General features: G+C 71.5%; 89 protein-coding genes, 1 tRNA gene and 2 pseudogenes (1 of these 92 running past the window's edge). 55 read left to right on the top strand and 37 right to left on the bottom strand.

Features of this window, described 5'->3' with window-relative positions; translation table 11 throughout:
- Positions 1-1,084 carry the end of a UvrD-helicase domain-containing protein gene (locus WMF11_RS00460; RefSeq protein ID WP_437976045.1) on the top strand. Its footprint begins 2,681 nt before the window's first position, so only the last 1,084 of its 3,765 coding nucleotides appear in the window; its start codon lies beyond the left edge, outside the window; it ends in the stop codon at positions 1,082-1,084.
- A gap of 76 nt (positions 1,085-1,160) precedes the next feature.
- Positions 1,161-1,787: a Uma2 family endonuclease gene (locus tag WMF11_RS00455; RefSeq protein ID WP_437906433.1), complete on the top strand. Its 627-nt coding sequence runs from the start codon at positions 1,161-1,163 to the stop codon at positions 1,785-1,787.
- Positions 1,788-1,797: 10 nt separating this feature from the next.
- On the opposite strand, the gene WMF11_RS00450 is transcribed toward WMF11_RS00455, so the two are convergent.
- The 3 genes from WMF11_RS00450 to WMF11_RS00440 all read right to left on the bottom strand — a co-directional run bounded on the left by WMF11_RS00450 (position 1,798) and on the right by WMF11_RS00440 (position 3,818).
- The gene (locus WMF11_RS00450) at positions 1,798-2,034 is read right to left on the bottom strand and encodes a hypothetical protein (RefSeq protein ID WP_437976044.1); all 237 of its coding nucleotides are present in this window, start codon (positions 2,032-2,034) and stop codon (positions 1,798-1,800) included.
- Positions 2,035-2,256: 222 nt separating this feature from the next.
- Positions 2,257-2,874: a hypothetical protein gene (locus tag WMF11_RS00445; RefSeq protein WP_437906431.1), complete on the bottom strand. Its 618-nt coding sequence runs from the start codon at positions 2,872-2,874 to the stop codon at positions 2,257-2,259.
- A 416-nt stretch (positions 2,875-3,290) separates the two neighbouring features.
- Positions 3,291-3,818 carry a hypothetical protein gene (locus WMF11_RS00440; protein WP_437976043.1) on the bottom strand — a complete coding sequence of 176 codons (528 nt, stop codon included), beginning with the start codon at positions 3,816-3,818 and terminating at the stop codon, positions 3,291-3,293.
- Between the two features lie 154 nt (positions 3,819-3,972).
- Between WMF11_RS00440 and WMF11_RS00435 the strand changes: the two genes are divergently transcribed.
- On the top strand, positions 3,973-4,821 hold the full coding sequence (locus WMF11_RS00435; RefSeq protein ID WP_437906429.1) for a GNAT family N-acetyltransferase: 849 nt from the start codon (positions 3,973-3,975) through the stop codon (positions 4,819-4,821).
- A 24-nt stretch (positions 4,822-4,845) separates the two neighbouring features.
- Here WMF11_RS00435 and WMF11_RS00430 read toward each other — a convergent pair whose 3' ends face one another.
- Positions 4,846-5,157: a hypothetical protein gene (locus WMF11_RS00430; protein ID WP_437906428.1), complete on the bottom strand. Its 312-nt coding sequence runs from the start codon at positions 5,155-5,157 to the stop codon at positions 4,846-4,848.
- Between the two features lie 488 nt (positions 5,158-5,645).
- On the opposite strand from WMF11_RS00430, the gene WMF11_RS00425 reads away from it, so the two are divergent.
- Together WMF11_RS00425 and WMF11_RS00420 are read left to right on the top strand one after the other, a co-directional pair.
- Complete coding sequence (locus WMF11_RS00425; protein ID WP_437976042.1) at positions 5,646-6,647, top strand: N-acetylornithine carbamoyltransferase; 1,002 nt, start codon at positions 5,646-5,648, stop codon at positions 6,645-6,647.
- A gap of 5 nt (positions 6,648-6,652) precedes the next feature.
- Positions 6,653-7,987: an acetylglutamate kinase gene (locus WMF11_RS00420; RefSeq protein WP_437906427.1), complete on the top strand. Its 1,335-nt coding sequence runs from the start codon at positions 6,653-6,655 to the stop codon at positions 7,985-7,987.
- A 46-nt stretch (positions 7,988-8,033) separates the two neighbouring features.
- Here the strand turns inward: WMF11_RS00420 and WMF11_RS00415 are convergent, their stop codons facing one another.
- Positions 8,034-8,825: a GNAT family N-acetyltransferase gene (locus WMF11_RS00415; RefSeq protein ID WP_437548522.1), complete on the bottom strand. Its 792-nt coding sequence runs from the start codon at positions 8,823-8,825 to the stop codon at positions 8,034-8,036.
- Between the two features lie 165 nt (positions 8,826-8,990).
- The gene (locus WMF11_RS00410) at positions 8,991-9,602 is read right to left on the bottom strand and encodes a superoxide dismutase (RefSeq protein ID WP_437715012.1); all 612 of its coding nucleotides are present in this window, start codon (positions 9,600-9,602) and stop codon (positions 8,991-8,993) included.
- 310 nt (positions 9,603-9,912) lie between these two features.
- Here WMF11_RS00410 and WMF11_RS00405 point away from each other — a divergent pair, with 310 nt between their 5' ends.
- The 3 genes from WMF11_RS00405 (at position 9,913) to WMF11_RS00395 (ending at position 17,068) form a co-directional block, all read left to right on the top strand.
- Positions 9,913-11,739 carry an OmpA family protein gene (locus WMF11_RS00405; RefSeq protein ID WP_437976041.1) on the top strand — a complete coding sequence of 609 codons (1,827 nt, stop codon included), beginning with the start codon at positions 9,913-9,915 and terminating at the stop codon, positions 11,737-11,739.
- 13 nt (positions 11,740-11,752) lie between these two features.
- Positions 11,753-16,006, top strand: a complete 4,254-nt coding sequence (locus WMF11_RS00400) for a hypothetical protein (protein ID WP_437976040.1) — start codon at positions 11,753-11,755, stop codon at positions 16,004-16,006.
- 195 nt (positions 16,007-16,201) lie between these two features.
- Entirely contained in the window at positions 16,202-17,068 is an 867-nt protein-coding gene (locus WMF11_RS00395) for an Hsp33 family molecular chaperone HslO (protein WP_437906424.1), read from the top strand.
- 41 nt (positions 17,069-17,109) lie between these two features.
- Here the strand turns inward: WMF11_RS00395 and WMF11_RS00390 are convergent, their stop codons facing one another.
- Both WMF11_RS00390 and WMF11_RS00385 read right to left on the bottom strand, forming a co-directional pair.
- On the bottom strand, positions 17,110-17,745 hold the full coding sequence (locus WMF11_RS00390) for a TetR/AcrR family transcriptional regulator (RefSeq protein WP_437976039.1): 636 nt from the start codon (positions 17,743-17,745) through the stop codon (positions 17,110-17,112).
- 68 nt (positions 17,746-17,813) lie between these two features.
- A complete protein-coding gene (locus WMF11_RS00385; protein WP_437976038.1) occupies positions 17,814-19,448 on the bottom strand; it encodes an FAD-dependent monooxygenase in 1,635 nt (544 codons plus the stop codon).
- Between the two features lie 501 nt (positions 19,449-19,949).
- Between WMF11_RS00385 and WMF11_RS00380 the strand changes: the two genes are divergently transcribed.
- Both WMF11_RS00380 and WMF11_RS00375 read left to right on the top strand, forming a co-directional pair.
- Positions 19,950-20,414: an SRPBCC family protein gene (locus WMF11_RS00380; RefSeq protein WP_437906421.1), complete on the top strand. Its 465-nt coding sequence runs from the start codon at positions 19,950-19,952 to the stop codon at positions 20,412-20,414.
- A gap of 39 nt (positions 20,415-20,453) precedes the next feature.
- The gene (locus WMF11_RS00375) at positions 20,454-20,660 is read left to right on the top strand and encodes a hypothetical protein (protein WP_437906420.1); all 207 of its coding nucleotides are present in this window, start codon (positions 20,454-20,456) and stop codon (positions 20,658-20,660) included.
- A gap of 15 nt (positions 20,661-20,675) precedes the next feature.
- On the opposite strand, the gene WMF11_RS00370 is transcribed toward WMF11_RS00375, so the two are convergent.
- Positions 20,676-21,560: a hypothetical protein gene (locus WMF11_RS00370; protein WP_437976037.1), complete on the bottom strand. Its 885-nt coding sequence runs from the start codon at positions 21,558-21,560 to the stop codon at positions 20,676-20,678.
- Positions 21,561-21,567: 7 nt separating this feature from the next.
- Between WMF11_RS00370 and WMF11_RS00365 the strand changes: the two genes are divergently transcribed.
- Both WMF11_RS00365 and WMF11_RS00360 read left to right on the top strand, forming a co-directional pair.
- Positions 21,568-22,035 carry a cellulose binding domain-containing protein gene (locus tag WMF11_RS00365; RefSeq protein ID WP_437906418.1) on the top strand — a complete coding sequence of 156 codons (468 nt, stop codon included), beginning with the start codon at positions 21,568-21,570 and terminating at the stop codon, positions 22,033-22,035.
- Between the two features lie 401 nt (positions 22,036-22,436).
- Positions 22,437-23,627, top strand: a complete 1,191-nt coding sequence (locus WMF11_RS00360) for a PLP-dependent aminotransferase family protein (protein ID WP_437906417.1) — start codon at positions 22,437-22,439, stop codon at positions 23,625-23,627.
- Between the two features lie 186 nt (positions 23,628-23,813).
- On the opposite strand, the gene WMF11_RS00355 is transcribed toward WMF11_RS00360, so the two are convergent.
- Positions 23,814-24,596, bottom strand: a complete 783-nt coding sequence (locus WMF11_RS00355) for a hypothetical protein (RefSeq protein ID WP_437548500.1) — start codon at positions 24,594-24,596, stop codon at positions 23,814-23,816.
- A 175-nt stretch (positions 24,597-24,771) separates the two neighbouring features.
- Between WMF11_RS00355 and WMF11_RS00350 the strand changes: the two genes are divergently transcribed.
- The 6 genes from WMF11_RS00350 to WMF11_RS00325 all read left to right on the top strand — a co-directional run bounded on the left by WMF11_RS00350 (position 24,772) and on the right by WMF11_RS00325 (position 32,545).
- The gene (locus WMF11_RS00350; RefSeq protein WP_437906416.1) at positions 24,772-25,446 is read left to right on the top strand and encodes a dienelactone hydrolase family protein; all 675 of its coding nucleotides are present in this window, start codon (positions 24,772-24,774) and stop codon (positions 25,444-25,446) included.
- A 128-nt stretch (positions 25,447-25,574) separates the two neighbouring features.
- Positions 25,575-26,930, top strand: coding sequence for a cyclic nucleotide-binding domain-containing protein (locus WMF11_RS00345; protein WP_437548496.1), 1,356 nt, complete (start codon positions 25,575-25,577; stop codon positions 26,928-26,930).
- A gap of 276 nt (positions 26,931-27,206) precedes the next feature.
- Positions 27,207-28,748: a protein kinase domain-containing protein gene (locus tag WMF11_RS00340; protein WP_437976036.1), complete on the top strand. Its 1,542-nt coding sequence runs from the start codon at positions 27,207-27,209 to the stop codon at positions 28,746-28,748.
- Between the two features lie 8 nt (positions 28,749-28,756).
- Entirely contained in the window at positions 28,757-29,749 is a 993-nt protein-coding gene (locus WMF11_RS00335; RefSeq protein WP_437976035.1) for a tetratricopeptide repeat protein, read from the top strand.
- On the top strand, positions 29,749-31,425 hold the full coding sequence (locus tag WMF11_RS00330) for an SBBP repeat-containing protein (RefSeq protein ID WP_437976034.1): 1,677 nt from the start codon (positions 29,749-29,751) through the stop codon (positions 31,423-31,425). The genes WMF11_RS00335 and WMF11_RS00330 overlap by 1 nt, the downstream gene beginning before the upstream one ends.
- 484 nt (positions 31,426-31,909) lie before the next feature.
- On the top strand, positions 31,910-32,545 hold the full coding sequence (locus WMF11_RS00325) for a hypothetical protein (protein ID WP_437548489.1): 636 nt from the start codon (positions 31,910-31,912) through the stop codon (positions 32,543-32,545).
- 141 nt (positions 32,546-32,686) lie between these two features.
- Here WMF11_RS00325 and WMF11_RS00320 read toward each other — a convergent pair whose 3' ends face one another.
- Both WMF11_RS00320 and WMF11_RS00315 read right to left on the bottom strand, forming a co-directional pair.
- Entirely contained in the window at positions 32,687-36,019 is a 3,333-nt protein-coding gene (locus WMF11_RS00320; protein WP_437976033.1) for a lamin tail domain-containing protein, read from the bottom strand.
- 37 nt (positions 36,020-36,056) lie between these two features.
- A complete protein-coding gene (locus tag WMF11_RS00315; RefSeq protein ID WP_437976032.1) occupies positions 36,057-37,382 on the bottom strand; it encodes a hypothetical protein in 1,326 nt (441 codons plus the stop codon).
- An 80-nt stretch (positions 37,383-37,462) separates the two neighbouring features.
- Between WMF11_RS00315 and WMF11_RS00310 the strand changes: the two genes are divergently transcribed.
- From WMF11_RS00310 to WMF11_RS00295, 4 genes are all read left to right on the top strand, one after another.
- Positions 37,463-39,157 (top strand): hypothetical protein, encoded by a 1,695-nt coding sequence (locus WMF11_RS00310; protein WP_437976031.1) that lies wholly within the window; start codon positions 37,463-37,465, stop codon positions 39,155-39,157.
- A 141-nt stretch (positions 39,158-39,298) separates the two neighbouring features.
- Entirely contained in the window at positions 39,299-40,108 is an 810-nt protein-coding gene (locus tag WMF11_RS00305; RefSeq protein ID WP_437976030.1) for a hypothetical protein, read from the top strand.
- 200 nt (positions 40,109-40,308) lie between these two features.
- On the top strand, positions 40,309-41,046 hold the full coding sequence (locus WMF11_RS00300) for a hypothetical protein (RefSeq protein ID WP_437906407.1): 738 nt from the start codon (positions 40,309-40,311) through the stop codon (positions 41,044-41,046).
- Between the two features lie 147 nt (positions 41,047-41,193).
- Entirely contained in the window at positions 41,194-43,140 is a 1,947-nt protein-coding gene (locus WMF11_RS00295; RefSeq protein ID WP_437976029.1) for a CBS domain-containing protein, read from the top strand.
- Between the two features lie 182 nt (positions 43,141-43,322).
- On the opposite strand, the gene WMF11_RS00290 is transcribed toward WMF11_RS00295, so the two are convergent.
- Both WMF11_RS00290 and WMF11_RS00285 read right to left on the bottom strand, forming a co-directional pair.
- Complete coding sequence (locus tag WMF11_RS00290; protein WP_012232684.1) at positions 43,323-43,529, bottom strand: hypothetical protein; 207 nt, start codon at positions 43,527-43,529, stop codon at positions 43,323-43,325.
- Positions 43,526-43,738 carry a hypothetical protein gene (locus tag WMF11_RS00285; protein ID WP_157906336.1) on the bottom strand — a complete coding sequence of 71 codons (213 nt, stop codon included), beginning with the start codon at positions 43,736-43,738 and terminating at the stop codon, positions 43,526-43,528. The genes WMF11_RS00290 and WMF11_RS00285 overlap by 4 nt, the downstream gene beginning before the upstream one ends.
- A gap of 259 nt (positions 43,739-43,997) precedes the next feature.
- Between WMF11_RS00285 and fadI the strand changes: the two genes are divergently transcribed.
- The 10 genes from fadI to WMF11_RS00235 all read left to right on the top strand — a co-directional run bounded on the left by fadI (position 43,998) and on the right by WMF11_RS00235 (position 55,728).
- Positions 43,998-45,308 (top strand): acetyl-CoA C-acyltransferase FadI, encoded by a 1,311-nt coding sequence (gene fadI / locus WMF11_RS00280; RefSeq protein ID WP_437548475.1) that lies wholly within the window; start codon positions 43,998-44,000, stop codon positions 45,306-45,308.
- A complete protein-coding gene (gene fadJ, locus WMF11_RS00275; RefSeq protein WP_437976028.1) occupies positions 45,305-47,527 on the top strand; it encodes a fatty acid oxidation complex subunit alpha FadJ in 2,223 nt (740 codons plus the stop codon). Before fadI ends, fadJ begins: the two co-directional genes overlap by 4 nt.
- Positions 47,528-47,768: 241 nt before the next feature.
- Positions 47,769-48,749, top strand: a complete 981-nt coding sequence (locus tag WMF11_RS00270) for an SDR family oxidoreductase (protein WP_437976027.1) — start codon at positions 47,769-47,771, stop codon at positions 48,747-48,749.
- A 163-nt stretch (positions 48,750-48,912) separates the two neighbouring features.
- Complete coding sequence (locus WMF11_RS00265) at positions 48,913-49,473, top strand: GNAT family N-acetyltransferase (RefSeq protein ID WP_437548470.1); 561 nt, start codon at positions 48,913-48,915, stop codon at positions 49,471-49,473.
- Positions 49,474-49,485: 12 nt separating this feature from the next.
- On the top strand, positions 49,486-50,265 hold the full coding sequence (locus WMF11_RS00260; RefSeq protein ID WP_437976026.1) for a lysophospholipid acyltransferase family protein: 780 nt from the start codon (positions 49,486-49,488) through the stop codon (positions 50,263-50,265).
- 8 nt (positions 50,266-50,273) lie between these two features.
- A complete protein-coding gene (speB, locus tag WMF11_RS00255; RefSeq protein ID WP_437976025.1) occupies positions 50,274-51,260 on the top strand; it encodes an agmatinase in 987 nt (328 codons plus the stop codon).
- 120 nt (positions 51,261-51,380) lie between these two features.
- Positions 51,381-52,373: a M14 family metallopeptidase gene (locus tag WMF11_RS00250; RefSeq protein WP_437976024.1), complete on the top strand. Its 993-nt coding sequence runs from the start codon at positions 51,381-51,383 to the stop codon at positions 52,371-52,373.
- Between the two features lie 135 nt (positions 52,374-52,508).
- Positions 52,509-53,897, top strand: coding sequence for a serine/threonine-protein kinase (locus WMF11_RS00245; protein WP_437976023.1), 1,389 nt, complete (start codon positions 52,509-52,511; stop codon positions 53,895-53,897).
- A complete protein-coding gene (locus WMF11_RS00240) occupies positions 53,884-54,891 on the top strand; it encodes a tetratricopeptide repeat protein (protein ID WP_437906399.1) in 1,008 nt (335 codons plus the stop codon). Before WMF11_RS00245 ends, WMF11_RS00240 begins: the two co-directional genes overlap by 14 nt.
- A 129-nt stretch (positions 54,892-55,020) precedes the next feature.
- On the top strand, positions 55,021-55,728 hold the full coding sequence (locus WMF11_RS00235; protein ID WP_437906398.1) for a hypothetical protein: 708 nt from the start codon (positions 55,021-55,023) through the stop codon (positions 55,726-55,728).
- A 270-nt stretch (positions 55,729-55,998) separates the two neighbouring features.
- Here WMF11_RS00235 and WMF11_RS00230 read toward each other — a convergent pair whose 3' ends face one another.
- The 5 genes from WMF11_RS00230 to WMF11_RS00210 form a co-directional block, all read right to left on the bottom strand.
- The gene (locus WMF11_RS00230) at positions 55,999-57,330 is read right to left on the bottom strand and encodes an RNA polymerase sigma factor (protein WP_437976022.1); all 1,332 of its coding nucleotides are present in this window, start codon (positions 57,328-57,330) and stop codon (positions 55,999-56,001) included.
- Between the two features lie 2 nt (positions 57,331-57,332).
- Positions 57,333-57,686: a YciI family protein gene (locus WMF11_RS00225; protein WP_437906396.1), complete on the bottom strand. Its 354-nt coding sequence runs from the start codon at positions 57,684-57,686 to the stop codon at positions 57,333-57,335.
- A complete protein-coding gene (locus tag WMF11_RS00220) occupies positions 57,683-58,006 on the bottom strand; it encodes a hypothetical protein (protein ID WP_437906395.1) in 324 nt (107 codons plus the stop codon). The genes WMF11_RS00225 and WMF11_RS00220 overlap by 4 nt, the downstream gene beginning before the upstream one ends.
- Before the next feature lie 5 nt (positions 58,007-58,011).
- Entirely contained in the window at positions 58,012-58,683 is a 672-nt protein-coding gene (locus WMF11_RS00215) for a glutathione S-transferase family protein (RefSeq protein WP_437976021.1), read from the bottom strand.
- Between the two features lie 192 nt (positions 58,684-58,875).
- Entirely contained in the window at positions 58,876-61,569 is a 2,694-nt protein-coding gene (locus tag WMF11_RS00210; protein WP_437976020.1) for a PBP1A family penicillin-binding protein, read from the bottom strand.
- On the opposite strand from WMF11_RS00210, the pseudogene WMF11_RS00205 reads away from it, so the two are divergent.
- Positions 61,566-61,754, top strand: a pseudogene (locus WMF11_RS00205) (hypothetical protein); the annotation flags it as partial. The gene WMF11_RS00210 and the pseudogene WMF11_RS00205 overlap by 4 nt on opposite strands.
- A gap of 177 nt (positions 61,755-61,931) precedes the next feature.
- On the opposite strand, the gene WMF11_RS00200 reads toward WMF11_RS00205, so the two are convergent.
- Positions 61,932-63,137 (bottom strand): serine/threonine-protein kinase, encoded by a 1,206-nt coding sequence (locus WMF11_RS00200; protein ID WP_437548455.1) that lies wholly within the window; start codon positions 63,135-63,137, stop codon positions 61,932-61,934.
- 86 nt (positions 63,138-63,223) lie between these two features.
- On the opposite strand from WMF11_RS00200, the gene pgeF reads away from it, so the two are divergent.
- Entirely contained in the window at positions 63,224-64,036 is an 813-nt protein-coding gene (pgeF, locus tag WMF11_RS00195; RefSeq protein ID WP_437906392.1) for a peptidoglycan editing factor PgeF, read from the top strand.
- A 9-nt stretch (positions 64,037-64,045) separates the two neighbouring features.
- A complete protein-coding gene (locus tag WMF11_RS00190) occupies positions 64,046-65,308 on the top strand; it encodes a bifunctional nucleoside/nucleotide kinase/histidine phosphatase family protein (protein WP_437743543.1) in 1,263 nt (420 codons plus the stop codon).
- A 58-nt stretch (positions 65,309-65,366) separates the two neighbouring features.
- Here WMF11_RS00190 and WMF11_RS00185 read toward each other — a convergent pair whose 3' ends face one another.
- The 3 genes from WMF11_RS00185 to rpoN all read right to left on the bottom strand — a co-directional run bounded on the left by WMF11_RS00185 (position 65,367) and on the right by rpoN (position 68,981).
- Complete coding sequence (locus tag WMF11_RS00185; protein WP_437714972.1) at positions 65,367-66,365, bottom strand: hypothetical protein; 999 nt, start codon at positions 66,363-66,365, stop codon at positions 65,367-65,369.
- Between the two features lie 40 nt (positions 66,366-66,405).
- Positions 66,406-67,398: a hypothetical protein gene (locus WMF11_RS00180; RefSeq protein WP_437976019.1), complete on the bottom strand. Its 993-nt coding sequence runs from the start codon at positions 67,396-67,398 to the stop codon at positions 66,406-66,408.
- A gap of 62 nt (positions 67,399-67,460) precedes the next feature.
- Positions 67,461-68,981, bottom strand: a complete 1,521-nt coding sequence (gene rpoN, locus WMF11_RS00175) for an RNA polymerase factor sigma-54 (RefSeq protein WP_437548447.1) — start codon at positions 68,979-68,981, stop codon at positions 67,461-67,463.
- 343 nt (positions 68,982-69,324) lie between these two features.
- Between rpoN and WMF11_RS00170 the strand changes: the two genes are divergently transcribed.
- Positions 69,325-70,086, top strand: a complete 762-nt coding sequence (locus WMF11_RS00170) for a Crp/Fnr family transcriptional regulator (protein ID WP_437976018.1) — start codon at positions 69,325-69,327, stop codon at positions 70,084-70,086.
- Here the strand turns inward: WMF11_RS00170 and WMF11_RS00165 are convergent.
- Positions 70,040-70,747, bottom strand: a complete 708-nt coding sequence (locus tag WMF11_RS00165) for a response regulator (RefSeq protein WP_437976017.1) — start codon at positions 70,745-70,747, stop codon at positions 70,040-70,042. The two genes, WMF11_RS00170 and WMF11_RS00165, sit on opposite strands and share 47 nt — an antisense overlap.
- A gap of 457 nt (positions 70,748-71,204) precedes the next feature.
- Between WMF11_RS00165 and WMF11_RS00160 the strand changes: the two genes are divergently transcribed.
- The 5 genes from WMF11_RS00160 to WMF11_RS00140 all read left to right on the top strand — a co-directional run bounded on the left by WMF11_RS00160 (position 71,205) and on the right by WMF11_RS00140 (position 76,407).
- Positions 71,205-71,289, top strand: a tRNA-Leu gene (locus tag WMF11_RS00160).
- A 305-nt stretch (positions 71,290-71,594) separates the two neighbouring features.
- Complete coding sequence (secA, locus tag WMF11_RS00155) at positions 71,595-74,630, top strand: preprotein translocase subunit SecA (RefSeq protein WP_437548441.1); 3,036 nt, start codon at positions 71,595-71,597, stop codon at positions 74,628-74,630.
- Positions 74,631-74,767: 137 nt separating this feature from the next.
- A complete protein-coding gene (gene fsa / locus WMF11_RS00150; RefSeq protein ID WP_437906388.1) occupies positions 74,768-75,418 on the top strand; it encodes a fructose-6-phosphate aldolase in 651 nt (216 codons plus the stop codon).
- A gap of 7 nt (positions 75,419-75,425) precedes the next feature.
- Complete coding sequence (ybeY, locus tag WMF11_RS00145) at positions 75,426-76,034, top strand: rRNA maturation RNase YbeY (protein ID WP_437548437.1); 609 nt, start codon at positions 75,426-75,428, stop codon at positions 76,032-76,034.
- Between the two features lie 64 nt (positions 76,035-76,098).
- Positions 76,099-76,407 carry an HU family DNA-binding protein gene (locus WMF11_RS00140; protein ID WP_272097071.1) on the top strand — a complete coding sequence of 103 codons (309 nt, stop codon included), beginning with the start codon at positions 76,099-76,101 and terminating at the stop codon, positions 76,405-76,407.
- On the opposite strand, the gene lnt is transcribed toward WMF11_RS00140, so the two are convergent.
- On the bottom strand, positions 76,394-78,169 hold the full coding sequence (gene lnt / locus WMF11_RS00135; RefSeq protein WP_437976016.1) for an apolipoprotein N-acyltransferase: 1,776 nt from the start codon (positions 78,167-78,169) through the stop codon (positions 76,394-76,396). The genes WMF11_RS00140 and lnt overlap by 14 nt on opposite strands.
- 112 nt (positions 78,170-78,281) lie before the next feature.
- Positions 78,282-79,196, bottom strand: coding sequence for an outer membrane beta-barrel protein (locus WMF11_RS00130; RefSeq protein ID WP_437976015.1), 915 nt, complete (start codon positions 79,194-79,196; stop codon positions 78,282-78,284).
- A gap of 236 nt (positions 79,197-79,432) precedes the next feature.
- On the opposite strand from WMF11_RS00130, the gene WMF11_RS00125 reads away from it, so the two are divergent.
- The 3 genes from WMF11_RS00125 to WMF11_RS00115 all read left to right on the top strand — a co-directional run bounded on the left by WMF11_RS00125 (position 79,433) and on the right by WMF11_RS00115 (position 83,570).
- Positions 79,433-80,632: a class I SAM-dependent rRNA methyltransferase gene (locus tag WMF11_RS00125; RefSeq protein ID WP_437976014.1), complete on the top strand. Its 1,200-nt coding sequence runs from the start codon at positions 79,433-79,435 to the stop codon at positions 80,630-80,632.
- A gap of 10 nt (positions 80,633-80,642) precedes the next feature.
- Positions 80,643-81,497 carry an HAD family hydrolase gene (locus tag WMF11_RS00120; RefSeq protein ID WP_437906384.1) on the top strand — a complete coding sequence of 285 codons (855 nt, stop codon included), beginning with the start codon at positions 80,643-80,645 and terminating at the stop codon, positions 81,495-81,497.
- A gap of 183 nt (positions 81,498-81,680) precedes the next feature.
- Positions 81,681-83,570, top strand: a complete 1,890-nt coding sequence (locus WMF11_RS00115) for a serine/threonine-protein kinase (RefSeq protein ID WP_437548427.1) — start codon at positions 81,681-81,683, stop codon at positions 83,568-83,570.
- Between the two features lie 134 nt (positions 83,571-83,704).
- Here the strand turns inward: WMF11_RS00115 and WMF11_RS00110 are convergent, their stop codons facing one another.
- Positions 83,705-84,028 (bottom strand): CxxC-x17-CxxC domain-containing protein, encoded by a 324-nt coding sequence (locus WMF11_RS00110; protein WP_437555672.1) that lies wholly within the window; start codon positions 84,026-84,028, stop codon positions 83,705-83,707.
- Positions 84,029-84,172: 144 nt separating this feature from the next.
- Positions 84,173-84,313 (bottom strand): annotated as a pseudogene (locus WMF11_RS00105) (zinc-ribbon domain containing protein); the annotation flags it as partial.
- A gap of 368 nt (positions 84,314-84,681) precedes the next feature.
- Here WMF11_RS00105 and WMF11_RS00100 point away from each other — a divergent pair.
- Genes WMF11_RS00100 through WMF11_RS00090 form a run of 3 tightly spaced genes read left to right on the top strand, consistent with a single transcriptional unit; the run spans position 84,682 to position 89,879 of the window.
- Complete coding sequence (locus tag WMF11_RS00100; protein WP_437906383.1) at positions 84,682-86,103, top strand: hypothetical protein; 1,422 nt, start codon at positions 84,682-84,684, stop codon at positions 86,101-86,103.
- A 27-nt stretch (positions 86,104-86,130) separates the two neighbouring features.
- Positions 86,131-87,927, top strand: coding sequence for an ABC transporter ATP-binding protein (locus WMF11_RS00095; RefSeq protein WP_437976013.1), 1,797 nt, complete (start codon positions 86,131-86,133; stop codon positions 87,925-87,927).
- 29 nt (positions 87,928-87,956) lie between these two features.
- Positions 87,957-89,879: an ABC transporter ATP-binding protein gene (locus WMF11_RS00090; RefSeq protein ID WP_437976012.1), complete on the top strand. Its 1,923-nt coding sequence runs from the start codon at positions 87,957-87,959 to the stop codon at positions 89,877-89,879.
- 11 nt (positions 89,880-89,890) lie between these two features.
- Here the strand turns inward: WMF11_RS00090 and WMF11_RS00085 are convergent, their stop codons facing one another.
- The 3 genes from WMF11_RS00085 to WMF11_RS00075 form a co-directional block, all read right to left on the bottom strand.
- Positions 89,891-90,466, bottom strand: a complete 576-nt coding sequence (locus WMF11_RS00085) for a hypothetical protein (RefSeq protein WP_437976011.1) — start codon at positions 90,464-90,466, stop codon at positions 89,891-89,893.
- Between the two features lie 3 nt (positions 90,467-90,469).
- Positions 90,470-91,453, bottom strand: coding sequence for a porphobilinogen synthase (gene hemB, locus WMF11_RS00080; RefSeq protein ID WP_437906380.1), 984 nt, complete (start codon positions 91,451-91,453; stop codon positions 90,470-90,472).
- Positions 91,454-91,672: 219 nt separating this feature from the next.
- The gene (locus WMF11_RS00075; protein WP_437548418.1) at positions 91,673-92,050 is read right to left on the bottom strand and encodes a DUF4339 domain-containing protein; all 378 of its coding nucleotides are present in this window, start codon (positions 92,048-92,050) and stop codon (positions 91,673-91,675) included.
- Between the two features lie 202 nt (positions 92,051-92,252).
- Here WMF11_RS00075 and cobA point away from each other — a divergent pair, with 202 nt between their 5' ends.
- On the top strand, positions 92,253-93,857 hold the full coding sequence (gene cobA, locus WMF11_RS00070; RefSeq protein ID WP_437976010.1) for a uroporphyrinogen-III C-methyltransferase: 1,605 nt from the start codon (positions 92,253-92,255) through the stop codon (positions 93,855-93,857).
- Between the two features lie 330 nt (positions 93,858-94,187).
- Here the strand turns inward: cobA and WMF11_RS00065 are convergent, their stop codons facing one another.
- Positions 94,188-97,010 (bottom strand): ArnT family glycosyltransferase, encoded by a 2,823-nt coding sequence (locus tag WMF11_RS00065; RefSeq protein ID WP_437976009.1) that lies wholly within the window; start codon positions 97,008-97,010, stop codon positions 94,188-94,190.
- A gap of 97 nt (positions 97,011-97,107) precedes the next feature.
- Positions 97,108-97,974, bottom strand: coding sequence for a response regulator transcription factor (locus tag WMF11_RS00060; RefSeq protein WP_437906377.1), 867 nt, complete (start codon positions 97,972-97,974; stop codon positions 97,108-97,110).
- 299 nt (positions 97,975-98,273) lie between these two features.
- On the opposite strand from WMF11_RS00060, the gene WMF11_RS00055 reads away from it, so the two are divergent.
- Positions 98,274-99,233 (top strand): RluA family pseudouridine synthase, encoded by a 960-nt coding sequence (locus WMF11_RS00055; RefSeq protein ID WP_437906376.1) that lies wholly within the window; start codon positions 98,274-98,276, stop codon positions 99,231-99,233.
- On the opposite strand, the gene hrcA is transcribed toward WMF11_RS00055, so the two are convergent.
- Entirely contained in the window at positions 99,226-100,269 is a 1,044-nt protein-coding gene (gene hrcA, locus WMF11_RS00050) for a heat-inducible transcriptional repressor HrcA (RefSeq protein ID WP_437548409.1), read from the bottom strand. The genes WMF11_RS00055 and hrcA overlap by 8 nt on opposite strands.
- Positions 100,270-100,618: 349 nt before the next feature.
- On the opposite strand from hrcA, the gene WMF11_RS00045 reads away from it, so the two are divergent.
- The 3 genes from WMF11_RS00045 to WMF11_RS00035 all read left to right on the top strand — a co-directional run bounded on the left by WMF11_RS00045 (position 100,619) and on the right by WMF11_RS00035 (position 103,163).
- Positions 100,619-101,413: a hypothetical protein gene (locus tag WMF11_RS00045; protein WP_437548408.1), complete on the top strand. Its 795-nt coding sequence runs from the start codon at positions 100,619-100,621 to the stop codon at positions 101,411-101,413.
- Positions 101,414-101,490: 77 nt separating this feature from the next.
- Positions 101,491-102,552, top strand: a complete 1,062-nt coding sequence (locus WMF11_RS00040; RefSeq protein ID WP_437714927.1) for a hypothetical protein — start codon at positions 101,491-101,493, stop codon at positions 102,550-102,552.
- A 98-nt stretch (positions 102,553-102,650) separates the two neighbouring features.
- Positions 102,651-103,163: a Fur family transcriptional regulator gene (locus WMF11_RS00035; RefSeq protein WP_437976008.1), complete on the top strand. Its 513-nt coding sequence runs from the start codon at positions 102,651-102,653 to the stop codon at positions 103,161-103,163.
- A 49-nt stretch (positions 103,164-103,212) separates the two neighbouring features.
- Here the strand turns inward: WMF11_RS00035 and WMF11_RS00030 are convergent, their stop codons facing one another.
- Both WMF11_RS00030 and WMF11_RS00025 read right to left on the bottom strand, forming a co-directional pair.
- On the bottom strand, positions 103,213-105,660 hold the full coding sequence (locus WMF11_RS00030; RefSeq protein ID WP_437976007.1) for an HAD family hydrolase: 2,448 nt from the start codon (positions 105,658-105,660) through the stop codon (positions 103,213-103,215).
- Between the two features lies 1 nt (position 105,661).
- Positions 105,662-106,924 carry an aspartate aminotransferase family protein gene (locus tag WMF11_RS00025; RefSeq protein ID WP_437976006.1) on the bottom strand — a complete coding sequence of 421 codons (1,263 nt, stop codon included), beginning with the start codon at positions 106,922-106,924 and terminating at the stop codon, positions 105,662-105,664.
- A 293-nt stretch (positions 106,925-107,217) separates the two neighbouring features.
- Here WMF11_RS00025 and grpE point away from each other — a divergent pair, with 293 nt between their 5' ends.
- From grpE to WMF11_RS00010, 3 genes are all read left to right on the top strand, one after another.
- Positions 107,218-107,802, top strand: coding sequence for a nucleotide exchange factor GrpE (gene grpE, locus WMF11_RS00020; protein ID WP_437976005.1), 585 nt, complete (start codon positions 107,218-107,220; stop codon positions 107,800-107,802).
- A 187-nt stretch (positions 107,803-107,989) separates the two neighbouring features.
- Positions 107,990-109,852 (top strand): molecular chaperone DnaK, encoded by a 1,863-nt coding sequence (gene dnaK, locus WMF11_RS00015; RefSeq protein ID WP_012232637.1) that lies wholly within the window; start codon positions 107,990-107,992, stop codon positions 109,850-109,852.
- Between the two features lie 120 nt (positions 109,853-109,972).
- Positions 109,973-113,890 carry a serine/threonine-protein kinase gene (locus tag WMF11_RS00010; protein ID WP_437976004.1) on the top strand — a complete coding sequence of 1,306 codons (3,918 nt, stop codon included), beginning with the start codon at positions 109,973-109,975 and terminating at the stop codon, positions 113,888-113,890.
- A gap of 37 nt (positions 113,891-113,927) precedes the next feature.
- Here the strand turns inward: WMF11_RS00010 and dnaA are convergent, their stop codons facing one another.
- Positions 113,928-115,343 carry a chromosomal replication initiator protein DnaA gene (gene dnaA, locus WMF11_RS00005; RefSeq protein ID WP_437906372.1) on the bottom strand — a complete coding sequence of 472 codons (1,416 nt, stop codon included), beginning with the start codon at positions 115,341-115,343 and terminating at the stop codon, positions 113,928-113,930.

Genomic DNA, 115,343 nt, shown 5'->3' with positions numbered 1-115,343 from the left:
GCTGCACCCGGTGCTCTACCCGGCGCCGCGCGAGCGACGGAGCCCTCGACGTTGCGAGGACCTCGGCTGCCCTCCGTTCGGGACCGACACGGTGCTGGAGCGCCCGGCGCGGTGCGAGGCCGACGAGCGGGACGCGGTCGCGCCGGGGGAGCACGCGCCGATGGCCGGATCGCACCGCGTCGTGTGGTGGGATCCGGGGGCGCTCGACCTGGATCGCGAGCCGGAGGCGGGGCTGCGCCAGCAGCGGATCCTGCAGGCGGACGCGGGCGGCGCGGCGGCCGCGGGCGGCGCGGCGGCCGCGGGCGGCGCGGCGGCCGCGGGCGGCGCGGCGGCCGCGGGCGCCGGGATCATCGGAAGCGCCGGGGCGATGTCGAGCGCCGTGATCGCAGGAGAGCTCGGACAGCGCGGGCACGAGGTGTGGCTGGAGGCGCGGCAGCGGGCGATCCTGGACGGCGCGGTGGCGGCGGTCCGCGTGAAGACCGCGACGGAGATCAGCCACGAGGCGGCGGAAGCGGCGGCGGCAGCGGCGGCGGGCGCGCAGCCCATCGGCGGCGGGGCGACGCGGAGAGAGCGGGCGGACGCGCTGCCGGTGATCTCGTTCGAGCAGACGGAGATCGCGCGCGAGGGGCGGCCCTACGGCAAGCGGTTCGGGACGCTGGTGCACGCGGTGCTTGCCGAGGTGGATCTCCGGGCGGGCGAGGACGAGGTAAGGACGGTGGCGGCAGCGCAGGCGAGGCTGCTCGGGGCGCCGGCCGAGGAGCTCGACGCGGCGGTCGCCGCGGCGGTCGCGGCGCTCGATCACCCGCTGCTCCGGCGCGCAGCGGAGAGCGCGGCCCGCGGCGCGTGCGAGCGGGAGACGCCGCTGCTCCTGCGGCTCGAGGACGGGACGATCGCCGAGGGCATCGTCGACCTCTCGTTCCGCGAGAGCGTGGGAGACGTGGGGATCTGGACCGTGGTCGATTTCAAGACCGGCTCCGACGCGGGCACGGCGCACGCGGCGCAGGAGGCGCAGGTGCGGCTTTACGTGCAGGCCATCGCGGAGGCGACGGGCGAGAGGGCGAGAGGGGTGGTGCTCAGGGTGTGAGGGGCGCTGCCGGACGCAGAGGAAGGCCCGTGGGTGGCGCGTCGCGGGAAGCCCGTGCGGTGGTACGATGGGTGCCATGGGTTCGACAGCGACAGCGGAGATCCTCCGACCTGAGCCGATGACGCTGGAGCAGTGGGCCGACCTGGAGGAGGACCAGCCGGGTGAGCTCCTGGACGGTCGTCTCGTGGAGGAAGAGGCGCCGACGACGCTGCACGAAGCGGTGGTGAGCTGGCTGATCGAGGTGCTGCGCGGATGGGCCCGACCGCGGGGCGGCTGGGTGTTCGGCTCGGAGTACAAGCTCGGCGTGTCGGCGCGACGCGGGCGCAAGGCCGACGTGTGCATGTACGCCCCGGGCGCGCCTCTCCGCGGCCGCGATGCGCTCTCCCGGATCCCCCCGACCGTGGTGGTCGAGGTGCTCTCGCAGCGGCCGCGTGACGTGCGACGCGATCGGATGGAGAAGACCCTCGAGTACGCCCGCTTCGGGGTGCGCTGGTACTGGCTCGTGGATCCGGACGCGCAGCTCTTCGAGCTGTTCGAGCTCGGCCCCGACGGGTACTACGTGCAGCGGTTGCCCGCCTCGGAAGGGAGGGTGCGCGTACCAGGGCTCGACGGGCTGGAGCTCGATCTGGATGCGCTCTGGGCCGAGGTGGCGCCGCTCCTGGACGACGACGAGCCGGAGCGGGACGAGAGCGGCGACAGGTGAGCCGGGGGCCTCAGGCCGGCGCTGCCACGGGAGCCTCGGCGGGCTTCGTCTTGGCCCGCCGCTTCTTCGGCGCCTGGACGGCGCCCAGCGGCGCGAACAGGGCCTTGTAGGTCCCGTCGTCCTCGTCCCACGCTGCCGCCGCGTGCTTCCTCAGCGTCCTGAGCGCCTTGGACCATTCGGGCAGGAGGGCGTCCCGCTCCGCGAGGGCCTTCGCGAAGGCGGCCTGCGGTTTGGTGAGCTTGGCCAATCCGCTTCATTCGTCGGCACGGCGTCCGCCCGCTCCACGGACGTCGCCAGCCGAAGGCCGGGACTTGGCGTCCCAGGAAGACCGGTCTCGTAGTTGACGACGTCGACCGCCTCGCTCTTGTAGCAGCCCGTCGTGGTGTACGTCTGCGGCGAGGTATAGTTGTAGCCGCCGACAAACGTCGCTACCGGAGTGCGCCAGGGTCACGCGCCTGCGCTCGGCGGCTCAGTTCGGCTCCCACACCGAACGGATCCTGAACTTCCGCGTCGGAAAGCCGCTGCCATTGCCGGTTCGGGCAGTGGCGACGACGCGGTAGCTGTGGGTGGCCACCATGGGCGTATAGAACTTGAGTCCGTGACTGATGCCAACGTTGCAGCCGCTGCCGGCGACGTAGTTGCCGCGTCTCTGCGCCATCTCCACGGGGACCATCACCCCGTCATCCTCGTAGTACAGGGTGGCCGCCATGAACAGATCGCGGCACGCCTCCGGGTCCGTCGGCAGGGTGTCCGCCCAATCCACGTACGTATTCAGCTCGTGGTTGGGGCCGGGCGCCGGAGTGAAACCGGCCTCGTAGCCGACGACGTCGACCGCCAGGCTCTTGTAGCAGGCCGTCGTGGTGTACGTCTGCGGCGAGGTGTAGTTGTAGCCACCGATGTAGGTCGTCACCGGCGCGACGGTAGCGCACGTCGCCTCGCTGTACGCCTGCTCCACCTCAGCGACGTCCTCATCGAGCGAATCGACCCCGTCGACCTGATCGTCCTGCATCTCCACGGCGCAACCCGTGGCGGCCATCGCGACCATCGAAGCGAATAGACACCCCACCACGGCATAAGCTCGGCTCATCGTGCCACTCTCCATGTGTAAAGCGTATGAGTACGGCGTCTCGACGTTCAGCGAGGGACCGCGGAGTTCATGATGCGCTGGTTCGCCCAGCCGGAGGTGTGGAGGCGAATCGCCTCTTCAGCAGCGCATTCCCTCGCCCGGCTCATCGTCGCCGCAGGGGCACATCGCAAGAGAGATGCCAGCCCGGCCCCTCTGCTTCAACGTCATCACCGAGCCTCGAAGCCGGACCGGTACCGCTCCTCGACACGGGAAATGCAGCCCGAAGCGAGCTCCTCGCGCCACGCCAAGAAGCCGGAGCGCTGCCCGCGCGAGCGGCCGCAAGGGCGTGACATGTCACGCAGCGGGCCGTGACATGTCACGCAGCGGACCGTGACATGTCACGCAGCGGGCCGTGGACGCCGGGGTCCGACGGGCGCTCACCGCCGGCCGGGGGTCCGCACGTACCGCTCGTCGTCCACGGTGGTGGGAAAATCCTCGGCGTCGACGTGCTTGTACAGGTCGCCGTCGCGGATCTCGTAGCGCATGTACACGACGGGCTCCTCGATGGACTCCTCGACTCCATCCTGCAGGATGCGGGTGTACTCGAGCGCGATGTGGCCACGCTCGGTGTTGTACGAGGTGACGCGCGCGTAGAGGTCACGCGGAGCTCCCATGTACGGAAAGCGGTGGTGGAAGCTCGTCGCGCTCAGCTCGATGAGCGAGCCGTCATCCTCGCTGACCCACGTGCCCACGAAGGGCAGGCGCTGTGTCTCGTCCCTCCGGGACTCCGGCTCATCCGCCGCCTGCTTGGGCTCGGGCGCGCCAGGGCGCGAGGGCGGGAGGACGACCTCGACCGGGGCGGCGGCCCCAGACGACAGCCGAGCTGGCGAGGACCCGCAGCCGATGGAGTAGAGCGTCGCGAGCGCGAGGGCGGCGCACGTCGCGCCAAAGCCACGTCGGTGCATGAGGCGAGTCTACACCCGGACGGCGGGCGCCGGCCCCCTGGACGCGCGATGTACGGCGGGCGCCGGCGCCGCTCGACGCCGGCACCCAAGGGCCTCTTCCGAGGAGCCCGGTGTTCCTCGCACCGGAGCGCATCCGGTGACACAATCGCGGCCCGTGAGTGCCCTCCTCGCCGCCATCGAGCGGTTTTACGATGCCGTCCCTCGCTGGTGCGCCGACGCAGAGGATCACGGACCGCTGACCCTCTTCGTTCGCCGCGGCGACGGCTGGCCCTACTACGCCCGCCCCGCCCTCGGCCATCCCGGCCCCGTATCGGTCGAAGACGTGGCCGCCGTGCGCGCGCGTCAGCGGGAGCTCTCGATCCCGGAGGCGTTCGAGTGGGTGCTGGAGACCACCCCTGGGCTCGACGCCACGGCCGAGGCCGCCGGCCTGCATGTCCGGCGCTGCCCGCTGCTCGTGCTCTGCGGCGAGCCCCGCCAGACGCCTTTGCCGGAGGACGTCTCGCTCTCGATCATCACCGCCCAGGACCCGGATCTCGCCGCCGTGCAGGCCGTCGCGCCCGTCGCCTTCGGCGCGCTCGACACCGCGGTCGGTCCTGCGGGACCGGCCGAGCGGGAGGCCGCCGCGGCCGTGCTCCCGGCCGGACAGGCGGCCGCGTGGCACGCGTCGCTGATCGAGGGGACGCTGGTGCACGCGGCCGCTCGGGGCCGCGAAGGAGCGCTCGCCGGTCCGCTCTGCACCGGCAGCTACCAGCACGCGCGGGACGTCGCCGAGGTCGTCGGCGTGGGGACGCTGCCGGCGGCCCGGGGGCGCGGCCTCGCCGCCGCGGTCACCGCGGTTCTGGCCCGCCATGCGCTGGACGCCGGGCTCCGCACCGTGTTCCTGTCCGCGCAGAACGACCGCGTCGCGCGCGTCTATGAGCGGGTCGGGTTCCGGCGCGTCGCCACCGCGTGCATCGCAGAACCGCCCGCGCAAGCGGAGAGCGGCGCCGTCCTCGGAACGTGATGCGGCGCCCCACCGCTGCGCCGGTCAGACAGGGGCGACGTGGTAGTCCGGTCCCTCTTCCCCGCGCAGGATCTCGGTATGAACGACCGACGCGCTCCGCAGGTGCGCCACCTCCCCGAGCTCGGCGTCGCCGCGATATGCCGAGAAGGCCTGTTCGTCCGGAAACGTGACGAGGTGGATCTCCTTCAGGGTGAGCCCACCGCCGTCGGGCGCGGTCACCACGGTCCGCTCGATCGCGCCGCCGTACCGCGCCATCACCGCCGCGGCCCTCCTCTCGTACGCGCGGAACGCGTCGAGCGCATCGCACCGCACCGTGAGGATCACGACCAGCGTCACAGGAACAGCCGCTCCTTCACGCCACCCCACCACCAAAGCACAAAAAAAGAGCGCCCATTCGACGGTGGGGGGGGGAAACCGTCACGGGCGCTCTGCCCTACTTGTTTAGCAGGATGCAGGCCAAGGGTTGCACCCCCGATTTCCGCGAGTCTTTCCCTAGGGGACCTGCGTACTCCTTTCGTTCCTGAAATCAGCACCTGCAATCCTGGTGTCCTCGCCACTGCCGAGGAGCTCGTCCAGCGGGTGGTGGGGCCGGCACGAGACCGTGCCCGCCACCGGCGTCGGTTCCCGCTCCCGACATGTCCTCGAAGCGAACCACGCTCACCGGTTTCTCGTCGCATCGCGCAGCGGTCCCCGCTCGCCGGAGGCGAAGGGCCGCCCCCTTGAATCGCCTGCGCGCCGCGCGGCGCGAGCAGCGTTGACATCACCGCCAGGCTTGCTCCTAATGCGAGTGCCCGCTCCGCGCCGTTCACACGAGGAGGCATCCGATGCGGCACTTCCTGACCACGATGGACTACACCCGCGCAGAGATCGAGGGCCTCCTCGAGCGCGCGCAGCGCTTCAAGCGGCGGCCGATCGAGCCGCGCCTCAAGGACCGCACCATCGCGCTCGTCTTCTTCAACCCATCGCTGCGGACGCGCACCTCCTTCGACGTCGGCATCCGGGAGCTCGGCGGCCACGCCGTCGTGCTCGAGCCTGGCCGGAGCGCCTGGCCCATCGAGTTCGAGGAAGGCATCGCGATGGATGGCGAGCCGGAGGAGCACATCCAGGAGGTCGCCCGCGTGCTCTCCCGCTACGCCGATCTCATCGGCGTGCGCGCGTTCCCCAGGTTCCAGCGCTGGGAGGACGATCGCCAGGACAAGGTGCTCCAGGGCTTCGCCCGCCACGCCACCGTGCCGGTCATCAACCTGGAGACCATCACCCACCCCTGCCAGGAGCTCGCGCTCGCGCTCGCCATGAAGGAGCGCCTCGGCCGCCTCGACGGCAAGAAGTTCGTCCTCACCTGGACGTATCACCCGCGCCCGCTCAACACCGCGGTCGCCAACTCGGCCGTCCTCATCGCGTCCAAGCTCGGCATGGACGTCACCCTCCTGTGCCCCAGCGAGGAGTACCACCTCGACGAGCGCTACCTCGACGCCGCCAGGAAGAGCGCCGAGGGCAACGGGCAGAAGCTCTCGATCACCTACGACATCAAGTCCGCCTACGAGGGCGCCCACGTCGTGTACGCGAAGAGCTGGGGCGCGATTCCGTACTTCGGGCGCTGGGAGCAGGAGAAGCCCATCCGCGACAAGAACAAGCACTTCATCGTCGATGAGCAGAAGATGGCGCTCACCGCGGGGGGGCTCTTCTCCCACTGCCTGCCGGTCCGGCGCAACGTGAAGGTCACGGACGCGGTGATCGACTCGCCAGCATCGATGGTCATCGACGAGGCAGAGAATCGGCTGCATGTCCAGAAGGCCGTGATGGACGTGCTGGCCAACGGGTGGTGATAACGATGGGTTCGACGCAAGACGTCATCGTCCGCCTGCTCAGGAACCTCGGCAGCCGCAAGGAGGTCGAGCAGTACCTGAAGCAGTACGCGGCCGTCGATCAGCAGAAGTTTGCGATCATCAAGGTCGGCGGCGCCATCCTCGACGAGGACCTCGAGGCGCTCGCGACCTCGCTCGTGTTCCTCAACCAGGTCGGGCTGTATCCCGTCGTCATCCATGGCGCCGGGCCGCAGCTCGATCGGGCGCTCGCCCAGGCGGGCATCCCGACGGAGCGGGTCAATGGCCTGCGCGTCACGACGCCCCGCATCCTGGAGATCGCCCGCCGCGTCTTCCTCCGCGAGAACCTGCGGCTCGTCGAGGCGCTCGAGGAGATGGGCACGCGCACGCGGCCGATCACGGCGGGCGTCTTCGAGGCGTCGCTGCTCGACGAGCCGCGCCTCGGGCTGGTGGGCAAGGTGGAGCGCGTCCACGTCGAAGCGGTGAGGTCCAGCCTCCGCGCCGGGCACCTGCCGATCCTGGCCTGCCTCGGGGAGACGCCGGGCGGGCAGATCCTCAACATCAACGCCGACGTCGCCGCGCGCGAGCTCGCGCTCGCGACGCAGCCGTTCAAGATGATCTTCCTCACGAGCACCGGTGGCCTCCTCGACGAGCACGGGCGCATCATCTCGGCCATCAACCTCGAGGAGGATTTCGCGGGCCTCATGGCCCAGCCCTCGCTGAACGACGGCATGCGCCTCAAGCTGCAGGAGATCAAGCTCCTGCTCGACGGGCTGCCGGCGACCTCCTCGGTCTCGATCACATCGCCGGATCACCTGGCGAAGGAGCTCTTCACGCACACGGGCTCTGGCACGCTCGTCCGCCGCGGCGAGCGGATCCTCCGGCACGACACGCTGGACGGCATCGACCGCGGCCGGCTTCGCGATCTGCTCGAGGCGTGCTTCGAGCGGAAGCTCGACGAGCACTACTTCGACAAGAAGCCTTTCTATCGCATCTACCTGTCCGACTCCTACCGGGCGACGGCGATCCTCACGCTCGATCCGGGCGGGAGGGCCCCGCTCACTCCGTACCTCGACAAGTTCGCGGTGACCTCGGAGGCGCAGGGCGTGGGGATCGGCGGCTCGCTCTGGACGCGGATGAAGAGCGAGAACCCGAAGCTGTTCTGGCGCGCCCGGAACGGCAACGAGATCAACCCCTGGTATTTCCAGCAGGCCGAGGGCAGCTACCGCAACGAGAACTGGACGGTGTTCTGGTACGGCCTGTCGAGCTTCGACGACATCCGCGCCTGCATCGATCACGCGCTGTCCTTGCCGGCGACCCTGCGCCAGCACGGCACGGTCTGACCCCGCCCTGACCCGCCGTGGCGAGCGCGCCTCGCCGCGCTAGGGCTCACGGCGGGTCGCCGCCGCCGTCGTTCTCCGCCTCTTCGAGCGGATCGATCGCCTCGTCCGTCGCGGGGCCCTCTGGGCGCGACGCCGGCTGCGGGCGCGACGCCGGCGGCGGGGCGCTCGACCTCTTCTCGCCGCCGCGCGCCTTCAGCGTCCGCCGCGGCGCTCGCTTCGGCTTCGCGGGCGCGCCGAGCGCCTCCGGGTTGCGGGGCTTCTTGAGCGCCCGAGGCGGCAGGAGCTCCGCGTCGACAGCGACCTTCTTCGCCATGAAGATCGCGGCGTCGAGCCGGTAGAAGCTGCGCTTCCGGTAGAACTTGAGGGCGCCGTCGTTGTTCTCGGCCACCTCCAGCACGAGGTGGGTGCAGCCGTGGATGCGCGCGAGGTGCTCGAGCTGCTCGAGCATGAAGGCGCCGACGCCGCGGCCCTGGTACTCGGGGTGGACCGCGAGCTCCTCGACGAAGAGCGGGCGCATGTCGTGCTTCGTGAAGTAGCGCTCGTTCATCCAGTTATCGGTCCCGGTGATCTCGAAGGCGCACTCCGCGTAGCCGACGATCTCCTGACCATGCGCCGCCCGGACCTCGAAGAGGAGCTGTTCGACCCCTTCTTCTTCGTAGACCTCGAGGAACCGCTTCTTCGAGCGAGGCCGCTGGTATTCGACCGTCTCCCGGTTGACGTCGCGGAACACCTTCTTGAGGAATTCCCAGACCCGGTTCAGGTCGCGCCGGTGGATCCGGCGCACGTAGATGAGGCTCTCTTCCCCGGCGGCGCGGGTGCTCGACTCGGCCTTGCTCATCGCCGCGCCCAGTCTACAGGACGAACGCGGGCGGGGCACTGGGGGCGAGGCGAGATCTGGAAAGCCGCGTCTCCGGGCAGTCCGGCCCGAGGGGAAGGGGGTCGTCGCGTGGCGCGGGAGCGCCGAACTCGCCGGCGGGGGCGCGTGCCCCCGCCGTGGAACGAATCAACCCTGCTGAGCGGGCGGCCCGATCTGCGCGAGGCGCGCCTCGATCACGTCCCAGTTCAGGCCCGAGAGCACGTTGGCCACGTAGTCCGCCTTCTTGGTCTGGTAGTCCGCAAAGTACGCGTGCTCCCAGGCGTCGATGGCGACCATGATATGCGTGTTCGCGAACAGACCGACATCGTGCTCGGTCCGGACGAGGTTATTGAAGAGCTTCTGCTCCTGGTAGTCGTACACGAGCACCGTCCAGCCGTGCGCGCTCAGGAGCGCCGCCTTCGTGTCGGCCAGCCAGGCGTCGAAGCTGCCGAACGACGCCTCGATGAGCTTCTTCGACTGGGCGCCCGGCCGCGTCGCGCCGCTGCCGAGGTTCTCGAAGTACAGCTCGTGGAGCACCGTGCCGTTGAAGGCGACGGGCTCGCGGCGCTTCAGCTCGCTGTACGCGTTGTACGAGTAGTTCGGCGCGCTGCGGTCGGCGTTGCCAAGCTGCTCCCGGATCTCGTTGAGCTTCTTCACGTAGCCCTGGTACAGCGTGAAGTGCGCCTTGAGCTGCAGGTCGCTCAAACCCTTGGCGTTGCCGCCGAGGAGGTTGTCGAAACTCTTGGGTTCGCGTGACATGGTCCCTCCTGAACGAGCACCGCAAGCCGTGCGTGCCGCGGCGTCAGGTGGCCGCTCTACCGCTGCCGCTCTCTGGTAGCAACCCTGCCGTGCGACGTGACCCACCGCCGACTCACGACGCCATCGGGCCTGACCTTCCGCGCAGGAAACTCCGGACGCCGGCTCGCGCCGCGCCGCAGGGCGCCGCGCCCGAGCTGGCCCGATCGGCCGGCGCGCGCCCAAAAACCTCGTGAAACGTTGAACGCCGCCGCCGTTTCGGTCGATACTCCTGGTGCTTGCTGTTCCTTCGCGCAAGGAGGCGACCTCGTTCATGCCGGCTCGTACACAGGGGACCCATCCGACGGCCGCGCTCGCGGCGGCGCTGTGCCTGCTCGGCGCAGCGGCTCACGCCGAGGCGCAGGAACCCGAGAGACCCGAAGGCTTCGCGCTCGACAGGTTCCAGCCTGCACCCGCCGGCGACAGGATGTTCGGAGTCCAGTCCGCCTACACGGCAGGAAGCGCCGCACCCCACATCATGCTCCTCGGCGATTACGCCCAGGATCCGCTCGTGTTGCGGCGGTTGTCGGGGAACGAGGACATCGGCGACGGCAAGGTCGTCGGCAGCCAGCTCCTGCTCCACCTGAGCGCCTCGCTCGCTCTGTGGGAGCGCCTCACGGTGAACGTCGATCTGCCCATCGCGCTCCAGTCGGGCGACGGCGGCGCCGCCTCCGGCGCCTTGCTGCCGCCGCCGACCAGCAGCGCCCTCGGGGATCTCCGGCTCGGCGCGCGCGCGACGCTCCTGGGCGGCTACTTCGATCCTTTCCAGCTCGCCCTCGGCGGCTACGTGTGGCTGCCGACCGGCGACCCCGAGGCGTATTCGGGCGACGGCAGCGTGCGCGGCGGTCCGCAGCTCATCCTCGGCGGCCACCTGGATCGCGCGGTGTGGTCGCTCGCCGCGGGGCCGGAGTTCCGGTCCACGAGGCAGTTCGCCAACGTCGAGCAGGGGATGACGGTGCACTGGGGCGCCGGCGTCGGGCTGCTGCTCGACGACGAGCGACGCCTGCAGATCGGCCCTGAGATCACCGGCGCGATCACGGTCACCGACGTCCAGCAGCGCACGACCAACGTGGAAGCCCTGCTCGGCGGGCGCTACCGCTTCGCGGACGACTTCGAGGCCGGGCTCGGCGTGGGCCCGGGCCTCACCCCCGGCGTCGGCACGCCCTCGTTCCGCGCCGTGGCCATGGTCGCCTACTCGCCCGAGGTGAAGCCGCCCGTGCAGGACCAGGACGCCGACGGCATCGCCGACGTGGACGACGCGTGCCCGCACACAGCGGGTATCCGCAGCCCGGATCGCACGAAGAACGGCTGTCCGCCGCCCAAGGACGCGGACCACGACGGCATCCTCGACGCGGTCGACGCCTGCCCCGCCGTGGCCGGCGTCGCCTCGCCGGACCCGAAGAAGAACGGCTGCCCGCCGCCTGGGGACCGCGACAAGGACGGCATCACGGACGACGTCGACGCCTGCCCGGATCAGGCCGGCCCGCCGAACGACGACCCGAAGCAGCACGGGTGCCCGCCGCCGCCCGATCGCGACGGCGACAAGGTCCCCGACGCGTCGGACGCCTGCCCGGATCTGCCCGGCCTCATCACGACCGACCCGGCCACGAACGGCTGCCCGGGCGACACCGACGGCGACGGCATCCGCGACGACAAGGACGCCTGCCCGAACGAGAAGGGCAAGCCGAACGAAGATCCGACGCAGCACGGGTGCCCGGTCGCGGTCCGGGTGACCGAGACCGAGATCGTCATCCTGCAGCAGGTGCAGTTCGACATCGGCAAGGCGACCATCCGTCCGGTGAGCAACGAGCTGCTCGACGAGGTCGCCGGCGTGCTCAAGGACCACCCGGAGATCCTCAAGATCGAGGTCCAGGGCCACACGGACGACCGCGGCACGCGCCAGTTCAACACGAAGCTGAGCCAGGCCCGCGCGGAGTCGGTGCTGAAGGCGCTCGTCGAGCGCGGCATCACGGCCCAGCGCCTGCAGGCGAAGGGCTACGGCCCCGACGTCCCGATCGCGGAGAACAAGACCGAGGTGGGTCGCCAGAAGAACCGGCGCGTCCAGTTCAACATCATCGAGAAGGAAAAGAAGCAGCCCTAGGCTGGAGGCGTCGATGGCAAAGCGATTGGCATTCACGGGGCTCACCAGCGCCGCGCTGCTCGGGGCGCTCTCCGGGACCGCGAGCGCGGCTCCGGTGCGGCGGGTCCAGGTGGCGCAGCGGGGTGATTTCGTCCTCATCGGCAACACGCTCGCGCACGACTGCGCGTCGTCCACGCCCGCGCCGCTGGTGGGCACGGTCGGGACGTGCGGCACGACCGCGACGCTGGCGGACTCCGCGCCCGATATCTACTGGCGGGGCGACAGCCCCCTCGCCGGCCAGGCCGAGGCGAACAACACCGTCGATCCCGCGGCCGCCCGCAGCACCGCGGTCCTCAGCCTCCCCACGGGCGCTCGGGTGACCCACGCGTACCTCTACTGGACGGTGAGCCGCGACAGCGGCACCTCGGCCGATCTCACCGTGACCCTGGATCGGCCTGGCGGTTTCTCTTCGAGCGTGACCGGTACGATCTCGGGCCAGACGGAGATCTTGGGCCTCGCCCACGCCCAGACGGTCGCCAACGTCACGTCGATCGTGCAGACGCGCGGCGCGGGAGCGTATCGCCTGAGCGGGATCTCCAACGGGACCGATCTGGACAGCGTGAGCCAGCAGATCGCGTTCGCCGGCTGGTGGATGGTCGTGCTCTACGAGCTGACGACCGCGCCCGCGCGGAACCTCGCCGTCTTCGACGGGCTGGATCAGGTGATCGACGGCGCGACGGTCGGCTGGAGGATCTCGGGGTTCGTCGTCCCCTCGGGCGGCGGCCAGGCGAAGCTCGGCGTCATCGGGTACGACGGCGACAGCTCGACCGGCGACGCGCTCGAGTGGAACGGGACCGCGCTGTTCGACGCGCAGAACCCGGCGAACAACTTCTTCAACAGCTCCCGTTCGTTCCTCGGCGCGCCGATGTCCTCGGCGGGCGATCTGCCGAGGCTCACCGGCGGGCCGCTGAGCATGAGCGGCATCGACATCGACGTGACGCAGGTGCCGGCCAACCTGCTCATGGCCGGCGACACGGAGGCCAACGTCGGAGCGGCCGTCGACGGCGCCGACAGCTACCTGCTCGGCGGCCTCATCACGTCGGTGCCGACGCGCCTCCCGGATCTCTCCACGTCGACCAAGTCGGTCCTCGACCTCAACGGCGGCGGCGTGACGCCTGGCGACACGCTCGAATACACGATCCTCGTCGCCAACACCGGGGACGACAACGCCGCGGCGGTCGTGCTGAACGACCCGCTGCCCGCCGGCGTCACCTTCGTGCCGGGCTCGCTCGAGATCGCCTCGGGCCCGAACATGGGCGGCGTGACCGACGCGCCCGGCGACGACGAGGGCGAGTACGTCGCCGGCACGCGGACGATCCGCGTCCGGCTCGGCGACGGCGCCGACGCGGCCCAGGGCGGGTCGCTCGGCGTCAGCGAGACCACGACGGTGCGGTTCCGCGTGACCATCGATCCGGGCACGGACGGCGAGATCGCGAACCAGGCCATCATCACCGGGCAGAGCCCCGAGGGAGGCGCGGCCCAGGACTACCCGACGGACGGCAACGGCGCGGAGCCGGGCACGCCGCCCACGGAGATCCTCGTCGACAGCGACGGCGACGGGCTGAGCGACGGCGACGAGAACTTCGCTGGCACGGACCCGAACGACGCCGACACGGACGACGACGGCGTGAGCGACGGCGACGAGCAGCTCTGGGATCGCGACACCGACGGCGATGGCCTCGTCAACGCGCGGGACGTCGACAGCGACGACGACGGGCTGTTCGACGCGACGGAGATCGGCTTGACGGACTGCGACGGTCCGGGGACGGACGCGCTGGCGGGGCACTGCGTGCCCGACGGCGACGCCGGAGCGACGACGACCGACCCGCTCGACGCGGACACCGACAACGGCGGCGTGCTCGACGGCTCCGAGGACGCGAACCTGAACGGCGTGCTCGACGCGGGCGAGAGCGACCCGGCGGCCGGGCACGGCGCCGACGACCAGCGCGCCGACGCCGACAGCGACGGGCTCGGCGACGATCTCGAGAGGACGCTCGGCACCGATCCGAACGACGCCGACAGCGACGACGACGGCGTGCGCGACGGCGACGAGCCGAACCCGACGGACGACAACGACGGCGACGGGCTGATCAACCCGCTCGACGTCGACAGCGACAACGACGGCCTCTTCGACGGGACCGAGCTCGGGCTCGGCTGCGACGGCCCGGGCACCGACGCGACGGCGGGCAACTGCGCTGCCGACGGCGACGCGGGCGCCACGAGGACGTCGCCGCTCGAGGCCGACACGGATCGCGGCGGCGCGAGCGACGGCTCCGAGGACGTCAACCTGAACGGCGCGCTCGACGCGGGCGAGACCGACCCCCGTTCCGGTCACGGAGACGACGATCCGCAGAACACGGACACCGACGACGACGGGCTGAGCGATGATCTCGAGGTCTCGCTCGGCACGGACCCGAACGACGCCGACACCGACGGAGACGGCGTCCGCGACGGGCTCGAGCCGAACCCGGCGGACGATACGGACGGCGACGGGCTCCTCAACGCGCTCGACGTCGACAGCGACAACGACGGCCTCTTCGACGGGACCGAGCTCGGCCTCGCCTGCGACGGCCCTGGCACCGCGCCGTCGCGGCACTGCGTCCCGGACGGGGACGCCGGCGCCACGAAGACGTCGCCGCTCGACGCGGACACGGACGACGGCGGCGCGAGCGACGGCTCCGAGGACGCCAACCTGAACGGCGTCGCGGACAACGGCGAGACGGAACCGACCCGCGGGAGCGGCGACGACGACGGCGACAACGACGACGAGGACGAGGACGGGCTGAGCGACGACCTCGAGGAGACGCTGGGCACGGACCCGGACGACGCGGACTCGGACGACGACGGCGTGCAGGACGGGCAGGAGCCGAACCCGTCGGACGACGCGGACGGCGATGGGCTCATCCACCCCCTCGACGTGGACAGCGACGACGACGGCCTCTACGACGGGACCGAGCTCGGCCTCGCCTGCGACGGCCCCGGCACCGACGCGGACGCCAAGCACTGCACGGCGGACGGGGACAGCGGGGCCACGACCACGTCGGCGCTGATCCGTGACACCGACCGGGGCGGCGCGACCGACGGCTCCGAGGACGCCAACCTGAACGGCGCGCTCGAGGCCGGCGAGACCGACCCGACCGCCGGCAACGGCGCCGACGACAGCCAGAACGCCGACGGAGACGACGACGGGCTGAGCGACGATCTCGAGGTGTTCCTCGGTTCGGATCCGGAAGATCGCGACAGCGACGACGACGGCCTGCTCGACGGCGAGGAGCCGAACCCCAGCGACGACGGCAACGGCGACGACCAGCCCGACGTCCTGGACGCGGACAGCGACGGCGACGGGCTCTTCGACGGCACCGAGGCCGGGAAGGACTGCGCGGACGCGGACACCAATGCCGCCGCCGAGAGCTGCACGCCCGACGCCGACGGCGGGACCACCACGACGAGCGTGGTGAATCCCGACACGGACCGCGGCGGCCAGAGCGACGGCGATGAGGACCTGAACCACGACGGTAAGGTCGACGAGGGCGAGACCGATCCGAACGACGCCGGGGACGATCTCGGCGATCGCGACGGCGACGGCCTCTCGAACAGCGAGGAGACGGCGCTCGGCACCGATCCGGACGACGCCGACAGCGACGACGACGGCGCGCTCGACGGCGAGGAGGTCGAGCCCGGCGTCGACACGGACGAGGACGGGAAGATCAACGCGCTCGATCCCGACAGCGACGGGGACGGGCTCCTCGATGGGACCGAGCTGGGCAAGGGCTGCTCGCACGAGGACACCGACGCCGACGCGGCCACCTGCGTGCCGGACGGCGACGACGGGGAGACGACGACCTCGCCGACGCAGGCCGACACCGACGGCGGCGGAGCGAGCGACGGCGAGGAGGATACGGACCACGACGGGGTGGTCGACGAGGGCGAGCGCGATCCGAACAACCCCGCGGACGATCAGCCCGCGCAGTGCGAGCAGGACAGCGCTTGCGGCGCAGGGATGGTGTGTGACGAGGAGACGAAGGAGTGCGTCCCGGGTTGCCGCAACCCCGACGACACGATCGGCCCGTGCACCGAGCCGCTCCCCGGTGAGGGCATCGTGGTGGAAGGCGGCGGCTGCGCCTGCACGGTGGGCGCGGAGGGCGACGGCAGCCGCTCGGCGCCGTGGGCCTTGCTCGCGGCCGGCGCCTGCGCCGCCGTGCTGCACCGGCGCCGCCGGCGCAGCTGAGCTCTCCCCCCCGCGCCGCGCCCCCCCCCCGCGCCGCGCAGGAGGGGGCGCCTGTGCTACAAGCCAACGGAATAACTGTGCTTTTATGCGAGGCGCGCCCGCCTGTGGGGCGCCTCCGCCTGCGGCGACCGATGCGCCGCGGGTTGCCATCGGCCGTCCGTGGCCTAACGATGTTTCCCCACGGGAGAGTGCATCTTGCCCCGACCTTCTGATTCCGTCGTCCGCGCCATCACGATGGATGGCGCTTTTCGCGTCATCACGGCGCTGACCACCGAGACCGTGCGGGGGGCCGTCGCGGTGCAATCTGCGACCGGCGCGACCGCGCAGCGGCTGGGAGAGCTGATCACCGGCGCCATCCTCGTGCGCGAGGCGATGGCGCCGAACCTGCGGGTCCAGGCGATCGTCAAGGGCGCGGCCGGTAACGGGAGCCTGGTGGCCGACTCGCACCCGGACGGCACGAGCCGCGGCCTCGTCAACCTGGGCAAGGGGGCCACGGCGGAGAGCGCGGTGGAGATCGGCGACGGGTCGCTGCTGCAGGTCATGCGCACGCTGCCGAGCGGCATGCTCCACCAGGGTGTCGTCGAGATCCCGACCGAGGGCGGCATCTCCGCGGGCCTGATGACGTACATGCAGGAATCGGAGCAGGTCGTCTCGATGATCGCGGTGGCGACGCTGATCGGCGAGGACGGCGTCGGCGCTTCCGGCGGCTACCTCGTGCAGCTGCTCCCGGAGGTCGAGCGCGGTCCGCTCATGGTGATGACCGAGCGGCTCAAGGACTTCGAGCGCCTCGACGACGTGCTCGCGCACGAGGGAGCCTCGGCGGACGTGCTGCTCGGGGAGCTGCTTTACGGCATGCCGTTCTCACGGCTCGAGGACTCGCCGCTCAGCTTCAGCTGTCGCTGCAGCGAGCTCCGGGTGATGGCCACGCTGGCGAGCCTGCCGCGGAGCGACATCGAGGAGATGGTCACGGACGGGAAGGTCCTCGACATCCGCTGCGATTATTGCGGCAAGGACTACCAGGTGTCGCCGTCGCAGCTCCGCTCGCTCCTGACGACGAGCTGAGCCGCCGCGCGCCCGCGCGGCCTCCATACCCACGCACGGGGTCACGCGGGCTCGCGAGGCGAGAGGCCGCGGATCACGAAGGTGATGACCCGCTCGATCTCCGCCTCGTCGTCCCACGCCGCATCGGGAGCGATGTACACGCGGTGGACGATGTACCCCACGAACGTCGAGGCGACGCAGCGGAGGACGAGGGGCGGCGGCCACCCGACGATCTGCCCTTCGCGCTGGAAGTGCTCGATCAAGGTGATCCCCTTCTCGAGGAGCGGCGCGAACACCCTGCCGGCGATGCCGAGCCGCAGCTCGGCGTCGAACGGCAGCTCCTGCGCGAGGATGCGCACCAGCTGCGGGTGCGCGCGCACGAAGGCGATGCGCTCGGCGAGGAGCGCCCGCAAGAACGCCTCGAAGGTCGGGTACGTCGCGTCGAAGAGCGGGTCCATGGACCGCGCCAGCGCGGGCCCGACGAGCCGTTCGACGGCGGGACCGATGACGCCCAGGAGGAGGTCCCGCTTGCTCGGGAAGTACTTGAAGATCGTCGCCTCGGCGACCCCTGCGCGCCGCGCGATCTCCTTGGTCGCGGTCCCGTGGAAGCCCTGCTCGGCGAAGGCGGCCACCGCAGCGTCGACGATCTTCTTCTGCGCCTCGGTCAACGTGTCGTTCGGGCGCGGGCGTCGGCTCATCTGTGTCCTCTCTCCTCGACTTCTAGCAGCGCCGCGCGTCGGCTCGGGCGCGCTGGGGTCGGCCTGTGCTACGCAGCCTCGGCCTTGCGGGTGAAGAGCCGGTCGAGCGCCTGCCTGAGCTCGCGCTCGTCGAGGGGGTCGCAGCGCACGCCGACGTAGCCGTCCGGCCGGACGAGGACGGCGGCTGCCGCCTCGGCGCCGTACGCCGCGTGGGCGCGCCCGTCCGGATCTGCGTACCCTCCGGCCTCGGGCGCGCCGATGACCAACACCTTGAGGCCCGGCCGGCTGAGCTCGGCGGCGAGCCGCCGGGCGTGCCCGTGCGCCTCGGTGTTCGCGCTGCCCTGGGGTGGACCGGTGAAGAGCAGCAGCGTGGGGTCGACGCCGCGCATCAGCTCGAACAGGTGGACCTGCTGTCCCGCCGCGCTGCGCAGCGAGGCGTCCGGCGCGCGATCTCCGGCGCGAAGCCCGCGCTCCGGCGGGTGGCCGATCTGGATGGAGAGCGGGCTCTTCCGGTATCGGATCTTGAGCTGCGAGACGAACCCCAGGATCCGGCGTTGCACGGCAGCGACGCCGATGGCGCGGGTCATCAGGCGCGGCGCGACGAGGCGCAGCGCCCGGCCCATGGGACCGTGTCCGGCCATGAGCCCGAAGAGGCGGTCTGTGAAGTCGATCAGCCGGCGCGCGACGGGCAGCCGCTCCATCTCGTAGGTGTCGAGCAGCCACGCTGGCATCTTGCCCTGTTCGACGGCCGCGAGCTTCCACGCCAGGTTGTACGCGTCCTGGATTCCGGTGTTCATCCCCTGCCCGCCGGCCGGGCTGTGGATGTGCGCCGCGTCGCCGGCGAGGAACACGCGCCCCTTGCGCAGCGGCGTTGCGACGCGGTGGTGCAGCCGGTAGCGCGAGAGGACGATCGCCTTCTGTATCTTGAACGGCGTGGGGATCATCGAGCGCATCACGCCTTCGAACTCCTCGAGCGAGAGCGACGCGCCGCGCGCCGGCGACGCTTCGGGCAGGATAAGGACGATCCGGAACCGGTGGCTTCCGGGCACGGGGAAGGCCGCTGCGAGGCCCCGGCGCGAAGGGCTGATATAGATGTCGCCGTCCGGCAGCGGCCAGTCGATGACGAGATCGCCGAGCATGCAGTGATCGTCGTAGGTGTCGCCCTCGAAGGCGATGTCTGCGCCCTGGCGGACGGCGCTGCGCGCGCCGTCGCAACCGAGGAGCCACTTCGCGCGCACCACCTCGGTGTTCCCGTCGACCCTGCGGAGCGTGCATGTGACGCCGGCGCTGTCCTGGGTATAGGAGGCGAGTTCGACGCCGCGCTCGACCGTCACGCCCAGCTCCGAGAGCCGCGATCCGAGGACGCGCTCGGTGTCGAACTGCTGGATGACGAAGATGCCAGGAACGGGCGTGGAGAGCTCCGGGAAGTCGAAGATCGGCAAGCGTGCGCGCTGGCCGTTCGAGAGGAGGACGTTGAGCCCTCCGACGCGCGTGGCGTGCGCCAGCGCGGCGTCTGCGATCCCCATGCTGGTGAAGATCTCCATCGTCCGCGTCTGCACCACGAGCGCTCGCGAGTGATCCGGCGGCGGTTCCAATGCCTTGTCCACGATCCGCACGGTGAGCCGGCGCCGAGCAAGCTCTCCGGCCATCGTCAACCCCGTCGGACCTCCACCGACGACCAGCGCATCCACAGCTTCTGTCATAGACCGCCTCCGGATTGGTGAGTGAGCATTCACTCACCTTATGTGAGGATCCCAGTCGGTTGGCAAGGCATCAAGGAAAAGCATGTCTCACATTGACACACACTCACACAGTCGACCGCACCCAGGTTGAGCTCGCCCAGCTGCGTCGACCGCACCCAGGTTGAGCCGCCGACCGACGTCGTCGACCGCACCCAGGTTGAGCCGCCGACCGTGAGCCGCCGACTGAGGTTGAGCCGCCGACCGACGTCGTCGACCGCACCCAGGTTGAGCTCGCCCAGCTGCATCGACCGCACCCAGGTTGAGCCGACGACCGAGGTTGAGCCGACGACCGGAGACCAACGATCGCCCCTGGTTGAGCTCAGTGCGACGCCGCCACATTCAACAGGAACGGATCTCGAAGCCCACCAGCGAACTCTCCGCTCACCCGCCCCCACCCCGCCCTCGCTCGGCAGACCGCGCCTGCGTGCTCGCTCGGCGAGGTCGTCGTGCGATGGTCGCCGCATGCAAGAGGTCCACGTCAACGTCTACATCCACGCCCCGGTCGAGCGGGTTTTCGATGCGGTGGCTGACCACGAACGCTTCCTGCGCTCCGGGGACGGCACCCACACGAAGGTCATCCGGCCAGGGCTCACCGAGCACAACGGCCTCGGCGCCCTCCGCGAGGTGCGAGTCGGGAAGCGGATCCGCTACGTCGAGGAGATCACGGCCTTCGAGCGGCCGTCCTCGTTCGACTACCAGATCATCGAGAGCACGCAGCCGCTCCGGCACCAGGGCTCGCGTCTCCGCTTCACCCCGCGCGGCGAGGGCACGGAGATCGACTGGACATCGCGCTTCGACATCCCGCTGCCGCTCATCGGCAAGCCGCTCGGCTCGCTCGCCAGGCGCATGTTCATCGCGGCGTTCACCGAGCTGCTGCTCGCTGAAAAGGCGCGGCTCGAGGCCTCGCAGCCCGCGCGCGCCACGTGACCCTCTCGCGCGCTCGCCGACAGGCAGCGCCGGGTCTTCATGCCCCTTCCCCTGGACGTGAACTACGGCTGGGCGGACCGATCCTCTCGCTGGAGCGCGCCGTCCACGGAGGGCACGGGCGACCCGTTCTGCGGTTCGGTGCTCTCGTTTGGCAACGGCGAGAGACCGGCGCCGTGGTCAACGCGGTTCATGGGGGACTCCGAGTTCAACCGGCCCCACGCGCCGCCTCCGCTGGAGGATGCGTAGCGCGGCCCCGTCACTTCACATGACCGGCGCCAGCGACGCGAACGGACGCCGCTGGCGCTGTGTCCGCAAAACACATGAAACGTCGTCCAGTGCATGGCCAGCATTCATCCGCCCGATCCGAGGGCAATGCGTGTAGACGAATACCCTATCATCTACGACATCGACAGAAAGTTCCCATGGCAAGCCTCTTGCAGATACCAGGCGGTTCTCTATAAGCTTGACCTCAACTTCCTTCCGTTCGGCCTTCGGACTTGGTCGAGCGGTCGCAGGGGTGTTCAAGATGCGACCGATGGCAAGGTGTGCGTCGCTGCTCGGCCCGATGACCTCGGGAGCAGCTCGTATCCGGAGTTCCAGGGGAAAGGTGTCGACGAGGGCAGGAGCGCTGCCGCAGCTGGGCAGTTGTGGCAATCGAGTCAACCGATCGAGCTCCTGGCCGAAGGGAACCACCGCTCTCTGTGCCATCTCGCTCCTGACGCTCGTGGCATGTGCCCAAGGCTCCAGCCTGGACGGCGAGAACACAGGAGCCGGAGGCGGCGCCGCCGCCAGCTCGGGTGGGGCACCTTCGTCTAGCTCAGCCGGCGTTGGCTCCACCGTGTCTGCGACGAGCAGCTCGACGAGCTCTGCAACGAGCGTCTCGTCCAGCGCCGCAGGCGATGTCACGAGCGCGACGGTGAGCAGCTCGTCTGGCTCCGGTGGCGCCGATGGTGCCGGCGGCGCTGGGGGTCTGGGCGGCTCTGGTGGGGACGACGCTGCGAGCGCATCGGCGAGCGCCTCGGCCAGCTCCTCGGCGAGCGCCTCGGCCAGCTCCTCGGCGAGCAGCTCGGCCAGCTCCACGACGAGCAGCACGACAGGCGCTGGCGGCGGCAGCGCCACGAGCTCCACCACCGCGAGCTCCACCACCGGCGGCGTGACAACACCGGCGCTCGAGCTGCAATATGCTGCGAGGGACACCACCGTCGAGTCCCAGCATCTGTCGTTCATGGTACAGGTCAAGAACACGGACGATGCGAGCATCGCGCTCAGCGATCTGACGATTCGCTACTGGTTCACGGCCGACGTCGAGAAGGTGGATCTCAAGAGCATGTGCGACTTTTCGTCGATCATCGGCGGATGCGCCAACGTCACAAGGACGTTCGGCGAGGCATCGGGCACGAAGGCCGATCACTATCTCGAGCTCGGTTTCCTCGCCGCCGCGGGTAGCGTCGCCCCGAACGTCACGTCCGGAAACGTGCAGATCCGCATCTACAACGGCGTCAATTACGACCGCATGACGCAGACCGACGACTACTCCTTCGGCACCAACACCGCCTTCATGCCTTTTGAGCGGGTCACCGTGTACCACGACGGCGTGCTCGCCTGGGGAACAGAGCCTTGACGGGCCACGAGAACGAGCTCCACGGCCTGCGGGAGCAAGCCCCACGTCGATAGCCGCCCCGGGCGAACATTCGCTGGACCTCGGCGTACGGTCAGCTCCGGAGATCGAACTCAGGACGGATCCCCCGCCGGCCAGACCAGCTGGCTCCAGGGCCTGCCGCCCTGTGCGGACGCGCGCCCCTCCAGCCCGTCGGTGCCCTGTGGCGGCCTGACTCGCCGCGCGCGCACGCCACACCCCGCAACATGCCGTTACACGCCCTGACCCGTCCCAGGTTGCCGGGATGTAACCAATTTTCCATGAAATTCCGTCCCGTCATGAGACCCGAGCGCTTCCGCTCCATCTGGAGACGGGCAGCCCGGGCGGCACCATCCTTGAATGGCCTCGCTCGGACCCTGAACTCTATGGATGCCATCGCGCGCGCAACGCCTCCTCCCCCGTCGTCCCACACCCGGCCTGTACAGGCCCCGATCTCGCGTGATGCGCCGCGGAGCGGACCGCGGCTCGGACACGGCCTCGAGCCGTTCGACCCCCTGAAGCGGCGCGCCGCGGACACACCTGGCCTCATCAGCTTCGCGGGCGGGCTGCCCGCCCCGGGCGAGTTCCCGCGCTCGAAGCTCGCGGCCTCGTTCGTTCGCGCTCTTCAGAACCCCAGCTGCCCGGCGCTCCAGTGTAGCTGGCCCGAGGGCGACGAGGATCTCCGCGCCTGGATCGCCGGGCAGCTGCGCCGGCGCGGCGCGCAGGTGGCTTGCGACGACGTCATCGTGACCAGCGGCGCACAGCAGGCCGTGTCCCTCGCCGCGCAGCTGGTCCGCGGCTCGCGCGCCAGGATCGGCGTCGACCGCGAGAGCTCCCCCGGCGCGCTCGATCGGTTCCAGGAGATCGGCGCGACGGTCGTCGACGGCGGCAGCAACGTCGATGCCTATTATCTCATGCCCGCCGTCTCCAATCCGCGTGGACGCACGCTGTCACGCAGCGAGCGAGCCAGGGTCCTCTCGACCCTCCGGCCCATCATCGAGGACGATGCTTACGCGGATCTCTCCTTCGACGGCGCCGCCCCGCGGCCGCTCCTGGCCGAGGCGCCCGATCGCGTCTTCCACGTCGGGACGTTCTCGAAGACGCTCTGCCCCGGCCTCCGCGTCGGCTGGCTCGTGCCCCCGCGCTCGCTCCGGGCCGAGGTCCTCCAGCTGAAGCAATCCGCCGATCAGCAGGCGGCCAGCCTGCCGCAGGCCATCCTGGAAGACTACCTCCGCACGGAGGACTTCGATCAGCGGCTCGTGCGCCTGCGGGAGTTCTACGGTCGCCGCGCCGCCCGCATGGAGCGGGCGCTCCGAAAGCACCTTCCCGGCTGGCGGTTCGACCCCCCCGTCGGCGGCTTCGCGATCTGGGTCGAGCCCGACGCCGAGCCGAACGAGGCCTTCTTCCTGGCCGCCGCCATCGAGCACGGCGTCGCCTTCGACCCGGGCTCGCTGTTCCGGGCTCACGGCGCCGTGAGCCCGTTCGCCCTCCGGCTCTGCTTCTCCTCGGTGGCGTGCGACGAGGACCTGGACGAGGGCGTGCGTCGCCTCGCGCGGTGCTGGGCCGAGGTCGCGTAGCCTCTCCCGCGGGCGCCGATTCATGAAAGCGCCCTGCACGACCTCTCTCCCTCTCTCCTTCAACTCCCCCTCTCCTTCACTCCCCTCTCTCCTTCACTCCCTTTCTGCTCTCTTCGTCTCCTCTCCGATCGCGACACCGCGGCGGCGGCCTGCGCGCACGCCGCCGGCCCCGCGCAGGGCGCGGCCTCACTGCGCCAGCGGGCCGCCTGGCTTGTGCGGGACGGGCGGACGGCGATCGAGCAGCTCCCGCGCCGCGGCCCGGACGACCGCGGGCACGTCCGCCGCCGCCGCGAGCCGCAGGAGCTCGGGCCGCAGGAGGAGGCGCACCATGGGCACCGCGATCTCCTGCGGCGCGCCCGGGTTCTGCACGATCGCCATGCGCACCCGCGCGCGCTGCGGCCACTCGGGGTGCTTCGCGATCTCCGTCAGGACCTCCGCGTTCGCCGGGCGGCGCGCCGCGAGGCGGACGACGTCATCCTCGGTCAAGCGCGGGTTGGCGAGCAGGTTGCGGATGACCAGCGGGTGCGGGTCCCGGAGCAAGGCGTCGAAGGCCGCGCGGGTCGGCCGCCGGGCGAGCGCGCGCCGCTCGCCGAGCGTGAGCGCGCGACCGGCGCTCGACGTGGCGAGGAGCCGCTCGTCGGGCGCCGGCGAGGCCGGCTGTGCCTCGGGCCGCCGCGCCTTGCGGCGCAGGAGGCGCGAGAGCGGCAGCAGGGCATGGGAGGACGCGAGCTCGCGGAGCTGCTCGACGCGCTCCGAGAGCGCAGGATCCACGAGGACCGGCACGACGGCGCCCAGCACGTCGCGCGCGAGGGGGTTGGCCTGCTCGGCGTCGCGGCAGAGGTCGTCGAGCGCGCGGGCGACGGAGGGGAGATCGGCGCGCAGCACCTCGCTCCGCAGGAACGCGACCCGCAGCCGGAGCTCCTTCAAGGACGAGACGGCTCGCCTCCATCGCCCCGCCAGCGCATCCACGCCGTCAATCTACATCGCCGGCGTCCCGGCGTGGAGCGCATGCCAGGCAATTTGCGCTACGCAACGTGCGCGGGGCGGTTATCCTGCGCCGCGCCATGAGGGGACGGCGGACGCCGATCCCCGATTGCTGACGAGGACGGCGCAGCCCATCCCCGTCTCGAAAGGGAGGAGTCGCATGTCCGAAAAGGTTTCGTTCCCCGTGAAGGACGGGTCGTCGGCGACCGGCGAGATCGTCTGGCCGAAGCAGGGGGACAAGTCGCCTGCCGTCGTCCTGATCCAGGAGTGGTGGGGTGTGAACGACCACATCCGCTCGCTGCTCGACCGGCTCGCCGCCGCCGGGTTCATCGCCCTCGCGCCCGACCTCTACCACGGCAAGACCACCAAGGACCCCACCGAGGCCAACCGGCTGATGACCGAGCTCGACAAGCCGCGCGCCCTCGAGGAGATCGCCGGCGCCGCCCGCTTCCTGTCGGCGCACGAGCGGTCGACCGGCAAGGTCGGCGTCATCGGGTTCTGTATGGGCGGCGCGCTGAGCTTCGCCGCCGCCGCGACGATCCCCGAGCTCGCGGCCGTGGTGCCTTTCTACGGCGTCCCGAGCCCCGCGCCCGACACCACGCGCGTCAAGGCGCCGATCCTCGCCCACTTCGCCGCGCGCGACGGCTGGGCGACGCCGGCCGCCGCCGAGGCGATCCAGAAGGAGCTCGCCGCCCGCGGCCAATCCATGGAGCTCCACGTCTATGACGCCGACCACGCGTTCGCGAACGACACGCGCCCCGAGGTCTACGCCCCCGACGCCGCGAAGCTCGCGTGGGAGCGGAGCATCGCGTTCCTGAAGCAGCACCTCGCCTGAGCACGGCGCCTCGGTCCTTCCCGGGGTAATCCGCGCGGGGCGCCCGGTTGACGGCGCGCGGGGCGTGCGCGCCGTCAACCGGGCGCGTTCTTTGCCGCCGCGCAATGAACCCTGATATAGACGCTTACATGGCCCTCCCCCCGGTACTCCCGGGCTCGATCCAGCAGGCGGAGTCGCCGATCGACCGCGCGCTCTCGCTGGCGCTCGCGGGAGAGCGGGACGCCGCGCTGCGCTGGGCCGCCGCGCTGGTCCGGCACGACCCGACGATGCCGTCGGCGCTCTGCCTCTGCGGGCGCCTCCTCGGCGAGCTGAACCGGCACGAGGCCGCGCGCGAGGCGTGCTCCACCGCGATCGCCCGCGCGATCGACCTCGAGAACCTGCCGCTCGCCGTGGCGGCCGCGCGCGAGAGCGAGCGCTTCGGCGGCGATGCCGGGCCCGGGCTCGACCAGATCGCCGAGGCGTTCTGCCGGGACTCGCCGCGGCTCGGCGAGGGCGCGCCGCCGCCGCCGCCCCTGCCGGCCGCCGAGGCGTTCCAGCCGCTCGCCTCCGTGCTGACCGGCGCACTCCTGCTCAACAAGGCGACGGAGATCCTCCACGACGCCACGCGCAGGCTGGCCGCCCAGGCCGATCACCCCGGGATCGCGCCCCAGCCGGTCTTCTCGTCCGTCGGGCGCGACGCGCTCCGCGCCCTGTGCGCCGCCTTCACGCCCATCTGGGTGGCGGCGGGGACGACCGTGATCGAGCAGGGCGCCGCGCGCAGCGAGGCCTACTTCGTCGCGCGCGGGGAGCTCGAGGCGCGGCGCCGGCGCGCGGACGAGGAGATCCTCCTCGCCCGGCTCACGAACGGCGCCATGTTCGGCGAGATGGCGCTGCTCTCCAGGGCCCCGCGCACCGGGAGCGTCATCGCCACGCGGCCCTCCATCGTGCTCGAGGTGAAGCGCGACGCGATCGACGACATCGCGCAGCGCGAGCCCGAGGTGGGCCTGGAGCTCGCGGCCTACTGCCGGGACCGCATGGTGGAGAACCTCGTCCGGATGAGCGACGTGCTCCGCGTCGTGCCCGAGGCCAACAGGCCCGCGCTCGTGAAGCGGTTCCGCACGCGCACGTTCGAGAAGAACGAGCGGCTGCTCGTCCAGGATGAGCGGCCCCCCGGCCTGTTCCTCATCGCCTCCGGAGAGGTCGCCGTCGTCCGGCGCGACGCGGCGGACGACGCCCGCGTCGAGCCGCTCGTGCTCTCGACGCTCGGCCCCGGCGACGTCGCCGGCGAGATCGCGATGGTCCTCCGCCGCCCGGCGAACGCCGATGTGATCGCCGTTCACCCCACCGTGACGCTGTACCTGCCGGCCACCGAGTTCATGGGTCTGGTCGAGGATCACCCGGCCGTGCTGGCGCAACTCTACAAGCTCGCCGTCCAGCGCGACGACGAGACCACGAGCATCATGGCCGAGGAGGTCTCCGTGGCCGAGGACTTCGTGTTGATCTAGGGTACCGATCCGATCGAAAAATTGACGAAACGAACCACGGATGCGCCGAGGTTTTGTTGTTGTCGCTTCTGTGTCTCTGTGGTTCAAACTCTCTCTCGCGCGGCGTTTCAACCTGTTCGGTGCTCTAGCGACGCCCTGCGAGCACGCGGCGGGTGCACCGATTGACGCTCCGCGCCACGCCCCGTAGACTTTCAGTCTACCCGTTGTTGTTGTTGACCAGCACTGAACAACCACCAGCGTAGGGAAGGCCACGCGCGCTCCACAGGTCCTGCGACAATGACGACGAACGCGTTCGGGCTGGAGGGACAGGTGCTGGTCGGCCGTTATCGGCTGCTCCGCCCTCTCAGCTCGGGCAGCATGGGCACCGTCTGGCGCGCGGACGATCTCACGCTGGGCTCGCCGGTGGCGATCAAGATGCTCGGGCCCCTCTATGCGAAGGACGAGACGGTCCGCGCGCGCTTCTACCAGGAGGCGCAGGCGGCGGCGGCGCTCCGCAGCCCGAACGTCGTGCAGATCCTCGATCACGGCGTCGAGAACGACGTCCCCTTCATCGCGATGGAGCTCCTCGAGGGCGAGGATCTCGCGCACCGGCTCGAGCGTGTCGGCGCGCTCGATCCAGCCGATACGGCGCGCATCTTCGCCGACGTCGCGCGCGCCGTGCGCAAGGCCCACGACGCCGGCATCGTCCACCGCGACCTCAAGCCCGACAACATCTTCCTCGCCCGCGACGACGACCGGGAGGTGGCCAAGGTCCTCGATTTCGGCGTCGCCAAGACGCGCATGTCCGGCAAAGAGGGCATCGGGACGCAGGCTGGCGTGCTGATCGGGACGCTGCCGTACATGAGCCCTGAGCAGGCGCAGGGCGCGACCGTCGATTACCGGTCGGACCTCTGGGCGCTCGGGGTGATCGCGTTCGAATGCGTGTGCGGCCGGGCTGCGATCACGGCCGAGGCGCCTGGCGCGATGATCCTCGAGATATGCAGTGATCCGCTGCCTGTCCCATCGAAGGTGGCGTCTGTGCCCGTGCCGCCGGCGTTCGATGAGTGGTTCATGCAGGCGTGCAGCCGTGACCCGAACGGGCGGTTCGCCTCGGCGACGGCGATGGTCGACGCGCTGCGCGACGCGCTCTTTCCGCCCAGCGACGCGCAGGAGGGCGGGCGGGCCTCGGCGAGCTCGATCCCCGGGGGCGCGGGCAGCACGTCGCCCTCCGTCCCGCCGCTCTCCGCTGCGCCGCTCTCCGCCGCGCCGCTCTCCGCCGCGCCGCTCTCCGGTCCGCCGATCTCCACCTCCCCGCTCTCCGTCTCGCCGGAGGGGAGCGTCGCCTCGCCGCCGGGCCTCTACGACGAGGCCGGGGCCGACTCGAGACCTCGCCGCAGGATGCCGATCCCGGCCGTCGCGCTCGGCCTCGCGGCTTCGGTCCTCGGCGGGGCGCTCTTCATCGGCTGGCGCGCGCTCGGGGACGACCCGATCCCGCACGCACCGCCGCCATCCGGCGCCGCCTCGCCGCCGGTGACGCTCGAGACACCGCCTGTCGCCGCCCCCGCGAACAATCCGCCGGCGGAAGCGAATTCGCCCAAAGGGGCGCCCGATCTCGCGCCTCCCCAGGACACGACGGCCGCGGCGACCTCGACGCCTGCGCCCCACGCCGGCTCCGCGCTGGCGGCCAGCGCTCCGGCCGCGGCCGCCTCCTCCGCCCACACGGCGCCCGCTCGCCCGGGCAGGGCCGCGTCCTCCCCGCCGCGGCCCAGGCCCTCGTCGGCGGCCCCGCCCGCGGCCTCCAGCGCGACGCGCCCCAGGTCCGACCGCCTCGGCTTCTGAGGAGACGAATGCGCGCGCGATCGAGGGTCTCGGGCACCGCCACCATCGCGCTCACGCTCGCGCTCGCGCTCGCGACCACCGCGGGGGCGGCCGACGTCGACCCTGCCACCATGAACGCCGCCCGGGCCCTCGCCGAAGAGGGCCTCGACCTCTTCGACAAGGGCCAGTACGCGGCGGCGCTCGACAAGTTCGGGCGCGCGGACCAGCTGATCCAGGCGCCGACGATCGACCTTTATGCCGCGCGGAGCCTCGAGCAGCTCGGGCGCCTCATCGAGGCCTCCGAGCGCTACCTGCAGGTGAGCCGCACCTCGCTCGACGCCTCGGCCAGCGACGTCTTCAAAGCCGCGGTCGCCGACGCCGGGAAAGCATACGACGATCTCAAGCCCCGGATCCCGAGGCTCTCTGTGGGGGTGCGCGGCGCCCCGGAGCGCGAGGTGCAGATCACCATCGACGGCAAGCCGATGCCACCCGCGCTGGTGGGGGTCAGCCAGCCTGTCGATCCTGGCAAGCACGTCGTCGAGGCCGCGTGGGCGGGGCGCGTCGTCCGGCGGGAGGTCGCGCTGCAGGAGCGGCAGGAGGCGGCGCTCGCGCTCGAGTTCCCCGTCGGTGTCCGCCCGCCTATCGTCCTCCCCCCGCCCGCCGGCCCGGCGCCGGGCACCACGCAGCGCGTGCTCGGCTGGACCGCCGTCGGCACGGGCGCCGCGGCGCTCGTGGTCGGTGGGATCACGTTCGGCATCACGAGCGCGCGGCGCGGCGAGCTGATCGACCTCGGGTGCACCGAAGATGTCGTGTGCCCGGACACGCCGAAGACGCGGGCCAAGCTGGGCTCGTACAACGACCTGCGCCTCGTCCCTGCGCCGGCGTTCATCGTGGGCGGGGCGCTCGCCGCGGGCGGCGTCGCGCTGCTCCTCACCGCACCGGCCGCGGCGGCGAGGCCCAAGGGCGCAGCGGTCCGTCCATGGATATCGCCGTGGGGTGCCGGGATCGCGGGGGTGTTTTGATGAAACGCAACGGCTTCATGATCCTTTGCGGCGCGCTCGGCGTGGCCGGCGCGCTCGGCGGGTGCTTCGATCAAGGCGTGCTCGTGCCGGGCGCCATCAGCGGCGGCGGCGCCGCGCAAGGCGGGATGGCTGGCGTGGGCGCCGCGGGAGGCGCGGGCGGCACGGGCGGCGTGGGAGGCGCGGGCGCCGCGGGAGGCGCGGGCGGCGCAGGCGGCAACGAGCCCTGCGTGCCTTGTTATACAGGCCCCGAGTCGACAAGGGGAGTCGGCGAGTGCAAGGACGGCTGCCTGCGCGACGACTCGTGCGTCGACGAGGTGCTCCCCAAGGCCGAGGCCTGTACGACGCAGGCGAATGACGAGAACTGCGATCGTGTGGCGGAGTGCACCGGAGCTCACGACTGGAGCGCCAAGCTCGGAGGGAACGGCGACCAGATTGGGTATGACGTCGCGTTCGACAGGGAAGGGAACCTCCTGATCGCGGGTGCCTTCAGCACCAGCCTGGGTTCCGTCGGCAGCCAGGGAGCGTACGACGGCTTCGTCGTCAAGCTCGCTCCTGGCGGCGCGACGGAATGGTCGAAGGTGCTCGGGGGGAACGGCTCGGATTCTTGCAATCGCGTGGCGCTCGACAAGAACGGCGGCGTGATCGTGGCCGGGACCTTCGAAAATACAGTTAACTTCGACGGGACGTCGCTCACGAGCCAAGGCAGCTCGGACGTGTTCGTGGCGAAGCTCGACGCAATTGGCGGCCTGGACTGGATCAAGACGATCACCGGTCCGAGCGTCGATAGAGTTTACGGGCTCGCGGTGGATTCGGACGACAACATCATCGTCGCTGGCAGCTTCACCGACTGGGCCGACGTGCTGGGCGGGCAGCGGATGGGCGGGGACCACCTGACGAGCAAAGGTGGAGAGGACATCTTCGTCGCGAAGATGGACATCCTCGGCAACTTCGCCTGGAGCAAGAACTTCGGCGATACGACCGCCGAGGTCGCGAACGACGCCGCCGTCACGCCCGACGGAGGCGTGGTCCTGGTCGGCCGCATCGCGGGCAAGGTGTACTTCGGGACGACGCTCCTCACGGCTCAGGGCGACGACGCCTTCATTGCGAAGCTCGACGGGGGCGGGACGCCGCTCTGGGCCAAGATGTTTGGCGACACCATGAGCCAGGAATTCACGGCGGTCGCGGTGGACGCGGAGGGGGACATCGTCGTCGCAGGGAGCACCGGGGGAACGATCAATTTCGACGGAGCGCCGCGGAGATACGCCGGAGGAAACGACGCGGTCGTCGCCGCCTTCAACGCGGACGGCAAGCACCTCTGGAACCGTCTGTACGGGGACGACGAAGATCAGGGGGCGCTGGGGGTGGCGGTCGACCAGGCGGGCAACGTCATCGTGGTCGGAGAGTTCGAGAGCGCCATCGACTTCGGCGCCCCGAGCCCGAGGCTCCAGTCCCTCGGCGGCAACGACGCCTTCTTCGCGAAGCTCGCGCCGAACGGCGATACGGCCTGGGCCAAATCGTTCGGCGACGCGGCGGAGCAGCGCGCCCGGGCCGTCGCCGTGGATGCGCTGGGAGCCATCGCGCTGACGGGCAGCTTCAGCGGCAGGATCGATCTCGGGGGGGACCCCATGATGAGCTCCGGGGGCCCGGACGCCTTCGTCGCCAAACTGCAGCCCTGACGGCCACCTCGTCACGAAGCGCTCTCATCCTCGGATCCCGCGGAGCCGCGGCCGTGGCCGGTCTACGGCCGCAAGTAGCCGGAATCGTTGACTCAATTGGAGCGATTCCGGTCGCTGCCCTGAGGCGGCCCTCCCTCCCCGCCGGCAGCACCGGTGTTGCCGGCGCGTGGTGCAGGACCTCCGTTGGACCAGGGGACGCGTCGAGGTCCGGTGAGCGATCCATGCACCAGAACAAGTGATCCACCCGGATCTCCCGCGGCTCGCCTCTGGAGCACCTCGAGAGTCGTCGTTTTACGGTGGGAGTCCTGGTTTTGCGGTGCGAGCCACCGCTTTGCGGTGGGAGTCCTCGCTTTGCACCGCCGTTTGCTTCACGGACGATGCACGCGGTGCCAAGTCGGGGCGCGCTCACCTGGCACCACACTTGCTTAGAGGCCCCCCACTTGCTTAGAGGAGGAATCGCTCACGCAGGAGGAGGTCTCGCGCGATGATGAACACGCAGCAAAGCCCGGGAGTGCTCTACCAGGGGACGAGAGGGCCCGCCAGCATCGCGCCGGTCGCTGCCAGCGTGCCGCCCATGTCGGGCTCGGGGGACCTTGAACGCGAGCTCGAGGCGATCGCCCAGGGCGTGCGACAGAAGCGGCGGGGTCGGTTCGTGTTCGGGGTGGGTCTGGTCGTGGCGGCCGTGGCCGCGGTCGCGGTGACCACCTTCGCCGGCAAGGTGAAGGAAGCCGAGGCGGCTCAGGCCGAGGCGGTGGCCGCCCGCGTCGCCGAGCAGGACAGGATCGCGCAGCTCAACCTCCAGCTCGACGAGCGCAACCGGAAGATCACCGAGCTTACCCTCGCGCTCGACGCCGCCAAGAGCGACGCCGAGAAGGCGCAGAAGGCGTTCTCCGATTACAAGGCGACGGAGGCGACCAAGGCGCTGGCGCAGGGCGAGGACGTGGCCGACGCAAAGACGTCGAACATCAAGGGGGCCGCAACCCTCCGCGGCCGAGCGGCGACGTCCGGCAAGGCGGTGCGGGGCGCCAGCGCGGCGCGGGGCGCCAGCGCGGCGGCGCCGGCCAAGAAGGGCGGAAAGTGCGTGTGCAAGGCGGGCGACCCGCTCTGCGGCTGCCTGTGAGCGCCCGCTCACGGCTCATTCCTCCTTGATTCTCTTCACTCTCTCCGGACACAGCTGACAGGACGAAGACACCGGCGCGCGCGGCGTGGACCGCGTGGCGCCGGGCGCGCTGCGCCGAGGAGCGCAGCGTCTCGGCCGGGCTCACGGCACGTTCGCCGCACCAGGGGTGATCGTCGCGGAGAGCGCCCAGTCGGCGGCGGCCTGGTTCGTGTCCGTCCCGTCGGGCAGGCGGCAGAGCGAGCCAGCCGCCATGCCGCCGTCCGCCACCGTGGCCGGCAACGCGTCGCCTTCGACGAGGCTCACGCTGGCGCCCCCGATCGTGACGAAGGGGATGCTCCCCTCGTAAGAGAGCGCGTCGATCACGGCCCCTGTTATCGTGTTTATCAGCGCGATCCCGTCGGAAGCCCCGTTCTGCATCCGGTCGGTCTGCGCGCCCGAGAAGGCGATCGTCACCGCACCTTCCGCCACGACGCCTGGCATGGTGTCGGTGCCGACCACCGCCGTGCTGCCGACGACGAGGTACTGGCCAGCCGCGAGCGTACCCGCGGAGCTCAGATCGAGCGTTCTGTAGGCGGAGGGCGCGCTGCTGGATCCATCGACCAGCACGAGCGCATGGCCCGTGAGATCCACGGGCGCGCCGGCGCCATTGTAGATCTCGATGAACTCGGCCCCATCGCTGCCCGGCTGATCATAATCCACCTCGTTGATCACGAGCCCTGCCGTCGCGGCCGCCGCCCCGAGGGTCGTCACGAGGTCATCGACGCCGCGCGGCTCGATCTTCGCCTCGTCGTTCCGGTGGGTGAGGATGCCGCGGATGCTCGCGAAATGCTGGCCTTCCGCCGGGAAGGGGCTGGACCGGTACAGGAGGTCGTCCACGCGCAGATCGCCTGTGACGACGAATTCATAAAACATCGTATCGAGCCCGATCACCGTGACGTCCTCCACCTCGACGAGGACCCCCTCGAGCTCGGCGGCGCGCGCGCCGCCCGCCGCGATGTCGGCCGGCGCGACGGGCTCCGGCGGCGGCGCCGCCTCGCCGAGCGACGCGCTCACCTCGACCACGGCGGACCCGAGCTGGATCTGCCCGAAGTAATTCGCGATCACCGCGCTCGTGATCCGCACGCGATCGCCGGTCAGCACCGTGTTCTGCGGGCTGTACACGTAGACGCCGGAGCGCGCCGGCCCCGCGTACCCCGGGTCGCCCGGCTTCGCCTGGACGAAGAAGCCGCTCGCGTGCTTCCCGGTCACGAGCACGTCCTCCAGGGCCACCGTGTCGCCCTCCGCGCGCGTGCCGTCCTTGATATCGTAGATCGCCACCGTGCAGCCCAGGGCCCCTGGGTTCGCCTGGTCCGGGCACAGGTCGCACGGGTCGCCCTTGCCGTCGCCGTCCGCGTCGGCCTGGCCGGGGTTCTGGAGGTTCGGGCAGTTGTCCGCGCCGTTCGGCGTGCCGTCGTTGTCGGCGTCGTTCGGGTCCGGCGGCGAGCAGAGCGCGCTGCCCGCGTCGAGCGGGCACGCGTCGCAGGCGTCGCCGTCGCCGTCGCCGTCGAAGTCGGCCTGGACCCCGTCGTCGAGCGGCCGGATCGGGTTGAAGACGCTCGGGCAATCGTCCGCGCCGTTCTCGATGCCGTCGCCGTCGAGATCCGCGTCCGTCGGCTGCCCGGTGTAGACAGTCGAGCCGTTCACCGAGGCGTTCCGGGGCGCGCTCACCGCGCGCGACGGGGTGCAGAGCGGCTCGCCCTCGGGCTCGCCGCAGAAGAAGGCCGGGTAAATCTCGCCCGCCTGCTGCTCGAGGTCCTCCAGCGTCATCCCGATCTCGTCCTGCAGACAGACCTGCTTCGACACGCCGCACACATCGACCGTGTCGCATGCGCCCGCGCCCCGGACCGCGGACACCACGGCCGCGTCGCCATACAGGACCTTTCCTCCGCGCATCACGAGGACGACGTCCTCGGGATCGGCGGCGACGACCGCGCGGTGGCCCTCGCGCTCTCTGCCGTCGAAGATCGCGATGTCGGCGACCTTCCCCGTGGACAGCGCGCCGATCACGTCGTCCGTCGCGGTGACCGCGGCGGCGCTCCCGGTGACCATCCTCCACAGCTCCTCATCGGTGAAGAAGCCGTCGTAATACGTCTCGTTGAGCGCCGACGCGCACCGGAGCTCGCGCAGGAGGTTCATCGATCCGGTCGCGATCCAGTCGGTGCCGAGCGCGATCTGCACCCCGAGGCGGGCGGCGGCGGTGACCACGGCGGTGTCGCCGTAAAGCGTGATGTTGGAGCGGGGAGACCAGATGAGCGCCGTGCCCTCCGCCGCCATCGCCGCGTAGTCGGGCGCGGTCAGGCCGATCCCGTGGATGAACGCGCTCTGCGGCTCGAGCACGTCGTTCGGCTCCGCCTTCAGGCAGGCGAACTCGTTGCGCGCCGACGCATCGATCCCCTCGGCGACGTGCGGACAATAGGCGTCCTCTCCCTCGACGTCCTTCCCTGTCACCATGTCGGCCGAGTAGCCGCAACCGCTCACGAGCTCGCGGCCGCCCGTGTCGTCGAGCGGGAACGTGTCGAAACGGACCGCGCTCTGGCCCAGGCCCTCCTGGTCGGCCCGGTCCAGGTTCCGGAGGAGGCCTGGCGCGCTCCCCGAGCCCACGATCGAGGTCGCGCCGCCCATCAGGAAGCGGAGCTCGCCCCAGTGGATCTGCGCCGGGCTCGCCATGCCGGGCGTATCGATTCTCGTGTGCTTGTTGTTGCCGATCCGCCAGTCGTGCCGGTGCTCATAGCGCTCCTCGGTCGGGCTATACGGGCTGTTCTGCGTGTACGTGATGTGATCATGCGTGTTGATCAGCGCCGGGGAGACGACGCCGGTCGGGCACAGGATCTCCGTCGCGCCCGCCGCCTCGCAATCGCAGCCGACGCACGCGATCGCGCCCCGCTCGTCCACGAGCACCCGCCCGCCCCTGTACACCCTGCCCGGGGCCAGCACGACGCCCCGGATCAGCGTCGCGCCCGTGCCGGCGACCACCTCGCACGTCCCCTGCGCGAGCGGCAAAAGCGCCTCGCAGACGGTCTCCTCGGCCGGCGTCTTCGCGCAATCGACCTCGCAGCCGTCGCCCGTCGCGACGTTCCCGTCGTCGCACTGCTCCCCCGGATCGATGGCGCCGTCGCCGCAGCGCGGGGGCACCTCGACCTCGCACGCCGGCGAGCAGCCGTCCCTGGCCGCCGTGTTGCCATCGTCGCACGCCTCGCCCGCGTCGAGCGCGCCGTCGCCGCAGCGGGGCGCCGCTGGCGCCTCGCGCTGGCACGTCGGCGAGCAGCCGTCGCCCTCCGCGGAATTGACGTCGTCGCACGCCTCACCCTCGTCGACCACGCCGTCGCCGCAGACGCCGAAGCGATCACCCGCGCCGTCGCGCCCGCAACCATTGAAGAGCAAAAGTCCGACGTGCACGGCAATCCGCCGCGCGACGCGCGCCGAGCTGTGAGGCATGCCTCCCCTGTCGGCGACGAGAGCGATCGAGTTGCCTTCAAATGACGCGGCGGCAGCGCACCATCGCGATCGCGCCGATCGCGAACAATGCGAGCCAACCCACGCCTGACCGCGTTCCGCCTCCGCTGGTTGCGCCCGCGGCATAACTGCAGGAGCTCGCGCGCCGCTTGCCGTCGATCGGCCGCCCCATCTGTCCGCTGGTGCCGGGCGGCGAGCCGGCGACGACGCCGCCGCCGCTCGATCCGCTCCCCCCGCCGCCGCTCCCCGACCCCCCGCCTTGCACCGCCGGCTCGCAGTTGTCGGCCGACCCGCTGAACGCGGCGAGCGCCAGCTTTTCCACGCCGGCCTCGTCGACGAGGCCGAAGGGCTGCTCGTCGAGCGGCGCGTCCTGGAAGCTGGCCCAGACCACGCCGGCGACGTCGTCGCGCTCCGAGAGGATCTCGAACGACGTTGTCAGGTTCGCCGCCTGGAGCTCCTCGCCGGCGAGCGCGCTCGACCACGCCATCCCGGTCACGGCGAAGGGGCTCTCGTCCCCCTCCTCGTCGGCGAGGTCGCGCAGCGCGTCGAGATAATCGTTGAGCGTCACCGGATCGACCTCGGTGCCCTGATGGAAGAACAGCTGTTGACCGAGGCGAGACCACGGCGTCCGCTCGCCGAAGCGCGCCTCGAGTTCGTCCCACACCGGCTGCGCGTAGAGCTCGCGCAGGTAATCGACCCCCGAGAACGGCGCGGCCGCGTCGTCCGAGGCGAGCAGGCCGCCCGTGGTCAGCGACAGCTCGTCGACGTTGAAGAGCGCCTCGTTGCGGACGCGGATCTGGGCGAGGATCTGCGCGAGCACCCGGGGCAGGATGAAGGTGCAGCCGGCGTGCTCCGGGTCGAGCGCGGGGTCGGGGAGCTCGGCGCAGTTCGGCTGACTCCAGATCTCCCACTGGACGACGTCCCCGGCGTACCTCGTCATGAGCGCCTCTGCCGTCTCGGCGAACGCCTCCACGTACGCGTTGTCGCCGTCCCGGTCCGGATCGTCATTCCAGACGTCCTGTCCTTCTCCGATCGTGCGGTGAGAGAGGAGCCCGACCGGCTCGAGGCCCGCGGCGCGCGCCGCGTCGATGATGGCGTCGTACTGCTCGAGCTTGTCGTCGTCCCACGCCTCGGCGTCATCGAGCAGGAACTCGACGCGCACGGCGCCGGCGCCCGCGCGCGCGAGCCGCTTCGCGTGATCGTCGTCGAGGATCACCTCCCCTGCGTCGACGGGCGCCCCTGGATCGATGCCATAGAAGCCGCACGGCACGCCTCGGGCGCCGAGCGCCGGGGGCGCGACGAAAAGGGCGGAGGAGGCGGCAAGAGCGAACATGGCTGCACGCATGTCGCGAGGATAGCTGGGATGAGCGCCTCGACCAAGAAACGACCCCGACATGAACCATCCATGGTAGGGAGAGGCTTCACATGGCTTTCCTGGAACCGGAAGAAGCAGAGCACGGGCAACTCGGGGTCGCCCCTCCGAGCGGCGAGGCCGACGGCGACATGGAAGCGGCGGGCGACGGCGTCGAAGGCGCGCCCCCGGCCCGGCGCTTCCGCGACTGGCTGCGAGGCGCGCCGCTCTCCGAGCGCCTGCACCTCGCGTTCGGCCTCGTGCTGCCGGCGTTCCTGCTCGTCGTGAACATGGTGCGCGTGCGCTCGTTCACGATCGACGACGCGTACATCTCGTACCGGTACGCGCGCAACTTCGCCCGGGGCCTCGGGCTCGTCTACAACGCCGGCGAGCGCATCGAGGGGTACACGAACTTCCTCTGGACCGTGCTGCTCGCGGGCGGCATCAAGCTCGGCCTCGACCCCGACGTCGTCGCCAAGGTGCTCGGCGGGCTCGCCGCCTGCGGCTCGCTCGGCGCGCTCTACCTCCTCTCGGCCCGGCTCCGCCCGCACGGCGCGGTCCCTTGCATCGCCACGTGGCTGTTCGCGAGCTCGATCGTGCAGAGCGGATATGCCGTCTTCGGCCTGGAGACGCCGCTGTTCGTCCTGCTCGTCCTCGCGGGCACCGAGATGATGTTCCGCGAGCGCGACCGGGGGACCGGCTTCCCGTATTCGGGCCTCGTCTTCGGGCTCGCTGGCCTGACGCGCCCGGAAGCGCCGATGTTCATCGGCATACCGATGCTCTTCCTCGGCCTGCGCTTCTTCGGGCGGCAGAACCTCCTGCGCGGCGTCGTCTTCGCCGCGCCCATCGCGTGCCACATGCTCTGGCGGCACAGCTACTACGGCACGTGGCTGCCGAACACGCTGAGCGCCAAGACCGGCAGCCTCGCCGAGCAGCTGGCCGGGGGGCAGCGCTACCTCGCGGAGTACGCCGGGCACACGTGGCCGGCGCTGCTGCTCGGGCTCTTCGGCCTCTGCGTGGCGCTCGTCGCGCGCCACCGCGACGCGCTCTGCGTCGCGGCCCTCGCGCTCGCGGTGGGCGGCTACGTGCTCCTCGTGGGCGGCGACTGGATGCCGTACTACCGCTTCATGAGCCCGTTCGAGCCGTTCTGCTTCCTCCTCGCGGGCCTCGGCGCGCGCGCGCTGCTCGAGCCGCTGCTCGCCCAGCTCTCGGCCCGCGCCGCGGACGCGCCCGAGGGCGGGACGATCGCCCTCGCCGCGGGGGCCGGCGTGCTCGCGCTCGGCTGCCTCATCGCGCTGGGCGCCTTCCGGGCGCAGCGGATCGAGCGCGCCCAGCACCGGATCCTCGACGACGAGAAGCGGTTCTGGGACAGCGCCGCGGGCGGCGTGGCCAACTGGTTCAAGGAGCACGGCAAGCCCGGCGAGGTCGCCGTGGGCGACATCGGGTACATCGGGTATGTGACGGACTACCCGGTGCTCGATCTCCTCGGCCTCGTCGATCCCGTGATCTCCAAGCTCCCGGGCGGCTACACGCGCAAGACGGGCCCCGGCTACGTGCAGCACGTCTTCGACAAGATGCCGCGCTACTTCGTGTTCGTCGGCGGCGCCGACACGTGCGACAAGCTCCCGTTCCCGGCGCAGGAGAAGCTCCGCAAGGACCGGCGTTTCCGGGGCGTGTACGAGGTGGCCGGGATGGTGCGCCACAGCAAGAACGGCTACTGGTGCGTCTTCGAGCGGCCGGACGACGCCGCTCCGGCCCCCGCGCCCTGAACCTCGCCGCGAAGCGGTGAGGTTCGCCACGATAGCCGCACCTCGCCGCGAAGCGGCGAGGCTCGCCACGACAGCCTCGCCTCACCGCGGGCGCGCGCGACCCCACCGCAGCTCCGCGAGGTTTGCTAGCATCGCCGCCCCATGCCCTGGCTCTGGTACGTAGGTCCCTTTGCGTTGCTCGTCGTCTGGTTCCTGACCGGCTTGCGCGGTCGGCACGAGGCGCGGCGCGACCGCGAGCTCGCGCGCTGGCGCGCGCTGATGACCCCCGAGGCGGCCCCGGCCCGCCCCGGCGCGAAGCCCGGCGGCCAGAAGGCCGGCGCCAGCAGCGACGGTCCTCGTCCGGTGCGCTCGTTGCCGTCCAGCCTCCAGCACACGCTGCAGGAGACGGGCGGCGGCGAGGTCCTCGCCCGTTACGAGCTCGTCCCGAAGCTCGCCTACGTCGCGGTCGTGGGCCCGGACGCGAAGAACGGCAGCGAGTACCAGGTGGTCCTCACAAAGCTGGCCAAGGCCGGGCCCCGGCTCACCGTGTGCCCGCTGCCCATCGTCGATGGCAGGCGTGCCCCCAACACCGGCGTCCAGTTCAAGAAGGACCCGGAGTTCATGGAGCAGTTCCTTGTCGAGGGACCCGAAGCGAAGGCCATCGGCCGGTGGCTCTCGAAGAGCATCCGCGACGCCCTGCTCGACTTCCCCGACGCGTGGCTGTTCGTGCAGGATCGCGCCATGGCGCTCGCCGTGTACGGCCCCGTCGACGCCGACCGCATGGAGGAGCTCGTGATCGCCGCCGACGCGATCTTCGCGGAGCACGGCAACGAAGACGCTCCCTCCCTGCTGTTCGACGGCAGCGGCGACGCTGACGACGACGAGGACGACGACGACGACGACGAGGAGAACGACGACGAGGACGAGGACGAGGACGAGGAGGCCGCGGGCGCCGAGGGCGCCGTTCGATAACCACGGCCGAGCCGAGCCATGGTAGTCCTCGCAGGTGGGCCTGATTGAACGCGAGATCACTGCTCTCCTCCGCTCTCCTGCTCTCGCTCTGGCTCACGGCACCACCTGCCGCTCCGGCAGAAAAGAACAGCTGGGCTAAATCCCAGGGATCGCGTGCGGAGCTCGAGCTCGACGTCCTGAGCAAGTCGGCCTCATGGGCCATGGACGATGTCACCTCCGAGGTGAGCACGTTCGGGCTGACCTTCGATCTCCGAGGTCAGCTCGAGTGGTTTGGCCGGCTCCACCTCGACGTGGATCTCCCGCTCGCTTATGGCGACGTCTCCGCCTCGTTCCGGTCCGCCCGGCTCGGCGTCGACGAGAGCAGCAGCGCCGGCAGCCTTCTCTTCGGCAACCCCACGGTCGGCGCCCACTATGCGCGCGCCCTCTCGCGCAAGGTCACCGTCTTCGGCGGCGGCGCGCTCTCGATCCCCGTCCTCAGCGCCCCCGACGCCGACGCCCGCGCCACGCTGCAGGCGACCGCCCCCGCGCGCGCCTCCTTCGACCTGCACCGGCTCACCGTCGGGCACCTGCCCCTGAAGGTCCGCGGCGGCGTCGAGGCGGAGCTCGCCGCGCGGCTCGTCTACCGCGCGGACACGGCGGTGATGCTCGCCCTCCCGACCAGCAGGGCCGGCGTCGAGCTCGTGGTCGAGCAGGGCGACGAGCTCGAGCTGCGCGGCCGAGGCCCTTACGGCGGCGGGCTCCGCCTCCAGGCCGCGCTGACGCTCACCCGCGACGACAGGATGCAGCTCGCGATGGAGCCGTTCTTCACTTACACGCTGAAGCAGCCTGGCTACTACGCCCGGGCAGGGCTGCTCGTGGCGCTCGACCCGCCGCTCGGGTTCGGCCTTGCCGAGGACAAGGTCGCCACCCTGCGGCTCGCGGCCGGCCGCAGCTTTTGACCGGCGTCGCCCGCCTTCGCCCGCCGCCGCGCCGCCCGCGCCGAGCCAGACGCCCGCCCTCCCCGCCGGGGGATCCCCCGCGCCCCCTGCCGCTCGTCGTCGTAGGCTTCCCTGGAGCGAGAGCGAGCGAAAGGCGGGGCGATCACCATGGGCGAGCAGCACGTCTCCGAGCAGGCGAGCGAGCAGCAGCACAAGGCGTTCATGCGGGCGCTGCTCGACGACGTGGAGGCGCTCGAGCGCCTCGTCGTGGAGGATCGCATCGAGTCCGGCGTGCGCCGCATCGGCGCCGAGCAGGAGATGTTCCTCGTCGACCGCGCGCTCCGGCCCGCTCCGCTCGCGCTGGAGGTGCTCGAGCGGGCCGCCGACGATCGGCTCACGACCGAGCTCGCTCGCTTCAACCTGGAGGCGAACCTCACCCCGCTCCCGTTCGGCGGCGACTGCCTGCGGCGGCTCGAAGCCGAGCTGTCGGAGGTCATCGGGCGGGCGGCCGAGGCCGCGCGCACCGCCGGCGCCGACGTCCTCCTCACGGGCATCCTCCCCACCCTGCGCGCCGGCGACCTCCGCGTCGAGAACCTCACGCCGGCGCCTCGCTACCACGAGCTCAACCGCGCGCTCTTGCGGCTGCGCCAGGGCGACTTCCGCGTCTCGATCCACGGGCTCGACGAGCTCGAGATGACCCACGACAACATCCTGCTCGAGTCGTGCAACACGAGCTTCCAGGTCCACCTCCAGGTCGGGGCGCGGGAGTTCGCGTCGCTCTACAACCTCGCCCAGGCGGTGACCGCGCCCGTCCTCGCCGCCGCGGTCAACTCGCCGCTGCTCCTCGGGCAGAGGCTCTGGCACGAGACGCGGATCGCCCTCTTCGAGACCTCGGTCGACACCCGTCCGAGCGCGCTCGAGGGCCGGCAGCAGAGGCCCCGCGTCCACTTCGGCGACGGCTGGGTGCAGGGCGGCGTGCTCGATCTCTTCCGCGAGGACATCGCGCGGTTCCGCGTGATCATGACCGCCGATCCCGGCGAGCCCCCCGCGGCCGTGCTCGCGCGCGGGGAGGTGCCGGACCTCAAGGCCCTGCGGGTCCACAACGGCACCGTCTACCGCTGGAACCGCCCCTGTTACGGGGTCCTGGCCGGGGTCGCGCACCTGCGCATCGAGAGCCGCGCGCTGCCCTCGGGGCCCACGGTCCTCGACGAGGTCGCGAACGCCGCCTTCTTCTTCGGCCTCATGACCGGCCTCGCCGACGAGCACCCGCGCATCGACCTCGAGATGCCGTTCGAGGACGCCAAGGCGAACTTCTTCGCGGCGGCCCGCCACGGCCTCAAGGCGCAGCTCACGTGGCTCGGCGGCCGGAGCCTGCCTGCCCCGGAGCTCATCCTCTCGCACCTCCTCCCCGCCGCCCGGGCGGGCCTCTCGGCCGCGGGCATCGACGCCGCCGACGTCGACCGGTACCTCGGCGTCGTCGAGGAGCGGGTCCGCCGCGGCCAGACGGGCGCGCAGTGGGCGCTCGGCTCCCTCGCGGCCATGGCCGGGCGGGGCACCCCCGAGCTGCGAAGCCGCGCCCTCTGCGCCGCGATGCTCGCCCGCCAGCAGGAAGAGGCCCGGGGCGGCGGGGCCGGGCGCCCGGTGCACGCGTGGGAGCCCGCCGCCCTCGAGGACGACCTGGACCTCGTGCGCGACAGTTACCGGACCGTCGGCCAGTTCATGTCGACCGATCTCTTCACGGTGCGTCCCACCGACATCGTCGACTTCGCGGCGAGCGTCATGGACTGGCGGCACGTGCGCCATGTACCGGTCGAGGACGAGCAGGGCCGACTCGTCGGCGTCGTCTCCCACCGCGCGCTGCTGCGGCTCGTCGCCCGCGGCGCCGCGGCGGCGCCGAGCGGCTCCGCGCCGCCCACGGTGGCGTCGATCATGCGGCCCGACCCGGTGACCGTCGCGCCGGACACGCCGACGCTGGAGGCGATGCGGATCATGCGCGAGCACCGCGTCGGCTGCCTGCCCGTCGTCGCGGGCGAGCGGCTCGTGGGCATCGTCACCGAGCGCGATCTCCTCGACGTCTCGGCGGCGCTGCTCGAGGCCTTCCTGCGCGAGGCGTGAGAGACCGCGCGCTGCCTGCCATCGAGAGGCGCCGGAGCGAGACGATAGGTGGCCGCCAAAAGACGCCAAAAGACGCCAGAGAACGAGATTCTTCCTCTGGCGTCTTTTGGCGTCTTGGCGGTCGGCTCCTTCGAGCGGCTCAGCGCTCTACGGGCGGGGCGCCTTTCGACCCCGCGCGGAGCTCACAGATCGCTGATCTCGACGCACGTCATCGCGTCGCCCTTGGCCTGGCAGTCGAACACGGTGCCGTACGCGTTGAAAAAGCCCTGCTTCGTGCGCGTGACGTGGTACCGCGTCCCGTCGATCTGCCGGATGCTCGTGTAGCTCCCCTGACAGCCGATCGCGCCGAAGCTCGCGAGCAAGAGCCCGAAAATCAAAGAACGCTTCATTCGCCTGCCTCCGTCGTTACCTCGACCTCGGTGCACTCGGCCTTGCCCGGCGCGTCAGGGCACATCCACATCGCAGGCTGGTTGTTCTTGTGACCGGCCACATACACATAACCCGGCGCCGCCGGCGCCGAGTCGCTTGCAAACGTCGCACACCCGGCGAGCGCCGGAGCGCCGCAGAGCAACGCACTGCATAGAATGAGTTTCCGCATGGCCAACCACCCTATCGGCAAGCTCAGGCGTGGGCCAAATTAGCGCCCAGGCTGCCCCAACCGTCCTTCCGCCCACGTCGCGTTCTCGTGGAGCGCCCCGCCACCCGCGACGCCCTGGCCGCCCACGGTTGACACGCCGCGTTAGCGCACCTAAGGGAATACCTCCAACCGGTGTGCGCTGGCACGCCGGGATCCGGGGGGCTGCGCGGGGCGCGCGGGGCGGGCTCGCGATGGGCTCTCCGGCAGCAGAGGAGTCGACATGGCTTCAGGCAAGAATGGGAAGGGCGGCAAGGACCGGGTGGCGGTCGTTGCCGGGCTGCGCACGCCGTTCACCAAGGCGGGGACGGCGCTCAAGGCGCTGCGCACGGTCGATCTCGCGGCCACGGTGGTCAAGGAGCTCCTCCAGAGGAGCGAGGTGACCCCGCGCGACGTCACCCTGGTCGTCTACGGCCAGGTGGTGCCGACGCTCGACTGGCTCAACATCGCGCGCGAGGTCGTGCTGCGCACCGGCCTGCCCAAGGACACCGACGCCTACAGCGTCTCGCGCGCGTGCGCCACGTCTCTCCAGGCCATGACGAGCGCCGCCGAGGCGATGCTCGCCGGCCAGCACAACGTCGCCCTCGTCGGCGGCGCCGACAGCATGAGCGACGTGCCGCTCGGCGTCTCCCGGAAGCTCGCCTCCGCGCTGACCGACTTCCAGAAGGCCAGGACGCTCGGCGCCCGGCTGGAGATCCTCTCCCGCCTCTCGCTGAAGGACCTCGTGCCCCCGATCCCGGGCTTCTCGCGCGAGCCGACCACGGGCGAGCAGATGGGCGAGGCCGCCGAGAAGATGGCGAAGCAGAACGGCATCTCGCGCGCCGAGCAGGACGCGATCGCCCACCGCTCGCACACGAACGCCGCGCGCGCCTGGCGCGACGGCACCTACGCCGCCGAGGTCATGCACGTGATCCCCCCGCCTTACGACAAGCCGGTCGAGCGCGACAACGTGGTCCGGGACGACTCGACCCTCGACGCCTACGCGAAGCTGTCGCCGGCCTTCGATCGGCGGCACGGCACGATCACCGCGGGCAACGCGTCGCCGCTCACCGACGGGGCGAGCGCCCTGCTCCTGATGCGCGAGGGCAAGGCCAAGGCGCTCGGCTACCAGCCGCTCGGGTACGTCAAGTCGTGGTCCTACGCGGCGGTCGACCCCGGCTGGCAGCTCCTGATGGCCCCGGTGCTCGCCGTGCCGCGGGCGCTCGAGCGCGCCGGCCTCTCGCTCGCCGACATGGATCTCGTCGACATGCACGAGGCCTTCGCCGCCCAGGTCGCGTCCAACCTGAAGGCGCTCGCGTCGCCGTCGTTCGCCGCGGAGAAGCTCGGCCGGTCCGCCCCCGTCGGCGAGATCGATCCGGAGAAGCTCAACGTCAACGGCGGCTCGATCGCGCTCGGCCACCCCTTCGCGGCCACGGGAGGACGCATGGTCCTCTCCACGCTCCGAGAGCTCAAGAAGCGCGGCGGGCACCACGCGCTCCTCACCGTCTGCGCGGCGGGCGGCCTCGGCGCCGCCGTCGTCCTGGAGGCCGCATGACCACGACATCCGCCGCCGCCACGCCGGCCCCCGCGGCCGCGAGCCCGCTGTCCCTCGAGGTGCGCCCCGACGGCGTGGCCGTCGTCACCTACGATGTCCCGGGCGAGGCGGTCAACACGCTGAAGCCCACGTTCACCGGCGATCTCGAGCGGATCGCGGGCCAGATCGCGAGCAACCCGCTCATCAAGGCGGCGATCCTCGTGTCCGGCAAGGCCGACACCTGGATCGCAGGCGCCGACATCGAGATGCTGAAGGGCGTCGCCACGGCGGCCCAGGCCGAGGCGATGTGCCGCGCCGGCCACGAGGCGATCCTGCGGATCGTGCGCTCGCCGAAGCCGATCGTCGCCGCGATCCACGGCGCCGCGCTCGGCGGCGGCCTCGAGGTGGCGCTCGCCTGCCATGCCCGGGTGCTGAGCGACGACCGGAAGACGGTGCTCGGCCTGCCCGAGGTGCAGCTCGGCCTGCTCCCCGGGATCAACGGGCTCCAGCGGCTCGCGGAGCGCGCCGGCCTGAACGCGGCGCTCGACCACGGCCTCACCGGCAAGAACATGCGCCCCTCGAAGGCGCGGCAGCTCGGCGTCGCCGACGACGTCGTCCCCGCGGCCATCCTGAGGGAGACGGCCGCGGCGCTCGCGCTCAAGCTCGCGGCGGCCGGCCCGCCGTTCCGGCCCAAGCGGGCGAGCGCGCCGAAGCTCGACTCCGCCGCGCTCACCCGCGCTGCCCTCGAGCGGAACCCGATCGGCCGTGCCCTGCTCTTCCAGCAGGCAGCGCGGCAGACGCGCAAGAAGACCGGCGGGCACTACCCGGCGCCCGAGCGGATCCTCGACGTGCTGAGGACCTATGCCGAGAAGGGCTTCGAGGCGTCGAAGGAGGTCGAGGCGCGCGCGTTCGGCGAGCTCGTCGCGTCGAGCACGGCGCATCGGCTGATGGAGCTCTTCTTCGCGACGAACGCGATGAAGAAGGACACCGGCGTGGACGACCCCGCCGTGCAGCCGAGGAAGGTCGAGAAGATCGCGATGATCGGCGCCGGCCTGATGGGGGCCGGCATCGCCTATGTCAGCCTGAACGCCGGCATCTCCGTGCGGCTCCGGGACCGCGACGACGCGTCGATCGGCCGCGGGCTCAAGTACGTGGCCGACATCCTCGGCGAGCGGGTGAAGAAGAAGCAGCTCACGCCGCTCGAGCGCGACGAGAAGCTCGCGCTGCTCACCGCGACGACGGACGGCTCGGGCCTCCGGAGCGCCGATCTCGTGATCGAGGCGGTGTTCGAGGATCTCGCGGTGAAGCAAGCGGTCCTGCGGGACGTCGAGCAGCACGGCAAGGACGGGGTGATCTTCGCGTCGAACACGTCGTCGATCCCCATCTCGCGGATCGCGGCCGCGTCGAAGCGGCCGGAGAACGTGGTCGGGATGCACTACTTCAGCCCTGTGCACAAGATGCCGTTGCTCGAGGTCATCCGGACCGAGGCGACGTCCCCCGAGGTGGTCGCGACGGCGGTGGCGGTCGGCAAGCGCCAGGGCAAGACGGTCATCGTCGTGAACGATGGGGTCGGCTTCTACACGAGCCGGATCCTCGGGCCGTACATGAACGAGGCGAGCTGGCTGCTCGCCGAGGGGGTCGCGATCGAGCAGGTCGACGCGGCGCTCGTCGCGTGGGGCTGGCCGGTCGGCCCGCTTGCGCTGCTCGACGAGGTGGGCATCGACGTGGCGGCGCACGTCGGCCCGATCATGCTCGAGGCGTTCGGCGACCGCCTCGCGCCGCCTCCCACGATGGCCAGGCTGGTGTCCGACGACCGGAGGGGCCGCAAGAACGAGCGCGGGATGTACCTGTACGGCGCGGCGGCGAAGAAGAAGGGCAAGGGCAAGCACGCCGACGAGGGCGTCTATGGCGTGCTCGGGCTGCCGGTGCCGAGGGCGAAGGACAGCCCGCCGGTGCCGGTCGAGGAGATCCAGCTGCGCTGCTCGCTCCAGCTCGTGAACGAGGCGCTGCACTGCCTCGGCGAGGGGATCCTCCGGAGCCCGCGCGACGGCGACATCGGCGCGATCTTCGGCCTGGGTTTCCCGCCGTTCCGTGGCGGGCCGTTCCGCTACGTCGACGGACTCGGCGCCGCGGAGGTGCTCCGCCGCATCGAGATCTACGAGCGCCGCTTCGGCAAGCGCTGGACGCCCGCCCCGGCGCTCGTCGAGGCGGCGAGGACCGGGAAGCCCTTCTACGGCTGAAGAGAGAGAAAAAACGCAAAGGCGCAAAGACGCAAGGGAGAGAGAAAGATTTGTTTCTTCTTCTCCTTGCGTCTTTGCGTCTTTGCGCCTTTGCGTTTGAAACTCTTCATCCATCCACCACGCCCACCGTTTCAATCGAGCTCCGCGGCCACATCCGACCCGGCCCCCGGCCCCCGGCCCTGATGGCCCGCGCCTTGCTCTCCTCTCGGCGAGGGACAGACCGCGCGGGAGGGGGCCAGTCATGCGGAAGTGCATTCGTGACGCGGTGGTCGTTATCACCGGGGCATCTTCGGGCATTGGCAGGGCGGCCGCGCTAGCGTTCGCGAGGCGCGGCGCGCGGGTCGTCATCGCCGCTCGGAACGAGGCGGCCCTCGAGGAGGTCGCCGCCGAGTGCGCCAGCGTCGGCGCGCCGGCGCTCGCCGTCCCGACGGACGTGAGGGACGAGCAAGCCGTCCGAGCGCTCGCCCGCGCCGCCGTCGAGGTGTTCGGCAGGATCGACGTCTGGGTGAACAACGCCGCCGTCTTCCTCTACACGCGAGCGGACGAGGCGCCCTACGAGGCCTACCGCCAGGTCATCGAGACGAACCTGCTCGGCTATGTGCACGGGGCGCGGGCGGTGCTGCCCTGTTTCCGCGCGCAGGGCGCCGGGGTGCTCATCAACAACGTCTCCGTTCTTGGCAAGTTCGGCGCCCCGACGATGAGCGCCTACGTCATCTCCAAGTTCGGGGTCCTCGGACTCACGTCCTGCTTGAGACAGGAGCTCTCCAGCACGCCGGACATCCACGTTTGCAACCTCCTGCCCACGACGATCGACACCCCGATCTACCAGCACGCCGGCAATTTCACCGGCCGCGCCGTCCAGCCGATCCGGCCGATCGTCGCCCCCGAGCGGGTCGCGGCGGCGATGGTCTCCCTCGCCGAGCGGCCGCGGCGAGATGTCTACGTCGGCGCCGCCGGCCGCATCACCGCCGCGGCGTTCGTCGCCTTCCCGGGCCTCATGGAGCGGCTGTTCGCGGCGTACACGCTCCGCGCGACCTTCCTGGATCGCTCGGCGCCGCACACCGACGGCAACCTCTTCGTGCCCATGAAGCACTGGACCGGCGTGACCGGCGGATGGCGCGCGTCCTCGGGCCTCGCCGCGCTCCTCGACACCGCCCGGGCCTTCGCCGGCCTCGCGCTCGCACTCCCGTCCACGGCGGCAGAGCGCCTCAGGCCACGATGACATTGCCGTCCTGGCACCTTCCGTACGCGATTCTCCAGCCATCTTGACGCGCCATCGCCCCCGACGTGTCTCTCAACCTCGGGGGTCCTGTGACCTGTTCTCCACCGAGTCCCGGCATGCTGCGCCCACAGCAACGATTCAATTGAAGTAAGGAGGCGCAACAATGAGCCGTTATGTGGCGCGCACGCTCCGGAGCGATGACTTTTCGACTCTGATGGAACTGGAGACGACCCTCTTCGGCGGCGCGGGCGAAGGGGAGCTCGGGCGGTATTACATCCGTCTTTGCTGCGACTTCTTCAAGGACTCTTGTTTCATGGTCGAGGCCGCTGGGAGGCCCGCGGGCTACCTGCTCTCCTTCGCGCGCGGCAAGGAGGTCTACTGCACGACCCTCGCCGTCCTGCCCGAGTATCAGGGCTCCCGCGCGACGCACACGCTGCTCCGCGCGTTCGTCGGGTCGATCCTTGGATGGGCGGAGTCGTGCTGGTTCACCGTCGAGGAGGACAACCACGCCGCGCGGGCGCTCCACGCCATGCTCGGCGCCAGGGAGATCGAGGTCCGCCCCGATTTCTATGGCACCGGACACCCGCGCATCATCTCGCGCATCGATCGCGACGCGTTCATGGCGCTCCGGGCCCGCTTCGAGAAGGTGGGGCTCGTCGATCGCCAGGCCGACGTGAAGGAGCCGCGCGCGGCGGAGAGCGGCGGCATCGCCGCGGTGGCCTGAGGCCGACGGACCATGACGACCACCGCTCCGCTCGACCACGGCCGCCGCGCGCCGACGGCGGGCGACCGGCCCTGGACCGAGGCGCTCTCCATCGCCAGCCGGGTCTCCGGCGTGATGGGGCTCGCGCTCGACACCGTGTTCCGGACCAGCCTGCTGCCCACGCTGCCCGCCTCGCGCCGCCGCGAGAGGGCGCGCCTCCTTCACGGGATCGCGCGGGACCTGTGCGCGCTGCACTGCCTGCGTGTCCGCGTGACCGGCGCGCTCCCCGCGTCGCCGTTCGTTGTCGTGGCCAACCACGTCAGCTACCTCGATCCGATCCTCCTCGCGTCGCTCACCCCCTGCACCGCCATCGCGAAGAAGGAGATCGGCAGCTGGCCGATCATCGGCGATCGCGCGCGCGATCTCGGCGTGCTGCTCGTCGATCGGCAGCGCCCGGCGAGCGGCGCGCGCGTGCTCCGGAGCGCGCTCCGGGCCCTGCGCCATGGCGTCCCGGTGCTGAATTTCCCGGAGGGCTCGACCACCCGCGGCGAGAAGGTCCTCCCGTTCCGGAAAGGCATCTTCGGCGTCGCCCGGCTCGCGGGCGTCCCCATCGTGCCCGCGGCCATCACCTACGATGATCCGGAGCTCTGCTGGGCGGGCGACGACACCTTCCTCCCCCATTTCCTCCGCTTCTCCAGCCGCCGAGAGGCGAGCGCCCGCATCGCCTTTGGCCCGCCGCTCGGCGATCACGGCGGCGCGGCGGATCTCGCGGACCGCGCCCGCGCCGTGATCCTGGACCTCTTGAGCCTGTAGGAGATCTCATGTCCCAACAACGAGCAGCCGCGTACCTGCGGCACGGGCAGACGCCGTTCTTTCGCCTCTCCACGGCGGGATTCCACGAGGCCGGCGCGTCCGCCTATTCCGGCGCCGACGCCGTGCTCCTCGGCGTCCCGTGGGACGGGAGCGTCACGTACCGCCCCGGCACACGCTTCGCCCCCTACGAGCTGCGCCGCGTGAGCGCGCTCGTGCAGTCGTATCACCCCGGCCACGGCATCGACGTGTTCCGCGCGATCCACGTGCTCGACGGGGGCAATGTGCCCTTTCCCCCGTTTCATGCAGACTCCGTTCGCGAGCTGATCCAGGCCTCGGTCGACGAGGTGCTCGCGGCCGGCGCGGTCCCGTTCGTCGTCGGCGGCGACCACTCCATCGCGCTCCCGGTGCTCCGCGCGCTGTCGCGGCGCCACGGCCCCGTCACGGTCGTTCACGTCGACGCGCACCTCGACACGAGCACCTCGGAGGTGTGGGGCGAGCCGTTCCACCACGGCACGCCGTTCCGCAACGCGATCGAAGAGGGGCTGATCGGGCGGAGCGCGCTCCACCAGATCGGCATCCGCGCCACGTGGGGCCACCCGGAGGAAGGCGCCTTCGCGGCGCACGCAGGGGCGACCCTGTACGGCATGGATCGGATCGACCGCGACGGCGCTCCTGCGATCGCCGCCGCCATCAGGGCAGCCGCGGGCGAGTCGCCCGTCTACATCTCCTTCGATATCGACGGCATCGACCCGGCCTATGCCCCGGGCACCGGCACGCCCGTGCCCGGCGGGCTCACCTCACGCGAGGCGATCCAGCTGCTCCGCGGCCTCGCAGGGATCAACCTGGTGGGCATGGATCTCGTCGAGGTATGCCCCGCGCTGGATCACGCCGACGTCACCCTCCACCTCGGCGCGCACCTCCTGTTCGAGGGCCTGGCTCTCCTCGCGACGCGCAAGGGCCGCCAGCGCGACCAGCGCGACCAGCCGCGCGGATGACGCGAATAGACGAATCGACGCGAATCGACGCGAATCACGGAACCGTGGAATCGCGCCCCATGAATCCACGCAATCCGCTGGCGCCCGCCGCCATTCCGGTGTCACATCAGAGACACTGGGATGACACACTCGCCCGATCTATGCGGCCGCTACGCCGAGCTCCCGCAGCTCGATGATGCCTGGGCGCGCCTCGCGCGCACCCACGGCGGACGGGAAATAGCGATCGGGACGTCCGCGAACGGACGACCCTTGCGACGCTACGACTTCGGCAATCCGCTGGGTCCGACGTTCCTGCTGACGTCGCTCATGCACGGGGTCGAGGTGATCGGCGGGCTCGCGCTGCTCGACGCGGTCCGGTCGATCCTGGCGAGCGGACGCGCGGGCGCGGCGGCGCGGGCGCGGCTCGTCGTGGTGCCGGTCGTCAACCCCGACGCGTTCGCCGACAACCTGGAGCGCCTCCGCGGCGAGCGGCGGGCGTCGCAGCGCTGCAACGCCCGCGGCGTGGATCTGAACCGGAATTTCGCGCCGCTGTCCTCGTCGCGGCCGCTGCACCCGTTCGCGGGCTCGCGGCTCCGGTGGTCGCCGCACTACACGGGGCCTCACGCGTTCTCGGAGCCCGAGTCGCGCGCCCTGCGCGACGTCGCGCTGGAGACGCGGCCTTCGCTCGCGATCGGCTTTCACAGCTGCGGCAACCTCCTGCTCTACCCGTGGGCGCACACCGACGTGCCCAACCCGCGCGAGCCGCTGTACCGGGCGCTCGGCGACGCCTTCTGCCGGGCTCTGCCGCGCGAGCGGTACGAGATCCGCCAGGCGGCGCACTGGTACCCCACGGTCGGCGACATGGACGACTGGCTCGACGCCAACCTCGGAACACTCGCCTTCACGGTGGAGGTCAGCCGTCCTGCACGCTCCTTCCGCGACCTCCGCCGGCTGCTGAACCCGTTCTGGTGGTTGAACCCGCGCGAGGCCGACGAGTCGATCGCCAACGTCGTCCCCGGCGTCGGCGCGCTCCTCTGCGACGCCCTCGACCGCGGCGTGGGCGGCGCGGCCTCGCGGGAGGCCCCGCCGATCGACGCGCCGCCTGCGGAGCTCTTCGCCGACGCCGCCGAGTGAAACGGCCGCGCTCCTCGTGCGCTCGCCGGGCGCGCGGCTGCCGGCTGCCGCCATTCCGCGCTGGCCAGAGGGCGACGGCGGCGAGGGCTGTCGAAAAGTGCCAGTCCCGCGCGCGGCATCCACTATCCTTCGGGCGTGGACGCCGCCACGCCCCGCATACCGCCGACCGTGCGGATCAGCCCGAGCGCGGCGGCCCGTCAGGCCGGCGCCGACGAGTCGGACATCTGGCAGCACACCCCCGACGAGGTCGTCGACGGCAAATACCGGCTGGTCCGGCCGCTCGGGCGCGGGGGCATGGCCGAGGTCTGGCTCGCCGTGCACGTCACGCTCAAGACCGAGCTCGCCGTGAAGTTCCTCAGCGCCTCGCTGACCGGCGACGCGGAGCGGAGCCGCACCGTCCTGGAGAGGTTCCGGTTCGAGGCCCAGATCTCGGCCCGCCTGAGCGCGCGCACGCGGCACATCGTCGCGGTCCACGACGCAGGGGTCCACGACGACATCCCTTACCTGGTGATGGAGTACATCCCGGGGCGAACGCTGTTCGCCGAGGTGCGCCACAAGGGGCCGATCGATCCGGCGCGCTTCGGGGACATCCTTGATCAGATCGGGGACGCGCTCACCGTGGCGCACGACATGGGCATCGTGCACCGCGACCTGAAGCCTTCGAACGTGATGCTCGTCGACGCACCCGGCGCGGAGCTGACGGTGAAGGTCGCGGATTTCGGCATCGCCAAGGCGCTGCACGGCGATCTAGGCCTGGATCGGCCGCAGGAGACGGAGGCCGACGTGATGCTGGGCTCGCCGAACTACATGAGCCCGGAGCAGCTCGCCTCGCCGCTCGCGGTCGACGCGCGGGCCGACGTCTGGGCGCTCGGCGTGCTGGCCTACGAGGTGCTGACGGACTGGACGCCCTTTCAAGGCAACAGCATCGCGGAGATCATCGTGGCGGTCAGCACCCGCGATTTCGAGCCTGCCACGGAGGTCCGACGATCGCTTCCCCAGGGGCTCGACGCCTGGTTCTCGCGCGCCCTCGCGAAGGGGCCGGCGCAGCGGTTCGCCTCGATCCGCGAGATGGTGGGGGCGTACCACGCCGCGCTCTCGGCGCCGCCGCCCGAGCGGCCCGCGGAGGTCGCGCCGCCGCGGCGGCCCCGGGTGGCGCCCGCCGTGGCGCTGGCCTGCCTGACCGCGCTCGGGGGGACCGCCGCGCTGGCGGCGCGCCTGCTCGATCGGCCGCGCCTGGAACAGCCGGCGCGGCTCATGGCCCCCGGCGTGCGGGGCGCGCTCCAGGCGGTCGCGCTGCGCTCGCCGCCCCCACCGCAGCAGCCCGCCGCGGCCGAGCCGCCGGCCATGGCCGAGCCGCCTGCTTCCGCAGCAGCGCCCGCGCCGCCTGCCTCCGCAGCGCCTGCGCAGCCGCGCTCGTCCCAGCGCCGCCCCGGGGCTGACAAGGCCACCCCGCGCGCGACGGCGACCGCCGCGCCCACGGTGCCCCGGCGCCGCAAGGAGATCGACAAGAGTGAGACCTTTTGAGCGACGGCTCATCACGCTCTGCGGCGTCGCCATGCTCGCGGCGGCGCCGGCGCGCGCGCTCGCCATCGGGGCCGAGGAGGACGCGAAGACGCTGTTCGCCCGGGGGCGCGAGCTGCGGAGCACCGGACAGTGCGAGCAGGCGGTCATCGCCTTCCGGAGCGCGCTGGAGATCTACCCCGAGGGGCTCGGCGCGCTCCGGAACATCGCCGAGTGCGAGGAGGAGCTCGGCCGCTATGCCTCGGCGAGGCGAGACTGGTGGGATCTCCGGCGCGCCGCGCTCCAGTCCAACGAGGCGAAGTACGCCGGGTGGAGCGATGACGCCGAGGCCCGCTACCGGGCGCTCGGCGGCAAGGTCGGGACGCTGACCGTCCGGCTGAAAGGCGCCGAGGGGCGGCCGCCGGTCCAGGTGGTGCTGGACGGCAAGCCCCTCGACCCGAGGCTCCTCGGCGTCGAGCTCGAGCGCGATCTCGGCGCCCACACGGTCGAGCTGTTCTACGGCGGCGCCGCGCCCATCGCGGAGCGCGCCAACCTCACGCCTGGCGCCCGTCAGGTCGTGACGCTGACCGTGCCCGCGCCGCTCCCGGCGCGCGACGCGCTCTCCGCGCCGAGCGCCTCCGGCACGCCGGCCAGCGGCATTCGCATGGGCGGCTACGTCGCGCTCGGCGTCGGCGGCGCTGGCGCGATCGCGACCGTCGTGGCGCTGGCCGTGCGCGCCGGCGCGCTGTCCGCGGTCGAGGAGGGGTGCTCCCCCGCCGGCGGAGGCGCCTACGAGTGCCCGCCGTCGCTCCAGGGCGACTACGACACGGGCAAGACCGCCTCGACGCTCGCCGGCGTCTTCGCCGGCGTCGGCCTCGTCGGGATCGGCGCCGGCGTCACGCTGCTCCTGCTGAGCCCTTCCGAGCCCACGGCGCCGGCCTCTGGCAAGCCGGCGGCAGAGCTCGTCCTCACGCCAGCCCCCGGCGGCCTCGGCTCGCGCCTGCTCGTGAGGTTCTGAGGTCCGGCGATCGGACGCGGCCGGCGCCGCGACACGGCGACGTGGGAGCGCGCGTCGCTGAGCTTGTCTTTCCGCACCCGGGCGCTACCCCATGATCGAGGCGAAGGCGCGCGAGGCGGGGAGGTCGAGATGAGCTCACAGCGAAACAAGATCCTTGGTTCGATTGCAGGGAGCGGCGCGGTCGCCGTCCGCGGGGCGGCGGAGGCGCTGTTCTCGGCGGCGGGCAAGAGGCTCCTCGACGACGGCGCGCGGGAGGGCCTGCGGCGCGTGATGGTCGAGAACACCACGGCGGTCGTGGACGCGCTCGCGCCCGGGCTCTCGCTGGGCGCGCAGACGACGGCGAAGATCATCGGGGATCAGGGCGGAACGCAGGCCGCCGCGATCGTCGCGCAGGCAGCGGGGCGGCACGCGGGCCAGGCCGCGCTCACCGACGGCGTCTCGGCCGCGGTCGCGAAGGGGCTGGCCCGCGAGGCGATGAGGGCCGCGGGCCGGGAGGTCCTGAAGGGCGCGGGCAAGGCGGCCGGTATCGGGTTCGTGATCGACGGCGCCTTCGGTGCCTACGAGGGCGTCACGGCCTACCAGCGAGGCGAGATGACGAGGAAGGAAGCGCTCGCGCACGCGGCGCAGGAGGCCTCGACAGGCGCGGTGGCGACCGGCGCCGGCGTGCTGCTCGCGGCGGGCCTCGTCGCGGTGACCGGCGGCGCCGCGGCGCCTCTCGTCTTCGCGGTCGGCGCTGGCGGCGCGATCGGCGCGAAGCAGGTCCTGCGGCGGCTCGTCGGCCGGGTGTCCTCGAAGGTCCTGGCCCGTAACGTCGCTGACGAAGGCCAGGTGGGATGACGCCACGAAGGTGGCGTGTGTCCCGGCCAGCGCGCTCACCGACTCGACCTCTCCTTGCGCGCGGCCGTGCGTTCCTCCCGTGCATCGGCCCCGCGGCGCCCCTGTGGCAATTGCCTTCCGTGCCTTTCGCGTGATGGTGTTCCGGCGTAGATCATCTCCATGCGACGACGCATCCCGAGGCGTTCGTTCCTGCGCGTCGGTGGACCTCACGCTGGCGGTCATGGGCCCGTTCCCCGGGGCCGGCGCCCTTCGCGCGTGAGGCGCGCTCGTTCATTCGGGCTCGGGGATCCGTGCTGCGCGATCTCCGCGCGCGGCCATGGCCGCGAGCGTCGTGTCAGGGGCTGGCGCGGCCGCGCACGGGGCCCGCGGCCGGAGCGCGTCGATGCGCTGCTCGATCTGCGCGCGCTCTGCGGCGTTGGCCGCGCAATCGCGGGCTCGCTCGAGGGCCGCCAGCGCTTGATCCACCCTCCCCGTCTCCTCGAGCAGGACGCCCTGGACGAGGTGAGCATAGGGGTAACGCGCCAGAGCCGGGTGATCGATGGCCGTCGCGATCAGCTTCAGCCCTTCCGCCGCGCCCAGCGCCCGGGCGACCGCGAAAGCCCGGTTCACGCGCACGATCGGGCCCGGGCGGTGCTGCTCGAGCGACTCGTAGAGGATCGCTATCTGGAGCCAGTCGGTGTCCTCGGCGCGCGGGGCCGAGCAGTGGACCGCCGCGATCGCGGCTTCGATCTGGTAAGGGCCGGGGCGCCCCCGCTCGAGCGCCTCCCGCAGCAACGCGCAGGCCTCGTCGATCGCGGCGCTGTCCCACCTCGATCGGTCCTGCTGCTCGAGGCTCCGGGGCTGCCCTTCCTCGTCGGTCCGGGCCGGCATGCGCGCCGCGTGCAGGAGCAGCAGAGACAGCAGGCCCTGCACCTCGGGTACCCGTGGCAGCGTTGCGTCGAGAGCCCGAGCCAGGTGCATCGATAGCCGGGTGAGGCCACGACGTATCGGCGCCTCGTCGCCACGGGACCAGTATCCCGCGTTGAAGACGAGGTGGATCACCGCGAGCACGGCGTGAAGCCGCTCCGGCGCCTCTTCCAGCCGCGGAACTTCGTAGTGCTTGCGCCGCTCCCGGAGCCTCTCGCGCGCCCGGGTCAGCCGGCGCTCCATGGCCTGCGCGCTCACCAGAAACGCATGCGCGATCTCGTCCGTGGAGAGCGCCGCGACCGTCGACAGCGCCAGCGCCGCCCGCTCCTCGAGGCCGAGCACGGGATCGCAGCAGGTGACGACGAGGCGCAGGACATCGTCCGGCCACCGCGCGGCGTCCGGCGCCGAGAGCAGCGCCTCGGACCAGGGACATCGCGCCGCGAGCGCCGCGAGCGCGGTCGCGTGCCGCTGCTCTCCGCACCGCCGCCGCAAGCCGTCTCTGTGGATGTTCGTGGCGACGCGCACGAGCCACGCCTCCGGCGCGTCGGGGACGCCCCGCTCTGGCCACGTCGCGAGGGCCCTGGCGACGGCCTCCTGCACCGCGTCCTCCGCCGCGTGCAGATCCCGCGTGTGGCGCAGCAGCCGCGCGAGCACGGGCGCATACGCGCGGCGGAGCAACGGGGCGAACCCCTCCATGACTACGGCGTGCGCTGCCAGGTGACAGGTCGGATCTCCACGGATCCATCCGCCGGGCAGATCTGCCGCGCCCGGGCCGCGGCGATGGTCTCATCGGCGCACTCGATCAGGTAAAAGCCAACGAGCCACTCCTTGGTCTCCATGTAGGGCCCATCGGTGATCGTCGCGGTCGCCCCCTGCACGCGCACCGTACGCGCCTTGTCTCGCCCATCGAGCCTCGCCACGGCGAGCAGCTCGGCGCGCGCGGTCGCCTCTTGCTGGAGGGCGCGGTGACGGTCCAGCACCGCGCGCTCGTCCGGCGCGGGGAGCGGATCGCCCTCGGGGCGCGCGCTGTGGATCAACAGGACATAGATCATCCGAGTTCTCCTCGCGCGAACGCGTACGACGCCTGCAGATACGATTCCCACCGCGCGGCGTGCTCGAGCGGCACCGCGAGCCACTCACGAAAGGTCCTCCCGCTCGGCGCGAACACCGCCCCCTCACCGGCGGCGATCGCCGCAGCGACACGCGCCGCCGGGAGCTTGACGACGAGGTGCCTCCCATCGCGGTCGATCGACGCGAAGAACCGGCCCCCCACGCGAAGGCACGGAAAGCCCATCATCGTGCTGCGCGCGACGCTCGGCTCGAGGGCCCACCGCTCGGAGAGCCGCGAGAAGAGCTCGGCTCCGCCCGTCATTGTCGTCACGCTCCTCCGCGCTCCGAGCGATGCACCGCCTGCTCGAGCGCCTGCGCCATCGCAGCCGGCATCGCGGTCGCGCGCCACGCTTCCCGCTCGTCGAGCCGGGCGAGCCACGCGCGGAGGTTCGGGAACGGCGCCAGGTCGACGCGGCCGAGGGCGGCCAGGGGCAGCTGGCACCCGAGGGAGAAATCGGCGAGCGTCACCGCGTCACCGGCCACGAATGCGCGCGCCTTCAGGTGCGCCTCCAGCAGCGCCGCGTACGGCTGGAGCTGATCGAGGGCGCGCTGTGCGATCGCCTCGTCGGGCTGCCCCCCCATGAGCGGCTTGAACAACCGCTCGAAGAGCACCGCTCCGAGGGCGCGCCCGAAGTGCGAGAGCTCCCAGCATTGCCAGCGGACCACATCGATGCGCCGCCTGGGGTCGCGCGGAAACAGCGACGTCGCGCCATGAGCATCCGCAAGATACTGCATGATCGCGTTGGACTCCCAGAGGCGCAGATCTCCGTCCACGAGGCTCGGAACGAGGCCGTTCGGGTTGATCGCAAGGTAATCCTGGCTCTTGTGCGCGCCTGTAGCGAAGTCGACGAGGATCGTCTCGACGGGCACCGACAGCTCGTGGACGACGGCCTGGACCTTGCGACAGTTGGGCGATCCCGGGACGACGTAAAGTTTCATGAATCGGCTCCTTTCGGAGGCTGGCGAGCCCCCGCCCGCCGCTTCCTGGAGCGAGACGTCGAGCGCCCCGCACTCCGGACAGGAAAAATGCCGCGGTCGCGCTTTCCTCGTCCGGCGGTGTCGCCGCCCTCGACCTGGGGGCATCACCGTCGCTCCTGACGCCCCTCCGAGCCCTCCGATCTTGTGCGCCGCTCAGAACGGCGGCGGCGCCGTCTCGCCGGCCGGCAGCGGGCCCGGCTCCGGCGCGTGCTCCGACTCGACCGGCGCTGGCGCGGCCCCTGGCTCCACCGGCCGCGGCCCCTCGCCTGCCGCCGGCGGGGTGCCCGGCTGCTCGGCTGGCACCCCGCCGTCCGCCGGCTCCGCGCCCGCGTCCGCCTCGGGGACCTGCGCCTCCTCGGTCGGCTCCGTCCCGGCGACGAACACCTCCTCGATGGCGTCTTCCTGCCCCTCGCGCGCGAGGAGACCCGTCAGCGGATCGATCTTCACGCGCACGACCCCGCTCGGCACCGGGAAATCGGCGGCCGGGCGCTTCGCGTGCGCCTGCTTCATGAACTCCACGAACGCCGGCAGCGCCGCCATGGCGCCCGTCTCGCCGCTGCCGAGCGGCGCCGCGTCGTCGTAGCCGGTCCACACGGCGCACGCGATGTCGGTCGAGTAGCCCACGAACCAGGTGTCCTTCGACTGGTTCGTCGTCCCCGTCTTGCCGGCGATCGGGCGCCCCAGCGAGCGCGCCTGCCTGGCGGTCCCGCTCTGCACGACCGACGTCAGCACGCTCGTGAGCACGTAGGCCTCCGCCTCCTCCATCACGCGGTGCCCCGGGCGGCGTGGCGGCAGCGGGATCTCCACCCCGCCGGGCCCGACGATCTTCGTGATCAGGACCGGCTGCTCGTGGACGCCGCCCGCGGCGATGCTCGCATACGCGGCGGCCATCTCGCGCGGCGTGACCTCGTAGGCGCCGAGGGCGAGCGACAGGTCTGCGCCGAGCTTCGACTGGACGCCGAGCGCGCCGGCGAAGGCGACCACGTTCGAGGCGCCGACGCGCGACAGCGCCGACACCGCGGCCACGTTCACGCTGTGCGCCGCCGCCTCCCGGAGCCGCGCCGGCGACTTCCCCTCGCTCTCGTCGTAGTTCTGCGGCTTGTACCCGGCGATGGCCAGCGGATCGGTGTCGAGGATCGTCGCCGGCGTCAGCGTGCGCGCGTGGATGCCGTAGCCGTAGACGAACGCCTTGAACGTCGACCCTGGCTGCCGCCGCGCGAACGTCGCCCGGTCGAGCCCGCCGCGCATCGCCTCGTAGCTGCCGACGAGGGCGACGATCTCGCGCGTCCGCACGTCGATCGCGACGAGCGCCCCCTCGGGTCCGAGCTCGAGCCGCAGCGGCACCGGGGCCGCGGGCTTCCCCGGTTTGCCAGCAGGCGCGGCGCGCCCTGCCTCTCCGGCGGCGTCCTCGTCCTCTTCCTGGCCTGCGGCGGCCGCTTCGACGACCGGCTCCGGCGCGGGGCCGATCAGGCTGACGCGCACCACCTTGTCGACGTCGGCGAACTTGCTCGGCGGGAGCCCGCTCGGGTTGTACCGCTGCGCGCCGCGGAGCGTGACCGTGCCTTCCAGCGTGCCCACGCGCACCGAGAGCGTCCCTCGGGCGTCGTCGGCGCCCGTCACGACCCCCCGGAAGACCTTGTGGCCGGCGGGCGTCCCGTCGAAGGCCGGCGGCTCTTTCTTGCTCCGCGCGAGCGGGCCGAGCAGCTTGTGCCGCTTCGCGTAGGCGTCGAGGTTCTTGCGGACGGACGCGCGCGCGGCCGCCTGCATCGCCGGATCGATCGTGGTCGTGATCGTGTAGCCGCCTTGCTGCGCGGCGGGCCCGACGAGCTCGCGCAGCACGCGCTGCGCCTCGGCGACCACCTCGGGCGCGAGCTCGGCGAGCGACTCGGTCTCGATGGCGAGCACGACCGGCTCCTGCTTCGCCTGCGCCACCTGGATCTCGTCCGCGAAGGCCTTGCGCTGCATCTGATCGAGCACGAAGTCCCGCCGCGCCGCGGCGCGCTCGAGGTTCACCCGCGGCGAGTACACAGACGGCCCCTTCACGATGGCGACGAGCAGCGCGGCCTCGGCGAGCGTCACGTCGCGCACGCTCTTCCCGAAGTAGTAGCGGCTCGCCTCCTCGACCCCGTAGCGGCCGTGGCCGAAGTAGATCTTGTTGAGGTAGAGCTCCAGGATCTCGTCCTTGCTGAGCTCCTGCTCGATCTTGCGGGCGAGGATGATCTCGCGCGCCTTGCGGTTGAAGGTCCGATCCGGCGTGAGCAGGACGTTCTTCACGACCTGCTGCGTGATGGTGCTCGCGCCCTGCCGGGCCCGGGTCGAGCGGAGGTTCACCGCGAGCGCGCGGAGCATGCCGAGGTAGTTCAGCCCTGCGTGCTCGTAGAAGCCTGCGTCCTCGGCCGCGAGCGCGGCCAGCTTCACCTGGCTCGGGATCTCGCCGATGCGCACCACGGTGCGCCGCTCGGTGAAGACCTCGCCGAGGCGCGTCCCGTCGCGCGCGAGGATGCGCGTCACCTGCGGGGGCCGGTAGTCCTTGAGCTCGTGGGTCGAGGGGAGATCCGCCTCGTAGTGCCGGATGACGAGCGCGATCGTGGCGGCGGCGAGGACGAGCAGGGCCGCGAGCGCGATCCCGATGCGCTTCGCCCACGTCGCGATCCTGGGGCCTCTCTCCTGCGGGGGCGCTCCTTCCGGCTGGCTGGGCAAGCGCTGCGCGCCCTCGAGGTGCGGCGCGCTCGCCGGCCGCGTTGCCCCGCTGATCCGCTCCGGCGGCTCGCTCCCTCGCCCCGGCGGCCCCGACCGCCGCGCCGGCGGCTCCGACGCCTGACGCAGCGGATCCGACGCTCGACGCAACGGGTCCGATGCCTGACGCAGCGGATCCGACGCTCGACGCAACGGGTCCGACGCCTGACGAAGCGGATCCGACGCCTGACGCAGCGGATCCGACGCCTGACGCAGCGGATCCGACGCCTGACGTAGCGGATCCGACGCCTGACGCAGCGGATCCGACGCCCGATCCGGCGCATCGGTCTTCCTGACCGGATCGTTCTCGTTTCCCCCTGGGTTCCGTGATTGCTCCGAGGCCATGACGCCGTCCCCGTGAACGCTGGCGCAGGCGATGCGCATCCAGAGCGCCCGGCGCGCCGGCGCGCCGGCGCGGCGACGCTAGCACGCCCGCGGAGGCCCGCCTCGATCCGGGGCGCGCTCGCGGAGGATCAGCCCTGGAACAGCCGCATGGCCACGATGGTGATCAGGATGCCTGCGATCAGGCAGCCCGCCGCGATGCCGACGAGGAGCAGCGGCTTCGCCTCCGCCTTGGCCGGCGCCTTGCTGGGCGGCTTGGCGAGGGGCGCCGGCGCGGGCGCTGGCTTCGCGGACGGCGCCGGCGGCTGCTGGACCATCTTCACCGTCTTCGCGGGCGACTTGAACGCGGACGGCGCGGACGACTTGTTCGCCTGGAGCGCGGCGGCGTGCTGCTTCGACGCTTGCTCGAGCACCGCGTTCGCCTTCTTCGGCATCATCGCCGTGTAGCCCTTGCCCGCGCCGCCCGCGAACGGCTTGAGCGCGTCCGCGAACTCCGCGGCCGACTCGAACCGATCTTCGGGCCGCTTCTCGAGCGCCTTGGCGAGCACCGCGCTGAGCCCCGGCGGAAACTGCTTCCCGGGGACGCGGTCATCGAGCGGGATCGGGTTCCTCGTTACGTGGTGCTGGATGTACTCCATGGGCGTGCGCGCCTCGAACGGCAGCTTGCCCGTGAGCACCTCGTACAGGATGGTCGCGAGCGAGTAGATGTCGCTCCGCGCGTCGAGCACCTTGCCCTGGGCTTGCTCGGGCGACATGAACTCCGGCGTCCCGAAGACCATGCCCTCCTGCGTGAGCATCACCGACCCCGGCCTGAGCTCGCGCTCCGTCACCTTCGCGAGGCCGAAGTCGAGCACCTTCGGGTAGTCCTTCAGCCCGCCGTTGGTCGACAGGAAGATGTTCTCGGGCTTGAGATCGCGGTGCACGATCCCCTGGATGTGCGCCTCCTGCAGCGCGCCGCAGACCTGGATGAGGACCGGGATCGCGCGCTCGACGGGCAGCGGCCCTTCCTTGCGGACCACCTGGTTCAGGTTCTTGCCCTCCAGGTACTCCATCACGATGTACAGCGAGCCGTCCTCGAGCTCGCCGTAGAGCAGCACCTTGACCGTGTTCGGGTGCGTGAGGTGGCTCATCGCCCGCGCCTCGCGGCGGAAGCGAGAGACGAGATCCTTCCGGTTCGCGAGCTTGGGGTGGAGGATCTTCACCGCCACCATCCGGTTCATCGCCGGCTGCGCGGCCTTGTAGACCGACCCCATACCGCCGGAGCCGATCTTCTGAAGGATCTGGAACTGCCCTCCGAGCAGATCTCGACCGATATTCGGGTCCGGACCGGCAGCCATGCGTGGAGCCGGAAAATACCACGCAACCCACCCGTATCGTCTATGACCGAAGCAGCCGACGCAGCGGATCCCGCCGTGGAGCCAAAATGACCGTAAAAATTGACGCCCCCGGGGCCGCGGAGGCGCTCGAGAGCCCGCTCCTCGCCGCCGCCGGCTTCTCGCACGCCTTCTTCACGCGGCGCGGCGGCGTCAGCGCCCCCCCGTGGGACACCCTGAGCTTCGCCATCGCCCTCGGCGACGACCCCGCCGCCGTCCGGGAGAACCTGGAGCGCGCCGCGCGGCGCCTCGGCATCCCGGCCGCGCGGCTCTATTTCCTCAGCCAGGTCCACGGCGTCGAGGCGCGGGTCCTCACCGGTGAGGAGGATCGCGACGACGTCGTCCGCGAGGTGGGGGACGTGACCCTCTCGCGTGCACCCGGCGTCGGCTGCGGTGTCCGCAGCGCCGACTGCGCCCCGATCCTCCTCGCCGATCGCCGGACCGGGGCCGTCGCCGCGGTCCACAGCGGCTGGCGCGGGACCGTCCGCCGGGTCGTGGTCGAGGCGGCCCGCGCGCTCCGCTCGCTCGCCGGCCCGGGCGCGGATCTCGTCGCGGCCATCGGCCCGCACATCGAGGCCTGCTGCTTCGAGGTCGGCGACGACGTCGCCGCCGATCTCGCCGCGTCCTCCAGCGCGGGCGCCGCCGCCGTCGTCCGCGGGGCGCCCGGCGCGCGCCCGCACGTCGACGTCCGCCGCATCCTCAAGGCCCAGCTCACCGAGGTCGGCCTGGACGCAACCTCGGTCGAGGACGTCCCTGGCTGCACCGCGTGTGACCCCGCCCGCTTCTTCTCGTACCGGCGCGACGGACAGCGCAGCGGCCGCCTGCTCTCCGTCATCGTCGCCGGCCGTACCGTCATCGGCTAGAACGCTCCCATGGTCTCGCTCGCGCGCGACTCCTCGCCGATCGTGCTCGCCATGGTGGGCCTGCCCGCCCGTGGGAAGACGTCCATCGCCCGCAAGATCGCGCGGTACCTGTCGTGGCTCGGCCACCCCACGCGGCTCTTCAACGTGGGCAACTACCGCCGCGCGCACCTCGGCACCGCGCAGCCGCACCAGTTCTTCGACCCCAACAACACCGAGGGGCGCCAGGCGCTGCTCGGCATGGCGATGACCGCCCTCGACGACCTCATCGGCTGGCTCAGCTCCGGCGGCGAGGTGGCGATCTACGACGCCACGAACAGCACGCGCGCTCGCCGGAACCTCGTCACCGAGCGCTGCCAGGCGCACGGCTTCCCGGTCGTCTTCATCGAGTCGATCTGCAACGACGAGTCGATCATCGAGACCAACGTCCGCGAGACGAAGCTCCGCTCGCCGGACTACCAGGGCGTCGACCCGGAGGCGGCGCTGCGCGACTTCCGCGCGCGCATCGCGCACTACGCCCGCGCGTACGAGCCGCTCGGCGAGCCGGAGCGGAGCTACATCAAGATCATCGACGTCGGCCGCCAGGTCGTGCTGAACCGCATCCACGGCTACCTGCCGGCGCGCCTCGTCCCGCTCTTGATGAACATGCACCTCACGCCGCACCCGATCTGGCTGACGCGCCACGGGGAGAGCGTGTTCAACGAGAAGGGGCTGCTCGGCGGCGACTCGGATCTCAGCGCGCGCGGCGACGAGTACGCGAAGAACCTCTCCGCGTTCATCCGCGAGCGCGCCGGCGACGAGCACGTCAACGTCTGGACGAGCACGCTGCGCCGCACCATCCAGACCGCGCGCCCGATGACGCAGAACCACGTCGCCTGGCGCGCCCTCGACGAGATCGACGCGGGCGTCTGCGAGGGCATGACGTACGAGGAGATCCGCCAGCAGATGCCCGAGGTCTTCCACGCGCGCGCGGCCGACAAGTTCCGCTACCGCTACCCGCGCGGCGAGTCGTACGAGGACGTCATCCAGCGCCTCGACCCGCTGATCATCCAGCTCGAGCGCCAGCGCTCGCCCGTGCTCGTGATCGGCCACCAGGCGGTGCTGCGCGCGCTCTACGCCTACCTCGTGGATCGCCCCGCGCCCTCGTGCCCCACGCTGCCGATCCCGCTGCACACCGTCATCGAGCTGACCCCGACGGCGTACGCCTGCGAGGAGCGCCGCTTCCAGCTCGCGCCCGCCGTCCAGGGCGGCGACTCGAGCACCGCGCACCCCTGAGCCAGGCAGCGCGGCCGCGCTGGAGGTGCGCGCCGCGCTGCGGCGGGGCCGCGCCGGCTCAGCGATCCCGGCTGATCAGCTTGCGGAGGAGCTCCAGCGGGTGGAACGGCAGCATCGCGGCCATGTCGCTGTCGGTGCCGGCCCGCTCGAGCACCGCCCGCACCGCTGGCGCCACGATCCCCATCGGATCGATCCGCTCCACGAGCGCGCGGAGCGCGCTGAGCGCCGCGCGCCCCGCGTCGATCCCGAGCGGGATGGCGAGGGCCGCCGGCACCGGCGCGAGGATCACGTCGCGCACCGCCACCGCCCTGGCCCAGGCGCCCGGGCTCGGGTCGACCTCGAGCTGCCGGATGGTCTCCGCCTCCGCGAAGCAGCCGAGCGACAGCTCCCCTGCCCGCTCCTCGATGGCGCGCGAGAGGTGCCGGTAGTCGCGCCGCCAGTCGCCCGCGAGCAGCCCCATGTCCTCCCGCACCTCGTCCGGCCCGAGGATCAGGTTGATCCCGCGGGCGTCGCGGCGGAGCGCGACGCTCGTCCAGAGCTCCCCGCCCTCGAACAGGCCGATCACCACCGTCTTGCCGACCCCTGCGAGCGACTCCAGCGTGCCGCGCACGACGCCCGCCGAGGGCATCGGCACGCCGCGCAGCCTCGCCGGCCAGAGATCGATCCTCCCCGCGAGGAGCTCCTCGCGCGCGAGCTGCAGCAGCAGGAGCGACTGGCCGATGAGATCGTCACCGCGCCGCACCCGCGCCCCGAACCGCTCCACGATGGCCTCGAGGACACCCGCCTCGAGCACGGCGGCCCAGCTCGCGTGGTGGCTCGCGGCGAGCTCCTCCGCGGAGAGCGGGAGGGCGCGCTGCGCGTCGTCGATCCGGAGCCGGCCCGCGTCCGTGTGCACGAGCTTTCTCAGCTTGCCGCCCGCGTGGACCGCGACGACGCCGCCGCGCGGCCGGCCGACCTCGCGCTCGTCGATGCCCGCGCGCCTGGGCCGGAACAACGACAGCACGCGAACCCAGTCGGTCGCGGTGAACCCCTCGAAGCGGACGTCGGGCGAGAGCACGGGGCGAGCCTACCGCCGGCGCGCTCCGTGCGCGAGCCGGCTACGCCCCCCACCAGAGCATCTCGTGCACCTGGCTCTCGCCGCGGACGGGCACGATCACCCGGATCTTCTGGCCCTCGATCTGGACCACGTGGGCGGGGAAGCTGTCCGCCGGGTAGTAAAGCGACTTCACGAAGCCGCTCGCGTCGAGCCAGAGCAGGTGCACCCCGTCCGCGGTCGCGCCGTGCATGAGGAGCATCCGCCCGCCGCCGAGCAGCGCGAACTCCATGCTCTTGAAGCCCAGCTCCTCGAAGCGCTCCGGGGACGGGAAATCGTCGCCCACGGACCTGAGCTCCGGCAGGTGCGCGCGGAGGTGCTTGTAGAGCGTGTCGTAGCGGACCTTCGCGAGCTTCGGGATCCGCCGGTCGCCCGCGGCGAGGATCGGCAGCCGCTCCGCGTCGAACGTCGGCACCTCCACGTGGGTGCGGTAGCGATCCACGAGCCTGCCGCGGCCGATCTCCTCGTCGCTGAGCGCCTTGAGCCACCACTGGAAGATCGCGAGATCGCCCGTCCCTGCGCTCGACTCGAGCCGGACCAGCGACTCCCACAGGGGCCTCCGGACCTGCCATTTTCCGCCGTGATTCTTGACGACGCACGCCCCCACGTAGAGCGCCCCGTGCGTCACGAGGGTGACGAGCATGGGAGGCTCTCCGCCCGCGCTCGCCGCCGACGCGCCGCTCGATCCGCGCGCATCGGAAGGGCCGCCTGCCGGCGCGAGCCAGGCGTCGCGTCGCTCGCGCGTCAGCGCCGCGCCCAGCCGGTGGACCGACGCATCGGAGAAGTCGAGCCCGAGGTCAGGCGCGCCGAACGCCGCGGGCGCGAGGCGGGCGAACACCTCCGCTGCGTGGTCGATCTGGGCCAGGATCGACGGGTTTCCAGCCGGGTTCGCGTCCGTGGAGCGCGCGCCTGCCAGGTCGACGAGCGCGTCGGGCGGGTACTGCGGCGCGAAGAAGCGCTCGAAGATCTGGGCGGCCGTGATCGGTTCGGCGGGCATGGCTCGGGGCCGTGAGGGGCGGCGTGGCAGAGGGGCGTGCGACCGCGGCCGGCCGCCGCGGCTCAGAACATCTTCTTGCGCTTCGACGAGCTCAGGATGCCGAGCATCTCGCGGTACTTGGCCACGGTGCGGCGGGCGATCTTGATGCCGTCCGTCTCCTCGAGGATCTTGACGATCGCCTGGTCGCTGTAGGGATTCGACTTGTCCTCGGCCACGATGATCTTCTTGATCGCCTGCTTGACGCTCTCGGAGGCGATGTCTTCGTCGGCGACCCTGTGGATGGATGAGTTGAAGAAGTACTTCAGCTCGAAGAGCCCCTGGGGCGTGTGCACGTACTTGTTCGACGTCACGCGGGAGATGGTCGACTCGTGCATGCCGACCGACTCGGCGACGTCCCTGAGGATCATGGGCTTCAGGTAGCCCACGCCGCGCTCCAGGAACTCGCGCTGCTTCTCGACGATGCACTCGGTCACCTTGATGATCGTGCGCCGCCGCTGCTCGATGGCCCGGATCAGCCACTGCGCGCTCCGGAGCTTCTCGCTGATGAACTCCTTCGCCTTCGGGTCCCTGAGCATCCGCTGGGCGAGGTTCTCGTTGATGTAGAGCCGCTGGAGCCCCTTGTCGTTGTCGGTGACGACGAACTGGGTGCCGTCCTTGATGACGTACACGTCCGGGGTGATGGCGATGGTCTTCTCGTCGACCTCGGCGAAGTTGCGCGCCGGCACGCTCTCCAGCTTCTGGATCTCCTGGACCGCGTCGTAGACCTCCTCCAGCGGGATCTTCAGCGCCTTCGCGATCGCGGGGAAGTTGCGCCGCTCCACGTTGTGGAGGTGGTCCTTGATGATGGCCATCTCGATGTCGTCGAAGCCGAGCACCTCGGCCTGCACCCGCAGGCACTCCGACAGGTCGCGGGCCGCGACCCCGACCGGATCGAAGCGCTGGATCATCGACAGCACCTCCTCGGCGTCCTCGGGGTGGAGCTCCGCCTCCCGCGCCAGGTCCACGAGGCTGATGTCGGGCCCCTTCGTGCCGTCCGGACGTTCGCCCCCCTTGAGGTCGAGGTACCCCTTCTCGTCGAGGTTGCCGATGACGAGCAGCGCGAACTGCCGCTCATTCTCGACGAAATCGCTCATCTGGAGCTGCCAGAGCAGGTGGTCGCGCAGGTTCGACGGCTTGGTCAGGTTCTGGTCGATCGGCGGCAGCTCCTCGAAGCCGCCCCGGTGCGCGGGCATGGCCTGCTGGAGCTGCCTGTTTTCCAGGAACTGCTCCCAGTCCACTTCCTTGACCCGCTTCTCCGTCTCGCGCGCCGCGATGTCGGTGTCTCGGTCGAACCGCTCGCCGTTCTCGAGCCGCTGCTCTGTCGGCAGGTCCGCGTTCCTCCCCCGCTGATCCCCCTTGTCGCCGTCCCGCGCCTTCGGGTCGGTCATGTCGTCCGCGAGGACAGGGTTGCCGTCCAGCTCCTTCCTGATCTCGTCGACCAGCTCGAGCCGTGAGAGCTGCAGCAGCCGGATGGCCTGCACCAGCTGCGGGGTCATCACAAGCTGCTGCGACAGCTTGAACTGGAGCTTCATCTCCATGCCCATGAGGAGCTCCTTCTCTCAGTTCGCCGCCAGCGCCACCCGCCGAACGGGGGCCGGGGCATTGCGCGAGGTTCGTGCCATCGAGTGTCTCATTGGTGGCCTCACCCCCAACGTAGCATCGAACTGGGCAGCGGCCCGGGTCTTGCTTTCACGTCTGCACCAAAAAATAGCGCGGGGCTTGCATCCTACACCGCTGAACATGGTTTCAGCCTTCGTCGCGGTAGATTTTTCGCCCCGCGCGGAGCTCTGCCCGCAGCCAGTTCGGATTGGCCCCCATCTGCCGATCGTTGCACTATCGGCCGCCGATCGGGAGGCTTGAAATCCCGAAAGGTTGGGCGAAGGCGCGATGGGAAAGCCGAAGGTGCGCGGACCTACGCACGGGCACGGGATGGAGGCGGAGGGCATGCGCGGCGGGGCTTCGCAGGATGTCGAGAAGGAGCGGATCCTGTCTCGCTCACCCCTCGCCTCGCTGGCCTCACCGAGCCGGCGGGCGCTGTTCGAGCTCGGCAGGGTCGAGCGGCTCGCGCGCAGGCAGTGCCTTTGCCAGCAGGGCGCGCCGCCGAGGCACCTGTTCCTGATCGGGGCGGGTCGCGTGAAGGTCGAGCGCGTCGCCGACGGTCGGGTGGTTCCGCTCGGGCACCGCGGGCCTGGCGACCTCGTCGGCGAGGGCGCGCTCGCGGGCGCGACGGTCTCCTCCGAGAGCGCGACGGTGCTCGACGAGGGGAACGCGCTCGTGGTGCCGCTCGCCGGTCTCGAGCGGCAGCTCGCCTCCGACGCAGCGCTCCGCGGCGCGCTCGCGGCGGCGCTCGTGGCGCGCAAGCTCGAGACCGAGGCGCGCCTCGGCTCCCTGCTCCTCTGCACGGTCGAAGCGCGCCTGATCGAGTTCCTCCGCGCCGCTGCGCGGCGATGGGGGCAGCCCCACACCGCCGGCCAGCTGGTGTCGGCCCCGTTCACGCACGCGGACATCGCGCTGCTGATCGGGTCCACACGCGAGACGGTCACCCTGCTGCTCGGCAAGCTGAAGCGCGCCGGCCTGATCGCGTTCGACCGGCGGCGGATCGTCATCCGGGATGGCGAGCACCTCGAGGTGCTCGCCGCGACGGCCTGAGCGTCCGCCCGGAGGTGCCGCTGCGCGGCCTGCGCTGGAGCCGGTACACCGCGGCGCCGTTCGCCTCGATGAAGGTGCGCCGCTCGGCGCGGTGGCCTTCCACGCCCTCCATACCCGCCGCAGCGCCAGGCGCGCTCGGGCGGCTCCCCTCCAGGTCGGCGCGTTCGCCCTGGACCAGGCGGAGGCGAGGAAAGACCCCGGACTGCGTGGAGGGCCGGGGGCTGAGGTCGACGAAGATCGTGCTGAGCAGCCGACCGAAGGCGTACGGCTTGAGCAGGACCTCGCTGACGTCGTCCGTGCCGTCGCACGAGACCGGCTCGTCGGCACAGAAGATGACCCGCCGGGGCATCGTGCCCTCGCGCCGCAGGCGGCCCAGGATCTCCCGGGCGCCTTTCGTTCCGGAGGCGAGATCGATCAGCGCGACGTCGTAGACGCGCTCGCGGGAGAGGGAGATCGCTTCCTCCAAGGTCGCGGCCGGGCTGACGAGCGCGCCGCGGTTGCAGAGGAGGAGCGCCGTGGCCCTCCGGAGGACATGGTCCTGATCGAGGAGGAGAACGTTCGGTTGGTACGTCATCGGGTATCCCTGCGGCTTGCAGTCGAATTGCGCCGCATCGACGAGGACGGCGATGAGCGCGCCCCCTCCGTCGTTCAGCGGCAGCATCCGCGTCCGCGGACGGTCCCCCCTTCGCAACGCACGTGCCGAAGGCGAGGCGCCGCCGTCGCCTGGGCCTCGTTTCCCCTGTTCTCGGCGGCAACGCGCTCGTTCGAGCGTCGCTGCCGGTGAGGCTGCCCCGCCGACCCCGGGGCCGCCGCTGTGCCCATTTCGCGCTCCCTCCGCAGCGCCTCTCCGCCCCGACGAAGAGCGCCCCCCCACCCTGTCGGCTTACCCACCGCGTCGCTGGCCGTCGGTGGGCGGTTCGTGCGCACGGGCCAGCCCAGGTTTGCGGCCCCGCCAAGGCGGCGCGGTCCGCCGATCCGCCGGTTGCTCCAGGCTCGACGTACCGCGGGCCACATGTCCGGGCCGCTCGCGCTGCCCCGCCCTGACGCGTTCGGCGCAACGCAGCAAACTGATTTTCCCGCTTGATGAGGCTGGCGTAGGGTGCCACAAGCGTCCGCGCGCACGAGTGGCGGAATTGGTATACGCACCGGTTTTAGGTTCCGGCGCCGGGAGGCTTGGGGGTTCGAGTCCCCCCTCGTGCACCACGGCTTGACGCCTCCACCTCGCGACGTGACGCGCCGCCCCGGGGCGCCCCCCTGATGGCCCGGGACGGTCGTGGTCCGCTGGGCGCGCGGCGCGGGGACGAGCGTTCGCCCGCGCGCGGAGCGGGATCGGACGACGAACGCCTGACGGGGACCCGGGCTGCGGAGCCTCGGGCGGATCGCGTCGGCGGCGTCGTCGACCGCGCGCGGTCCTGGAATTGCGCGACGCCCGCGGCGCGACTACGTTCGCGTTCCTCGGCCGGACCCTCTCCTCCCACCTGACCGCCGCGGAGCCAAGGCACCTAAAGATGTTCACTTGGGCGATGAAGAAGATTTTCGGCACCTCGCACGAGCGTGCCATCCGCCGCATGCGACCCCGGGTCGAGGTGATCAGCAGGATGGAGCCGGAGCTGCAGAAGCTCTCGGACGCCCAGCTCCGAGCGAAGACGGCGGAGTTCAAGGAGAAGCTCTCCAACGGGGCGACGCTGGACGACATCCTGGTCCCGGCGTTCGCGGTCTGCCGCGAGGCGTCGAAGCGCGCGCTCAAGATGCGCCATTACGACGTGCAGCTCATCGGCGGCATGGTGCTCCACAACGGCTGCATCGCCGAGATGCGCACCGGCGAGGGCAAGACCCTGGTCGCGACGCTCCCCTGCTATCTGAACGCCCTCGAGGGTAAGGGCGTCCACGTCGTCACGGTGAACGATTACCTGGCGCGGCGCGACGCCGAGTGGATGGGCAAGCTGTACGGCTTCCTCGGCCTGTCGACGGGCGTGGTGGTCAACCAGCAGGGCGACGCCGAGAAGCGCCACGCGTACCGCTGCGACATCACGTACGGCCAGAACAACGAGTTCGGCTTCGACTACCTGCGCGACAACATGAAGTTCTCGGCGCTCGAGTACGCTCAGCGCCCGCTGCACTATGCGATCGTCGACGAGGTCGACTCCATCCTCATCGACGAGGCGCGGACTCCGCTCATCATCAGCGGGCAGGGGGAGCGCTCGAGCGACAAGTACCGCACGATCAACGAGGTCATCCCCCAGCTCCGGAACGAGGAGCACTACACCGTCGACGAGAAGGGGCACTCGGTGACGCTGACCGACGAGGGGGTGGAGACGGCAGAGCGGCTGCTCGCCTCGCTCCAGGTGCTCAAGGGCACGAACCTCTATGATCCGGTGAACCTCGAGACGCTGCACATCCTGAACCAGTGCCTGCGCTCTCACACGCTGTACAAGCGCGATGTCAACTACATGGTACGCGACGGCAAGGTGCTCATCATCGATGAGTTCACCGGCCGCGTCCTCGCGGGCCGTCGGTGGTCGGACGGCCTGCACCAGGCCGTCGAGGCGAAGGAGAACGTCCGGATCCAGGAGGAGAGCCGGACGATGGCGACGATCACCTTCCAGAACCTGTTCCGGCTGTACAAGAAGCTCTCCGGGATGACCGGCACCGCGGACACGGAAGCGGCGGAGTTCCACAGCACGTACAAGCTCGACTGCGTCATCATCCCCACGAACAAGCCGGTGGTCCGCGTCGACTACGAGGATCTCGTCTACAAGACCGAGAAGGAGAAGTTCACGGCGGTCATCAACGAGATCCTCGAGAAGCACGAGCTCGGCCAGCCGATCCTGGTGGGCACGACGAGCGTCGAGAAGAGCACCGCGATCAGCCGGATCCTGACGAAGCGCGGCGTGAAGCACAACGTGCTGAACGCGAAGCACCACGAGAACGAGGCCTACGTGGTCGCGCAGGCGGGCCGCAAAGGGGCCATCACGGTCTCGACGAACATGGCGGGTCGCGGGACGGACATCATCCTGGGCGGCAACGCGGAGATGCTCGCCAAGCTCAAGTTCAAGGAGCAGAACCGCCAGCCCGAGGCGGAGCCCGATGCGTTCGAGGCCCTGGTCGACGAGCTCAAGAAGGAGTGTTCCGCCGAGGGCGACGAGATTCGCGAGCTCGGCGGGCTGTACATCCTGGGCACCGAGCGGCACGAGTCGCGCCGCATCGACAACCAGCTGCGCGGCCGCGCCGGCCGCCAGGGCGACCCCGGGACGTCGAAGTTCTACCTGTCCCTCGAGGACGACCTCATGCGCATCTTCGCCGGGGATCGGGTGAAGAACCTGATGGAGCGGATGGGCATGCCCGACGACGAGCCCATCGAGCACCCGTGGGTGACGAAGAGCGTCGAGAACGCGCAGAAGAAGGTCGAGGAGCGCAACTTCGACATCCGCAAGAACCTGCTCGAGTACGACGACGTGATGAGCGCGCAGCGCAAGACGATCTACGACATGCGCCAGTCGCTGCTCGTCGGCCGTTACTATCCCGAAGTCCTCGATGAGGAGGGGAAGCCGACGGGCGAGAAGCGGGCGATCAAGCCGCTCGCGTCCATCGTGGAGCTCGTCCGCCCGGACGTCGGCTACCTGCTCGGCATGTTCGCGAACGACCCGGTGATGCCGCTCGACGCGGACGGCAACCGGCGCGAGATCGTGCGAAAGGACTTCGAAAAGACGGAGCGGTTCGTCGAGCTCGAGAACATGCAGCGCGAGATCTACACGCGCTGGGGCGTGAAGATCGAGCTCGAGACGCGCGCCGACAAGGCCCTCGAGATCTACGACGAGTGCTCCGAGCTCATGCCCCTGGCGCTCACCGAGCAGCGCGAGCGGCTGCTCGATCTGATGGACCGGATCATCGGCGCGATGGTCGAGGAGTCGTGCCCGGCCCGCAAGCCGCCGGAGGACTGGGACTGGGGCGGCATCTTCCAGGGCTTCCGCGAGCACTTCGGCGTCGAGCTGCCGGACGACATCGCGCACATCGGCGACCAGGAGACGCTGGCGCGGGAGCTCTACGAGCGCGCCGAGAAGGCGTACGAGAAGCGCGAGGAGGAGATCGGCGTCGAGCTGTCGCTGCGCATCTTCCGCCACCTCTACCTGGAGGAGCTCGACAAGGCCTGGGTCGACCACCTGACCGACATGGACCACCTCCGCGACGGCATCGGCCTGCGCGGCTACGGGCAAAAGGACCCGAAGCAGGAGTACAAGAAGGAGGGCTACAACATGTTCGTCAACATGGTGGCCCGCGTCTCCTCGAACGTGGTCACGAAGCTCTTCAGCGTGAACGTCAGGCGCGCCGAGCAGGAAGAGGCGCAGATCGAGGCTGCGGATCGCGAGCGCCACGCCGCGGCGCTGCTCGACGCGGTCGCGCAGCACGACGAGTCCCTCCCGATCGGCGCGAACCCCGCCCCGGCGCTCCCGCAGCCTGCCGTCATGCAGGAGCAGGAGTGCCCCTGCGGCAGCGGCAAGCCGTTCAACAAGTGCCATGGCGGTGAGGACGAGGCGACGGCCTGAGCCGGCGCCCCCTGCCCGCTCCGCCTGGCAGCCAGAACGAGGCAGCGAGGGCCCCTGTCAGGCCCTTGCTCCTCGGCATCTGACCCCAGCATGAACACCGCCGAAGGGCCGATCCATCGGTTCCCGGAGGCAGCATCATGAAGGTGTTCATCGATTCAGGGGATATCGCGGAAATCAAGGAAGCGCAGTCGATGGGGGTCATCGACGGCGTCACGACCAACCCGTCGCTCCTCGCCAAGACCGGCAAGCCGACGAAGCGGGCGATCGCCGAGATATGCGAGGTGGTCGACGGCCCCATCTCGGCCGAGGTGGTGGCGGTCGAGAAGGACGCGATCCTCCGCGAGGGTCGCGAGCTCGCGAAGATTCACCGGAACGTGGTGGTCAAGGTGCCGCTCATCGACGAGGGGCTCAAGGCCGCCCGGATCTTCGCTTCCGAGGGCATCAAGACGAACGTGACCCTCTGCTTCTCGGCCGCCCAGGCGCTGCTCGCGGCCAAGGCCGGGGCCACGTACGTGTCGCCGTTCGTCGGGCGCGTCGACGACGCCGCGGGGGACGGGATGGATCTCGTCCTGCAGGTCGTGACCATCTTCAGGAACTACGGGTTCTCGACGCAGGTGCTCACCGCGAGCGTGCGGCACCCCGTCCACTTCGTGCAGGCCGCCATGATCGGCTCGCACGCGGCGACGATGCCGCTCAAGGTCATCAAGCAGCTGACCAGGCACCCGCTCACCGACGTCGGGCTCGCGCAGTTCTTGGCAGATGCGAAGAAGATCCCCGAGCTGGTATAGCGATCCCGTGGCCGAGAAGCGCAAGGAGAGCTCGGGGACGACGCGCCGCGGGAGCCGCCCGGCGGCCCCCGCGGTCGTGTCCGTCACGACGCAGGGAGGGCCCTTCAAGGGGGTGTCGACGGCGGTCGTGCGCCGGCGGGCGAGCAAGATGCTCTCCCACCTCGCGTTGCAGGGCGTGGAGCTCTCCGTCGCCCTGGTGAACGATGAGGCCATCCACGAGCTCAACCGCAGCTACCGGCGCAAGGACAAGCCGACCGACGTCCTTGCCTTCCCGATGCTGGACCAGAACGGGGCCGACTCGCGCAGGCGCGGCCGGCGAGGTCCCGTGGATCCGTCGGTATGGCGCGGTCTCCTCGGCGACGTGATCGTCTCGATCGACACGGCCGCGCGGCAGGCCGCCGAGCGCGATCGCCCGCTGCTCGACGAGATCACGATGCTGCTCGGGCACGGCCTGCTCCACCTGCTCGGCTACGACCACAAGACCGACGCAGAAGAACGGGAAATGACGGATTTGACCCGGGAGCTCGAGGCCGCGGCGGCGTCACGAAGCAACAGCAACACTGTAATCAAGCCGCATCGCAGCACCGCGAGGCAAAAGAAGACGGGGGCGCGATGAGTTATCGCTTGCGATGCGAAACCTCGCTTGTTAAACGGACGCCCCCTTTCGACTTGGAGGAAACATGCCCGGTTCGAACAAGCTGACCAAGGCGCAGATGATCGTCGGTCTTGCCGAGGCCACCCACCTCGACAAGAAGTCCGTGGCCAGCGTGCTCGATGCGCTCGGCGAGCTGGTGAAGAAAGAGCTCGGTCCGGAGGGGCCGGGCGAGGTCACGGTTCCGGGCCTCGTGAAGATCAAGGCGAAGGAGATCCCGGCCACGCAGGACCGGGAAGGCGTCAATCCGTTCACGAAGCAGCCGATGACCATCAAGGGCAAGCCGGCGAGCCGCAAGCTCCGCGCGGCGCCCGTCAAGGCGCTCAAGGACGGCTGAGCGGCGCGTCCGTGGCCGCAGCTTGCGTCGCCGCATCGGGCGGCGCGAGCTCCGGGGGCCCCGCAGGCGTTCGCGCCCCCGAGCTGACGCCCCGGGCTTGCCGCGGGGCCTTCGCTGTGGAGCGTCGCGCCCGGAGCGCGCAAGCGACGCTCGCGAAGGCGAGCAGCAACGCCATCGGGGCGTCGCCCAGACGGGTGTAGAGCGTCAGCGGCGTGTCCCTGACCGAGGGGGTCGCGAAGGTCACCCCCGGCGCAGCGCTCTCATCGCGGCTGCGCACCACGCCTCGGGCGTCGATCCATGACACGACGCCGAGGTTCACCGCCCGCACGAGATCACGGCGCAGCTCGATGGCGCGCATGACCGCGAGCCTCGCATGCAGCTCGGGCTCGGCGCTCCCGGTGAACCAGGCGTCGTTCGTGATGTTGACGAGGAGGTTCGGGGCGAGCGCCCCGGTGATCCGCCGCCCCACCCCGGTGAGCGTGTCCTCGTAACAGTTGAGCACCCCGATCCGGAGCGCGGGCCCGTGCTCTCGGGGCAACGTGAGGGCGCGCGGCTCCGCGCCCGGGACGAGCCCACCGCTCTTCTGGAAGATGCGCCGCAGCCAGGGCAGGTAAGCGCCGCCCGGGACCGTCTCGCCGAACCAGAGCAGCTGCAGCTTGTCCTGCGTCGGCTGCATGCTCCCATCGGGGAGCACGAGGGTCGCGGAGTTGTAGCTGTTCCGTTCCTCGACGCCGTCGGCGGCCTTCACGGGCGGCGCCTGGGTGATGAGCCCCGCGAGGATCGGGCCACGGATGCCGGGCCCCAGGATCGCGCGACCGCCGCGCGGCGCCTGCCGGGCGCTGTGCGAGAGGGGGTAAGGGTACGCCGCCTCGGGCCAGAGAGTGAGCTCTGCGCCGCCGGCCTCGGCCTCCCGGGTGAGCTCGTGCAGGGTTCGCAAGATCCGCGGGTGGTTCTTCGCCTGCCAGCGCTCGTGAGGCCCCACCGCCTGGTTGACGAGCGCGACGCGCGCGGTCGGCAGGCCGGCGCCGGCGCGCTCCACCGCCGCCATCCGCAGCGCGCCGTGAGCCGCGAGCAGCCCGAACAGCGCGATGCTCGAGAGCGCCGGGTAGAAGATCGCGCGGGGCAACCGAAGGCGGGTGGGCCGCGGTTCCTGCGCGGGCGCGCGCTCGAGCGGCCGCCCGCCCGGCGCCCTCCCCGAGGCGGCCAGGCCAGCGCGGGTGAGCAAGGCCGCCCCGACGGCGAACAGCACGGAGACGCCCCGCTCGCCGATGAGATCGGCGAGCTGCACGAGCGCCGGCCAGGGGCTCATGAGACCCGCAGGAGTCCAGCCGAAGACGGTCGGGATGGCCACGGCGGCGAACACGCCGGTCGCAAAGGCGAGCTCGAGGGGAACGCGCAGCCGCCGGAGGAGCGCGCTCGTGATGCCGCCGCAGATCGCCCAGACCAGCGACTGGGCGGCCGCGAGCAGCACCAGCGCGAGGTACGAGGCCGCCGAGCCGAGAGGTGTGAACCGCTGGATGACCTCCGGCACGAAGCGCAGCCCCACGACGCCCGCCGCCGTTCCCCAGACAGCGCCGCGCCCGAAGGCGCGCCAGATCGTCGGGGCGTCGTGGACGGCGGCCGCCAGCAGAGCGAGGCCAACGATGACGGCGGGGACCAGATCCGTCGGCGGCGCCGTGAGGGCGAACGTCGCGCCGCCAGCGAGGGCGAGCAACAGCGGGGCGCGGCCACGGAGCGCGCGCATGATCGAGGCCTGGGGCACGATGCGTGCGTTATACCGCGTGGAGACGGTCCGGACCGCGACCGCCTGGTCGAGAGCAGAACGGACGCGAACACCGCGCGGTCAGGGTGGACGGGAGGCTATGAGGAGCCGCTCACCAGTAAATACTGAGCCCGCCGCGGAAGAGCCCCCCGCCCGACGTGTTGGTCGTCCGGCCGGTGTCGGGATCCGTGAACTCGGGAACGAGCCCATCGTCCGTGCGGCTGCGCACGAAGCCGAGCGCGTCGACGTTCAGGGCGATGCGGGGCGAAAGCCGGAACTCGAGGCCGATGCCGCCGTGCGCGCCGAAATAGTCGTACTCCGTGTCCGGAGCGAACTCGGCGCCGCCGGCCGCGGCCTCGCTCGAGGAGCGATCGACCTCGGCGTGCGCGATGTTCAGGCCGCCCATGAAGTAAAACTGGGTGCGGCTGCGCGGGTTGACGAACAGCATCCCGCTCAGCGAGAGCGGCACCTCGGTCCGCTGGTCGCCGTTGTAGTCCGTGCCCGCGAGGAAGTCGGCGCCCGCATCGATCGCGAACGCCGGGACAGGCCGGTAGCGCAGGCTGATCCCGACGCCTCCCATGCCAGCGTCTTCCGCTCCGCCGTGCTCGCGCCCCAACATGACGCCCTCCATGCGGAGGTTGATCCCCCAGTGGCGCCGCCAGCGCCGCTTCACCGGCGGGGGCGGCGCCGGCGGCGCCACGCGGCGCACGATCACGCGCGGCGGAGGGGCCGCCCCAGGCGCCACGACGATCACCTGAGGAGGCGGGCCCGACGGCGAGGTCTCGTAGACGACGACCGGCGGGGCCCGGCGGGCGGCCCCCCTGGCCGGCGGCGGGGGCGGCGGCGCCTCGTCAGGCGCGGCCTCGGCAGGAGCGGCGGGCGGCGGTTCCGCGACGGGATCGCGAGGCGGCTCCACTTCCTCGCAGAACCACGCGCCGGGAGGACAGTTGCTGTCCTCCTGCGCGAACGCGCTCATCGGCGCGGTCATCGCCACAGCAACAAGGGCATGGGTCAAGCAACGGCGCATCGGGCGACTCCTCTTCGGTGCAGGGAAGTTAGCAACCGGGATGCCATCGACCATCTTGCGGGATCGTCGTCACCATGGCCACGCAGCACGCCGGCGTGCATCGGCCGCCACGGCACGCTGTGGCGGAAGGTTCACACGCGCGCCGTTCCGCAGGGTACTAGCTCCCACGGCAAAGGTCACGGCGCGGTCGCCCCTGTCGGGAGCCCTGCCAACATCGAGACCAATCGGATTCCACCATGCCTACGGTTACGTTGAAGCAGGGTCATGTTCGGCCGGTGTGGTCGGGGCATCCCTGGGTGTTCGCTCAGGCGATCGCGCGCATCGAGGGCGGCGCGGTGGCCGGGGACGAGGTCGTCGTCACCGACCCCTACGGCAGCGTGCTCGGGCGCGGGCTCTACACACCGCGCTCGGCCATCCCGGTGCGCATGTACACGCGCGAGGACAGGCCGATCGACGCGGCCCTGTTCCGGCACCGGATCGAGCGCGCCATCGCGCACCGCCGCGAGCTCGGCCTGCCCGCCCGGGCGCCTGGCCATGAGACCGACGCCTTCCGGCTGATCCACGCGGAGGGGGACGGCCTGCCCGGGCTCATCGTCGATCTGTTCGGCGACGTGGTCGTCGTGCAGCTCGGGACGATCGGGATCAAGCGCCGCGAAGGGGTGATCTTCGACGCCCTCCAGGCGGCGCTCTCGCCCCGCGCGATCGTGGACAGGACCCCGGAATCCCTCGCGAAGCTCGAGGGGTTCACCGCTGACGCGGGCGTGGTGCGCGGCGACCCCGCGCTCGATCAGCTCCGGTTCGTCGAGCGGGGGCTGCGGTACACGATCCCGCTCGCGCTCGGCCACAAGACCGGCTTCTACCTGGACCAGCGGACGCTGCGGACCCGCGTCGAGCAGCTGGCCCACAACCGGCGCGTGCTCGATGCCTTCTGCTTCGTCGGCACGTTCGCCATGGCGGCGGCCCGCGGCGGGGCGAGCGAGGTCCTCGCGATCGACGAGAGCGCGACGGCGATCGAGGTCGGGGCGGAGTGCGCGCGGGAGAACGGGCTCCTCGACCGGATCAAGTTCACGCGCGACGACGCCCGCAAGGCGCTGCAGAACGCGTCGAGGCACGCGGGCTACGATCTCGTCATCTGCGACCCTCCGAAGCTCGCAGGCACGCGCGCCACCAAGGACACCGCGCTCACGGCGTACCGGCGCCTCGCGGCCGGGGCGTGCCGGGCCACGCGCCCGGGCGGCGTCCTCGTGCTCTGCTCCTGCTCCAGCGCCGTGAGCCTCGACGATCTGACCCGGGTGCTCGCGCTCGGCGCGCGCGACGCGCGCATGCAGGCCGCGGTGTTCGACCGGCACTTCCAGGGAGGGGATCACCCCGTCCCCGCCGCCTTCCCCGAGGGGCTCTACCTGAAGAGCCTCATCGCGCGCATCGACGCGCTCTGACGATCGCCCGATGAAGCCGCTCTCCCTCCTCCCTCGCCACGCCGCGCGCGCCCTCGCCGGGGTGATCTTCGATCTCGACGACACCGTGCTGGATCACGGCGCCCTCACCGAGGCGGCGTACGCAGCGCTCTTCCGTCTACGCGAGACGGGGCTCGCGCTGATCGCCTGCACCGGCAGGCCCGCCGGCTGGGGCCAGGTGCTCCAGCGGCAGTGGCCGATCGACGCGACGATCGTCGAAAACGGAGCCCTCGCGCTGGTCCGCGAGGAGGAAAGCGACATCGCCGGCCATCGAGGAGGGCACGCCCCGCGCGCCGGCGCCAGCCGCGTCGTCACGCTCGACGACCTGGACCGCGAAGCGCGGCAAGCCCGTCGGGCCGAGCTCATCGGGCTCGCCAATGACATGGTGCGTCGTTTTCCGGCGGCGGCGCTCGCGGACGACAACGACCAGAGGGTGACCGACGTCACCATCGACATCGGGGAGCACCGGCATGTCCCGCCGGAAGACGTGCAGAAGATGCGCGCCGAGCTGCGCGAGCGGGGGGTGAGGACGCTGCTCTCGAGCGTCCACCTCCACCTGACGCACGACCCGTCCGACAAGGCCACGGGGATTGTGCGCCTGCTCTCCGCTCGGTTCGGTGAGGATCCCACCCGGGCGCGGCAACGCTACGCGTTCGTCGGCGACAGCGGCAACGACGGCGTCGCCTTCGCCGCATTTGTGCTGACCTTCGGGGTGGCCAACGTCCGCGCCCACCTCGGCAAGCTGTCCGTACCGCCGCAGTTCGTGGCGTCCCTTCCCATGGGCCGCGGGTTCGCGGAGATCGCCCAGCAGATCGCCGAACTGCGGAAGAATGCACCCGAACCGTGATCTTGCCGCGCGCAAGTCACTTCGCGCTGCGATCCGCCCCACACCTGACGCAGGTAACCTAGCCGCGGCAGGCACCGAAGGAATAGGATCGGTCTTTCGGGAGGGCCGTGCCTCCCAACCCTTTACAGGGGCGCGTGTTCTCGGGGACCATGACGTTGGTCCCTCGCCCGCCAGCGGCAGCAGATGGCGTTTCGACCCCCGACCCCCGGCCTCCTCGTCGACAACAAGTACCGCCTCGCGGAGCGCATCGGCGGGGGCGGCATGGGCGACGTGTTCCGGGCGGAGCACGTGCTCGCAGGTCGCGCCGTTGCGATCAAATTCCTCCACCCAGAGCTGGCGGACAACTCGGAGCTCTCGCACCGGTTCTTCCAGGAAGCGCAGGCGGTCAACCGGATCCGCCACCCGAACATCGTCGACGTGATCGACGCCGGCGTCGGCGAGCTCGGTCCGTACATCGTGATGGAGCACCTCGACGGCGAGTCGCTCGGCATGGCGCTCGCGCGCTTCGGCCGCCTCGACATGGAGGCCGCCGTCGGCGTCGCGATCCCGGTGCTCGAGGCGCTCGACGCCGCGCACCGCGCGGGGATCATCCACCGCGATCTCAAGCCCGAGAACATCTTCATCGCCTTCGATCCGAGCCGCGGCTCGGCCGTCGTCCGCCTGCTCGACTTCGGCATCGCCAAGGTGCTCGACTCCGATGGCCCCTCGCCGCGGACGCGCACGGGCGTCGTGTTCGGGACGCCCGACTATCTGTCGCCCGAGCAGGCCACGGGGGAGTCGCCGCTCGACGGTCGGAGCGATCTCTTCTCGGTGGGCGTGCTCCTCTACGAGGTGCTCACCGGCACGCGGCCGTTCCGCGCGCCGACCGCCGTGGCGACCGCGTTCCGCGTCGTGCACGCCGAGGTGCCCACGCTCGCCTCGGCGGGCGTGACCGTCGACCCGCGGCTCGAGGCGATCGTGCAGCGGCTCTTGCAAAAGGATCCCGCGAAGCGGTTCCAGACGGCCGGCGACGTCGTCCGCGAGCTCGAGCGCGTCGCGCCTGATCCGCCCCGGCGGACGACGGCGCTCGGCAGGCTGATCAACGTGCAGCGGCGGATGGCGCTGAGCCTGGGGAACGCGCCGGAGAACGAGCGCGATCGCCTCTCGTCCTCGCGCGATCGATCGCGCCCGGGGTTCGACGTGAACCCTCCGCCGCCGATGCGCATCTCGCCGTCGATCGTGCCGGGGGGGCGCGTCACCGAGGCGCCGCCCGGGATGCGGCCGTCGTCCTCGGAGCCAGCGAAGCCCGCGCCCGGCATGACGCTCTCGAACGCGCTGCGGAGCCGCGGCTCGGAGCCCACGATGCTCTCGCAGCGCGGCGAGTCGCTGCCCACGGTGCGCAGCGCCGACCTCGGGCACCGGGCCGAGCCGACCGTCCGCAGCGCGGACTTCGGCTCCTTGATGAACCGGACACGCGACACGCGGCGGCCCAACGTCACCCCGGTCCGGCCGCTGCCGGCGCGCTTCGCCGGGCAGTACCAGGTGCGCGGCCCCGTCCTGCGGAGCGTCGATCGCACCATCGTGGATGAGTACGGGAGGAGCGCGCGCGACGAGGTCGTCTCGCAGATGCCGCTCCGCTACGCCGACGACTTCAAGCACGACTCGATCAACGCGCTCGTCGGGTACGAGCTCGAGGCGCTCGACGCCTACATGGAGCTCGCGACATCGCTGGTCCTGCGCGATCTCGAGCGCTGGCGCGACATCGGCAGGCTCGGCGTGGGCGGCGAGCTGCACAGCCTCGTGCGCACGCTGTTCGCCCGCCCGCTGACCGACATCGCGTCGCTCATGCGCCGCGGGACATCGATCTGGTCGCGGCTCTTCACGTTCGGCTCGTGGCGCGTGGCGACGGGCCCGACCGGGCGGGTCACGCTCCACATCGGCGACTTCGACCCTGCTTCGCTGCCGCTCCGGCTGTGGGTCGTGGGGATGGTCGAGGAGACAGCGCGCCGCGCGTCCGGCGGCGGCGTGAAGGTCACGATCACGCTCGGCGAGCTCGGCTTCACCTCCGAGCTCGCCTGCGAGATCAGCCTCTAGCTCCGCCCGCCCGAAGCCCGGTCAGAGACAGCCGGGCTTCGGCGCCGCTTCGCGGCCGCGCCGGCCGCACGAGGAGCGACCGGCGCTCGGGGGTGTGGCGCAGCGCGATGGCTGCGCGTCGCAGGAGGCGTCTCTCAGGAAGGCTTGCGCGCGCGGTAGCACGCCTGACAGAACACGTCGCGGCCCTCGACCGGCTTGAACGGGACCTCGCCCTCGGAGCCGCACGACTTGCAGGTGATCGAGAACGTCGGACGAGTGCGCGGCGCGCGAGGCTGCTGCGCCGGACCGCGGCTCGGCGCGGCAGCGCGGCGCTCACCGGTGAACGAGGGGGCGCGGTAGTTGCCGTCATCCCGGAAGGGCGCGCCGCCGCGCGGGCGGTTCGGGTAGTGACTCTGCACCGCCCATGCGGGCGTCAGCCCCGAGTACGCGTCCTGCATCGGGCTGCGGTACTCGTTCACGTCGCCCGTGTAGCGGGGCTTCCGAGGCTGGCTGTCGCCGCGCGCCAGGCTGCGATGCCCCCCGGCACCCCGAGGCGAACCAGGGCGCTGGCGCTCCGCAGCGCGAGCCGGCGATCCGCTCTCGCTCTCCCCTCGATTGTCCTTGCGCGCACGGCGGCAGGTCCGGCACCGCTTGGGCGGGGCAGCGAGCTTCCGTTCGGCGTAGACGGCAGCTTCCGCGGCCGAGAATAGGAACGACGTGCCGCAGCTCGCGCAGACAATGTGCTCGTCTCGATGCTGTTCCATGATTCCTCTTTCGTCAGGCCGACGGGCCTCGCAGGCTCACGGGCTCGGGTGACTCGGATGACTCGGGTGACTGGAGCGCCCGGGAGCTGCCCCGCTGCGCTGGAGAAGCGCGATTTACGCGGGGTTCTACGTGATATCGGTGGGATCGCCCTCTTGATGGGGCACGGGAGTGCCTACGGTGACATGCTTGTCAGGGCGGTCAAGCGTGCCGCCTCCACGCAACGCCAGGATCGATCGCGCGGCGCGGAGCTTTGATTTCGAAGCTCCTCACGATACCATCCGCGCGACTTTCACGAGGAGCACAGCTCCTCCCGTGACGGACCACGAGCAGCATCCGCCCACGCCGCGCATCGCAACCAGTCGAAGCAATGAGCCATCCCTCCCTGCACCTCACCGCTCGTGACTTCGACGCGTACGCCGCCGAAAAAGCGACCTCGAAGGCCTACTCACGCCCCCGCCTCGAGGTGAAGCAGCGCGCGCTCGCCTGGGCGCGCGGCGTCGTCTCCCGGCTGGCCGAGCTCGGCATCTCGGTCGATGTCCATGGCTCGGACGAGCACCCGTCGATCCGCAACAAGCACCGGGCCGACTGCCAGTGGGTCTTCTTCTGGCGCGACCAGGCGGCGCGCGACGAGCTCGATCGCCTCCTCGACCGCGGCCGCTCGATCTCCGACGCGATCGACGATCCGAGCCCCTTCACGCGGCACGCCTTCCTCGCGCTGCGCATCTCGGAGAGCGAGGTGCAGGTGTGCTTCGCGGTCCACCCGGACGCGAAGGTGGACGTCGACAACCTCCGGGCTCGCCTCTCGGCGACGGAGGAGGCGACGGGCGCTCCAGCCTCGCCGCTCTCCGCCGAGCTCACGAGCGCGCTCCACGCGCTCCCGGAGCAGTTCTCGTTCGGCGCCGCCGGCGGCGATCGCGTCGCCTGCAGCGCGGCCACCTCGGACGCGATCGCCGAGATGCTCCGCCGCGCCGCCGACGGTCAGGTGCCGCTCTGGATCGGCTGGGCGATCCCGCGCGAGACGGCGGTCGAGCACGCCGACATCCTCGATGAGCAGCTCGAGGACGCGCTCGTCGCGCTCGCCCCGATCTACCGGCTCGTCGCGTGGTCGCGCGAGAACGACCGCATCGCGCTCGACCGCAAGCTCGAGGGCATCGAGCAGGAGCGGGCGCGCGCCCACGCCGAGCTCGAGGCCGAGAACGAGCGATGGCGCTCCGAGCAGGCCCGGGCGCGAGAGCGCTCGATGGAGCAGGCTCGAGCGCGCGGCGATGAGCGCGTCGAGGCCGCCCTGCCCGCCCGCCGACCGACCCTGGCGACGCTGTTCAGGGCGCCGAGCAACGCCGGCGCCGGCGCTGGCCGCGGCGGAGAGCCGCGGCCCTCGCTGAAGCGGGTCGGAGAGGGCAACGCCCCGGCCCGGCGAGCGCCGCACGGCGAAGCAGAGCAGCAAGCGAAGTCCGAGGCTCCGCAGAAGCCCTCGACCGATCACGCGCCGCGAGCGCAGCGTGGTCCGTCCGGCGAGCCAGAAGCTGCCGCGAAGGTCGCGCCGGATCCCGCCAAGGGCGGCGTGCTGGAGAAGGGCAGCCGCGTCCGCGTGCGACGAGGCCCCTTCGGCGACAAGATCGGCGTGGTGAGCGAGCTCGATGGGCGCGGAGGCGCGCGCGTCCTGCTCGGCTTGCTCTCGACGAGGCTCGAGCTCGACGATCTCGAGCTCGTGGTCGACGGAAGAGATCGGCCCGCGCTCTCGACGTCGCACCGCAAGCCGCTCGCGCCGACGCCGCGCAAGGCGCGCTGAGCGTCGCCGCGCGGCCCCCCCCACGCAATGGTCAAGCGCGATCCCTCAACTTACCCCGTCGGTCTCGGCGCGCAGTTCCGCCACAAGCTTCCGCTCTACCTGACGGGCGCGGCGCTGCTCGCTGCGCAGCAGTTCCTCATGGCCAGGCGAGATTTCCTGGTCAAGGACGCCGTCGACGCCGCCGTGAAGGCGCAGTCGAGCGAGGCCGCGCATGCGGCGCTCCTCATGCTCGCGGTCAGCGTGGGCGCCGCGATCATGCGCGTGTTCTCGCGGGTCACCATCTTCACGGCGGGCCGCAACGTCGAGTACGAGCTCCGGGCGATCCTGCTCGCGCGCCTGCACAAGCTCGGGCCGGCGTTCTTCCGCAAGATGCCGACCGGCGACATCATGAGCCGGGCGACGAACGATCTGACGCAGGTCCGCCTCCTCCTCGGCTTCGGCCTGCTGAACGTCGTGGGCTCGATCTTCGCGTTCACGAGCGCGCTGTACGTGATGCTCCACATCTCGAAGAGGCTCACGCTCGCGGCGCTCCTGACGATGCCCGCGCTGATGCTCGTCACCCGGTCGTTCTCGACCAAGCTCTTCGTCCGCACCCGCGACAACCAGGAGGCGATCGGCGCCATGAGCGACCGCGTCCTCGCGAGCCTCGCCGGGGTCAGGGTCGTCCGATCGTTCGCGCTCGAGGCGTCCGAGATGGCCGCGTTCACGAGCACGAACCAGGGCTACCTCGAGAAGAGCCTCGCGCTCGCCAAGCTGCGCGGCTCCATGGCGCCGCTCATGGGGGCCATCAGCTCCGTCGGCGTGCTCATCGTCTTCTGGTACGGCGGGCGGCTCGTGCTGGAGCAGCAGATGACGCGGGGAGACTTCGTCTCCTTCTGGCTGGCGCTGTTGCGGCTCACCTGGCCGATGCTCGCCCTCGGCTTCGTCGCCGCCATCGTCCAGCGCGGTCGCGCCGGCTACGACCGGCTCAAGGCGATCTTCGAGGCCATCCCCGAGGTCGTGAGCGGCCCGATGCCCTCCCCCGAGGTCGTCCGCGGCGCCATCTCCGTCAAGGACCTGACGTTCTCCCACGGCGCGAGGAAGGTGGTCGACGGCGTGAGCTTCGACGTCGAAGCGGGCGGCTCGCTCGCCATCGTCGGGCGCACCGGCTCGGGCAAGAGCACCATCGCCACGCTGCTCGCCAGGCTCATGCCCACGCCCCGCGGCTCTGTGCTCCTGGACGGCGTCGACATCTGCGACCTGCCGCTCGACACCGTGCGCGCGAGCATCGGCTACGCGCAGCAGGATGCGTTCCTCTTCTCGACGACCGTGGCCCGCAACATCGGCTACTCCCTCGACGATCCGGATTCGCCCGCCGCCTTCGAGACGATCCGCGCGGCCGCCGCCGAGGCCGAGGTGCTGAACGAGGTGCTCTCGCTCCCTGACGGCTTCGATACCGTGGTCGGGGAGCGCGGCGTGCAGCTGTCCGGCGGGCAGCGCCAGCGCGTCGCGCTCGCGCGCGCGCTCGTGCGCGAGCCGAACGTCCTCGTCCTCGACGATCCGCTCTCCGCGGTCGACGCGAAGACCGAGCAGGCCATCCTCGCGGCGATCGAGCGGCAGGCCGCGCGACGGACCGTCATCCTGATCACCCACAGGGTCGCGGCCGCGCGGCGGTGTGACGCGATCGTCGTGCTGGAGCAGGGTCGGGTCGTCGAGCGCGGCACGCACGACGAGCTCGCCCGCGCGGGCGGGATCTACGCGTCGTTCGCCGAGGAGCAGCAGCTCGAAGAGGATCTGGCGACCTTCGAGGCGTCGCCGTCCTCCCAACCGGTGGGGCTCTCGTGACACAGCCGGCTCACGGAGACAGCGCGACGATGCGGTCGAAATCGGGCGGCGCCCCGGCCGCGGGTGAGGCGGGCGCGGGTCCGCGGCGGCCGGCGCAGGCGGCGGCGGCCACGGGTCGCGGGGCGACGAAGGCGAGCCGCACGGAGGACGTGCTGAGCCGGTTCCACGAGGAGTCACGGCTCGGCGAGGCGTACGACGCGCGCATGCTGCTGAGGCTGTGGCCGTTCGTGCGCCCGCAGGGCACGCACCTCGCGCTGTCGCTGGCGCTGCTCGTCGTCACGGCGCTGCTGGCGCTGCTGCGCCCGCTCATCATGCGCGACGCGCTCGACGCCTTCGACACGCCCGGCGGGCTCGATCACCTCACGCGCAGCGGCTTGTTGCTCACGGGCGTCATGGTCCTGGAGCAGTCGCTCGCCTTCCCGCAGCTCTACCTGATGCAGCTCGCCGGCGCGCGCGCGATGGCCGACCTGCGCGTGCGCGTCTTCGGCTTCTTGCACACCCGCCGCCTCGGGTTCTTCGATCGCACGCCCGTCGGCCGGCTCGTCACGCGCGTGACGAACGACGTGGACGCGATCGGCGAGATGTTCGCGTCCGGCGCGCTCAACGCGTTCGGCGATCTCCTCCGGCTCGCCGTCATCGTCGCGGTGATGGTGTCGCTCGACTGGCGCATGTCGTTGCTCGCCTTCGCGGCGGTCCCCCCTGTCGCCCTCGGCGTCAACTGGACGCGGCGGCGGATGCGCGACGCGTTCCGCGAGGTGCGGGCGAAGACGGCCCGGATGAACGCGTACCTCAACGAGCAGGTGTCCGGGATGGCCGTCGTGCAGGCCTACGCCCGGGAGGAGCGCTCGGCCGAGGAGTTCGACGAGATCAACGCGGCGTACCGCAACGCGAACAACCGCTCGATCGTGCTCGACGCGACGCTCGACGCCGCCATCGAGATGGTCTCGAGCGTCTGCATCGCCGCGGTGCTCTGGTACGCCGGCGTGAACAGCCTGAAGGACGAGATCTCGTTCGGGACCTTGTTCGCCTTCGTCGCCTACATCGACATGTTCTTCGTCCCGATCCGCGATCTCTCGGCTCGGTACACGCTGCTGCAGTCCGCGATGGCCGGCGCGGAGCGCGTCTTCGAGCTGCTCGACAACAAGGACGAGGACGCGACGGCGGCGGCGACGAGCGGCGGCGGCGCGGCGAGGGCGGCGGACGAGGGCGTCGCGTTCGAGCTCGACAACGTCGGCTTCGGCTACAAGCCGGGCGCGCCCGTGCTGCGGCACGTGTCGATCGCGGCGAGGCGCGGCGAGAAGGTCGCGCTCGTTGGCGCGACCGGCGCCGGCAAGAGCACCGTGGCGTCGCTGCTGCTCCGCCTCTACGACGTCGATGAGGGCGTCGTGCGGGTCTTCGGCCGCGACGTCAGCGCGTACCCTCGCGACGAGCTGCGCCGCCAGTTCGCCGTCGTCCCTCAGGACGTGTTCCTGTTCCCGGGCACGGTGCTCACCAACATCGCGGCCGGCGACGCGATCCCCGATCGGGCCAAGGTGGTGAACGCGCTGAACCGCATCGGCGCCCTCGACCTCTTCGAGCGGCGCGAGGGCGGGCTCGACGCCCCCGTGCTCGAGCGCGGCAGCAACTTCAGCGCTGGCGAGCGCCAGCTGATCGCCTTTGCCCGGGCCCTCTACCGCGACCCGCCGCTCCTCATCCTGGACGAGGCCACGGCCAACGTCGACAGCGACACCGAGGCGCGCCTCCAGCGCGCCCTCGAGGGAGCCATGGAGGGGCGCACCGCGCTGATCATCGCGCACCGCCTCTCGACGATCCGCGCCGTCGATCGCATCGTCGTCTTCCACAAGGGCTGCGTCGTCGAGCAGGGCACGCACGAGGACCTGCTCGCCGCGGGCGGCGTCTACAGCAAGCTCTACCGGCTACAGTTCGCCCGGCAGGCAGCGGCGCACGCCTAGGAGCGCGGGCCCTAGGGCGCCGCGCTCCCACCGCCGGGATCGGCGCCGTCGCCGAAGCACCTGCCGACGACGGTGCCCCCGGCGGCTCCCATCCCATCGCCGTCGCCGTCGGCCCCGCCTCCTGCGGCGCCGGTCGCGCCGTCATCGGCGCCGATCGCGCCCCCGGCGACCACCCGCAGCCAGTACTCGGAGCAGCTGCCGTTGACGACGATCAGGTGCTGGTCGTCCACGCAGGGCACCTCGGCCTGGTTGCCGGCCGCCTGCGCCAGCGTCCCGCCGCTCTTCGTGCCGTCGCGCTCGAACGACAGGTACACCTGCCACCACCGCGGGCGCGCGCCGAGGTGATGCTTGAGCGCGTACCGCATGCCGCCCGGGAAGTAGAGGAGCTCCCCGTCCGGCGCCGAGGTCTCGTAGATACCCCCCTCCGGCGTGGCCTCGACGAACTCGATCGGCGGGTTCGCTTCCTCGGACCGGTCGCACCTGTTCGGCGAGCACCCCGCCGCGAACGCCGCCGACGCGCCCACCGCCCAAGCGGCGGCCCACCTCAAGCGCTGCGCGGCGCTCCCGCCTGCGCCCTGGCTCCGCATCGCTCAGCCGAGCCAGCGCGCGGCGTCGAGCGCGTGGTAGGTGAGGATGAAGTCCGCCCCGGCGCGTCGGATCGACGTCAGCAGCTCGAGCACGGCGCGCTTCTCGTCGATCATTCCGCGCTCCGCGGCCGCCTTGATCATCGCGTACTCGCCGCTGACGTTGTACGCGCCGAGCGGGAGCGTCGTCACCTCGCGCACGCGCGCGATGACGTCGAGGTACGCGAGCGCGGGCTTGACCATGAGCATGTCGGCCCCCTCTTCCTCGTCGAGCGCCGCCTCGCGCAGGCCTTCGCGGGCGTTCCCGGGGTCCATCTGGTAACCCGCCCGGTCGCCGAACTTGGGCGCGCAGTCGGCCGCCTCGCGGAACGGCCCGTAAAAGCCGGACGCGTACTTCACGGCGTAGGAGAGGATCGCCGTCCCCGTCAGCGACTCGGCGTCGAGGGCGCGCCGGATCGCGGCGACCCGGCCGTCCATCATGTCGCTCGGCGCGACCACGTCGGCCCCCGCCTTGGCGTGGACCACGGCCGCCCGCGCGAGCACCTCCAGCGTCGCGTCGTTGTCGACGTCCACCGCCCCGGACGCGTCCTGCCGGAGCAGGCCGCAGTGGCCGTGATCGGTGTACTCGTCCACGCACACGTCGGTGATCACGAGCAGCTCCGGCACGGCCTCCTTCATCGCCTTCACGGCGCGCGGCACGGGCCCGTCCGGGTCGTAAGCGCTCGTGCCCGACGCATCCTTGATGCGCGGGAGCCCGAACAGGATCGTCCCGCCGATGCCGAGCTCCTTGCAGAGCCGCGCCTGCGCTGCCGCGGCGCTCACGGGCAGCTGCGAGACCCCCGGCATCGTCCCGACCGGCCGAGGCGCGTCGAGCGCCTCGTTGAAGAAGAGGGGGAGGATGAAATCTCCCGGATGGAGGGTTGTCTCGCGCACCAGGGCGCGGAGGGCGGGCGAGCGACGGAGCCGGCGCGGTCTCTTCGTGGGGAACACGGCGGCGGAGCATAGCAGCCCTGCGCCCGCGTGAGCCGCTCCGGTCCAGAGGAGCGCGCGATCCGTGGATCGCCTGGGCGCTGCGAATCGGCTAGTGTTCGCAGTGTTCGCCCGAAACCGCCAACATGAGAACGGCCCTCCTCCTCCCGTTTTGCGGCCGCGCTCGCCCCGCCGCGCGCGGAGCCCGCGCCGGGCGCGGCCCGCGCGCGCAGCCATCGCTCAGCGGTGGGCCGCTCCAGAGCGCGCGGCCGAGCGCGCCGCCGGGCCGGGGCGCGGCGTCATCGGCTGGGGCGCCTGCTGGGACGACAGCGGAAGCGTGTCGTCGTCGTCATCCGCTGCCGAGCCCTCTTCCGGCTGCTCCGCAGGCGTCGCCGTGGCGGCGACCGTGACCGTTGCAATGTCGGACAGCGGGCACCACACGGTCCATGCCTCATTGCGGACGAAGCTATCGAGGGGGACCACTCCGCTCTCGATGCCCCGCGCGAGCTGGTCGAGCTTGACCGGCCCGACCGAGCGCTCCCCGTTGGTGACGTACCATCGGTCCGGAAAGCCGCGCTCCGAGCTCAGCAGCTCCTCGACCAGTTTCACAGATCTCATCGAATGGACTCCAGAAACCGCCGGACGTTGAATCGACCGGAGCGATTCTAATCGCATAACGCACCGGGTCAACATCACTGCAGAATCGCTATGACAATCAACGTCTGTCATGCATGAACGAGAGAATGACGGGAGTTTGACTGTGTTTCCGAGGCGTAACGATCCTTCCGAGGAGGGCCCCGGCGCGGCGGCTGCGGGGGCAATGAACGACGGAGCGCCGGGCGCGGCGAGGCCAGGCGTCGTGTACCTGGTCGGCGCCGGCCCGGGGGATCCGGGGCTCCTCACGCTGCGCGGCGCAGAGCTCCTCACCACGGCAGACGTCGTGCTACACGACGAGCTCGTCCACCCCGCGCTGCTCGACCGCGTGCGGGAAGGCGCCGACGTGCGCTCGGTCGGCAAGCGCGGCGGCGATCGGGTGGTGAAGGACGCGAAGCAGGCGGAGATCGACGCGGAGCTCGTCGCGCTCGGCCTCGCGGGCCGCAGCGTCGTTCGCTTGAAGGGCGGCGATCCGTTCCTCTTCGGGCGTGGCTCGGAGGAGGCGGAGGCGCTCGCGCGGGCCGGGGTGCCGTTCGAGGTCGTACCGGGCGTCTGCTCTCCGCTCGGCGCGACGGCCTACGCCGGCATCTCGCTGACGCACCGGCACATCGCCTCCAGCGTGATGATCGTCAGCGGCGTCACCCGGGCTGGCAGATCCTTCGACTGGAGCGAGCTCGCCTCCGTCCGCGGGACCATCTGCGTCCTGATGGGCATGCAGGCCCTCGACGCGGTGGTCGCGGGGCTGATGGGGCCGGGGCGCCGCGATCCCGCGACGCCGGCGGCGGCGATCCAGTGGGGGACGCGGGCCGATCAGCGCGTCGTCTCCAGCCGCCTCGACGACCTGCCTCGCCGCGTGAAGGAGGCAGGGATCGAGAGCCCAGCGGTCATCGTCGTCGGCGCCGTCACCGGCCTGCGCGACACGCTCCGCTGGTTCGATCGGAAGCCGCTCTTCGGCAAGCGCGTGCTCGTGACCCGGCCGCGCCACCAGGCGCGCTCGACGTCGAGGCTCGTGCGCCTCCGCGGCGGCGAGGCGGTGGAGCTCCCGACCATCGAGATCCACCCGCCCCCCGACCCCGCGCGCGTCACCGACGCTGTCCGCGGCCTCTCCGGCTACCACGCCGTCGTCTTCACGAGCGAGAACGGGGTGGCCTGCTTCTTCAAGGAGATGGAGCGGCTCGGCCTGGACGCGCGCGCCTTCGGCCCCGCGCGCCTCGCCGCGATCGGCGTCGGGACCGCCGCCGCGCTGGCCGCGCGCGGCGTCCGCGCCGACATCGTCCCGCGGGAATTCCGCGGCGAAGAGCTCGCTGAGGCCATCCTGGCCGACCCGGCGCTGGCCGGACGCCGGGCAGCGTCCCCTCGAATCCGCGTGCTCCTCGCCCGCGCGCTGGTCGCCCGCGAGGTGCTCCCCGAGCGCCTCCGCGCCGCCGGTTGCGAGGTCGATGTCGTGCCTGTCTACGAGACCCGCCCTGCGTCGGCCGGCCGCCGCGAAGAGCTGCTCGGGGCGCTCTCGGCGGGCGCGATCGACGTCGTGCTGCTCACCTCGAGCAGCACCGTCGACAGCCTCTGCGATCTCCTCGGCGAGGGCGCCGCAGCGCGCCTCGAGCGCGTGCTCCTCGCGAGCATCGGGCCGATCACGACCGCGACCGCCGAGAAGCGGGGGCTCCGGATCGGCGTGACCGCGGAGGTCAGCACTACAGCAGGTCTCCTGGACGCGCTGGATCGACATTTCACTGCAATGCAAGCGACCCCTGGGGGCGCCGGGAGCGAATGAGCTGGTCGCACGATGTGCGGCCGGCGCAGCTGCGGAAATAAAGAGAGCGTCGCAGCGGACCTGGGGGGGAAAGGTCTCCGCCGCGACGCTCGATTCCAGGGGAAAGCAGGGCGCGTGCCTGCGACTTCTTCAAGTGGATTCAGGTACTTAGGACGTCCTGGCAGAAGTCCCCTTGCGCTGCTGCGCCGCCACGGCGACAGAGATGCAAGGACACTCCTGATTCAGCATGACCGTCGAACATCGACAGCGGCTTTCCCAAAGCCGGAGCAGGCGTACAGCGTCACAGCCGGACAGCGCTTGTGAGATGAGCGCCCTCCGGCGCCGCTCCGCTCACTCGAACGTCGCTCGCACCACGAGGAACTTGTTGTTGAGCTCGAGGGAAGTGAGCTTCTCAAAGATGCGAGGGCTGCCGAGCTCGTTCGACAAGGAGCCCGTGCGTCCGTGCTCGGTGACGAAGTAGAAGGTCTTCACGCCCTTCTTCTTCTGCTCATTGATGTAATCCTGGAACTTCTTTCCGCTCGACACGAAGGCCGCCAGCCGGTTGCCGGCATAGAAGTTCTCGCCCTTCCAGTTCAGCTGGTAAGCGACGAGCGGCCCTGGGATCTGCTGATTCGCGCGCACGTAGGCGAGCAACGTCTCGCGTTGCCCCCAGTGAGGCGACGTCCGCACGAAGTACACGTCGATGCCCCACGCCGTGAACACGACGGCGAGCGAGAGGAGCGCGTAGACGACGTGGCGGCGCCAGCGCGCGACCATCAGCAGCAAGCACAGGGCAGCCGCGGCGGCGGTGAAGGCCCACAGGGCCGCGGAGAAGTCGAGCGACTGCGGCCAGGGGCGCTTGTAATTGTACGTGAACAGGTGCAGCAGCCTGGCCTGGCTCGGCTGTCCCTCGCGCACCATCGCGAGATCGCGCCCGACGAGGAACACGAGGAGCGCAGCGCCGAGCGCGACGGCGCCGAGCATCGCGCGCTCGTAGCTGACCACCGCGGCGGAGCGCGCCGACTGCACCGGCGAGCAGGCGCCGATCGAGCGGCGCGCGAGCCCTCCCGCGCGGCCGTCGAGGCGCAGCATGTCGTCGAGCAGGATCCCCGTGAGCATCGCCGCCGGCGGGACGGCCGGCAGGATGTAGTGATGGAACTTCGTCAGCATCAGCGAGAACAGCGCGAAGCCGAAGAGGAACCACATCGCCAGGAACACCGAGGCGTCGCCCTGACGGACGTCGGCCGAGCCGCGCTCCCCCGGCGCCGCCCCCTCGCGCCGCCTGAGCCACCACACGAGCGACGCGGGCACGAGCCCGGTCCACGGGAACATCGCGTAGCCGAGCTGCCACACGTAATAGCGGAAGCTCACGTCGTCGCCCTCGTTCGTGTCGTGGACGTGGGTGAAGGCGCGCTTGAACATGTCGTGGAACAGGAGCCTGTCGGTGAACGGCTGGCCGTGCCGCGCGTACATCGCGACGAACCAGGGCAACGCGACGCACGCGAGCACGAGCAGCCCGACGGGGATCTCCATCTTGAGCACGTCGCGGTACCGGCGGGAGACGACGACGTAGCCGAGCGCGCAGAGCACCGGGAGCCCGAAGCCGGCCGGCCCCTTGGCCATCGTGGACAGGGCAGCGAAGAACCACGCCGCGAGGAAGAGGAGCCGCTGGACGCGCCGCTCGCCCCAGCTGGCGTACAGGACGATCGCGAGCGTCTGCATCCAGACGAGCGCCTGGAGCGCAGGCTGAAGGCCGGGGAGCACGGGCAACACCGACCGGCAGGCCTCGTTGCCGGGCAGACCGCAGTTGCCCGGTGAGCCCGAGCTGAAGACGTCGCCGCGGAAGTGGAGGCCGAAGGGCGAAAGGCCGATCTCGACGTGACGCGAGAGCAGGTAGAGGATCTGCGGCAGCGCGCAGGCGAGGATCGCCCCCAGCACGAGGTGATAGGCGGAGAGGCCCACCTTGAGCGGGCCGAGATCCACCTCGTAGACGCGCGCCTCCTCCGCGTCGTCGGTGTGGATGCCGAGCAGGAGGAGCGCCATCGCCGCGGCCATCGTCGCGACGAACGGCATGTCGGTCATGGTCTGGTGGGAGACCAGGAACCACTGCGGCATCGTGGCGAGGACGAGCCCCGCGAGCAGCCCCGCGCGGCGGCTGAAGATCCGCGAGACGGCCTTGTTGAGGAGATAAACGGCGATGAGCGTCAGCGCGAAGACGGGGAGCCTGACGGCCCACTCGGGCCACGGGGTGCGCCCCTCGGCGGCCGCCGAGAGCATCTCGCCCGAGCGGTAGCGGACGCCGAACGCGGCCATCGCGAGCGCCTGCATCCAGAAGTCGAGCACCGGCTTCGACCAGAACCAGCCGTCCTGCGCCCACCAGAGCGAGATCCAGTCGTTCCTGGCCAGGATCTCGCGCGCGACCTCGCCGTAGTGCGTCTCCCAGGGATCGGTGAGCGAGTGGCTCCCGAGCATGGGCAGGTAGAGCAGCGTCACGACGGCGACGAGCCAGAAGCCGTGCCGCCGGCCGAGGGGGCGCGGAGCTCCCGCCTCGTCGACGCGGCAGGGGCCGAGGCGCTCGCCGAACCGGAACGCGCCGATGACCGCCGTGAGAAACGCGGCGGGGACGGCGATGGCGGGCACCGCCAGCGAGAGCAGCGTCGGCGCGCCGTCCGACGAGGGGGGGCTCGGCGAGAAGAAGCCCGCGACGCTCAGCGTGATCAGGACGAAGAGCGCGACGAGCCCACCACCGAGCAACGCGAGCGGGCCGAGGAGGTCGTGGATCCCGACGCGCGTGGCGACGCGCTCGGGGGGATCGTCGAACGTGCCGAGCAGATCGAGCAGACCGGCCGCCGCGATGGCGACGCCGAGCGCGCCGATCGGGACACCCCAGCGCAGCTGAGGCGCGAGCGCCATCACGACGAACGTGAGGAGGGCGCCCGCGGCGGACACGGCAGCGCCACGCCAGCGGAGCGGGTTGCCCTGCGGCACGAGGCGAGCCTCCTCGGCGTCGGCCGCGACACCGGCCATCCCGACCCTGCCGTGGCTCTCTGCCGACCCGTCGCCAGCGGAAGGCGCGCAGGGCTCAGGAGCGCTCGGGCTCTCCAGATCGCCCGCGGCCGTCCCGTCGCGGGTGTCCGCGGGCGCACCGCTGCGTTTGTCGTGTGTGTCGTTCATGGGCTGCGCCAACCGCGGAACGAGGCGCGGCCCTGGCGTAGCAACTCCAGGTCGCCGGACAAAGCAGCCACGGCCAGGCAGCGGCCGCGGTGGACGCCTACTTCGTCAGGCGCGCGATCTCTTCCTTGATGATCGTCTCGGCGAGCACCGGCACGACCTCCCACACGACGCGCTCCACGACGTCGCGGGACAGCGCCATCACGGCCTCCACCTGCTCGGAGGTGAGGCCGAGGCCCTCGAGCTTGCTCGCCATCTGGCCGTTGACCTGCGCGGAGGCGGTCGCAGCGACGGCGGCAGGCCCCGTCGCGGTCTTCGGCACGCCGGACACCGGCGTCGGCGAGAAGGCCATCGTCGTCGTGACCGGCACGTTCGCCGAGCCGCCCGGCGCCGTCTTGACGGAGGCCTGGGCCGGCACAGCGCTCGTGGCCGGCGCGTTGGGCGTGTAGATGAGGGTCTTCGCGCGCTGGAGCGGGCTCGCTGCCGCCTGCTGCGCGGCGGCCGCGGGCTGCGCGGCGGCTGCGGCGGGCTGCGCCGCAGGAGAGCGCGCGGGCGCAGGCGCCGCGGCAGCAGGGGCCGCCGCGGCGGCGGGCTTCGCTTCGCCGCGCGACGCCAGCAGCTTCTTGACCTTGTCGATCATCTGCTGGGTGTCGAACGGCTTGTCCATGTGATCGTCCGCTTGCGCGCCCGATCCCTTCGCGGGGTCGAACGGGTTCTGCTTGGACGACAGGATCAGGACGGGCGTCGCCGGTGAGGCCTGCTTGATCGCCTTGCACAGCTCGTAGCCGTTCTTCGGCTCGAGCGTGACGTCGGCGATCACCAGGTCGGGTTTATCGCTCTTGAGCTTCTGCAGCGCAGCGTCGGCGCTGCTCGCCGTCACGACGCGGAAATCCTGACCCGCAAAGGTGATTTCGAGCACTTTGCGCATGGTCACGCTGTCGTCTACGGCGAGAAGGGTGCTGGCCACGAACGGGTCTCCTCTCAGATGGCGAGAAAGCGGCGACGGCTCTGGATATCTTCGGCCCCCGTCGCGCGATGTGTCAACATTCGCGGTGTATTTCGCCCCCGCGGGCCCCGCGGAGGCGCGTTTTTCCGCGCCGGTAGAGCCCGGTCCCACGCTGGTGGGCGGAGCCGAGGCGCCCCGCTGAGCTCTACATGCGTCCGCTCCGACCCGCCACTCCGCCGAGCCACGAAGACAAAACCGCCAAAACGACCGGGGTCCACCCGGCCGCCCAGGTAAGACCTCCGCAGGATGGCCGCTGGACGGTGCCCGCCGAGCTGGATCGGCGTCCGCTGGACGGGGCCGTCCGTGCGCTGGCCGAGGTCTCGTGGTCCGACGCGCGCCGGTTGATCGAGACCGGCAAGGTGCTTGTCGGGAGCGCGGTGGCGACGAGCGCCCGTCGGCGGGTGCTCGGCGGGGAGCTGATCGAGGTCCGCCTGCACGCGCCGAGGCCCGAGACCGTGCGGCGGCGCAAGCTCGAGGGCGAGCTCGTGGTCTACGCGGACGCGAGCGTCGTCGTGGTGAACAAGCCCGCCGGGGTGAGCACCATCCCGTTCGGCGACGAGGATCCCGCGGAGCAGGCCGCGACCCTCGACGCGCTGGTGCGCGAGGTGCTGGCCAGGCGCGACCGCCTGCGCGGGCGCGCGCCGCTCGGCGTGGTGCAGCGCCTCGACAAGGGGACGAGCGGGCTGCTGGTCTTCGCGCGGACGCTCGCCGCGAAGAAGCACCTCGCGCAGCAGCTCCGCGTCCGCGCGATGCACCGGCAGTACCTGGCGCTCGCGCACGGCGCCGTCCCGCGCGGCACCTACCGCAGCTACCTCGTCGAGGATCGGGGCGACGGGCTGCGCGGCTCGGCGCGCGACGGGCGGCGCGAGGGGCAACTCGCGGTGACGCACGTGGAGCCGATCGAGGTGCTCCGAGGGCCGCAGGAGGGAGCCGGCGCCGGGGGCGTGACGCTCGTCGCGTGCCGGCTCGAGACGGGACGCACGCACCAGATCCGCATCCACCTCGCGGAGGCCGGGCACCCGCTCGTCGGCGAGACGGTCTACGTGCGGGACTACCGCGGGACGAAGATCCCGGCCGCGCGGTTGATGCTCCACGCGGCCGAGCTCGGCTTCAACCACCCGGCCGACGATCGGCCGATGCGCTTCCAGGCGCCGCCGCCCCCGGACTTCGACGACGTGCTCGAGCGGCTCCGCGCGCCGCAGCGGAGGGGCGCTACTTGACCTTGCCGCGGACCTCGGTCATCGCCGCGGCCGTGGCGTCGACCAGCGGCATGACCTTCGCGTAGTCCATCCGCGTCGGGCCGAGCACGCCCACGGTCCCGGCGACGCGGCCGTTCTCCATGTACGGCGCAGCGACGAGGCTGAGCTGGCCTCCGCCAAGGTCGCCCGCCTCGCTGCCGACGAACACGGTGACCTCACCCGCGCCGGCGGCGAGCGTCCGGTCGAGCAGATCGACGAGCTCCTCGCGCTCCTCGAGCGCCTTCATCAGCTTCTTGAGCCGGTCGACGTCGGCGTACTCAGGCAGATCGATCAGGCGGTTCTGCCCCTCGATGACGACCTCGCTCCGCCGGGTCACGTCGGCCGTCGCCTTGCTGCCGAGCTCGAAGGCGCGGCGCCTCAGCGCGTCGATCTGGAGGCGCTCGTCCGCGAGGCGGCGGGCGAACAGGTCCCGGATCTCGCCCAGGGTGCGCCCCTCGATGACGTCGGTGAGCAGGTTGTGGATCCGGGTGAGCTCGCCCTCGTTGATCGCCTCGTCGGCCGAGATGAAGCGGTTCGCGACCGAGCCGTCGGCGAAGACGAGCACCGCGAGCAGCTGCCCGGGCTTGGTCGGGATGAAGCGCAGCTGGGCGAGGGCGCGGAGCTCCGCCCGCGGCGCCGCGACGACCGCCGCGGCGCCGGACAGCTCCGAGAGGTAGCGCCCGGTCTCGCGGAGCGGATCGTTCGCCCCCGCGTAGATCTCGGTGAACCTCGCGCTCAGCTCGGCCTGCTGCTCGGGGGACAGCGACCGGAGCTCGACGAGCGCGTCGATGAACAGCCGGAGCGCGCGATCGGTCGGGATCCGCCCGGCAGAGGTGTGCGGCTGGTGGAGGTACCCCGCCTCCTCGAGGTCGGCGAGCACGTTGCGGATCGAGGCAGCCGAGAGATCCAGCCCGTACTTCCGGGCGAGCGTCCTGCTGCCAACTGGGTCGCCCGTTGCGATGAACTCGGTGACCGCGGCGAAAAGGATCTTTCGAGCTCGGTTGGAAAGATCACCCATGTCAGTTGCATGCAGCGCACAAGCGCGCCGCGGTGGCTACCTGGACCAGGGACCGCCCGGACCGGGAAGCCATGCGGGCCGGACCTTCGCTCCCGTACGTCAAGCTGCGCGTGCGGGCGCTTGACCCACGGACGCGCATGCGACCCATTTTGAGGGGATCGCGCGGCCCGGTCAAATGTCGCGGTAGGATCGGGCAGTAGCCACCAGCCACCCCGCGCACGGGGCCCCGCTCCACCGGATGGCGGCGCGGCCGGCCACGTGGTCGTGGTCGTGTCGTGGTCGTGGTCACTTGCCCCCCCCCCCGAGAGGGTCGGCCTGCCTTGCTTCGCACGAGGGATGTACCGCAACGATGCCGCCCGCACGCCATGCCGCCGCTGCCTGCGCGCTCGCCCTCGCGCTCGGCCCCCTCGCCGTCGCGCCGAGCGCGCAGGGCAAGCCGAAGGTCAGGTACCATCAGGACTGGGCGAAGCACCCGTCGGCGCGCTACGCGGCGATGAGCGCGGAGCAATGCCGTGCGGCGCTCACGCAGCGGAAGATCGCGTTCCAGCCGGTGCAGCGCGCGCCGGGCGTGCTCGCTCCGGTGCGGCTGATGCATGGGGTCGGCGGGGTCCTCTACCGGACGGCGCTGCCGGCCCATCAACGCGCGGGAAACCCGCACGACGTCTTCGACTGCCGCCTCGCGCTGGCGCTCTCGGACTTCAGCCGGATCCTCCGCGCGCACGACATCGACGAGGTGCTGATGTTCTCGGCCTGGCGGCCTCCGGCCAGGATGTGGCCCGAGGGCAGGCTCGCCACGAGGCACCCCGGCGGGCTCGCGATCGACCCCTACAGGTTCGTCAAGGAGCGCGTCGGCGGCGGGTTCGCGGAGGACTGGCTCGAGGTGGAGCGCGACTTCGTCGGCAGGCGCGGCGCGCCGGTCTGCGGCGAGAGCGCCCGCCCGACCGGGCGGCCCCGCGGGGCCGGCAAGGGGGCGGGCAGCGGCCCTCCAGCGGACGCGGCGGCGCGAGAGCTGCGATCCATCGTGTGCGAGGCCGTGGACCAGCACATCTTCACGTCGATCCTCACGCCCAACTACGACCGGGCGCACAAAAATCACCTGCATCTCGAGGTGACCCCCGGCGTCCAATGGCATCTCGTGCGCTGATCCGGGAGGGGCCGTCCTCCGTCCTCCCGCGCGCAAACCCGCTCTCCCTTCGAGGTCGACCCGCTATGTTAGCCCGCGTGCCCGCACGAAGACCCCCGCTCTCCCGCGCGTCCGCCGCGCTGGCGCTCGCCGCCGTCGCGCTGTCGTTCACGTTCGTCGGCTGCCCCTGCGTCAGCGGTCCCGTGAACGCGAGCCCCGCCCTCCGCTGGTTCCTGTTCTCGAACTTCGGCGCCAGCAAGATCTGCCCCGAGATGCTGAAGAGCGGGGTCTCGCTGCGCCTGCAGGACAGATCGGCGTCCATGGGGCGGTTCTTCCCGATGCAGTGCTCGTACGACGTCAACGACGCCGCCCAGACGATCACCGTCCACATCGCCGGCACCGGCTACGGCTACATGCAGCCGGCCAAGCGGGTGGGCTTCTCGCTCACGACGTCCGTCGAGTACCGACCCGACTTCCAGCTCGCGGACGATAACGTCTACGTGTGGGGACGGCTGAACCGGATCGTTCAAGGCCCCAGCTTCCAGCTGGGCTACGTCGAGAACCCGGTCATCGACGTGATGGCCAACGTCCCGCCGTTCGGAGGGCTCGCCAACCTGCTCGGCAACCAGATCGTCGCTGGCGAGCTGACCCGAGGGTTCACCGTCCTCTACAACGAGGAGACCGGGAAGGACTTCACGCTGGGGATCCTCATGCCGCCCCAGCGACCGCACCACCCGTTCGAGGCGGAGGACGAGGAGCGGTACACGTTCGCGAACGAGACCGTCGAGGTGTACGCGAACCAGCGCGACTACCTCGGGCCGTTCGAGGTCGCCGACTCGGACCAGGCGCTCTACCTCAAGGTCAGCGCGCAGGGCGCGCCCGTGGACCTCATGATCGTCGACAAGCCCACCGGCGACGCGTGGCGCGAGGCGTACCAGACCGGCAAGCCGCTCGGCCCCCCGCCAGGCCCGGTGCAGGCAGGCGGCCCTCTCCAGCCCGGGATCATCGAGACCCGCCGCTACGCGCTGCGCCCGGGCCTCTACTACGTCGTCATCGACAACACGGCGGCGGCCGGCCTGGTCGCGCCTCCCATCACGCTGCTCAGCCCCCTCGGAGGTTCGGCGGCTCAGATCAGCTACATGGCGCAGGTCGGCGAGTAGCGCCGACGAGCGGGGCGCGGGCAGCATCGGCGAGGCCGCGCCACGTGGGCGCGGTCACCGGCCTTGACGCGGTTCGCCGCGAACGGGATAAACTGGCCATGGCCGTCATGGAGAGAGAGGGGAGCAGCGCCAGCCACGTGGACGAAATTGCCCTCGACCGGCTCCGCGCTCGCCTCCAGGCGTACATGGCGAAGAAGGGGCTGAGATCGACGGCGCAGCGCCGGCTGATCGTCGACACGTTCTTCTCCGGCGCCCCGCACATGACCATCGAGGACCTGCTCGCGGAGGTGCGCGCGCACGACCGAGGCATCGGGTACGCGACGGTGTACCGCACGCTCAAGCTGCTCGCGGAGTGCGGCGTGGCCTCCGAGCGACGGTTCGGGGACGGCCTTAGCCGCTACGAGCTGGCGGACGACGCCAGCGCGCACCACGACCACCTGATCTGCGTCAACTGCGGGAAGATCATCGAGTTCGAGGAGCCGCGGATCGAGGCGCTCCAGGAAGAGATCGCCGCGAAGTACGGCTTCGACGTGACCTGGCACAAGCACGAGATGTACGGCGTCTGCGCGGACTGCCGCGACCCCAAGGACACCACGCCCGACGTCTCGTAGCCCGCCCCGGCGCGGCGAGGAGCCCCGCGCCGGCGACCGCGCCCGGCGCTCAGCTCTTCGCGTCGAGCGCGCGGGCGTGGACGACGGCCATGACGCCGCCGAGCAGCGAGGCGATGGGCGCGTAGGCCGGCGGGAGCACGAACGCGGCGATGACCGCGGCGCCGACGAGCGCCGGGGCGACGCTGAGCGCGAGCCCGACGCGCGCCTCGAGGCGCGTGCGGTGCGCGAGCGCGAGGGAGAGCGCGGCGTCGCGGACGTCGTCCGACGCGAGGACCGTGGAGAAATCGGCGGGCGCCGAGCCGGCGGCGCCGAGCGCCACGGAGACGTCCGCGGCGCCGAGCGCGGCGTCGTCGACGCCCGCGTGGCCGAGGACGGCGACGCTCGTGCCCGCGTCGATCAGGCGACGCACCTCCGTGCCGCGATCCGCGGGGAGGACCTCGGGGCGGATGTGATCGATGTCGAGCGAGCGGCCGATCGCCTCGCACGTCTCGCGCGCGTCGCCCGACATCAGCACGGGCTCGATCTGCGCGTCGAGCAGGTGCTGGATGGCGGCCCGCGCCCCGGGGCGCAGCCCGTCCTGCAGGCCGATGATGCCGACGAGGCGAGCGCCGACAGCGACGAGGACCACCGTGCGCCCCAGCGCCTCGAGCTCGGCGACGCGGCTCTCGGCCGCGGCGATCGAGATCCGCTGCTCGAGCATGAGCGCGCGGTTGCCGACGCAGAGGTCCTCGCCGGACGAGGTGACGGCCGTCACGCCGAGGCCGGGGTGGAAGTTGGGGTTGCGCACGCCGTCGGGCCGCAAGCCGCGGGCGCGCGCGGCGCGGACGATCGCCGTCGCGACGGGGTGCTCCTCGGTGCGCTCCGCCCCGGCCGCGAGCGCGAGCACGTCGCTCGGCTTGAGCTTCTGGCCGGTCGCCTCCAGCTCCGCGAGCTCGGGCTCGCCGAGCAGCAGCGTGCCGCGGGCGCAGAACACGGCGACCGAGGTCTTCCCTGCGCGATCCCAGGCGTCGGCGCTCTTGTAGACGATGCCCCGGCGGAGCCCGAGCAAGATGCCCCGCGCGACGTGCACCGAGGCGATGGACGCCGTGATCGCCGTGGACAGCGCGGCGAGCACGGCCGCCGCGGTCATCGCGATCTCGACCGGAGCGCGCCCGGCGACGAAGGCGGAGAGCGCGCCGATCGCCGCGGCGCCGATCGCCCAGCGCTCGGTCAGGGCGCGGGAGGCCTGAGCGATGGGCGCGAGGGCGTCCGCGCGCCGGCGAGCGTCGAGCAGGACGCGCGCGACCGCGCGATCGCCGCCGGAGAAGGTGCACGCGCCGACGAGGCGACCCCGGACCACGGTGGCCCCGGCGACGACCGGGTCGCCGTCGCGGCGGCGGGTCGGCGTGGTCGCGCCGATCCAGGGGAGCACCTCGACGTCGCCGCCCGTGACGATGAGGTCGACGGGGACGATCTCCCCCGCGTCGACCTGGACGCTCTCGCCCGGTCGCAGCTCGTAGAGCTCATCCCCGGCGCCCTCGACAGGACCGCCGTCGCCGCCGCGCTGAGGGGCGCGGTCGGCGGGCGCCGAGCCCTGCGCCCACGCGCCAGGCGGCCGGCGCGCGGGGGTCGAGAGCACGGATCCGATCCACGCCCGCTCCGCGAACACGCGATGTCGGGCGCTCTCGATGAGCCACGCGCTGATCGCGCTGGCGGTGGCGATCACGCCGGCGAGCGACGCGGCCTCGGCCGCGAGGGCGCGGTCCTGACCGAAGAGGGCCCAGACGGCGGCGACGAGCCCGCCAAGGACGGGGGCGAGCATCGGCGCAGGGTGCGGATCCGTGGCGTCGCGCGCGGTCGTGGCGGCGCGGCCAAGGAGCATCCCGGCGCTCACCGTGGCGAGCACGATGCGCGCGCCGATGACGAGCTTCGCGTCCCCGGCGAGGGTGAGCGCGACGGCCAGCGTCCCCGCGATGATCGCGAGCACGAGCAGGAGCGCGCCGATGTCCCGCGCCTCGACCGCGTCGTAGCGCTGCGGCTCCTCGCTCAGGATGGTGTTCCCGATGGGCTCGAGCAGCGCGCGATCGTCGTCGAGGACGGGCAGATCGGGGAGCTTCTCGTCGAGCGACACGGGGGGGAACGCGTTCACGATCGGCGCGTCGAGATCGGCGACGCGCGCCGCGCCCTCGTCAGCGCTCGCCCGCGCGGGCTCCGCGCGCGGGGTGCGCGGGGTGGAGGCGTGGTGCCCGCCGGCGCCGGGCGGCGCGCCCGACGGGAGCCCCCGGGGAGGAGCGCCGGCGAAGGGCGCGCCCGGCGCCGCGAGGCCCGTAGGCCGGCCGTCCCCCGGCGCAGGCGGCGCTTCACCGAGGAAGGCGTGGCGGCACCGCGCGTTGCAGAAGTAATGGAAGCGCTGATCGAAGATCGCCACCTGCCCCGCGCGCAGCGGATCGATCAGCTTGCTGCAGCCCGAGCACGGGACGGGTGCGACGGCGGGACCCGAGGCGCGCGAGGCGACCACCTCAACCTGCAGCCGGCGTCTCGGCGAGCGCGGCCTCGACCTCGGCCAGCGCCTCGTCGATCTGCGCCTCGCTCACGATCAGGGGCGGCGTGAACCGGAGCACGCTGCTGCCCGCGATCGTGAGCAGCACGCCCCGATCGCGCGCGCGGCCGAGGGCGGCCCGCGCGTCGACGGTCGGCGCGAGGATGAGCCCGCGGAGCAACCCGCGCCCGCGCTCGCCGAGGCACACGCCCGGCAGCCGCGCGGCGATCGCGGCGAGGCCGCGGCCGAGCTGCTCGCCGCGCTTCACGGCGGCCTCGCACAGCTTCTCTTCCTCGATGACCGCGAGCACCGTGCGCGCCGTGGCGGAGGCGAGCGCGTTGCCGCCGTAGGTCGAGCCGTGCGAGCCCGGGGGCAGCGCGCCGTTGAGCCGCTCCCGCAGCACCAGCGCGCCGACCGGGAACCCACCGCCGAGCCCCTTCGCGAGCGCCGCGGCGTCGCCCTGGACGCCGTCGTACGTCGCGCCGAGCCAGTGCCCCGTGCGCCCGATGCCGGTCTGCACCTCGTCGATGAGCAGCAGCGCGCCGTGCTCGTCGGCGATGCGCCGCAGCTCGGCGAGGAACCCGGCCGGGGCCGGCAGCACGCCGCCCTCCCCTTGCACCGGCTCCACGAGGATCCCCGCGACGTCCGGGCCCATGGCCGCGCGCACCGCCGCCGCGTCTCCGTACGGCACGTGCGTGACGCCGTCGAGCGAAGGGCCGAAGCCCTCGCGGTACTTCGGCGTCCCGGTCAGCGCGACCGCGCCGAGGGTCCGGCCGTGAAACGCGTTGTCGAACGCGATGATCCGGTAGCGTCCCTCCTCGCCCCGGTTGAAGAAATGGCGGCGCGCGAGCTTGAGCATCGCCTCGTTCGCCTCCGCGCCCGAGTTGCAGAAGAAGGCGCGGTCGAAGCCGGTCTTCGCGCAGAGCTCCTCGGCGAGGCGGAGGTTCTCGGCGTTGAAGAAATAGTTGGAGACGTGCATCAGGCGACCCGCCTGCTCGGAGATGGTCGCCACGAGCCGCGGGTGAGCGTGCCCGAGCGAAGCCACTGCCACCCCCGCGCACATGTCAAGGTACCGGCGCCCCTCCGTGTCGAAGAGCTCGCAACCCCTGCCGCGGTCGAGGACGAACGGCGGCTGGCGGTAGTTGCCGAGCAGGTGCTTCTGCGCCGCGAGGAGCGGCGCGCTGGCCGGCGTCGAGGCGTTCGCCGGAGGAGGTTCGGCGGCGGGGCTTGTGGCGATGCTCATGGGGGGCGATCTAACGCCGGGCGGGGGGTCGGAGCAAACGCTCGATGCAGCGCCCGCAGCGGATCGTGGAGACCCGGGCAATCTGACCCGCCGGAGCGCGGCCGGAGCGCGGCCGGAGCGCCCGCGCGGCCCCCCCGGCCGGAGCGCCCGCGCGCCGGCCCCCCCACCCGCGGGCGTCCTGGGCCGGCGCGGCGGCGAGCGCCGGCGCGCTCGGACGGCGGCGCTCGCCTCCGGGCCGACCATGGGCCTGGCGATTGCCAGCGGATCGCGGCTGGTTATAGTGCCGCCGTCCTATGAGCGATTCGGAACAAAATGGGTCGAACCAGAACACGGGGGAGACGGCAGAGGCGCACGCGGAGCGCGCAGAGGCCGCGGAGCAGCAGGCCTCCACCCCCGAAGACAAGCTAGGCGAGGTGCAGGCCGAGGCCGCGCGGATGCGCGAGCAGCTGCTGCGCACCGCCGCGGATTTCGACAACTTCCGTAAGCGCTCCCGGCGCGAGGTCGAAGAGGCGCAGCGCCGCGGCCGCGAGTCGATCCTGAAGGATCTGCTCCCGGTCTTCGACAACCTCGAGCGCGCCGCCATCCACGCCGAGAGCGCGCCGGACGTGAAGTCGGTCGCCGAGGGCGTCCGGATCGTGACGAAGCAGTTCGTCGACACGCTGGAGCGCATGGGCATCAAGCGCATCGCCGCGGTCGGCAAGCCCTTCGATCCCAGCGTGCACGAGGCCATCCAGCAGCTCGACTCGACCGAGCACCCCGCCGGCGTCGTGATCGCGGAGGTCCAGCCGGGATACATGCTGGGCGATTACCTGATCCGCGCGGCCATGGTCGTCGTCTCGAAGGGCTCGCCCGTCGAGCCGGCGCCCGCGGCGAACTGAGCCTCCGCGCGGCGTCGCGCCGGCTCCCTCGGCGCACACCCCCGGCACGGTGCGCATCCTGGCGGTGATCCTGTCCGGGATCTGCCGTGCCCCGCTACCTCGCCGCACGATCTCCCCAAATATCGCGGGCGCCCAGGTCGTCTCCCCACCCGGAGAGCATCCAGGCCTGTAGTATCTTTCGCCGCATATGGGGAAGGTGATCGGCATCGATCTCGGGACGACGAACTCGTGCGTGGCTGTCGTCGAAGGGGCAGGCGTCGCCTCGGCCAACGATGTTCGGGTGATCCCGAACGCCGAGGGCGCGCGCACCACGCCGTCCGTGGTCGGCTTCCCCGCGAGCGGTGAGCGCCTGGTCGGACAGGTCGCGCGCCGCCAGGCGGTCACGAACCCGCAGAACACCATCTACGCGGTGAAGCGGCTGATGGGCCGCAAGTTCACCGCGCCCGAGGTCAGCAAGCAGATCAGCCTCGCCCCCTACAAGATCGTCGAGGCGCCGAACAGCGACGCGTGGGTCGAGGTCAAGGGGCGCAACTACTCGCCGCCCGAGATCTCCGCCGTGATCCTCGGCCAGATGAAGCAGGTCGCCGAGCGGTTCCTCGGCGAGCCCGTGACGGAGGCGGTGGTCACCGTCCCCGCCTACTTCGACGACGCGCAGCGGCAGGCGACGAAGGACGCAGGGCGGATCGCCGGGCTGGACGTGCGCCGGATCATCAACGAGCCGACCGCCGCGGCGCTCGCCTACGGCCTCGACAAGGTGAAGGCCGAGACGATCGCGGTCTACGATCTCGGCGGAGGCACGTTCGATATCTCGATCCTCGAGATCGCGAGCGGGGTCTTCAGCGTCAAGGCGACCGGCGGCGACACGCACCTCGGCGGCGAGGACTTCGACCAGCGGATCATCGACCTGCTCGCCGACGAGTTCGAGGGGAAGAGCCGCATCGATCTGCGCCGGGACCGGATGGCGCTGCAGCGGCTCAAGGAGGCGGCCGAGAAGGCGAAGCACGAGCTCTCGTCGTCGCTCGAGACCGAGATCAACATCCCCTTCATCGCCGTCGGCCCAGGCGGCGGGCCGCTCCACCTCGAGCGGACGATGCGGCGCAACGAGCTCGAGATGCTCTGCGAGGGCCTCATCCGGCGGACCATCGACGTCTGCCGCGCGACGCTCGGGGACGCCAAGCTCCCCGTCTCCGCCGTCAACACGGTGGTCCTCGTCGGCGGCATGACCCGGATGCCCGCGGTGCAGGCGGCGGTGCGCGAGTTCTTCGGCCGGGAGCCGAACAAGGGCGTGAACCCCGACGAGGTCGTCGCGGTCGGGGCCGCGCTGCAGGGCGCCGCGCTGTCCGGACAGGTGGACGAGGTGCTGCTCCTCGACGTGACGCCGCTGTCGCTCGGCGTCGAGACCGGCGGCGGCGTGAGCTTCAAGCTCATCCCGCGCAACACGACCATCCCCACCGAGCGGAGCGAGATCTTCACGACGAGCGTCGACAACCAGAGCTTCGTCCCCGTGCACGTGCTCCAGGGCGAGCGCGAGATGGCCGCGGACTGCCGGAGCCTCGCCCGCTTCGAGCTCACAGGCATCCCTCCCGCCCCGCGCGGGCTGCCGAAGATCCAGGTCACCTTCCGCATCGACGAGAACGGGATCGTCCGCGTCGAGGCGCGGGATCTCGGGACGGGGCGGGTGCAGGAGATCCGGGTGACCCCCACGAGCGGCCTCACGCCGGACGAGGTCGAGCGGCTCGTCTCGGAGGGCGAGCGGTTCAAGGAGACCGACGCGCTCCGGCGCGATCTCGCCGAGCTCCGCAACCAGGCCGAGACCCTCGTCTACACGACCGAGCAGGCCCTCGAAGGCTACGGCGATCTGCTCGACGCCGAGCTCCTCGGCGAGGTCCACGCCGAGTGCGCGGCGCTGCGGAAGCTGCTCGAGGCCGGCGGCGACCTCGACGCGCTCCGGGACGCGTACGCGCGTCTGGAGGGGGCGGCGTTCCGGATCGCGGAGTCGATGTATGGAGGGGACGATGACGCCGGCGCAAACAAGGCCGTCGAGACATGACGCGCGGCTAGGCGACGCGGCCGGCGCGGCGGCGCCGGCGCGCGCGCCGATCGCGGGCCGTCCCTCCCGGAGCGCCGCGCGCGCCAAAGGCGCGACGCTGCGTGGGGCGCAGGCGGGGCGATGCTGAGCGAGACCTTCGGGCGGTATCGCTTGCTCGAGCGCCTGGGCGAGGGCGGCATGGCCGAGGTCTTCAAGGCCAAGAGCTTCGGCGTCGAGGGGTTCGAGAAGGTCCTCGTCATCAAGCGCATCCTCCCCAAGCTGGCCGAGCAGGGGCGCTTCGTGGACATGTTCGTGCACGAGGCCAAGCTCGCCGTGCGCCTCTCGCACGCGAACATCGTGCAGGTGTTCGACCTCGGCCGCGTCGACCATCCGAACGGCGATCCGACCAGCTACTTCATCGCGATGGAGTACGTCCCCGGGCTCGACCTGGCGACGCTCCTCGCCCGCTGCCGGAGGGCGAAGAAGCCGATCCCCCTCGCCATGGCCGTCTTCATGACGGCCGAGATCGCGAAGGCGCTCGATCACGCGCACCGGCGGCGCGACGAGCAGTCGCGCCCCCTCGGCATCGTCCACCGCGACATCTCTCCGCAGAATATCCTGCTCTCCTGGGAGGGCGAGGTGAAGGTCACCGACTTCGGCATCGCGAAGGCGACGCAATCGATGACCGACGAGGAGGTCGGCGAGAACCGCGCAGGGAGGATCCGCGGGAAGCTCGCCTACATGAGCCCCGAGCAGTCGCGCGCCGGCGCGATCGACGGCAGGAGCGATCTCTTCTCGCTCGGCACGGTGCTCTACGAGATGCTCGCCGGGTCGAACCCGTTCGCGGCGCCGACGGCGTTCGAGATCATGCGGCGGCTGCAGGCGAGCGAGTATCCGCCGCTCGCGCTCGTGCGCCCCGACGTGCCCCGGTCGCTCGTCGACGTCGTGAGCACGATGCTCGCGAAGAACCCGGAGGATCGGTTCCCCGACGCCGGGCGGCTGCACGAGGCGCTCCTCGGCTTCTTCTACGCGACGGCCGAGCGGTTCGGGGCGAACGACCTCGCCGATTTCCTGGAGCCGTTCCACGAGGAGAAGAGCGCCGAGATCCAGGCGAGCGCCGTGCTCGAAGAGGAGCCGAACGGGGCCAACGAGCGCACGCCCGTCGAGGTGCCGCACACGACGAGCACGCGCAGCCGCTCGGCGTCGGGGCTCCTCCAGCTGCTCGAGAAGGCCGACAGCGGCCCGGCCGCGCGCGGGCTCGGCGAGCGGCGCGAGGTCACGGCGCTCGTGCTCATCTTCACGGGATCCGAGGACGACGCGGCGAGGCGCATGGCGCGGGCCCGCGACGTGCTGGCGCGCTACGGCGCGCTGCTGCTCGAGCAGGAGGCGTCGCAGCTGGTCGCCGTCTTCGGGCTCGGCGACGCCGACGGCCGCGACACGGAGGCCGCGGCGCGCGCCGCCCTCGTGATCCTGCGCTCGCGCGGAGGGGGCGCCGCGGTCTCCGCCGGCATCCACCTCGCCCGCATCCTCGTCGACAGCGCCGGCGCCCCGATCCGCGACGAGCGGCTCACCTCGCTCATCGCCTCCGCCCAGGCGCTCGCCCGCGCGACCGAGTCCCAGGTCGCCGTGTCGAACCTCACCGGGCGCGTCCTCCGCAACGCGTTCGCGACCGAGGAGCTGCCCGGCGCCGGCCGGACAGCGCCCGAGGGGGGGCGCGTCGTCACGTCCGCGCAGCCCCCGGACGGCGCGTACGGACGCTTCATCGGCCGCCGCGAAGAGCTCAAGCAGCTCGGCGACATCCTGGCCGACGCCACGAGGAAGCGCGCGCAGATCGTCGTCATCCAGGGCGAGCGCGGCATCGGCAAGACGCGGCTGCTCGCCGAGATGGAGCGGCGGCTCTCGAAGGGCGACTACAACGTCGGCGTCTACGTCGCCTCGTGCCCGCACAACGGCGCCGACGTCCCGTGGAGCGGCCTCACCGCGATGCTCCAGGTGCTCTGCGGCATCCAGGAGGGCGACGACGAGGAGCGCATCCGCGCGGTGCTGCCGCGGCTGCGGGCGCTCGGCCTGCGCGACGACGAGTCCGCGGCCGTGCTCGGTCAGCTCGGCGCGGCGCTCGCCGAGAGGCGGGCGCCGCAGGGGACGACCGCGATCCTGCGCACGGCGTTCCCGCGCATGGTGCAGAGCCTCTGCGAGGATCGCCTCCACTGCTTCGCGTGGGACGACGCGCAGGCGATGGACCAGCTCACCGCCGAGACGCTGCTCGCCACCGCGGGCCGCGCCGGCGGGCTCCGCGCCGTGCTGATGCTGGCGACGCGCAGCGACCCGCCGCCGCTGCTCGAGGCGCACCCCCACTTCTACCGGCTCAAGGTCGGGGAGCTCTCGGACAGCGACAGCGCGCGCCTCATGTCGGCGCGCATCGGCGCGAGCTTCCTGCCGCCCGACGTCGTCGCCTTCTGCCGCGAGCGCGCCGGCGGCCACCCGCTCTTCCTCGAGGAGCTCATCAGGGAGCTCCTCGACTCCGGCGCGCTCAGCGTCGTCAGCGGCGTCGTGAAGGCGCGGCTCGACGGCGCGTCGGCGGTGCCGCGCTCGCTGCGCACGCTCATCGCGACCCGGGTGCGGCGGCTCGATCCGAGCGACCGCGCCGTGCTCCAGGCGGCGGCCATCCTCGGCGATCCGGTGCCGACCGAGGTCCTCGCGGCGCTCCTCCAGCAGAAGCTCCCGGCCGTGAACCGCGCGATCTCCGGGCTCGCGACCCGCGACCTCTTGCGGCTCAAGGGCCCCGCGCAGGCGAGCTTCGCGTCGCCCATGCACGGGGAGATCGTCCTCGACGCGATCCCGCCGGAGCTCCGCCGGGAGCTGCACGCCGCGGCCGCGGCGGCGTACGTCGCCGTCGTCGGCGAGGACGGCGCCGAGCACGCCGAGCGCATCGGGCAGCACTTCTACCAGGCCGGCGATCGCGACCGCGCCGCCACGTTCTACGCGCGCGCGGCGCTGCACAAGATCCGCGCGAGCCAGCTCGATCCGGCGCTCCGGCTCATCTTCCAGGCGCTCGATCTCGGCGACCACGCCCACCGCTCGCCGGCGGAGCTCTCCGCGTGGCTCGGCGCGCTCGCCGACGTCGTCGTGCGCGTGCGCTCCGCGCCGGATCTCGCCGACGTCGCCGCCCGCGCGCTGCGGCGCATCGACGAGGCCGGCACGCCGGAGCAGAAGCTCTCGGCCCGCGTCGACCTGGCGCGCGCCCTCGGCGCGGTGGATCTCTTCGCCGACGCGTACGCGAGGCTCGAGGAGGCCTACGCCCTCGCCGGCGATCGGGGGGACCTCCGCCGCAAGGCGCTCGCGTGCGAGACGGAGATCGGCGTCCGGAGCGGCGACTTCGCGCGCGCGGAGCGCGCCGTCGAGCAGCTCGAGGCGACGGGCGCGATCGACGATCCGAGGCTCTTGCTCGCGATCTCCCAGACGCGCGCGGCGACGGGCGACATCGAGGCGGCGCTCCGCGCCCTCGATCGGGCAGAGGCGCTCGGCGATCCGGGCGACCTCGCGGCGGCGAGCGAGCGCGAGAAGCAGCGCGTCCTCGTGCACGTGTTCCTGCGCGACTTCGACGCGGCGGTGAAGAGCTCCGCCCGCGCCGTCGACCTCGCCCGGTCCGCGGGCCTGCGCTTCGAGACCGCCGCCGCGCTGCACAACCTCGGCGACGCGAGCCGGCGGCTCGGCGATCTGCCGCGCGCCTACGCGTCGCTCACCGAGTCGAAGGAGCTCGCCGAGGAGAGCGGCCACGAGCGCCTCGCCTCCATCAACCGCGCGCACCTCGCCTACCTGGACGGGCTGAGCGGCGCGGTCGGCGCCGGCGAGCTCCTGCGCGAGCTCGCGCGCTACGCCGACGCGCGCTCCTACCGCACCGACGCCCTCGAGAGCCGGTACCTGCTCGGCGCGCTCTTGAAGCAGCGGGGCCTGGTCAAGGAGGCGCGGCGCGAGCTCGCCGAGGTGCTCGATCTCGCGTCCGCGTACGGCAACAAGCTCGTCGCGGACGACGCGCGCTCCGCGCTGTCCGAGCTCTGACCCCGCGCGCGCGTCTTCCGCGTCACGCGCGCGCGACTCACTCGTCGGCGAGCTTCTTCTCGAGCGCCTCGAGGTGGGCGCGGACCTGCGGATCCGAGTCGCGCTGCGCCTCGATCTTGCGGACGGCGCTCATCACCGTCGTGTGATCGCGGTTGCCGAAGGCCCGCCCGATCTCCGGGAAGCTGCACTTCAGCCGCTGCTTGCAGAGGTACATCGCGACGTGGCGCGCGAAGGCCACGCTCTTGTGGCGGTCCTTCGAGGTGAGGTCGATCGAGCGCAGGTGGAAGTGGTGGCACACCGCGCGCTGGATGTCCTCGACGCTCATCATCTGCGCGCGCGGCGGCGACGTGGCCGTGATCTCGGCGCGCGCGAACGGGAGGTCGACGGGGCGGCCCGTGAGCGAGCTCTTGGCCGCCAGCCGGATCAGCGTCCCCTCGAGCTCGCGGACGTTGGAGCGGACCATCTGCGCGAGGTAGAGCGCCACGTCGTCCGTGAGCGCGATGCCCTCGAGCGCCGCCTTGTTCCGCACGATCGCGACGCGCGTCTCGAGCTCCGGCACCTGGATGTCGGCGACGAGCCCCCAGGAGAACCGAGAGACGAGCCGCTCTTCCATGCGCTCGAGGTTCTGGGGGTACTTGTCGCTCGTCACCACGATCTGCCGGTCGAGCGTGTGGAGCGCGTTGAAGGTGTGGAAGAACTCCTCCTGCGTCTGCTCGCGCCCGGCCAGGAACTGGATGTCGTCGACCAGCAGCACGTCGCAGCTCGACCTGTACCGCGTGCGGAACTCGTCCATCCGGTGGTGCTGGATGGCCGTGATGAAGTCGTTCGTGAACTTCTCGGCCGAGACGTAGATGATCCGCGCGTCCGGCCTGCCCTCGAAGACGCGGTGCGCGATCGCGTGCATGAGGTGGGTCTTGCCGAGCCCCGTGCCGCCGCAGATGAAGAGCGGGTTGTAACGGCGTCCCCCGCCGCCCGCGGCCGCGATCGCGGCCGCGTGCGCCAGCTGGTTCGAGGGGCCCACGACGAAGCTCGCGAAGGTGTGCTTCGGGTTGAGGTCGTCCGGCATCGACGGGACGCGCCGGAGCGTCGGCTCGGGGCGGGGCGCCGGCACCGGCGCCGCGCTCGACGGACGCACGACGAGCGCCCGTGGACGCACCGGGGTGAGCTCCACGCGCTGCGCAATGGGCGCGACGAGGTTCTGATCCACCGTCCACGCGACCTGGACCGACCAGCCGGTGAGCTCTCGGATCTTGTCCGTGAGCGCTGGCAGGAAATTGTCCCTGACCCACTCGAGGACGAACTCGTTCTGGACACGCAGCGTCAGGACGCCGTCGGTCAGATCATCGAACTGAACTCCCCCGAACCACTGATCGAAAGTGGCCGGGGAAAGCGCCCGCGTATGCTCGATCGCCCGATCGAAGACCTCGCGCGGCTCGTGTTTCGGAATCGTCAT

Origin of the sequence: Sorangium sp. So ce295 (assembly GCF_051527405.1) — a bacterium.
GTDB lineage: Bacteria > Myxococcota_A > Polyangia > Polyangiales > Polyangiaceae > Sorangium > Sorangium cellulosum_B.
This window is presented reverse-complemented; position numbering and strand designations above follow the sequence as displayed.

What these genes read in the sequence shown, in the direction of transcription:
- WMF11_RS00455 (WP_437906433.1), top strand. Translation starts at nt 1,161, where the DNA reads ATGGGTTCGACAGCGACAGCGGAGATCCTCCGACCTGAGCCGATGACG.
- WMF11_RS00445 (WP_437906431.1), bottom strand. Translation starts at nt 2,874, where the DNA reads ATGAGCCGAGCTTATGCCGTGGTGGGGTGTCTATTCGCTTCGATGGTC.
- WMF11_RS00440 (WP_437976043.1), bottom strand. Translation starts at nt 3,818, where the DNA reads ATGCACCGACGTGGCTTTGGCGCGACGTGCGCCGCCCTCGCGCTCGCG.
- WMF11_RS00425 (WP_437976042.1), top strand. Translation starts at nt 5,646, where the DNA reads ATGCGGCACTTCCTGACCACGATGGACTACACCCGCGCAGAGATCGAG.
- WMF11_RS00420 (WP_437906427.1), top strand. Translation starts at nt 6,653, where the DNA reads ATGGGTTCGACGCAAGACGTCATCGTCCGCCTGCTCAGGAACCTCGGC.
- WMF11_RS00415 (WP_437548522.1), bottom strand. Translation starts at nt 8,825, where the DNA reads ATGAGCAAGGCCGAGTCGAGCACCCGCGCCGCCGGGGAAGAGAGCCTC.
- WMF11_RS00410 (WP_437715012.1), bottom strand. Translation starts at nt 9,602, where the DNA reads ATGTCACGCGAACCCAAGAGTTTCGACAACCTCCTCGGCGGCAACGCC.
- WMF11_RS00405 (WP_437976041.1), top strand. Translation starts at nt 9,913, where the DNA reads ATGCCGGCTCGTACACAGGGGACCCATCCGACGGCCGCGCTCGCGGCG.
- WMF11_RS00400 (WP_437976040.1), top strand. Translation starts at nt 11,753, where the DNA reads ATGGCAAAGCGATTGGCATTCACGGGGCTCACCAGCGCCGCGCTGCTC.
- WMF11_RS00390 (WP_437976039.1), bottom strand. Translation starts at nt 17,745, where the DNA reads ATGAGCCGACGCCCGCGCCCGAACGACACGTTGACCGAGGCGCAGAAG.
- WMF11_RS00385 (WP_437976038.1), bottom strand. Translation starts at nt 19,448, where the DNA reads ATGACAGAAGCTGTGGATGCGCTGGTCGTCGGTGGAGGTCCGACGGGG.
- WMF11_RS00380 (WP_437906421.1), top strand. Translation starts at nt 19,950, where the DNA reads ATGCAAGAGGTCCACGTCAACGTCTACATCCACGCCCCGGTCGAGCGG.
- WMF11_RS00375 (WP_437906420.1), top strand. Translation starts at nt 20,454, where the DNA reads ATGCCCCTTCCCCTGGACGTGAACTACGGCTGGGCGGACCGATCCTCT.
- WMF11_RS00360 (WP_437906417.1), top strand. Translation starts at nt 22,437, where the DNA reads ATGGATGCCATCGCGCGCGCAACGCCTCCTCCCCCGTCGTCCCACACC.
- WMF11_RS00350 (WP_437906416.1), top strand. Translation starts at nt 24,772, where the DNA reads ATGTCCGAAAAGGTTTCGTTCCCCGTGAAGGACGGGTCGTCGGCGACC.
- WMF11_RS00345 (WP_437548496.1), top strand. Translation starts at nt 25,575, where the DNA reads ATGGCCCTCCCCCCGGTACTCCCGGGCTCGATCCAGCAGGCGGAGTCG.
- WMF11_RS00340 (WP_437976036.1), top strand. Translation starts at nt 27,207, where the DNA reads ATGACGACGAACGCGTTCGGGCTGGAGGGACAGGTGCTGGTCGGCCGT.
- WMF11_RS00335 (WP_437976035.1), top strand. Translation starts at nt 28,757, where the DNA reads ATGCGCGCGCGATCGAGGGTCTCGGGCACCGCCACCATCGCGCTCACG.
- WMF11_RS00330 (WP_437976034.1), top strand. Translation starts at nt 29,749, where the DNA reads ATGAAACGCAACGGCTTCATGATCCTTTGCGGCGCGCTCGGCGTGGCC.
- WMF11_RS00325 (WP_437548489.1), top strand. Translation starts at nt 31,910, where the DNA reads ATGATGAACACGCAGCAAAGCCCGGGAGTGCTCTACCAGGGGACGAGA.
- WMF11_RS00320 (WP_437976033.1), bottom strand. Translation starts at nt 36,019, where the DNA reads ATGCCTCACAGCTCGGCGCGCGTCGCGCGGCGGATTGCCGTGCACGTC.
- WMF11_RS00315 (WP_437976032.1), bottom strand. Translation starts at nt 37,382, where the DNA reads ATGCGTGCAGCCATGTTCGCTCTTGCCGCCTCCTCCGCCCTTTTCGTC.
- WMF11_RS00310 (WP_437976031.1), top strand. Translation starts at nt 37,463, where the DNA reads ATGGCTTTCCTGGAACCGGAAGAAGCAGAGCACGGGCAACTCGGGGTC.
- WMF11_RS00305 (WP_437976030.1), top strand. Translation starts at nt 39,299, where the DNA reads ATGCCCTGGCTCTGGTACGTAGGTCCCTTTGCGTTGCTCGTCGTCTGG.
- WMF11_RS00300 (WP_437906407.1), top strand. Translation starts at nt 40,309, where the DNA reads ATGGACGATGTCACCTCCGAGGTGAGCACGTTCGGGCTGACCTTCGAT.
- WMF11_RS00295 (WP_437976029.1), top strand. Translation starts at nt 41,194, where the DNA reads ATGGGCGAGCAGCACGTCTCCGAGCAGGCGAGCGAGCAGCAGCACAAG.
- WMF11_RS00290 (WP_012232684.1), bottom strand. Translation starts at nt 43,529, where the DNA reads ATGAAGCGTTCTTTGATTTTCGGGCTCTTGCTCGCGAGCTTCGGCGCG.
- WMF11_RS00285 (WP_157906336.1), bottom strand. Translation starts at nt 43,738, where the DNA reads ATGCGGAAACTCATTCTATGCAGTGCGTTGCTCTGCGGCGCTCCGGCG.
- fadI (WP_437548475.1), top strand. Translation starts at nt 43,998, where the DNA reads ATGGCTTCAGGCAAGAATGGGAAGGGCGGCAAGGACCGGGTGGCGGTC.
- fadJ (WP_437976028.1), top strand. Translation starts at nt 45,305, where the DNA reads ATGACCACGACATCCGCCGCCGCCACGCCGGCCCCCGCGGCCGCGAGC.
- WMF11_RS00270 (WP_437976027.1), top strand. Translation starts at nt 47,769, where the DNA reads ATGCGGAAGTGCATTCGTGACGCGGTGGTCGTTATCACCGGGGCATCT.
- WMF11_RS00265 (WP_437548470.1), top strand. Translation starts at nt 48,913, where the DNA reads ATGAGCCGTTATGTGGCGCGCACGCTCCGGAGCGATGACTTTTCGACT.
- WMF11_RS00260 (WP_437976026.1), top strand. Translation starts at nt 49,486, where the DNA reads ATGACGACCACCGCTCCGCTCGACCACGGCCGCCGCGCGCCGACGGCG.
- speB (WP_437976025.1), top strand. Translation starts at nt 50,274, where the DNA reads ATGTCCCAACAACGAGCAGCCGCGTACCTGCGGCACGGGCAGACGCCG.
- WMF11_RS00250 (WP_437976024.1), top strand. Translation starts at nt 51,381, where the DNA reads ATGACACACTCGCCCGATCTATGCGGCCGCTACGCCGAGCTCCCGCAG.
- WMF11_RS00235 (WP_437906398.1), top strand. Translation starts at nt 55,021, where the DNA reads ATGAGCTCACAGCGAAACAAGATCCTTGGTTCGATTGCAGGGAGCGGC.
- WMF11_RS00230 (WP_437976022.1), bottom strand. Translation starts at nt 57,330, where the DNA reads ATGGAGGGGTTCGCCCCGTTGCTCCGCCGCGCGTATGCGCCCGTGCTC.
- WMF11_RS00225 (WP_437906396.1), bottom strand. Translation starts at nt 57,686, where the DNA reads ATGATCTATGTCCTGTTGATCCACAGCGCGCGCCCCGAGGGCGATCCG.
- WMF11_RS00220 (WP_437906395.1), bottom strand. Translation starts at nt 58,006, where the DNA reads ATGACGGGCGGAGCCGAGCTCTTCTCGCGGCTCTCCGAGCGGTGGGCC.
- WMF11_RS00215 (WP_437976021.1), bottom strand. Translation starts at nt 58,683, where the DNA reads ATGAAACTTTACGTCGTCCCGGGATCGCCCAACTGTCGCAAGGTCCAG.
- WMF11_RS00200 (WP_437548455.1), bottom strand. Translation starts at nt 63,137, where the DNA reads ATGGCTGCCGGTCCGGACCCGAATATCGGTCGAGATCTGCTCGGAGGG.
- pgeF (WP_437906392.1), top strand. Translation starts at nt 63,224, where the DNA reads ATGACCGTAAAAATTGACGCCCCCGGGGCCGCGGAGGCGCTCGAGAGC.
- WMF11_RS00190 (WP_437743543.1), top strand. Translation starts at nt 64,046, where the DNA reads ATGGTCTCGCTCGCGCGCGACTCCTCGCCGATCGTGCTCGCCATGGTG.
- WMF11_RS00180 (WP_437976019.1), bottom strand. Translation starts at nt 67,398, where the DNA reads ATGCCCGCCGAACCGATCACGGCCGCCCAGATCTTCGAGCGCTTCTTC.
- rpoN (WP_437548447.1), bottom strand. Translation starts at nt 68,981, where the DNA reads ATGGGCATGGAGATGAAGCTCCAGTTCAAGCTGTCGCAGCAGCTTGTG.
- WMF11_RS00170 (WP_437976018.1), top strand. Translation starts at nt 69,325, where the DNA reads ATGGGAAAGCCGAAGGTGCGCGGACCTACGCACGGGCACGGGATGGAG.
- WMF11_RS00165 (WP_437976017.1), bottom strand. Translation starts at nt 70,747, where the DNA reads ATGCTGCCGCTGAACGACGGAGGGGGCGCGCTCATCGCCGTCCTCGTC.
- secA (WP_437548441.1), top strand. Translation starts at nt 71,595, where the DNA reads ATGTTCACTTGGGCGATGAAGAAGATTTTCGGCACCTCGCACGAGCGT.
- fsa (WP_437906388.1), top strand. Translation starts at nt 74,768, where the DNA reads ATGAAGGTGTTCATCGATTCAGGGGATATCGCGGAAATCAAGGAAGCG.
- WMF11_RS00140 (WP_272097071.1), top strand. Translation starts at nt 76,099, where the DNA reads ATGCCCGGTTCGAACAAGCTGACCAAGGCGCAGATGATCGTCGGTCTT.
- WMF11_RS00130 (WP_437976015.1), bottom strand. Translation starts at nt 79,196, where the DNA reads ATGCGCCGTTGCTTGACCCATGCCCTTGTTGCTGTGGCGATGACCGCG.
- WMF11_RS00125 (WP_437976014.1), top strand. Translation starts at nt 79,433, where the DNA reads ATGCCTACGGTTACGTTGAAGCAGGGTCATGTTCGGCCGGTGTGGTCG.
- WMF11_RS00120 (WP_437906384.1), top strand. Translation starts at nt 80,643, where the DNA reads ATGAAGCCGCTCTCCCTCCTCCCTCGCCACGCCGCGCGCGCCCTCGCC.
- WMF11_RS00115 (WP_437548427.1), top strand. Translation starts at nt 81,681, where the DNA reads ATGGCGTTTCGACCCCCGACCCCCGGCCTCCTCGTCGACAACAAGTAC.
- WMF11_RS00100 (WP_437906383.1), top strand. Translation starts at nt 84,682, where the DNA reads ATGAGCCATCCCTCCCTGCACCTCACCGCTCGTGACTTCGACGCGTAC.
- WMF11_RS00095 (WP_437976013.1), top strand. Translation starts at nt 86,131, where the DNA reads ATGGTCAAGCGCGATCCCTCAACTTACCCCGTCGGTCTCGGCGCGCAG.
- WMF11_RS00090 (WP_437976012.1), top strand. Translation starts at nt 87,957, where the DNA reads ATGCGGTCGAAATCGGGCGGCGCCCCGGCCGCGGGTGAGGCGGGCGCG.
- WMF11_RS00085 (WP_437976011.1), bottom strand. Translation starts at nt 90,466, where the DNA reads ATGCGGAGCCAGGGCGCAGGCGGGAGCGCCGCGCAGCGCTTGAGGTGG.
- WMF11_RS00075 (WP_437548418.1), bottom strand. Translation starts at nt 92,050, where the DNA reads ATGAGATCTGTGAAACTGGTCGAGGAGCTGCTGAGCTCGGAGCGCGGC.
- cobA (WP_437976010.1), top strand. Translation starts at nt 92,253, where the DNA reads ATGAACGACGGAGCGCCGGGCGCGGCGAGGCCAGGCGTCGTGTACCTG.
- WMF11_RS00065 (WP_437976009.1), bottom strand. Translation starts at nt 97,010, where the DNA reads ATGAACGACACACACGACAAACGCAGCGGTGCGCCCGCGGACACCCGC.
- hrcA (WP_437548409.1), bottom strand. Translation starts at nt 100,269, where the DNA reads ATGGGTGATCTTTCCAACCGAGCTCGAAAGATCCTTTTCGCCGCGGTC.
- WMF11_RS00045 (WP_437548408.1), top strand. Translation starts at nt 100,619, where the DNA reads ATGCCGCCCGCACGCCATGCCGCCGCTGCCTGCGCGCTCGCCCTCGCG.
- WMF11_RS00035 (WP_437976008.1), top strand. Translation starts at nt 102,651, where the DNA reads ATGGCCGTCATGGAGAGAGAGGGGAGCAGCGCCAGCCACGTGGACGAA.
- WMF11_RS00025 (WP_437976006.1), bottom strand. Translation starts at nt 106,924, where the DNA reads ATGAGCATCGCCACAAGCCCCGCCGCCGAACCTCCTCCGGCGAACGCC.
- grpE (WP_437976005.1), top strand. Translation starts at nt 107,218, where the DNA reads ATGAGCGATTCGGAACAAAATGGGTCGAACCAGAACACGGGGGAGACG.
- dnaK (WP_012232637.1), top strand. Translation starts at nt 107,990, where the DNA reads ATGGGGAAGGTGATCGGCATCGATCTCGGGACGACGAACTCGTGCGTG.
- WMF11_RS00010 (WP_437976004.1), top strand. Translation starts at nt 109,973, where the DNA reads ATGCTGAGCGAGACCTTCGGGCGGTATCGCTTGCTCGAGCGCCTGGGC.
- dnaA (WP_437906372.1), bottom strand. Translation starts at nt 115,343, where the DNA reads ATGACGATTCCGAAACACGAGCCGCGCGAGGTCTTCGATCGGGCGATC.